The following is a 115,343-nucleotide window of genomic DNA, read 5'->3' as shown; positions in this document are numbered from 1 at the left end:
CCGCCACAGTCGAGTCCTAACCAATAGCTCATAATCTTTTCTCCATTCAGACACAATCGGCCACGGGGATTTTGACGACGACTTTGCGAATCGGCAGAGGGTCGTTAATTGCGCAATTGGGTCGATGGAGATCCTGCGGGAAGAACACGGCAAAATTGCCGGGCTTCATCAGCAGCAGAGTTTCATTCGGCGCGTGGCGATAGAAAATAATGTCGCGGGCCGCGTCATAGGGGGTGTGGATCTCAAGCTCTGCTTTTTCAGTTGCAACGCCGATGTACTCTTCGCCAGAAACCAGGTACTGCACATCAATAAAGTTGCGGTGTGCTTCCGGATAGTTTTCGCTCTCGGGGCCGGTCTGTAAGTCCAGCACCTGCACCAGCCAGCCGGTCTGGCTGTCCTGATAACGCCCGGCAGGCATATTCAGCAGATCCTGACTCGCCAGATAGCGAATCGCCTGGGCTACGGCGGTAGGATAGTGGTTAGCTTCAGTATTATTAATATGACCAAAAATCATCTGGTTACTCCTGTTATAGTGCCTGAATACGTGCCCAGACACGCTCGTCAACCGGAATACCAAGGCGCTGATTCTCAGCACGAATACCGGGGAATTTGTGGCCTGGAAGGCGGATAGCCTGCTCGCTGTCGGCACGCTCTGCGCCGCTGACAGACTCACGAATACGCGCTAGCTTGCTGTCACGGGTCGGACCGTCGATCAGCCGATCAACATTAATGGCGATAAAGACTTGTGAGATACCGAATTCGTCGCCGTTGTCTTCGGTGACTTCGGTAACAGAAGCGCCGTTTGATAGCAGGGTAGCGAGCATATCCAGCACCACGGAGAGCGCAGATCCCTTCCAGTAGCCCATTGGCAGGATGCGACGGTTTGCTTCGATAGTGGCAGGGTCGCGGGTGTAGTTGCCGTCGTTATCGAAACCGCCGTCCACAGGTAAGGTTTTGCCCGCCAGGCGGTTAATTTCCAGCATGCCGTAGGAGAACATCGACATAGACATATCCACCATGGTGATAGGCTCACCCGGTACCGCGATAATCAGCGGGTTGGTGCCGATGGCACAGTTCTTAGCCCCCCAGGGTGGCATGACCGCAATCGAGTTGGTCCAGCAAATCCCCACATAACCTTTCTCTGCCGCCTGCCAGCCATAGCTCCCCCCGCGCATCCAGTGGTTGGCATTGCGCAGCGCCACCAGGCCAATACCGTGAGAGTCGGCAAGCGTAATGGCGCGATCCATCATCGCTGTGGCGGTGAGGTTGCCAATGGCACGATGCGCATCCCACTGCTCAATCGCGCCGAGGGAGAGCACTTTTTCCGGCGTTGCCTCGGGGACGATATGCCCGGCATCCAGCTGCTGAATAAAACGCGGGAAACGGTTAACGCCGTGGGAATAAACACCACTCTCGCTGGTATCGGCAAACAGGGTGGCGCAGGCTTCGGCTTTTTCAGCCGAAACACCACGAGCCAGGAGCACCCGTAAAAATTCCTGTTTTAACTGCTGATAACTGATTCTCATGCTGCTGGTCTCCCCCGAAAATCGGGCGCATTTCAATATGTGGAATTGCATTCCAAATAAATTCTATGGCGTTAATCAGGGGAAGTCAAAGAAAGGGGAGGTTAATTTATTGTTATAAAACAATGATATAAAAATCTATTTAGTTTCTGTGATCCCCCACACATCGGGCTGGAAACAGGCGTGGGGAAGCCGGCAGAAGGGATACCCCAACCGCCGACCGTCTTACCTTAATTACTGGCTAATTCGCACCCGGTACAGCGAACTGGTAGCCGTAATATACAACTCGTCACCTTCCGGACCGCCTAACGTACAGTTGGAGACGCATTCGGATAACGGAATTTTACCCACCGTGGCGCCACTGCTATCAAAAGCGATAACGCCATCGGCGCAGCTGCACCAGACGTTACCCCGACGGTCAACGCAGAAACCATCCGGAATACCCGGAGCCACCTCAGCAAAGCGTTTACCGTCACTCAATTGATGACCCTCAACCCGGTAAACCCGCAGCTCGCGGCGGCCCAGCGTCGGAAAGTCGATAATCGACATATCCGCCACATACATCAGGCTTTCATCCGGCGAAAAAGCCAGCCCGTTCGGACGCTGCAAATCACTGGCGGCGATGGTCAGCTTTCCGCTGAGCGGATCGAAACAGTAGAGATAACAGCCGATCACTTGGCTATGGGCGTGATAACCTTCATCATCGCTGGTGATACCGTAGGGCGGATCGGTAAACCAGATAGTGCCGTCAGAACGAACCACCACATCGTTAGGAGAGTTAAAGCGCTTGCCGTCAACCTTCTCGACCAGCATCGTCACGCTACCATCATGTTCAGTCCGGCTGATGCCGCGCCGCCCATGCTCGCAGCTGATCACCCGCCCTTCACCATCCCGCGCGTTGCCGTTGGCGTAGTTGGAAGGCGAGCGCCATACCTGAAGTTCGCCGTTACGCTGCCAGCGGAACATGCGATTACCTTTAACATCACTGAACACCACAGCATCTTGCTGTGGCAGCCAGACCGGGCCTTCCGCCCAGATTGCCGGAGAGCACAGTTTTTCGATAACCAGAGAGTCGGTGAGCAACATAATGGATTCCTTATTTCACGCCCCAGATGGTTTTATAGTGACCCTGGTAATCGTTCTGCGGGTCGTAGTGGTTTTGTGCGCCACCGTCATTGCCGATATTGTCTTTGGTTATCAGGTGCGCCGGAGTCACATAGCCTGAAGGCGGCTGTCCGGCAAAGGCGCGGTTAAATTCATCCAGTAACTGCCAGCCGTGAAGCTTCAGGGGTTCAGCAACAGTGCCGACCTGGCTGTCGCCGCTACGAATACGCTGGAAGGCAGAAATTGAACCATCGCCTGCTGAAAGGTTATAAGGCGCATTTGTTCCGCCCTTCCCTGCTGTTTTCAGCGCAGGTGCCATAAAGTCAAAGTACAGATCGTTTATTGCCAGCCCATACTGGAACTTATCGCCGTGCTTTTGCAGCAGGCTGAAGGTCATCGACGGCATACGGTTAGAGGTATCAGCCAGAGGAGTATCAATAAATTCAACCACTTCACACCCGCTACACTTCTCAATCTCCTGCTTCATGGCGTTAGCCTTATCAAGAGCGATTTGGTAGAGCGAGTCGGTGAAGATAACCACTTTAGCCTTACCGCCGGAGTGCACGACCGCGTACTGCGCGGTCAGCTTCGCCACTTCGTCAGAATCAGAGGTAATATTGGCGGCAATTCCGTACTGCGGAATCGGCCCTGGCTGTGGAACCGCATGCCAGGCCATCAGGACGATGTTTTGCTGTGCGGCTTTCTTCATCAGCATTTTTGCCACGTTCGGGTTCCAGCCACCGATAACAATGCCATCAGGGCGCTGGGCAATCGCCTGGTTCATCGCCGCTAACTGATCTTTAACCGAGCCACCCCCATCCAGCGTATCAAGCTTCCAGCCTGCTGCCGCAGCAGCTTCACTCAGCCCCTGCTGTACACCCTGCACGCCGCCATTTTTCATATCCGAGGCGATAAAAATCACCTTTTTATTGGGCTGTAACTTAGGGCCGCTGGTCGGGCCGTCCCACTGGGTAACGCTGGCGGTCGCCTTATTAACCGCCGCTGTCGCCTGGTCAAGATAATCGTCGGCATGCACGGGTAGCGCAGCAGCAATCAGAGTACTAAGGGCTAAAGCAAGAACGTTGATCTTCATAGTGAACTCCCAGTGGTCGTTTTTTGGTTATTATCAGGAGATTGGGCCGGAGCACTCTGGCTTCGTACAACGGCTTTCTGGTTTAACATCCGGCGGCGCTGGGCGTAACCGGCGAGGGTAATAGAGAGCAGCAGGGTTGCGCCGTTAAATAACGGTTCTACCCAGAATTCACCGCCGAACTGCTGAATACCGGCGATACCTATTGCCAGGATGGCAATCCCGACCACTGTTCCCCAGACGTTAACCCGTCCCGGACGAATAGTGGTACTGCCGAGGAAAGCACCGACCAGAGCGGGTAAGAGATAATCCATGCCTACGCTTGCCTGACCCACGCCCTGTTCAGCGGCAATCAGGACACCGCTGAAACCAGTCAGTACGCTGGAGGCGATAAAGGCGCCAATGGTGAATTTGTTAACCGCAATGCCGTTCAGCCGGGCAGCAGCCGGGTTACCGCCGACCGCATACATGCAGCGACCCAGCGGAGTATGTTCGGTGATAAGCCAAAGAATGATAGCCACGGCCAGTACATAGAATGCGCCGATAGGAATGCCGAAAATCTCGGTGTAGTGCAGAGCGCTAAAGCCTTCAGGCAGATCGCCAACAATTTGCCGACCGCCGGAGTACCACAGAGCAACGGCATACAGCACGGTACCGGAGCCCAGGGTAGCAACGAAGCTGTCGATATCGGCCAGCGCTACCAGAATACCGTTCAGCAAGCCGTACAGCGCCGAAATTGCCAGTACCGCAAGGACCGCCATCTGCCAGGACATGCCGTACTGCACCTGGAAAGTAATCGCCAGAATGTGCCACAGCACGATGCCAAAACCGACGTTAAGGTCAATCTTACCGACAATCATCGGAATGGTTGCAGCCAGCGCCAGCAAGGCGATTTTAGCCTTACTCGAGAGTATCGCCTGGAGCGTCAGCATACTGGCGAACGACGGCGATAATGTAGAAAACAGCAGGACAAGAAGCACACACAGCAACAGCAGACCGTAGCGGGTCAGGATTTGCATCGACCAGGGACCGAATCCATTCTGACTAAGGCTGACCCGCTGTTCCAGCGCGGTCGATTTTACGGATGTTTTGGACATAATCTTCTCCAGCCACCGCCTGCGGGGTGGCACAATTTCAGACGGTGGCTACAGTGGTTTCGCTACTGCCAGAGGCCAGTTCAAGTAAGTTGGCAAAACTGACCCGTTCATTTTTTAACTCACCGACGATTTGTCCCCGATTAAAGACCAGCGCGCGGTTACAGATATGAGCAATTTCTTCAAAGTCACTGGAGATGACCAGCACAGCGACACCTTCGGCCAGCGCCTTATTCAATAAGTGATAGATCTCTTCGCGCGCACCGACATCGACACCGGCTGTCGGGTCTTCAAGGATGAGTAACGGCGCATTAAGGTGCATCCAGCGGGCCATCACCACTTTCTGCTGGTTACCGCCGGAGAGCGCGCTAATGTCCAGGCTAACGTCTTTCGGGCGGACGTCGAATAACTGCATTTTCCACCAGCTGGCACCCAGTTCTGCACGGCGGCCGTAGTGTGATAGCAACCGATGACCGCTGGCACAGGGGTTGAGAAACATGTTTTCACGCACGCTCATCGACATCACCAGACTCTCTCCGGTACGGTCTCCGGCAACCAGCGAAACGCCTGCTGCCATAGCTTGCTGAGGGGAACGCGCCTGATAAGCCTGGTTACGAAACGTGATACTGCCGCCGGTACGCTGGCGCAGGCCGAACAGCAGACGCCCAATTTCTTCCTGACCCGCACCGCGTAATCCGGCAAGGGCGAGCATCTCTCCGGGCTGAATACTGAACGAAACCGGCCCCACGTCATCAATAGAGACCTGGTCGAAATTCAACACCGGAGAAGCTTTTTCGGGAAGGGGTTCACGCTGATTATCGGCAACTGACTCACCCACAATGGTTTCCACCAGGTCGCGCAGGCTGTAGTCACGGGTATAGCCACTCGCCACATGTTTGCCGTCGCGCATCACACAAACCCGGTCGGCAATTTCAATCACTTCATCCAGTCGGTGGGTGACGTAAATCATCCCCACTTTCTTACTTTTCAGACGATTAATCACGGTAAACAGATGGCGAACATCATTTGCAGGCAGCGATGCGGTGGGTTCATCAAGCACCAGTACTTCGGCATTAACCGCCACCGCACGGGCAATCGCCAGTAGAGATTTTTCTGTGCGCGAGAGTTCAAATACTCGGGCGTCCGGATCAAGGGAAATACCCACTTCCTCCAGCGCCAGACGAGAACGCTCTCTGACTGCCCGCCAGTCAATAAGCCCCATGCGGCGGGTGAAGCCCATCACCAGAGCCATATTCTCTGCCACCGTCATCCACTCAATCAGACCCAGATCCTGATGGATAAAAGCAATCGGCTGACGCTGGTCGGTTTTTAAAGCAGCGGCGGAGGTAATGCTGCTGTCGTGAAATTGAATATCGCCACCGTCACGCGGGTAGACCCCAGCAAGGACTTTGATCAGTGTAGATTTGCCAGCACCATTTTCGCCCAGCAGAGCCAGGACTTCTCCGGGATGAACCTCAAGACTGACGTCGTTAACGGCGAGGTTCCCACCAAAGCGTTTGGTGATATGGCTCAGAGTCAAAACCGCTGCTCTGGGTGTATTCTGCATAACAGTCTCCTGTAACAACAGATAAGTAATAACAGCGGTGATAGCATAATAAACACACCGCCAATTCCAACATGCGAAATCAGGTTCCAAAAATAGTATTCTTACTATTGATAGAAAGCAAAGGAGATGATGTTTTATTTATTGTTTAAAAACAATAGGTTAATTTATATGTTGTAGAAATGTGATGAATAGCTCACTTCATCCCTGGCATTTTTTCATGCTAAACAGAGAAGATTCACATACTGAAACCTCGTTCCATATTCACAGTCTGGCAGGCATGAGTTACCATCAGATAAATCGCCGTAAGGGGTATATGAAAAACCATGAGGAAGCGTGAATGAGCGTAAAAGCGGATAGTGCAAAGGACGATAAAAAAGATCAGCCAGCCGGCACTCAGAGTCTGTTTCGTGGTCTTCAACTTATTGAAATTTTGAGTAACTACCCTAATGGCTGCCCGTTAGCGAATCTGGCTGAACTGTCCGGGATGAATAAAAGTACCGTACACCGGCTGTTGCAGGGGTTGCATAGTAGCGGCTACGTCACCCAGGCACCTTCACCTGGTAGCTACCGGCTGACCACTAAATTTATTTCTGTTGGACAGAAAGCGCTCTCCTCACTGAACATCATCCACGTTGCTGCAGCGCATCTGGAAAAGCTGAATCTGGAAGTGGGTGAAACGGTCAACTTCTCTAGCAGAGAAGACGATCATGTGATCCTCATCTATAAGCTCGAGCCAACCACAGGTATGATGCGTACCCGTGCCTATATCGGCCAGCATATGCCGCTCTACTGCTCGGCGATGGGCAAAATCTTTATGGCCTGGGGCAGCGAAGAATACCCTGCTCACTACTGGGAAACACACCAGCAGACTATTCAGCAGTTAACCAAAAATACCATCACTACCCTGCCGGAAATGCTCGAAGAGCTGAAGACAATTCGCAAGCTGCAAACCGCCATGGACCGGGAAGAAAACGAACTGGGAGTCTCCTGTATCGCAGCACCGGTTTTTGATATTCAACAGCGAGTTCCCTTTGCCGTTTCCATCTCGCTACCGACAGTCAAACTACAGCAGATAGGTGTGAAAAAACTGATGGCACCGGTTGTCGCGACCGCCAGGGCTATCTCCGCTGAGCTGGGGTTTAACGGCTAACGTCTGACACCACGGTTATCTCCTGGCGGAAATAGCCGTGGTTTTTGCGTTGATACAGCCCCCTCTCAATACTTCCACTTTGGCCTTGATACCGTGTTCTTTTTCAATAAATTACGCAGTTCTTTTAAATAGGGCTCGTTGCTGCGCCCCCGTTTACAGATTGCTGAAAAAGGAGACTGAAAACCAAATTCATTGGGCAAAAGCACACGCAGCCGATTTTCTTTAATCCACGGCAGGGCGTAATGCTCTGGCAAATAGCCAATAAATTTTCCCGATAAAATCAGGAGTAATTGCGCATCCACGCTTTCAACGGTGGCGCTGCCTTTGGTGAATCCACGATGGCGTAAATCTCGTGTATTCCAGTAACTACGGGTGACCAGCGCACTCTGGCTTATCTGCTCTTTATCCAGCTGCTGGCTATAGAATAAGGGGTGAAGATCGTTGCAATAAAGCCAGTGCTGCTCGCGATAAAGCGGTTCACTGATGATGTTGTGTACCCGGGTATTAAAGCTGCCGATGGCCAGGTCGATATGGCTGTTCAAAACACCGCTGAGTTGCTCTGCGGGTGTGCGAATAATCAGCTTGATATGTACGTTAGGAAATTTATCGCTGAAACTGCGTAGCACTATCGGTAATGACAGCGCGGTTTCGGTTTCAATGGAATCAAGCGTCGAGATACAAATGGAGCCACTTTGCTCGCCGTTAAGCAGGGCTGACTGGCGTTCCAGCTCATTAAGCTCACTGAGTACCCGAATCGCCTGCTGAAGATAAAGCTGGCCCTTTTCTGTCAGAGCAAATCCCCCCCGACCACGCAGGCAGAGGCTAAAACCTAGCTGCCCTTCCAGCTGCGACATGGCATTACTAATAGCCGATACCGATATGCCTAGCTCTTGCTGAGCCTGAGAATAGCTTTGTAAACGGGCGACCGCCTCAAAAATCTGCAACTGACGAATATTGCGATTAGCATCGTTTTGCATAGATTTTACTTCACTAATAAATGAACTAAGTATTTACGTCAGACGATTTAAAGTCCAGAACATCTTTCGCACTATAACTCCTGTCTACGGTGTAAATCAGATTCAGGAGCTGACATGGAAAACCTTTTTCATCAACCGCAAGGGGGTAACGAAATGCCCCGTTTTGGCGGACGCGCAACCATGATGCGCTTGCCATTTATTGAAGATTTACAAAGCCTTGATGCGGCATTTGTGGGTATTCCATTAGATATCGGAACCTCGCAACGTTCCGGTACTCGCTACGGCCCGCGCTATATTCGTGCCGAATCGGTGATGATTCGCCCCTACAATATGGCAACAGGAGCCGCGCCTTTTGATTCATTATCTGTAGGTGATATCGGCGACGTTCCAATAAACACATATAACCTTTTGAAATCAGTACAAATAATAGAAGATTACTACACTAATTTAAATAGTTACCCGTTAATTCCCATGACCTTAGGCGGCGATCACACCATCACCCTGCCGATTCTGCGCGCCTTAACGAAAAAACACGGCCCGGTTGGGCTTATCCATATCGATGCGCATACCGATACCAATGATGAAATGTTTGGCGAGAAAATTGCCCATGGCACCACCTTCCGCCGGGCGGTTGAAGAAGGCCTGCTGGATTTAAAACGCGTGGTGCAAATCGGTCAGCGTGCGCAGGGTTACTCTTCGGGTGATTTTCAGTGGGGCGTCGATCGGGGCTTTCGTCTGGTGCCTGCTGAACAGTGCTGGCATAAATCCCTCGCCCCGCTAATGGCCGAAGTTCGCCAGCAAATGGGAAGCGGCCCGGTCTATCTGAGCTATGACATAGACAGCCTTGACCCTGTCTGGGCTCCGGGCACCGGTACGCCGGAAGTGGGTGGGCTGACATCTATTCAGGCACTGGAGATTGTACGCGGCTGTCGCGGTCTGAACCTGATTGGCTGTGACCTGGTTGAGGTCTCCCCTCCTTACGATATCAGCGGTAATACCTCACAACTTGCAGCCAATCTGCTGTACGAAATGCTGTGCGTGTTACCCGGCGTGAAATATCCCTGAAGGAGCACGTATGCAACTGAATCTATTTCGTACGTTATGGGGTGTGACTACGCCCTGGCAGCAGACGGTTAATGAGCTGAAAGAGGTTGGCTGCGGCGGAATTGAGGCGCGGGTACCGCAAACCCCTCAAGAACAGCAGTTACTGGCACAAAAACTGGAAGACGCTGAGCTGGACTATATCGCGATTGTCTTCAGCGGCGGGGATGTGATCCCGGCCCAGGCAGAGACGCCGAATCAGCATCTGGAGCGTTTAAAAGAACGTTTCGAATCAGCCAAAAAACTGAATCCACGCTTTGTGAATTTACTGGCAGGCAACGATCGCTGGCCGCTGGCACAGCAGGTGGACTTTCTTGCTCAGGCACATGAACTGGCTGCCAGCTATGACCTGTTCTGCAGTTTTGAAACCCATCGGGCGACATCGCTGTATAGCCCCTGGCTGACGCTGGAGATCATCCAACAACTTCCGCAGCTGCGTTTCACCGCCGATATCAGCCACTGGATCTTGGTCAGCGAGCGACTGTTAAACGACCCGGTTGATGATTTCAGCGAATTTATCCAGCGGGTACATCATATTCAGGCGCGTGCCGGATATGACCAAGGCCCTCAGGTGCCTCATCCCGCGGCTCCGGAATATCGCGCTGCGTTAGAGTTTCAGCAAGATTTCTGGCAGCAGATTTGGCTATCACAATACCAGCGCGGCTATCAGTACACGACGCTAACCCCAGAATTTGGTGCCGATGGTTATCTGCATCACCTGCCCTTCACCAACGTGCCCGTCGCTGATTTATGGTCGCTGAATGCCTGGATGGCGCGGCACCAGCAACAGCGGTTTACCGAGTTTTCATCATTAATCAATCCGGAGATAGCGCAATGACGGTTACAAAGAGCTCGTTCACTGAATTGCCCACCATTGATATCAGCAGCCTTGCCAGCAGTGATTTGGCCGCTCGCCAGGCCGTGGCGGACCGCATTGGTAAAGCGTCACGCGAAGTCGGTTTTTTCTACATAACCGGGCACGGTATTGCACCAGAATTGATCTCCGGAGTCCGGGCTGCAGCAAAAGAACTGTTCGCCCAGCCGATGGAAGAGAAAATGCGCTACTACATCGGCCAGTCGAAAAGCCATAAAGGCTACGTGCCTGAAGGCGAAGAGATTTATGGCAAGGGTAAACCTGACCATAAAGAAGCCTTTGATATCGGTTTTCAAGCTCCGGACAACCATCCGTTTGTACTGGCGAAAACGCCGCTGATAGGCACTAACGAATGGCCGGAACTGCCTGATTTTCAAACCAGAGTGCTCGATTACTATCAGGCGGTTTTCGCCCTCGGTCGTCGTCTGTTTGATGCCTTCGCCCTGGCTCTCGGGCTGCCTGAAGGCTACTTCACCTCCATGGTGACGTGCCCGCCGTCAAAACTACGGCTGATCCACTACCCGTTTGATGCAAGCGCACAGGACTCTCCCGGTATTGGTGCACACACCGATTACGAGTGCTTCACATTGTTGCTTGCCGACCAACCGGGCCTTGAAGTGCTGAATGAAGACAGTGTCTGGATAGATGCCCCTCCTCAGAAAAGCCATGCCGGGGAAGAGGCATTTGTTATCAATATTGGCGATATGTTGGAAGTGTTAAGCGCTGGCACATTTGTTGCAACAGCTCATCGGGTGCGCAAAGTTCCGCAGGAACGTTACTCATTCCCGCTCTTTTTTGCCTGTGACTATCACACCCTGATCCGCCCTCTGCCGAGCTTCCTGGCAGGCGATGAGGCCCATGAATATCAGGAGTTAAGCATCGGGGAACATATGTGGGGTCAGGCGCTTCAGACCTACAGCTACTTACGTGAAAAAGTCAGTAACGGTGAGCTGGAACTTCCGGAACGGGCGCGGGGAACCAATACCTTCGGTCATTTGAAAAAACAAGCACAGCAAAAAACCACCCCCATTAATGAGGAGCAATAATAATGAAGAGAACAACCCCTAAATTACTGCGTAACCTGGCCCTCACTATCGCGGTTAGCACCTGTTTTTCACCGTTAACTCAAGCAGCTGAGTTATTAACTGATGGTGTTTTCAAAGTCGGCATGGAGGTGACCTACCCTCCTTTTGAATCCTATGACAGCAATAATAATATCGTCGGACTGGACCCTGATTTTGCCGCATTAATAGCAGAACAGCTGAACGCTAAACCGCAGCTGATCGATACCAAATTCACCAGCCTGATTTTAGGTATCGGCAAAAAATACGATGCGGTGATTTCCGGTATGTATGTCACTCCTGAGCGGCTTAAACAAGCTGAAGCTATTCCTTACGCATTATCGGGCGCATCCATCGTGGTGCTGAAAAGCGGCGAGATCCAACCCAAAACCGAACAAGAATTATGTGGCCTGAAGGTGGGCTTACAGCAAGGCACTTCCTGGGTCAGTAGCCTGAAAAAGCTCTCGGATGAGTATTGTCTGCCAAACGGCAAACCGGAGATCAATATTCTGGAATTCCCGACCTCTCCCGAAGTATCTCAGGCCCTATTATCAAAAAATATTAATGCTCAATTAGAAATTGCCCCGGCGGCACAAATCATTGTCGATAAAAGCCGTGACCGTTTACATATCAGCTCAACCCAACTGGTTTATCCATTACCGCTGGGCATTTATGTCGCCAAAGGTAATACCGCGCTGGTTGATGCAATTACAACCGCACTTGCCACTTTAAAAGCCAACGGTAAATACGAAGAAATCATCAAAAAATATAACTTACAAAGTATCGATTAATACTGGCAATGCAATGAGCAACAGGAGTCTATATGGCGTTCGATTGGGGATATTTCTTTTCATTATTTCATGTTGAGGCATTCTGGCAGGCTTGCCTGACCGTGATTGTCGTCAGTTCATTATCCTGGTTTATGGGGCTGGTATTAGGTTTTATTTTAGCTTGCGTGAAAATGTCCGGACCGCGCTGGTTAAGAGTCCCCGTCGAACTCTATATTTGGTTTTTTCGCAGCGTACCCTTAATTGTTTTACTGGTCTTTGTGTATAACTTGCCGCAGTTATTTCCTGTTACCCAGCCATTACTCGGGATCCCGTTTATTGCCGGTCTGGTATCAATGACGGTAACCGAAGCAGCTTATATGGCGGAAATTCATCGTGGTGGATTACTTTCAGTCGCAAAGGGACAGGCTGAAGCAGGACATGCATTAAGTTTTAGCTTTTTCGGTATTCAGCGGCTGATTATTATTCCTCAGGCATTTCGTATCTCTTTGCCGACGCTGATTAATGAATATATTACCATTATTAAACTCAGCTCTATTTTGTCGGTAATTTCTTTACCTGAATTACTGCTTACTGGTCAGCGTTTATATGCCCAGAACTTTCTGGTAATGGAAACGCTGCTGGCCGTCGCGATTTATTATGTGGCGATCGTTACGGTGTTTACCTGGCTATTTCGGATCCTTGAAAATAAACTCGATCTGCAGCAGAAACGTACGCAAACCCTCAATGATTCCCAGTGTGAGGATTTGCGCCGCACCCTGCAGGTCGCTGATATTGCTCCTCCTCCCATCCTGTCAATCAGCGGTAGCCCACCAGCGCTCAATTTGTGCCAGATTGAAAAATCCTGGGGAAACCATCAGGTTCTGAAAGGAGTTAATCTGAAGGTTGATAATGGGGAAGTGATTAGCATCATTGGCCCGTCTGGCTCAGGTAAAACTACCCTGATCCGCACCGTTAATGCCCTTGAAAGCCTGGATGGCGGTGAGATTATTCTTTACGGGGAAGATTATCTTAAGGGCGGAGCGATTCTCGATAAAAGCCAGATGCGCGCAGGTGTTCGTCGCATCGGCATGGTGTTCCAGGGCTTTAACCTGTTCCCGCATCGCACGGTACTCGACAATGTAATGCTTGCCCCTCTCTATCATCATTTGTTGGATAAAGCCGAAGCAAAAAATTTAGCCCTCACTCTGCTGGAAAGTGTCGGACTGCTGGCACACATCCATAAATATCCTCATCAGCTTTCCGGGGGTCAGCAACAGCGTGTTGCTATTGCCCGGGCCCTGGCATTAAAGCCGGACATTATGCTGTTCGATGAACCCACATCAGCGCTAGACCCGGAGTTAGTCGGCGAGGTGCTTAAAGTCATCAAGTCACTGGCCAGTCAAGGAATGACGATGCTGATCGTCACCCATGAAATGGACTTTGCGTTATCCATTTCTGACCGCGTGGTGATGATGGAAAACGGCGTCATAGAGTGTGACAGCCCGCCACAGCTTATTCGTGAAAACCGTACAGACAGCACCCTTACCCGCATCCGTGAATTTATGGGAGTACAATCATGACCACTGAACGTGAATTACGTCAGGATCTTGCGGCCGCATATCGGCTGGCCGCCTTATTCGGCTGGGAGGATACGCTCTATACCCACTTTTCAGCACGTTTACCGGGAGAAGGTGAACCCCGATTTCTGATTAACCCTTTCGGGATGATGTTTGATGAAGTCACGGCAAGTAATCTGATTGTCGTTGATATGCAAGGTAAGGTGGTGGAAGGCAACGCCCCCGCCAACTCTGCCGGGTTTACTGTCCACAGTGCAGTGCATATGGCCCGGGAAGATGCCCACTGCGTGCTGCATACTCATACTTTGCCTGGCATGGCGGTCGCTGCCTGCCGCGACGGCCTGTTACAACTGAATCAGATCAGTACCGAGTTCTACCAGCGTGTGGGCTACCACCCTTATGAAGGCGTGGCTTTTGATCTCGATGAGCGAGAACGAATTCAGCAATCGCTGGGGGATGATAACATTGCCATGATCTTGCAAAGCCACGGCTTACTCTCCGTGGGCAAGACGGTGGCGGATGCCTTCTGCATTATGTACTACCTCAATAAATCCTGTGAAATTCAAATGGCAGTTGCCCAGCTGGCAGCCCTTTGCCAGCCGACAATTATTTCCCCCTATTTAAGTCAGCATGCCTGTGAACAACTGATGGGAGTCGAGCATGAACGTCAACAAGTCTGGCAGGCGTGGCTGCGTCGCCTGGATCGTTTAGATCCTTCTTATAAAGAGTGAACCCATGTCTGAACGTATTATTCTTGTTGATTGCGATGAACCTGAGTTAAATGCCGAACTTTGCGCGATATTGCAACAGACCCCGGGGGTCACAGTCGTCTTACCCGGATCGGCTGACGCTATTCAGGCTCGCTATGCCTGTTGCTGGCAGCCTGACCCGCTGTTATTACAGCACTCCCCTGCGCTTAAACTGGTGCAGGCGGCGTCTGCCGGTGTCGATCATCTGCCGGAAGCGGTGTTTGCCAGCGATGTTGCCCTGTGCCGGGTGGTGGATGATAATTTTCGCCACGGTATGTATGAATATGCCCTGTGGGGAGTGCTCTGGTTTCAGCGTCACTTCAATCGCGCTATCAGCAACCAGAGCCAGAAAATCTGGAAAATTTATCCCCAGCGCCAGGCCGCCAGCTACCATATCGGGGTTATGGGTCTGGGTGAAATTGGAGGATATATTGCAGTACAGCTGAGCCAGCTGGGTTATCAAGTTTCCGGTTGGTCACGCAATGCAAAGCCATTACCAGGCGTAAAGACCTACGCAGGTGAGGCCCAGGCCGGCGATTTTTTGCAAACGCTGGATGTGCTTATCAACCTGCTACCCCTCACTGAACAGACTCGCGGTATACTCGCCAAACCCCTGCTCGATAAGCTCCCTACGGGGGCAGCTTTGATTAACTGTGGTCGCGGTGAGCATATGGTGAATCTGGATGTACTTGAGGCTCTGAACAGTGGACAACTGGCAGGTGCAGTACTGGATGTCTTTCCGGTTGAACCCCTTGAACCCAGTGACCCACTCTGGACGCATCCCGCCGTGGTTATCACGCCACATATGGCCTCCTCTGCACCCGCCGAGGTGATAATCCAGCAACTTCTCGAGAATATTCAGCGTATCGAGGCGGGTATCGCTATCAATAATCAGGTTGATAAAGCGCGCGGTTACTAACAGGACTATCAAGATAGGCATATCTCCCTGATAACCCCTCGTGTTCCCTCCTGTTTCCTTCTTGCGGTGCCCCTGTAGTGGTGGAGAGGAGTTGGTTGCCAGTGCCGGTAGCCAACTTTTGGGGTGCAGTTCATTTTCGGGCTATTTGTCAGTGCTGAATAGTCGTTCATGGCTGCATCATAAACGGCATTTTTATCGCGTTTACCGACTGCCACAACCAGGATCACTAACTCGCTATCCTCGACTTTATAAACCAGACGGACACGTTGAATACTCAACTAACCTCTATCAGACCATCAGAAAGATACGCATCCATTTAATTCAGTATAATTGAACAATATAAACAAATAGTTCCGATTTCAATCAATGTACGTATTGCCTATTATTTATCACATCAGGCCAACAGCGCCACTTAATGAATAATGAAGCTCAAGGAATACGACCATGAAATCAATCAAAACTTTAGTTGCAGTTGCTGCTCTTTCAGTAATGTCTTTCGGTGCCTTCGCACAAAGCATCAGCGCCACCGCATCCACACTGGATGCAGCAGAAGCTAAAATCTCTGCGATGGCAGAGCAGCAAGGCTCTCACTACACAATTACCAGTGCCCGTGTCGGTGATCGCGTACACATGACAGCGAACCTGGACAAATAAGAATGGTCGCAGAAGGAACTGCCGGAAAGGCCGTCAGAGATGGCGGTCATATTTCGAAGTTCCACTGCTGAATAGAAAAGCCTCTCCGGAGGTTTTTTTGTTTTCGGCTCTCCCGGGCATTTACCATAACGTCCTATCCCTTAAAAATACCCAAGAATCGCACTGATAAATCCTGAGATTGAATTGCCTAAGGCCTTTTCATAGCCCTCAGCTTTCACTCCCCCGACTATCAATCCTTCAGTATTTTACTGAGAATATTCAGAGCCTTTTCAAACTGCGGAAGGGGAATAGTAAGCGGGTAGAGGAAACGGATCACGTTGCCGTATACGCCACAACTGAGCAGTAACAGGCCATGTTCCTGCGCTTTTCTCTGTATTTGACGACAGAACTCAGACGAAGGCTCACCGGTCATTGGGTCATTAAACTCAACAGCAACCATCGAGCCCTGACCGCGGATATCAACAATCGTCGGGCAAGTTAAACGAGCCTGCTGTAAAACCGCTTTGAGTTGCTCACCCAGCTGCACCGCCCGCTGACAGAGCTGCTCTTCTTCAATCACATCCAGCACCGCATGAGCCGCCGCCACCGCGAGCGGGTTACCGGCATAAGTCCCGCCTAATCCACCCGGTTTAGGGGCATCCATAACCTCTGCCCGGCCGACCACGCCAGAGAGCGGGAAACCGCCCGCCAGGCTTTTTGCCATGGTCATTAAGTCGGCTTTGACCTGATAATATTCCATAGCAAACAGCTTGCCGGTACGCGCAAATCCGGTCTGAACTTCATCGGCAATTAACAGGATGCCGTGGTCATCACAGAGCTTACGTAAGGCCTGCATAAAATCCGCGGGCGCGGTATTGAAACCCCCTTCCCCCTGAATCGGCTCAAGCACAATAGCGGCGACCTGGTCAGGGGCAATATCCGCTTTGAAAATCCGCTCAATGCTGCGCAGGGCTTCTGGCGTGCTGATGCCCTGGGCGGCATTAGGATAGACCGCGTGGTATACCGACCCCGGGAATGGGCCAAAGCCAATTTTATAAGGGTCCACTTTGCCGGTCAGCGCCATGGTCATAAATGTCCGGCCATGGAAGCCACCACCAAAGGTTATCAGGCCGGGACGGCGGGTATAGGCTCTGGCAATTTTTACTGCATTTTCAACCGCTTCAGCACCCGTGGTAAAAAAGGCCGTTTTCGCCGGGCCATCAATCGGGGCGCAGGCATTAATGCGTTCCGCCAAAGAGACATAGCTTTCATAGGGCACGACCTGATAGGCCGTATGGGTGAAGGCATGGAGCTGTTGCTCAACTGCGGCAATCACTTTCGGATGGCAGTGGCCAGTATTCAGAACGGCAATACCCGCTGCGAAATCAATCACCTCGTTGCCTTCTGTATCCCAAATCGTGGCATTCTCAGCCTTCTCCACAAAATAATCACACATCACCCCGACACCCCGCGGTGTTGCCTGCAACCGTCGCTGGTTTAACTCTGAATTTTTCATCCTTATCTCCCCCATTTAAGATGTTATTAAGTGGTAACAAACTCACCGCAATAGCCTATTTTTACACCGGCATTGGCTCTATAATCGAGTACCAGTTTTGATTATTTGAGGGATCCAATTGCGCACACTCGTGGGTGATTTACTGCTGATCCGCCTGCAGGAAGAAACGACTGCGCTTTTGCATAAGCGCCTGTATAACGCGATTCGTCGCTCGATTCTTGATGGCTCACTCCCGCCGTTAAGTCGCCTGCCTGCCACGCGCGATCTTGCGAGTGAGCTGGCTATCTCTCGCAACACCATCTTAAGCTGCTATGGACAGTTGCAGGCGGAAGGGTACGTCAGTTCCCGGAGTGGCAGTGGCACCTTTGTGGCTCAGACCTTGCCGGACATGCTGCTGGCCGCCTCTCGTCCCGGAGAGCCCCTGTCAGCGGCGATTAATACCAGCCTGTCCCAGCGCGGACAACACCTGCTGTCCCATATCAGCGCCAGCCCAAAACAATGGGGAGCCTTTATTCCGGGGGTTCCGGATGTGAATGCTTTTCCTCATCAGTTGTTCAGCAAAATACAGGCTCGCCTGCATCGCCGCCCCAAACCCGAGCAGCTTAGCTATAACAGTAAAGGGGGCGCGACCGAGCTTCAGCATGCCCTGACGGACTATCTTCGCGTCTCCCGAGGGGTTGATTGTCAGGCAGATCAAATTCTTATAACTGAGGGAATTCACCAGGCGATCGACCTGATTACCCGCATGCTCTGTGACAGCGGTGATTTAGCCTGGGTCGAGGAACCCTCCTATTGGGGCATTCGCCATATCCTCGCCATGAACGACGTACGCATTAATCCTGTTCGCGTCGACGCCCATGGCCTATGCCCTCCTGAAATCATCGATGAAACTCCGCGCCTGATTTTTGTCACGCCTTCACATCAGTACCCTCTGGGCGTTGTGATGAGCCTGGAACGCCGCCAGCGTTTACTGGCGCTGGCCAGGCAAAAGGGGAGCTGGATAATTGAGGATGATTACGACAGTGAATTTCGCTTTTCCGGCCAGCCGATCCCCGCACTACAGGGGCTGATAGCCGAGGCGCCGGTTATCTATATTGGTACCTTCAGTAAAACGCTCTATCCGGGATTGCGGATAGGGTATGTGGTATTACCCCGACCACTGACCGATATTCTGAAAGAGGCCCATAACGAACTCTATCGTAGCGGGCATGCCCTGACTCAGATGGCGCTGGCGGAGTTTATTACCGAAGGCTACTACTCGGCCCATATCAGGCGCATGCGACTGCTCTATAGCCGCCGCCGAACCTGTTTAACAGAGCTGATTACCCGGCACTGTATCCCACAGGTCTTGTCTGACTTCAGCGATAAAGCGGGCTTACATCTGATCCTGAATTTACCCGAAGATGCGGATGATGTCGCAATTGCAGAGAGGGCCAACGCTCAACAAATACTTGTGCGCCCGCTGTCAAAATACTATTTAAGTAAACGGCCGAAAAAAGGTTTATTAGTCGGATTCGCCTCGCTGCCAGAAGCCGAAATGGCCCCAGCATTCCAGGTTTTACTCTGCTGCTTACAGGCATTGTGTCCGCGAGTGTTGTTGCCGACTGCAAGGAAATAGCCAATATTGAGTCACCATCAAAAAATGGATTTATTCATCAGAACTAACAATATGTTGCATAGTTCTCTGGCTGAACGAGATGATTTTCAATTGTAATGAGAACCATTCTCATAATAGTATAGCCGCGTGATGATTAACTTTTGATATATTCCGCATGTCTGACCGCGCCGCTACCACTGCTCCTCTGACCCTTGAATCGCTTTACGGCACGCATCACGGCTGGCTGAAAGGCTGGCTGACGCACAAGCTCCAGTCGGCATTTGATGCCGATGATATTGCCCAGGATACTTTTCTAAGAGTGATGGCCGGTGACACGCTATCCACGATTCGCGATCCGCGCTCTTTCCTCTGTACTATCGCCAAACGCGTGATGGTGGATCTGTTTCGCCGTAATGCGCTGGAAAAAGCCTATCTGGACATGCTGGCTCTGATGCCCGAGGCGCTGACACCTACCCTCGAAGAACGTGAAAGTCAGCTGGAAACGCTGCAACTGATCGATAACATGCTCGATGGCATCAGTCATAAAGCCCGCGAAGCCTTCCTGCTTTCACAGCTGGAAGGGCTGACCTACAGCGAAATCGCCCTCAAGCTTGGCGTATCGGTAAGTTCAGTGAAAAAGTATGTGGCAAAAGCGGTCGAGCATTGCCTGCTGTTTCGTCTGGAGCATGGCTTGTGAATCCATCATTGACCGATTCACGCCGTCAGGCCCTGCGTTCAGCCTCACACTGGTATGCCGTATTAAGCGATGAACCTGCCAGTCCGCAACAGGAAGCACGCTGGCAACAGTGGTATGAGCAGGATCAGGATAACCAGTGGGCCTGGCAGCAGGTAGAGAACTTACGTAACCAGCTCAACCAGGTTCCAGGCAATGTCGCCAGCCGTGCGCTGCATGATACTCAGCTCACCCGACGCCATGTGATGAAAGGGCTGTTGCTATTACTTGGTATTGGTGGAGGCTGGCAGCTGTGGCAATCCGAAACCGGCACCGGAATGCGGGCCGACTACCGCACTGCCAAAGGAACCGTCAGCCATTTACGACTGGAAGATGGCTCCCAGCTAACACTCAATACGCAAAGCGCAGCCGATGTCCGGTTTACTTCCCGGCAACGTCATATTGAGCTCTTGTATGGCGAAATCGCTATCACCACCGCCAAAGACGCCCAGCATCGCCCTTTCCGAGTGCTTACCCGTCAGGGCGAGCTCACGGCTTTAGGAACAGAATTTATCGTCCGGCAGGAGGACGGCTTTACGCGACTCGATGTGCAGCAACATGCCGTTGAAGTGATTCTGGCTAATAACGCATCAGGGAAACGTATCGTCCGGGCTGGAGAGAGCCTGGAATTCAGTGCTTCTGAATTTGGCGCTATCACGCCGCTTGATGAAGAAAGTGCCAGCTGGACCCAAGGAGTTTTAAGTTTTAGTGATAAGCCTCTGGGTGAAGTGATTACCACTTTGAGCCGTTATCGTAGCGGTATCCTGCGCTGTGACCCCGCGGTTGCCGGATTACGCCTGAGCGGCACCTTTCCGCTAAAAGATACCGATGCGCTGTTAAATATTATATCTCAGACATTACCCGTGAAAATTCAATATATTACGAGATATATGGTCACTATACTTCCGCGATAAGAAAAATAATTCTCATTTCGATTGTCCTTTTTATCCTTCTCGTTCGACTCATAGCTATACACCACAAAAATAATGATGGAGAAGGTATGACGCCTGCACGCGTGCCTGGTAAAACAACACCTCTGGTTAACGTAATTCGCCTGAGCCTGCTGCCGCTGGCCGGGCTGTCGCTGTCCGCTTTTGCGGAACCCGTGAATATCCCCGCCGGTCCGCTCGATAAAGCACTCAACCAGTATGCGGCGCAAAGCGGTATGACATTATCGGTTGATGCCGGCCTGACGCGCGGTAAACAGAGTCCTGGCCTGAATGGTGACTATGAGGGAGCAAAAGGCCTGCAACAGCTGCTTAACGGTAGCGGCCTGCAGGTGAAACCACTCGGCAATAATAGCTGGACGCTGGAACCTGTTCCGGCTCCTAAAGAAGATGCCATCACCGTAGTCGGAGACTGGCTCGGCAATGCGCGTGAAAACGATGTGTTTGAACATGCCGGGGCTCGTGACGTTATCCGTCGTGAAGATTTTGCTAAAACCGGCGCAGCGACTATGCGTGAAGCACTGAACCGTATTCCTGGGGTTAGTGCTCCGGAAAATAACGGCACAGGTAGTCACGATCTGGCGATGAACTTTGGTATCCGTGGTTTGAATCCACGTCTTGCCAGCCGCTCCACTATCCTGATGGACGGTATTCCGGTGCCGTTTGCCCCGTACGGTCAGCCGCAGCTTTCACTGGCACCGGTCTCACTGGGTAATATGGATGCTATCGACGTGGTACGCGGGGGTGGTGCAGTACGCTACGGGCCACAAAGCGTCGGCGGCGTGATGAACTTTGTTACCCGTGCCATTCCGCAGGACTTTGGTATCGCAGCGGGCGTCGAGGGGCAACTCAGCCCATCCTCTTCCCAGAATAACCCAAAAGAAACCCATAACCTGATGATAGGCGGTACCGCCGATAACGGCTTTGGCTCCGCCCTGCTCTACTCAGGCGTACGCGGCAGTGACTGGCGCGAGCATAGTTCGACCCGTATTGACGACGTGATGCTGAAAAGCAAATATGCCCCTAACGAGGCGCATAGTTTCAATAGCTTGCTGCAATATTACGACGGTGAAGCCGATATGCCCGGCGGCCTCTCGCGCGCTGATTACAACGCCGATCGCTGGCAGTCAACCCGTCCGTATGACCGTTTCTGGGGTCGTCGTAAACTGGCAAACCTCGGCTATCAGTTCCAGCCTGATAACCAGCATAAGTTTAATATTCAGGCTTTCTACACCGAAACACTGCGCAGCGGCTATCTGGAACAGGGGAGCCGAATCACTCTGTCACCACGCTATTACTGGGTTCGTGGCATAGAGCCCCGCTACAGCCAGAGCTTTATGCTGGGCTCATCCGCGCATGAAGTCGGCGTTGGTTACCGCTATGTGAATGAGTCAACGCATGAACTGCGTTACTACACCCCCACCACCAGCGGTCAGTTACCTTCGACCGCCAGCCCGTACGATCGTGATACTCGCTCAGGCACCGAGGCACATGCCTGGTATCTGGATGACAAAATCGACCTGGGTGACTGGACGATCACCCCGGGTATGCGTTTTGAACATATCACCTCGAATCAAAACAATCTCATCAAAGGCACGCATGAAGAGGTGAAGTATAACGCCCCGCTTCCTGCGTTGAACGTACTCTATCACCTGACAGATAGCTGGAATGTTTATGCAAACACTGAAGGTTCATTCGGCACCGTACAGTACAGCCAAATTGGCAAGGCTGTTCAAAGCGGCAAAGTGGAACCAGAAAAAGCGCGAACCTGGGAGCTCGGAACCCGTTACGACGACGGCGCGCTGACAGCGGAAATGGGGCTATTCCTGATTAACTTTAGTAATCAGTACGACTCCAACCAGACCGATGACACCGTGACGGCTCGCGGTAAAACGCGCCATACCGGGTTAGAAACCCAGGCCAGATATGACTTGGGAGCGCTAACGCCAACGCTGGATAACGTCTCTGTCTATACCAGCTATGCCTATGTCAACGCGAAAATCGTCGAAAATGGCGATACTTACGGCAATCAAGTGCCGTTCTCACCCAAACAAAAAGGCACCCTGGGCGTGGATTACAAGCCGGGTAGCTGGACGTTTAACCTGAACAGTGATTTCCAGTCCAGCCAGTTTGCCAATAACGCCAATACCGTTCAGGAAAGTGCTGACGGCAGTACCGGCAAGATCCCCGGCTTTATGCTGTGGGGCGCTCGCGTGGCCTATGACTTTGGTCCGCAGATGGCAGACCTGAACATGGCATTCGGTGTGAAAAACCTCTTCGATAAGGAATATTTCACCCGTTCTTTTGATGACAACAATAAAGGCCTCTACGCAGGCCAGCCGCGCACGCTGTATATGCAAGGGTCATTGAAGTTCTGATTAGCAACATCACTTTCAAGCCGGGCGGGCACAGCACGCCCGGCTTTCAGGAGTCACTATGCTCACCCGTTTCCGTTATCTTCTTAGCGCTCTGCTGCTGATGAGCAGCCATGCCTTTGCCGTCACAGTTCAGGACGAACACGGCACTTTTACCCTGGATAAAACCCCGCAGCGCATTGTGGTACTGGAGCTGTCATTCGCCGATGCGCTTGCGGCGATAGATGTCAGCCCGGTCGGCATCGCCGATGATAACGATGCCAGCCGTATTCTGCCCGAAGTCCGTGACCATCTGAAAAGCTGGCAGTCGGTTGGCACCCGCGCTCAGCCCAGTCTTGAGGCGATTAGCGCACTTAAACCAGATCTGATTATTGCCGATAGCAGCCGTCATTCAGGCATTTACAATGCACTACAGCAGATAGCCCCGGTATTGCTGCTTAAATCACGCAATGAAACCTACGCTGAAAACCTGCAATCTGCGGCGATTATCGGTGAAGTGGTCGGCAAACAGGCACAGATGCAGTCCCGGCTAGAGCAGCATAAGCAGAAGATGGAGCAAGCGGCGAACCAGTTACCGAAAGGGACCCTGGTGGTATTTGGCACTTCTCGTGAACAGCAGTTCAACCTGCATACAGAAGACACGTACACCGGCAGCGTGCTGACTTCTCTGGGCTTAAAAGTCCCTGCACCTATGGCAGGTGCAGCAATGCCTTCCATCGGGCTTGAGCAGCTAATGGCGATTAATCCGTCCTGGCTGCTGGTCGCACACTATCGTGCAGAAAGCATTGTTAAAAACTGGCAGCAAGACCCGCTATGGCAACTATTAACCGCCGCACAAAAGCAGCAAGTGGCCGCTGTCGACAGTAACGCCTGGGCACGGATGCGCGGAATTTTTGCAGCCGAGAAGATTGCCAGCGATACCGTTAATATCTTTCATCATCAGCCCGTTACCGATGTGAAATGAAATCGCTGAAACATCCAGCACTGCAATGGGGACTCCCTATTGCGGTGCTTATTAGCCTGTTCTGGCTGAGTCTGTTTTGCTACTCGGCTATTCCTGTTTCTGCCGTCGATGCCCTCCAGGCGTTGTTTCCCGGCCATACGCCCACGCTCCCGGAAGCATTAGTGCAAAACCTGCGCCTGCCCAGAAGCCTGGTCGCTATTCTGATTGGCGCCAGCCTCGCCGTCGCGGGCGCGCTGCTACAAACCCTGACCCATAACGCGATGGCATCCCCTTCACTGCTGGGTATTAATAGTGGTGCGGCACTGGCGATGGCGCTTACCAGCGCACTCAACCCCACTCCGGTGATGGGCTATTCTCTTGCCTTTATCGCAGCCTGCGGCGGCGGTCTCAGCTGGCTGCTGGTGATGGCTGCCGGAGGCGGATTTCGTCATACCCGGGACAGAAATAAGCTGATCCTCGCTGGCATTGCCTTATCGGCTTTTTGCATGGCACTGACCCGCATTACTCTGCTGCTGGCAGAGGATCACGCTTATGGCATTTTTTACTGGCTGGCAGGCGGCGTCTCCCATGCTCGCTGGCAGGAGTTCTGGCAGCTCTTCCCGGTGGTGGCAATTGCCGTTCCCGTCGTGATATTGCTGGCAAATCAGCTAAATCTACTTAACGTCAGTGACAGCACCGCCCATACCCTGGGGGTGAATCTGTCTAAACTCAGGCTGATGATTAATCTGCTGGTACTGACGCTGGTTGGAGCCTGCGTTAGCGTGGCAGGTCCGGTTGCCTTTATCGGCTTACTGATGCCGCATCTGGCACGTTTCTGGATAGGTTATGACCAGCGCAAGGTACTGCCGATGAGCATGCTGCTCGGGGCGACCCTGATGCTGCTGGCTGATATGCTGGCCAGAGCCTTAGCCTTCCCCGGCGATCTCCCCGCAGGTGCCGTACTGGCGCTGATTGGAGCTCCCTGCTTCGTCTGGCTGGTCAGGAGGCGTGGATGAAAATCACCCTGATTACACTTATCGGGCTGATGCTCGCAGGATGCTCGCTGTTATCGCTTCACTCAGGCGTGGTCGCTGTTCCCTGGCATGCGCTGCTCACCGACTGGCAGCCTGGACGCGAACATTACTACGTTCTGATGGAATACCGCCTGCCAAGACTGCTGCTGGCGCTGTTTGCCGGTGCCGCGCTGGCGGTCGCCGGAGTGCTGGTACAGGGGATTATACGTAACCCTCTGGCTTCACCGGATATTCTTGGCGTCAATCACGCCGCCAGTCTCGCCTCCGTGGGCGCTTTATTACTGTTACCTTCGCTCCCCGTCGTGGTGCTACCGCTGCTGGCCTTTGCTGGCGGTATGGCAGGTCTGATATTACTGAAACTGCTGGCGAAAACTTCACAGCCCATGAAGCTGGCGCTTACCGGCGTGGCCCTTTCCGCCTGCTGGGCCAGCCTGACTGATTATGTGATGCTCTCCCGCCCGCAGGAGGTCAATAGTGCGTTGTTATGGCTCACCGGCAGCCTGTGGGGCCGCGACTGGAACTTTGTCTATATCGCCGTACCGCTACTGATCCTGCTGCTACCGTTAAGTCTGTGTTTTAGCCGTGACCTTGATCTGCTGGCTCTGGGTGAAGCGCGCGCCGCAACCCTCGGAGTTTCGGTTAAACGCAGCCAGTTCTGGGGCTTACTGCTGGCTGTCGCCATGACGGCAACCGGTGTCGCCGTCTGTGGCCCGATAAGTTTTATTGGTCTGGTGGTACCCCATATGGTGCGCAAAATTACCGGCGGACGACACCGCGGGTTACTCCCGGTATCCGCTCTGACTGGAGCATTACTCTTAGTCATTGCCGACCTGCTGGCACGAACGATTCATCCTCCGCTGGAACTTCCGGCTGGCGTCCTGACGGCCATCATTGGCGCGCCTTGGTTTGTCTGGCTGCTTGTGAGAATGCGATAAATGACATTACGAACTGAAAACTTGAGCATCAGCTATGGCACCCAAAAAGTGCTGGATAGTCTGTCACTGACCTTGCCTGCGGGGAAAATCACCGCACTACTCGGCCCTAATGGCTGCGGGAAATCGACGCTATTAAACTGTTTTTCACGCCTTATCACACCACAATCAGGCACGATAATGCTTGATGACCAACCGCTTAAAGAACTTACTTCGCGTCAGTTAGCCCGCCAGCTGGCGCTATTACCGCAGCACCATTTAACTCCCGAAGGGATCACTGTCCGGGAGTTGGTCTCTTACGGCCGTAGCCCGTGGCTGTCGTTGTGGGGAAGACTCTCCGCTGAAGACAATACCCGCGTCGATATCGCGATGAACCAAACCCAGACGCATCTTCTGGCCGAGAGGCGCTTAACAGAGCTATCCGGAGGCCAGCGCCAGCGTGCATTTCTGGCGATGGTACTGGCACAGGACACCCCTGTGGTTCTGCTTGATGAGCCAACAACCTATCTTGATATCAACCACCAGGTTGAACTGATGCGGCTGATGGGAGAACTCAAAACAGCAGGCAAAAGCGTGATTGCAGTACTGCATGATTTAAACCAGGCCAGCCGCTACTGTGACCACCTGGTGGTGCTGGCACAGGGACGAGTTATCGCGCAAGGCACACCGGAAGAGGTGATGAAACCTGAACTATTGAAAGCAGTATTTAGCATCGAAGCAGAAATACATCCGGAGCCGATATCGGGTAGGCCGATGTGTGTGGTGATCTGATGACGACGAACTACTGTTTTTCAGGAAAATGCCTGCGCAATTCGCTCAACACTTCACTCATTCCCCTGCTAATAACCCTGTCTTCTCGCATCACGATTCCAAGGCTCCGGTGCAATGGGGGCGTCATGGAGTAGAGGCTGAGTCCCTGCCTGTCTTCGATAGTTGCCACCGACATCCGTGGCACGACGCTATAACCGAGACCCGCACTCACCATCTTTTTAATCGCTTCAATGCTTCCCAGTTCCATCACCGGGCTGGGAATATGGCCGGAATAACGGAACCAGTCATCAATCAGCGCACGCGTTCCACTTCCAGGCTCAAAGATAACCAGCGGCAGTGACAACAAGTCCTCCGCCGACATCGGCTCCCCACTCTGCTCTGAGGCATCTTGTTCCATAATAATCACAAACTCATCTGTTCCCTGCGGACTGATACTCAGGCATTTACCCGTCGCTGGCAGCGTCACCAGTCCGATGTCGATACGATTTTCCTCCACACCGCGAACGATATCTGAGGTATTACCGGTTCGGACGTCCACTTTTAGTAGCGGGTGTGTCTGTCGGAGTTGTTGTAACAGAGGGGGAAGCAGATGAATACAAGCCGTCGCACCGGTACCCAGGGTCACGGTTCCGGTTATCTCGTCTGAATGCCGGGATACCGATTCAATCGTGGTATTGATAACAGCATCGATATGTATACAGTGCTCCAAAAGCGTTAGCCCTGCGGTAGTGGGTTTGACTCCCCGACTGGTTCGCTCAATAAGCCTGACCTGAAGCGCCTGCTCCAGCTGTCTTATCTGTAAACTCACCGCGGGCTGCGACAGGCCGAGCGCTTCTGCTGCCCCAGAGAAACTTCCCCGACTGATAACCAGTTTGAAGGTTGCCAAGTGATCAAGGTTAAGTTTAGCCATGTCAAAGTTATCCTTATAGCCTGGATAAGCCAGGCTATCTGTCAGAAGTATGCTTTTAGCGGTAGGCTCTGTGTCAGTGAATACAGGAGCCATATCGATGGAAATAATAGAAGCAGATGAACAGCATATTGCCACAATACAACAGATTTATGCGTACCACGTATTGTACGGCACCGCGACGTTTGAAACCGAACCACCTTCAGAAGATGAAATAGCAGCCCGACTTAACAAATTACGTATAGCGGGACTGCCATGGTTTGTGGCAGTGGATGAGGGGCAAGTTCTCGGCTACTGCTACCTCTCGTTCTACCGGGAAAGATACGCCTACAGGTTCACGCTCGAGGACTCGGTTTATATTGATGCTAACCATCAGGGCAAAGGTATCGGTAAACGCTTGTTATCCCGAGCAATAGCCTGGGCAGAAGAACGGGGTTTTCGCCAGCTCGTCTCTGTCGTCGGTAACAGTGAAAATACGGCCTCCCTCTCTCTGCATCGTGCTGCGGGTTTTAGTGTCACCGGAACACTCAACTCGGTGGGATTTAAGCACGGGCGCTGGCTCGATACGGTTATTATGCAGCGAACTCTTGGAACAGGTGATGCTACCCTCCCATAAGGTAAAAAAACCATCCCCGTCATGGCGGAATGAAGCGCCACTCACACTGACATAATCGGTTTTTACTCCAGCTATATCTCAGTTTTTTGGTATTTTAATTTGCCGTGAGATAACTCGCGGCTAAAAAATTACCAGGCTAAGTTATTTTCTGTTTTTTGCACAGAAAAAATCAGAAATTCGTGATCTATAGATAAAAATAAAAATCAGTAAATGGTTTAATATCAACTATGCTATAAATTATCTGCTTAAACCTTGGAAACAGGTTGTTTAAATAAACTCAATCGATTGCCAGGTTGATTAAAATTGTAACTGATTCTTTCGTGGTTATTATAGTTTAGGGTTAACATGTATGATTTCATTGCGGCAGATACCATATTTATTCATTCCCATTATTTTTTATTTCTCTTTTGCTGAGGCGCAAGCCGCACAGCTATGCCCGACACAAGAATCAAAAGCTGTTTTAATACTGCAATCCACTGATATGCAAAAACAATTTTGCGATCTATCTAATTTAGACAGTATGCCCCAGGAGACGCTGCTCACCAGTCTTCCCTCTGGTCTTGGAATTACTGGCAAGAATGAATGGAGTGGTATTTCATTAAAGTATATTGTGCAGAACTTAGGCGCTAAAGAAGACTCTATTATTGAACTGGCAGCATTAAATGACTACGTTATTTCTATTCCGATGAAAAGTATCAACGCATATAACCCGGTACTGGCTTCCCGTCTCAACGGAAATACGATATCCATACGAAGTAAAGGCCCATTAATATTGATTTATCCATTTGATAAATATAGAGAAATCAACACTCCATTATATCAAGACTATACTATCTGGATGATTCATGAAATTCGCGTTAAATAATGAGAAAACCTATTATGGCGAAAAAGAACTCCGTAGGCGTAAATTTATTACACGCGGGCTTTTAACTGGTTCAATTTTCCTGTTATTGGTTGTGGTGGCCTCTTTAACGCTAGCTATGAAACAGGCTCGTATATTTTCAACGGTACATTATTATGCTGACACCTGGTATATCAGTAACGTCAGCAGTGAATTATACAGACTAATGCTATCTGCATATGAAATTAAATCAGAAGATTATACTCAGGGTAAAGATGAGATGACTTTACGGCTGGATATACTCTATGCCGTATTAAGTACAGACAGTAATGAATTAAGCTATCAGACAGAATTAAAAGAATACATTCCAGATGCGGAAAATGTTTTTGCTGAGTTAAAATCGATGACCATTTACTGGTCTGATTTGCTGGAAAATGTACAGAATGACAAAGATCTCAAAGCTGTTTCAGACACAATTATAGCTGACGCTCAACCTTTACGTTTAAAAATAAATACAACCATTGCTAAATTTAATCAAAGCTATAATCAGAAAGAGGTTGAACAGAAAAAATCACAGGGAAAACTTGCGATTATTTTTATTTTTTCATTTTTCATCTTACTGGTTGGCATCGTTCTTTTTATCTGGAGACTGATTAAAAATCATCAAGTTACCGAAGCAATGGCAGATACGCTAAGGGAAGCGAATTATACCCTGGAGGAGCGAGTAAAAGAGCGGACTCTGGCATTACAATATATGGCAAGCACCGATGAACTTACGGGTATTTATAACCGTAGAGCTTTCATTGAAAAGACGGAATCCCTTATCATTAAGTGCAATAAATTAGGTTTAAAGTATGGGTTACTGATGCTGGATATTGATAACTTCAAAAGTGTAAACGATCATTATGGCCATTTAGTTGGCGATGAAGTTATCAAGAATGTCGGTACATCAATGAGATATGTATTCCTGGAATCAGGTATTTTTGGCCGGATAGGTGGAGAAGAATTTGCCGCAATTTTACCCCTGGGAAAAAAACCAGATTTATTAGAAATTGCAGAAAAAATTCGCAGCCATATTGAAGAAGATGTTATCATCGTTAATGATGAATTAAAAATAAGTGTCACCGTATCAATAGGTATTGCCTATCCTGCCAGCCCCAATGAAACACTGACTCAGCTACTATCAAATGCTGATGTAGCCTTGTACCGCTCCAAGAAAGCAGGCAGAAACAAAGTCAGTCAGTTTAATGATGGTAGCAACGATCCGCACAGCTAGCGACAGCTCCTTCCTGTAAGGGATTGATTCTTACCTTACAGGGCGTGATTCAATTAAAATTTTTACTATAATCCTGGGATCTTACTGGCAAGTTTGTTGGAGTCATCTAGAATTTATATCTGGAATGCGGACAATATTGTCATCAAGGATCGATTAATGTCCATCTGAAAATAAATTTTGCATACTATTATTGATTTATTAAAAAATAGTAAGGATGGTATTTATTGGAAACCTATAATTATTACCAGCCTATAGTCGATGGGAAATTAAAGCCTGTCGGCTTCGAGGTATTATTAAGAGGATGGATAAATGGTAATTTAATCAGCACCGAAGAATGCTTAAAAACCATCAAAAAAAACAATCAGACGGTTAATTTGGCCTTAACTCAAATTAGTGAATGTGTTTCGTTACTTGATTCTATTCCTGACGTTTTCTTCAGTATTAATATTACTGATGACTTTATTTTATCTCCTGTGGTTCTGCCTTTTCTTGAGAGAATAGAATATGCTAAGCGAGCCTGTATACAGTTTGAAATCCCGGAGCAAATGAGAGTTTCAGACAGCCATGAACTCATTAAAAATGCAATAAAAATAAGAGAACTAGGATATTCTCTGAGTCTGGATGACTTTTTTTCACATGAAAGCTCAACGCTGCCATTTGTCTATTTAGATATAGAGTATGTCAAAATAGATATTAGCGCGATAAAGCTATTCAGGCAGAATAAAAGAGTTGAGCGGCTATTAAGATCGGCTATTTATTATTGTAATATTTCAGGATGTACATCTATTGCCGAAGGCGTGGAAGAGTTTGATGTTTTTTATGAATTAAAGGGGCTGGGAATAAATCTATTCCAGGGTTATTTATTTTCAAAAGCAATATCGAAATCAGATCTTATATCAAAATATCAGTTATCTGGAGAGTGGATTACCCATGTTAGTGAGGAACAAAATCAACTACCGTAATTAGCAGCCTGTTTTTATACTTTTATTTAAACAATAAAAACAGGCAAGCCATTTTATTCTTCAACAGGATAAACCAGCCCGATATTCTTTCTGATAGTATCTAAGGTTTCCATGATTACGATACTTTCATCAGGAGACATAATCGTTGATTTTTCCCCGGTCTTTATCAAACGCTCCATTTCAAATGCCTGAAACTGCATCCCGCGGCCATCAACAGTCTGATTAAATTCTTCAATAATATTCCCGGCATAGTCTTCAAGCCGGAATGAAGTCGGCGTATACCAGACGGGGTCAATAACAATACGCGCTTCAGAACCATTAATAACCGCCTGATTAACCCCGGTACAATCAAGTGCAGAGACCGTCGTGGAAATAGCACCGTTTTCGTGGTGCATAATGGTTGCAGTTTCTGCGTCAACCCCGGTGTCTTTAAAGCGTGCGATTGCCTCAATTGAAGTGGGTGCCCCCAGAATATCAACAGCAAAGGATATCGGGTAAATACCCAGGTCAAGTAAAGCCCCGCCACCCAGCTCCAGCGAATTAAGACGATGTTTCGGGTCCGTGGGTAAAAACTGCCGATGTTCTGCAGTAACAGACTGTAGAGTACCCAGAGCACCAGAGTTAATGATTTCATGGATTCGTCTGATATGTGGCAGAAAACGCGTCCACATAGCTTCAAGTATCACCAGATTATGCTCATGTGCGTATCTGACCAGGGTTCTGGACTCATCCGCGTTGAGCGTAAAGGGCTTTTCAACAAGGACATGTTTTCCCGCTTTCAGCGCAAGCAAAGCAGTATCAATATGCTGTGGATGCGGCGTGGCAATATAAATAATATCAACTTCAGGATCCTGAACCAGTTCCTGATAACTACCATAAGCCCGGGGGATAGCAAATTGCCCGGCGAAAGCGTCAGCTTTCTCTTGGGTTCTTGAACCCACCGCAACAACGTTAAGTCCCGCTGTCTGCAAATCCCGGGTAAATGTTTCAGCAATCCCACCGGTTGCCAAAATGCCCCAACCTAATGAATTTTTCATGCTTATCCTTTTATTGTTGAATGGATGAGTAGTTGATACTTTATACTGAATAAACTAAATATCACTACATTTTTAAATACATACATTATTTGTAAATAATGTGATCTTATCCACAAATAGAGAGCATGCTGCTATCCTTAAACGATAGTAACATAATTATTATTCATTATAATGACCTACTTGAATTGCTCAGATCGTTAAAATAGCATTTAGTTTAAGTGCACTTGAATCCATGATACAAACATAGCTTATTTTTCCTGAGGAAATGTTTTGCGTAAAATACTATTTTTTATTTTCTTGACTATATTCCTACTAGATTCGATACTTTTTTTTATTGCAAGTTCATCCGAACATTTTGGTATGGGGTTTGATTTTCTTGAACAGAAAATAACATATTTTGAAACTATTCAGAGATGGTCAATATTATTTATCTTAACGACTTTCTGTTTTTCATTTGGACATACTATTTACCATGATGGAATATTTAAATATAAAGTATCTGAAATATCTGGGATTTTTGGCATTATCGCCTTTATGATATCATTCAGTTTTTCAGTGATTTGGCCAGTTTTTTCTTGGGGTGTTTTAATTGCAGGAGCATTATGCTTTTATGCTATTTCAGTTCCAGTGATCAATATCATATATGAAAAAATGAATGGTAATAAATGGGAGAAAGGAACAGTCACAGCTTTAATATCTTTCATGGTTTTATATTTTATCAACTATAAAAGCAACATTATAATCAATGATATCTTTGCCGTGGACCCTAAACATTTCTATTTTACAAAATTCATTGCAAGTGTAATTATAGTAGCTCCATATGTTTTTGTTATCAGTATCATTTCTCTCTTATATAACATTTACAAAATATCAAAAAATAAAGATGATGGTAATTTATTTTATTTTTTTACTGGTTTCCTCGCATCTTGTTGCTTTCTAATATCATCTATAGCATTTACCGTCGGAGGGAATAATATCATCCGTAATGTTGCATCTATTGTTGATTTTAATTCAAAGTCAATTTGTGTGAATGTGGACAAGAGCCATGGAGTTATTTACCTTGATGATAAATACCAACTGATATTGATTGATAAAAAAGAAAAAGGTATCCATCGTTACGAAATAACAAAATGTAATATTGGAATATAAAGACAGCTAAATTTATAATATATCGAATATTAATGATTACAAATAAAATGAGTTAGCAGCAGAACGCTGCTAACTCAGGAGATGAACGCCATCAAAACTCAGAGCCAGCTACTGAGTCATACTCAAAATCGTTCTGATATTACGGGCGCTGGTCGCGATAATATCAATGGCACCGGTACGTAAAGCCCCCATGATCGAGACCGCTTTAGTGCTTTCTGAAGCAATGGCGATCACGCAAGGGATCTGCTTGAGCTCTTCTACGCTCAGACCAATAACTCTGTCATCCATCACGGTATTAACATGCTTACCCTGGGAGTTAAAAAAGTCGTAGCCAGCAATATCCCCGGTAACGCCTTGATGAAGGCTGGCATCATTAATTTCTTGAGGCGTAAACCAGCCGAGTTTAACCATATAGCTGTTTTCATTCATATCGCCGATACCCACCAGGGCAATATCAGCTTTGCGCGCACGATCTAAGGTCTCTTTAATCGTGCCGTTACGCATCAGCGCCACTTTCAATTCGGAGCTTTCAACATAGGCCGGGGCATAAAGAGATTCGCTGCTGCCACCGAATTTTTTCGCTAACAGGCGGCTAATATGATCGGCATTAATGACATCGCCAGGACGATGGGTGCCGCCTATCCCACAGATAAATCGGCAGTCTTTAGACTGTATCGGGCTGGTATGCTCTGCCACCGCAGCAACATTACGCCCCTGTCCAACGGTGACCACGATATTGTCGCGTAAATTATTGGCGAGATAGCTGGAGACTAAAGCCGCCACCTGACGACGCTGCTCATCTTCATCAAGATGGTCAAGGGCAATTAAAGCCCGACTGATAGGGAAACGCTCAAGAAGCTGTTTTTCAAGCTGGGTACTGAATACCGGGTGGTAGCGTACGCTTATTTCAACGATACCTTCCTCTTTCGCCCGCTTTAGCAGACGACCCACTTTAATACGCGAGAAGCCGAATCGATTGGCGATCTCTTCTTGAGTCACTTCATCACGGTAGTAGGCAATGGCTATTTCGGTGAGTAATTCAAAATCCTGGCTCTGATTGGACTTTTCCATGCGCAGCCATTCTCCATGAGAAGACGTGTATTTAAGAAAATTATATCAGAGATAATACTCTGTCTAACACTATACCCGTCATACTTCAAACTACCCGGGTAATACCTGCACACAACGTGAATCATTCTGGGTCATAGCGCCCTCTGCTAGCAGTCAAAGGGCGCTACCGTCAAATTAACGCTTAATACTGTCGATTTTCAACATCCGGGCAATCACTTTATCCAGTTCTTCTTCTTCAAAAATAACTTTCCAGTCTGGCTTAATGATTTTCTCGCGACCGTATTCCATGGCAATCATACAGGCGTCAGAGAATGGGTTAGTGGCACGGAAAGCCACCGCCAGAGCAATCTGAATATGGCCATATAACATGGCTTTTGCCGCTTCTTCAGGAACACCGCTGTGTTTTACCGTTTCATCCAGCGCCTCTTTCATAAAGGCCCCGACCATACAGGCAACGGTTTCAACCAGAGTGGGTTCAAGATAGGCTAATTGTTTGACGGTAACCCAGTGCACTTCGGCAACCGGACCATACATACAGCTAACCACTTTAGTGAGCTGCGCTCTTTGTTCCTCGTTACCGGTTTCGTATGAAGCGGCAACGTGCTGGATAGCTGCGACACCACCAAAGGCATCTTCATGCTCTTCTTTGGTATAGCGATGGAGGAATACCGACGGATGGCAAGGGTGAGCAACCGCGTATTCAATTCCGTCACGATGGGCGATAAGGTTGGCATAGGCCGCAGCAGGATCAAGCGTTAACAGTATTGCGCCGGGCTTCATTTGTGGAACCACAACCTCAGAGACTTTACCCAGCACGATATCCGGCACGGCTAAAATCACCACATCACTCAGGGGTACCACGGATTGTGTATCTGAGAGTTCACGTCCCTGATTAGTGACTTGCTGCTGTGCAGCCGGTGAGTTTTCGCAGTAAAAGACCTGAAAATCACTGGTTTGTAAATTGGCAGAAATACGCATACCCATTTTGCCACCCGCACCAATTACGGTAACGATTTTTAATTCAGCAGACATATTATGACTCCTTGGAAATAGTAGAGAAATTGTTTGGTGAGCGATGCTTATTGAGCAGATATTCCATATTGTGTTGAGTCCAGGCGGCCTCAGCGCGACAGGTGCTTTCGCTGTCACCCTGCCAGGGTAGCCAGTGCTCAATAATTTGATTAATACCCCGTTGTTCGGGTTGAAGAATTTGTTTAATTTCGTCATAGCGCAGTAAGCCTTCTCCAAGCTTCGCGCCTGCCAGAGTAAAGCCGACCCAGCCGTCACGGCGTGAAAAAGCGAAATCTTTCACATGCCAGTTCAAGACATAAGGCGCACATAGAGCGACTACGTCCTGGGGTAATTCCAGGCGGGCAACACAGTTCGCAGGGTCAAGGCAGATCCCGACAAGAGGAGAATCAATCGCCTTCACCAGGGCAACGTTGTCTTCTGTAGAAACCTGCTCATAAGTCTCTAAACAGAGAGCAACCGACTGAGCCTCAAAAGCCGGCAATACGCTTTCCAGGCAGCCCCTGGCTTCATCTAAAGTGGGCCTGTGTTCAGGACTGTAGATCATGGTACGTAATAGAGTGCAATCCAGCTCTCCCGCCAGATTCAGATAGCGTTGCAGATGATCGGGCATCACCCCTTTGGTACCCAGTTCCAGCGTAATATCTGCCAGAGCCGCATGCCGTGCCAGACTGGCTATCTGCGAGGAAGACCAGGTGAGGATTTGCGGATAATCACAAATCTGAAATACCGAAGCGCCCAGACGTACGCTGTCATCGATGGCATCAAAGAGCGTGATTGGCTTAGTGGCCTGCTCTGACAACTGCCAGAAATAAGCATAAGTACTCAATCCAAGTTTCATAGGTTCTCCTTCGGTGCCAGCAAGTGGAATGCTTCATCAAGAATATCGAGAAATGCCTGAGGCTGATGGGCGAAGCGCCCTAAAAACAGGCCGTCAACATGCGGCCAAAGTTGCTGAAGTAATCCGGGCCCGGCGCTACCGCCGTAGATAACGCGATGATTGTCAGACGACTGCGCCAGGTAGTCTTTCAGGCTCTGGCAAACCGTCTTAATGTATTCAGGGGAAGCTGGCTCGGCAGCACCAATAGCCCACTGGGGCTCCCAGGCAAAAATTAAATCGCCGCTTAACGCATGACTCGAGAGAAAGTTCATCACACGGGTCGCCTCATCGATAGCAAAGCGGCTTGCCTGTGCTCCGGTCATTTTCTCTGGCTCACCAATGCAGATAACGGGCGTTAATCCATTCTCCAGTGCCAGCTGAACTTTGCGTAAAATGACGCTCTCATCTTCATGGAAATGGCGGCGGCGTTCCGCATGACCAATTTCAACAAATTTCCCGCCCATTTCGCTGACCATGGCGACGCTGGTTTCCCCGGTCCAGGGGCCATTCTGAGCGGGAGCAATATTCTGTACGCCGACTTGCATCGCGGTTCCGGCAAAGGCACGCAGGGTTCCTTCTAATGCGGGCGCTGAAGGAAAGGTAAATAACGTCACCTCGGGGGTCAGGCTAAATAATGGATGTTGTTTTATCAGCCGGGCAACCTCATGACTCCAGTCAAGGGTCTGCTGATAACCAAAATACATCTTGAGGCTGACACCCAGAGTCAATTTCACCGACATACCTCCTCCTCAGTAAAACAGGTACCTACAGCATTAACTATCAACGCCATAGAGATTGCCCCGGCATCAGGCGTCCCAAAACTACGCTCCGCCAGTGGACGAGCCCGGCCCATTTTTGGCATCAGTTCAGCCGTACGGTCCGCGCATTGCTGGGCATATTCAGAAGCTTTAGCCCAGGCCTCGGCTAATGGTGTCTGTTGATTGACTTCATCGAGCAGCATTTCACTAAAAGGTAGCAGCACATCAACCAGGGTTTTATCTCCGGGTTTAGCTTTACCAAAGTGCATCACGCCGTGGGCAGCATCGTTGATGGCTCGGGCAACAGTGATGGCATCAGGCTTCTTATGATTACCAATACCTGTTCCGATGGTATTTAATATCACGCCCCAGATAGCACCTGAAGTGCCCCCTGCACGATCGGCCCAGGCATCGGCAGCCTGCTGTAACACTGTTCCTGCTCCGGCACCTGCAGCCAGACTCTTATGTGCGCTATCACGCGCCGCACGCACACCGCGTTCCATACCAATACCGTGGTCGCCGTCTCCGGCGATGGCATCAATACGCCCTAACTCGTCAACATTTGCGATAACAACATTGGCCAGCGCATCCACCATTGCGACCACAGTAACTGCGCTTTCCCGTGACTCAGCAGAGGCCTCAGGAATACATTCTTGCTGCTGCTCATCACTGGGATTAATCACTAAAGGCTGGGTCGCAATAACCGAGCCTCTTTTAAAGGCCGGAGAGTAAGCGGGAGCCATCCATAATGACTCCAGCTCCTCGGTAAACCAGGCAAGCGTCAGGGATAACCCTGCCATATCAAAACTGGTGACAAACTCCCCCACCTGAATATCAGCAAGCGTAATGCCTTTATCCTGCAAACGAAGTTGGACACAGTGCCAGACGACAAACAGTTCTTCGTATTTAACCGAACCTAAACCGTTAAGGACAGCACCGACCCGCGCACCCTTTACCACCACTTCTGGCGGCAGCTCTTCCAGCAAGCGTTCCACCATCATATCGGCAAGGCTATCGGCGCTGGGAACCGGAACTTCACGAATCCCCGGCTCCCCATGAATGCCCATGCCAAACCCCATCATCCCCTCAGGAACAGTAAATAATGGGGATTCAGCGCCAGGTAAAGTACAGCCTGCGAATGCAACACCCAGGGTACGGGTGCGGCTGTTCGCCGCTTTTGCTACCGCCAGCACCTCTTGCAGAGAAGCACCTTGTTCTGCCGCAGCGGCAGCGACTTTAAATACAACCAAGTCCCCTGCTACGCCACGGCGCTTTTCAATTTCACCCACAGATGCACTGGTAATATCATCGGTAACCGCAATCAGTTCGCAGGGAATACCTTCCGCAATCAGGCGTTCACGTGCTAAACCAAAATGCAGCACGTCTCCCGCATAGTTGCCAAACGCCAGCAGGACTCCTGCGCCCTTATTGACCGCTCGTGCGACGGAGCAAATTTGCTGCGCCGAAGGAGAAGCAAACAGGTTACCCATCGCCGCCCCGTGAGCCATTCCTTGTCCCACCAGCCCGGCAAAAGCCGGGTAGTGGCCTGAACCGCCGCCAATCACAATCGCGACAGTGCCAGGTGTGCTCTCGGTATTACGAATAACCCCACCTGAAACCTGCCGGACCACGTCGGCATTGGCGCTGACAAAACCCGCGATCATTTCTTTGGCAAACTCAGAAGGATTATTAAAAAGCCAAGTCATATTAGTGCTCTCCTGCTTGTTTCATCTTGGTATCAGCAGCGGTGCGCTCATGAGGTACACGGCTAAGAACAAGCATCAGAATGGCTGACAGCAGCATAAAGCCACCCACTACCATCATCGGAGGAAGATAGCTGCCCGTCACATCATGCAATGCACCCGTAATGAAGCCCGCCGAGAAGCCTGCAACGTTGCCGATGGTGTTAATTAATGCCACAGCCGCCGCGGCCGATGCCCCGGATAAAAACTGTGTTGGTAATGTCCAGAAATTAGGCAGGGCCGCGAAGATGGCACTCGCCGTCAGAGAGATAATCAGCATGGTGCTGAGAGGGGTTTCCATATACAGAGCGGTTGGTACGGTAATAGCACCCACTAAAGCCGGGATAGCGATATGCCAGGTTTTGCAGCCACGACGGGAAGCATCGCGTGACCAGAAGTACATGACGATAACCGCCAGAACATAAGGTGCACCGGTGATTAAGCCTTTTTGCATCACGGAGAAAGTCGCGCCAAACTGCGTCTGGAAACCACCAATAATGGTTGGCAGGAAGAAGGCTAAAGCGTAGAGACCATAAACAAAGCCGAAGTAAATCAGGCACAGCACCCAGACACGGCCATTCAGCATGACAGAGCGGAAACTGTGGTTAGCAGCACTGGATTTTTGCGCATTTTCGCGGGCTAATTCGGTATTCAGCCACTCTTTTTCTTTACTGGTGAGCCATTTAGCATCATCCGGCTTATCAATCAGATAGAACCAGGCAATGATACCGACCACAATAGCGGGTACCGATACGCCAAGGAACATCACACGCCAGCCTGCCAGACCAAACAAGCCATCATGACCAATAAACCATGCGGCTAATGGTGCACCACAGACGACGGTAAGCGGTTGTGCCAGATAGAAAAGTGCGAGGATTTTACTGCGATGACGCGCGGGAGCCCATGCACTCAAGAAGAAGATGGCACCAGGGAAGAAGCCTGCTTCGGCAATCCCGAGCAGCACACGCAGGACATAAAGCCCCTCGATACTACTCACCCAGGTGAATAACAGGGAAACGATACCCCAGGACACCATAATGCGTGATAACCAGCGGCGTGCGCCGTAGCGGTGTAAAGCCAGGTTACTTGGTACTTCTAAGAGGATATAACCGATAAAGAAGATACCGGAGGCAAGACCAAACTGCGCCATTTGCAGGTTGAGATCCTGCACCATGCCATTAGGTCCTGCAAAAGAAATCGCTGTTCTGTCCAGAAAGTTAATAAAAAACATCAAAGCCACAAAGGGAACGAGACGAATTGAGATTTTCCGAATCGCCGACTTTTCTACATCAGTTGTTACGTTGTTATTAGCGTAGGTCACAGTGTCTCTCCTTCCAGGTAATCAAGTTACCGGTGAGATCAAAGGTTGAATGTTGTTGTATAAACCGCGACGTTCAGTGGCTACATGTGTACAGCTTTGATGTTAACCATTCACATTTATGCTACATGACAAATGAACATTAACAGTTCATAAGATTGGTTCATATGGTCATGAAATGAATTTGTGATCGCCCTCAAATTGTCTTTTTCGTGCCACAAAGCCCATTCAATAGCTATAAATAAGATATCAGTCGCTTTTTTGTGTGTTCATATGAAAAGGTGTTGAACTTATGTTTATTAAAAGATACTTTTTATAGCGCCACATTCCATTCATGTGAGCACTATCAGTTCATATGAACAGCCGGATACCCCTCTTTACCCGCTCAGGAGAACACAATGTTAACAATTGCAATTGGTGCCGATGATGCTGCAACCGATCTGAAAAATTTGATCAAGTCTCACCTGCAGTCGAAGGGGATAGAGGTCGTCGACTTTAGTCACGACATTGGCGATAACGCGCTGATGTATCCCGATATTGCTTATAACCTGTCCTCTGCTGTCAGCGAGGGCACTTATCCGCGGGGTATTTTGCTCTGCGGCACCGGTATCGGTATGGCCATCGTGGCGAATAAAGTTCCAGGTGTACGTGCAGCCCAATGCCATGACACTTTTTCTGCAGAACGCGCGCGGAAAAGTAACAATGCGCAGGTGATGACGCTTGGCGCACGCGTTATCGGACCGGAACTGGCAAAAAATATCGTTAATGTCTGGCTGGATTCAGAATATGAAGGGGGCGGCTCAGCACCCAAAGTAGAGAAAATCGACTACTACGAAAAACTGGGCAAGCCCGTTTAGTAATAAGGGATCCACTTAATTAGGGTTTTAAGAAGGGATAACTCATGAGTCAGTTAGATGAACTAAAACGTATCACAACTGTTGTCGCTGATAGCGGTGATATCGACGCTATTCGTCGCTTTAAACCTCAAGATGCAACAACGAACCCCTCGTTGATCCTCAAGGCAGCCGCTCTACCTCAGTACCAGGCACTGATTGACGAAGCAATTACGTTTGCGGTTCAACAAGGTGGCAGCCAGGAGACGCAGCTGATTAATGCAGGCGATAAGCTAGCGGTAAATATCGGACTTGAATTACTCAAAGATATTCCTGGTCGGGTATCGACAGAAGTGGATGCCCGCCTCTCTTATGACCGGGGGCTATGTGTAGCCAAAGCGCGAAAACTCATTCGCCTGTATCAACAGCAGGGAATTGATAAATCACGTATTCTTATCAAACTTGCCGCGACCTGGCAGGGAATCAGAGCCGCAGAAGAGCTTGAAAGAGAAGGGATCAACTGCAACCTGACACTCTTATTTTCATTTGCTCAGGGCCGGGCCTGTGCTGAAGCCGGCGTCTATCTGATCTCACCTTTTGTCGGACGTATTTATGACTGGTATCAGCAGCACCAGCCTCAGGATAGCTACCTCGCTGATGAGGATCCAGGCGTGGTATCAGTACGCGATATCTATCACTACTATAAAAAACATCAATATCAAACGGTAGTGATGGGAGCCAGCTTCCGTCGCAAAGAGCAAATTTTAGCGCTGGCGGGTTGTGACCGACTGACTATTTCGCCGCCTTTACTGGACGAGCTGGCAGCCAGTGACGGCGCTGTAGAGCACAAACTTCAGGCAAACTGTACGCCTGAACATCGCCCCTCGCCAATGAGTGAAGCCGAGTTTTACTGGCAGCATAATCAAGACCCTATGGCGGTTGATAAGCTGGCTGAAGGGATATGCTTATTCGCCCGGGATCAGCAGAAGCTTGAATCAATGTTACTCGCCAGGCTGATAAATAAGGAGCCTGCTGAAGCGAGCGCATAATCCGAGATATTAATATTTACTCAGAATAAAATGCCTGACCCACTATATCAGGCATTTTATATTTACCAGACTCTTTGATAATTACCATTCATTATATTTAATAATAACTTATCTAAAAAAACCGCCTTCCTGACCGCAGGATATTATTTATAAAATAGATATAAATAAGGTGATGCATGTTGCAGAAATATTATCTAAAAAATGATTCATCATAAAAAAAGACCTCCAGGCTCACATTTCAATACTTCGAAAAATTGACCGTTTGACTTTTAATTCTTCATCAGGCGATATTAAAAAAAAGGCGTGTAACTACGACTCGTAGGCAAGACCTGAAGCTTTCTCCGCAGAAATTCACGGAGGGGAGCTTCAGGTTTTTTTTTGCTCTGAAGGTAGGAAAATCGAATATGAATCACTTGAAAACAGCGTTAGAAATCATCAAGCAGGTCGGTGGTGCTGAGAATATCGAGCATATTGGACACTGTTCTACCCGCTTAAGACTGAGCTTATATGACAACAGTAAAGTCAATGAGGCCGCACTTTCAAACACCGATGGCGTACTCGGCGTACGCCTCAATGTGCAGTGCCAGGTGATAATCGGCCACGAAGTGGTACCCGTTTTTGAAGCCGTGCAGTCGCTAGTCGGTTCACAACAGCCTGGCGAAAAAAAGAGTGCAGCCAAAGAGAGTCGTGGCGCACGAATTGTTGATTTTGTGATTAGCGTTTTTCAACCATTAGTACCCGCAATAGCGGGCGGCGGGGTGCTGAAATCACTTCTGCTGTTAATGGATGCGATTGGCTGGATGAGTCGTGATAGCTCGACTTATAAAGTGCTGGATAGTATCGGTACTGCGCCCCTCTACTTTCTGCCGATTCTGGTGGCGATTACCACGGCGATGAAGCTGAAAGTTAATATTCTGGTCGCTGTTTCCGCGGCCTCGGTGATGATCTTACCCTCAATGACTAAACAACTGGCCGAAGGGGCCACGTTTATGTCTTTTGATCTGGTTAATGTTGCCTACGCCTCCCAGGTCTTTCCCGCTATTCTGTGCGTGCTTTTATACGCCCAGACTGAAAAGTTCTTTAACCGCTATTCGCCTGGTGCGCTGCGTATTTTCCTCTCCCCGATGCTTTCTCTGATGGTCACGGTACCTGCCACTTTGCTGATCTTAGGGCCACTGGGCTCTGAATTAGGAGCCGGGCTGGCAACAATTATTCTATGGCTTTACGGTAAGCTGGGTTTTGTCGCCACAGGGTTATTGGCCGCTGTTTTACCCTTTATGGTCGCCGCCGGAATGCATAAACCGATGCTCCCTTATGCGGTAGCTTCTATGAGCCAGTTCGGCAGAGAGATGCTCTACCTGCCCGCATCACTGGCACACAATATTGCCGAGTCGGGTACCTGCATGGCGATTGCGTTAAAGAGTAAAGATAAGGTGATGAAGTCCACCGCTTTCTCTGCGGGAATCTCTGCCCTTTTTGGGATTACCGAACCTGCTTTATACGGGGTGACTCTGCTCCATAAAAAAGCCTTGTATAGCGTAATTATTGGCGGTGTGATTGGCGGGGCATTTATTGGCTGGATTGGTCTTCAGGCCTTTGCTTTGGTGGGGCCAGGCCTTGCCAGTATCTCAATGTTTGTCTCCCCGGATAATCCACTGAATATTCTCTGGGCGTTTGCCGGAGCCGGGCTTTCCTTCTTAGTCTCGTTTATCTGCGCGCTAATACTCTGGCGTGACAAAGTGAGCGAAAAAACCGCTGAACTCAATTTTACCCGCCCTATTGAAGGACAAATCATTCCGCTTGAAAACGTTAACGATGATGTATTTTCACGCAAAATTATGGGCGACGGTATCGCGATTATCCCTTCTCAGGGTGTATTACGCGCCCCGGCAGATGGCACCGTAGTCAGCGTATTTGATAGCGGGCATGCCCTGGGATTACTGACTGATACCGGAGTTGAGCTGATTTTCCATATCGGGATTGACACCATCAGACTACAAGGTGAAGGCTTCAGCCCGAAAGTCACCGAGGGACAGCAGGTGAAGTGTGGTGACACATTGATTGAATTTTCAATCGATACCATTACCGCTGCCGGTCTCGACCCGGTGGTCGTGATGGTCGTCACTAACGGTGAACGTTTCACCCTGCTTCCAACTACTAATAGTGAAAAAAATCCTGATCCTCATATCATCATGACACTTAAGGAGTCCATGTAATGGCAAAACAATCCTCATTTCCACAAGGCTTTTTATGGGGCGGCGCGATTGCCGCCAATCAGGCTGAAGGGGCATGGAATGTCGACGGCAAAGGTCCATCGGTTGCAGATGCTATCACCTGGAAACCCAATTTATCCTTGAAGGATTACAGCGGCCATATGGCACTCACGGATGAAAATATCCAGGATGCATTTGACGGTAAAAATGATGAGCTTTACCCGAAACGTCGTGGTATCGATTTTTATCATCGCTATAAAGAAGACATCGCTTTATTCGCAGAGATGGGCTTTAAAGTGCTCAGAGTCTCGATAGCCTGGTCACGTATCTTTCCAACCGGGGAAGATGCGGCACCAAACGAAGCTGGCCTACAGTTTTATGAGGATATGTTCCGCGAGCTGCGCCAGCATAATATTGAACCCCTGGTAACACTCTCTCACTATGAAATGCCCCTGGCATTGAGTGAAAAATATAACGGCTGGGTACATCGCAATGTCGTGGACGCTTTTGTACGCTTCAGTAATGTCTGTTTTGACCGGTATAAAGACTTAGTCCGTTACTGGCTGACATTCAACGAAATAGACAGTATTCATCGCCATCCCTTTACCACAGCAGGTATTCGGGAAGAGAAAAGCGAACCCGGCAAAGCAACACAGGATATTTACCAGGGACTGCACCATCAGTTTGTTGCCTCAGCTCTGGTGACGCGTGATTGCCACGCTAAAATTCCGGGTAGCCAGGTGGGATGTATGCTGACTAAGCTCACCACCTATCCGCACAGCTGCCGCCCGGAAGATATCGAAGCGACGCTGAAGAAAAACTTAGAGAACTATTTCTATGCCGATGTGCAAGTGTTTGGTGAATATCCGCCGTTGATTCTGCGTGACCTGGCGAGCCGGGATATTCATATCCGGATGGCCTCTGAAGATAAGCAAATCTTAAAAGACTATACGGTGGATTTTGTCTCCTTTAGTTACTATATGTCACTGACAGAATCGACTCAGCCAGATGTCGAGCGTATTCCCGGCAATACTGTGCTCGGTGTCAGAAACCCCTGGTTACCTGCCTCTGAATGGGGCTGGCAGATTGACCCTATTGGGCTGAAAATATCCTTACTCGAGCTCTACGATCGTTACCAGAAGCCATTGTTTATTGTCGAAAATGGTCTGGGTGCAAAAGATGTTGTGGAAAACGATAAGATCCACGACAGTTACCGTATCGACTATTTTCGTGGGCATTTTGAGCAAACGCTGGCAGCAATTAATGAAGGTGTTGAGGTGATGGGCTTTACCACTTGGGGCTGCATCGACATCATCAGTGCAGGCACCTCGCAAATGTCTAAGCGCTACGGCTTTATCTATGTTGATCAGGATGATGAAGGCCATGGCACATTAAAACGCCTCAGAAAAGACTCCTTCTGGTGGTATCAGAAGGTTATCAATAACAATGGCGCAGATATGAGTTAGCCTGGCTATCCGAAGGAATAACCGTGATAACGATAAAAAAATCACTCAATAACAGTATGCTGCTGGTCGACAACGACCAGCAAGAGATGATTCTTTTTGGTAAAGGGATTGGCTTTAACGCCAAGCCCGGGACGCATATTGATATGACTCAGGTAGAGAAAATTTTCCTGCCACTCAGTTCTCCCCAGGGCCGTCATTTTTTATCACTCACGGATACTATTCCTTCGGAATTCTTTGATATCAGCCATGAAGTTCTGGTCCTTGCTCGTAGCGTTTGCGGCGATAAGCTTAATTCAGTATTACTGCTTACGCTTGCCGAGCATCTTCACTTTGCCGTCGAGCGCAGTCGTAAGGGCCAGGCAATCCTGAATAAATTAAGCTGGGAAGTAAAACGTTATTACCCCCAGGAATACAGTATCGGATTACAGGCTCGTACCAAAGCCAATGAGAGATTTAAGGTCGAGTTACCCGAAGATGAAGCGGTGAACATCGCCTTTCATCTGATCAATGCCAGCGGCCAGGTGGAGACAGACAGTTCGGCCCATCAGCAGGTTGAATTAGTTAACCGACTTGCGGCCATTGTGCACTATAAGTTGGCTAAGAATACGGATACTGAATCCGTCAATTACAGACGTTTTATCAATCATTTGCGCTATTTTTCTGAACGTGTTCTGGCGGGTAAAATCGTGATGAGCGAAGAAGAAGATTTTTATCAGGAATTAATGCGCTACCGCCCGGATGCCATGAACGTCGCCTTTGGCATTCGTGACTATGTCCAGGATAAATACCAACTGGCGTTACCGAAAGATGAGCTTACATGGCTGAGTATTCATATCAGTCGCTTGATTGATAAACAGCCCTGAACTGAATAGTAAAAATGAGGCCAAATACTGACCTCATTTTTTAGCTTATTACTCAGTGAATTTAACTCACTTGTTTTTGAACTGAACCGGAAGCCAGATTCCCTTTATGGAAGCTGGCCTGTCTTGGTGAGATACGCGCTACCGCTTCTGCGGAGCAAGAGGCATCAACCAGAACAAAACTCGCATCATCCCCTTTCACCGGCCAGACCTGCTTACCTTTATCATCAAGCGGCAATATATTACCCGTGGCGATAGCTAAAGAGCGTGACAGGGATAGCTCGTCCGGGCGCGTGTAAAGCTGCGCGTAGAGGTTGGCTTTTTCTAGCATGTCCCCTAATCCAAAAGGAGACCAGTGATCTATCACGCTATCCGTTCCGGTCATCACAAATACACCGTTCTGATTCAGCGTTTTTAACGGCATATGCAGCGTGCCAATAGGCACGGTTGAGGCGATAGTGATTTGCTGCTCAGCCAGTTGTTTAGCCATTTTGTCCGCTTCTTCAGGGTTCAACGTAGCTAAGGCGAAGGCATGGCTGATGGTGACTTTGCCGCGTAAACTGCGGTTTTCATCCACGGTTTTAATCATATACTCAACCGCCGCGCGTCCGGCAGGGCTGGTTTCATGAAGATGAATATCCACCCCTTTATTATAATCCAGCGCTATCTGGAACATGGTATCGAGGGATTTTTCCATCGCACCATCGACATTGGTTGGGTCTAACCCGCCCACGTAATGAGCGCCCGCCTGCATCGCTTCGCGCATTAAAGGCTCTGATTTTGACAGCAATAAACCGTGTTGTGGAAAGGCAACAATTTCACAGGTTAAGTCTTGCTGGCGATCGGCCAGGACTTGCTGTAACGCTTCTAAATTCTTTAACCCGGAAACAGGTTCAATATTGCAATGGCTACGCGCAATGGTTGATCCTTTGGATTGGATCAAGTCGATCAACGCATTAGCGCGCTCTTTGGTATAGGGTTGCAGCGCTGGCAACATAGTATGTTCCAGGGCAATCATATCCATAATCGTTTTGCCTTCCCGGGACGCTGGCGCCTGCCATGGGCCACCGTAAAAGGTCTTATCCAAGTGAATATGCATATCACGGAATGCGGGCAGGATTAATTTACCTTGGGCACTGTAAGCATTTAACTGATTATTGGGATGTTGTTTATTGGCTAATACCGCCGCTATTTTACCATCGTTAATTTCGAGTGTATGGAGCGCTGTTTTAGTATTCGTAACCGCTGAGCCACTATAATTAAAACCTGTTTCAAGCAGGGCATCATCAAGATAATAGTGCTTATCAGTCATACGTGAAACGCCGTTATTCTGTAACGGTTTATCCGTCTGCGCGGCGGCAATTCCTGACATTGAGCCCAACAAGGTACAAGCGGCTGCTATTTTTGCGCTGGTTGATAGAAATGCTCTTCTATCAGAGGGTTGTTCTGCTTTCATAGAAACCTCTTGTGATATAACAAAATAATCCACATTGCTTACGAGCAATAGCTAACGAATAGAGAACATCTCTATTATTTGGTTAGTTAATAAAAATAATATTTAAACTGAAAAATATTAACCCTGGATAATATGCGTACCCGTCTCACCTCGTAATGCATGGGTCAGTTTTTCAGGGGTAGTAATAATCACCCGCTTACCACCATTGGCAATAAATGACAGGCTGGCCTCAATTTTTGGCAACATGCTGCCAGCCGGGAAATGGCCTTCTGCCATATAACGCTGCATATCAGTCGTACTGGTTTCACCCAGTGCTTTTTGCTCTGGTTTACCAAAGTTCACACAGACTTTTTCTACACCTGTGGTGATGATTAAAATATCTGCGTTTAACTCTTTGGCAAGTAATGTGGTAGAGAGATCTTTATCAATCACGGCATCAATACTTTGATATCCGCCATTACCGTTACTGGTTACCGGGATACCACCACCGCCTGCCGCCACGACAACAAAGTCATTTTCAGTCAGGGTCCGAATCGCCTTCGACTCAACCACATGTTTTGGCTCAGGAGAGGCAACCACGCGGCGATAGCCACGGCCAGAGTCTTCAATAAAATGCCAGTCCGGGTTCGTGCGTTTAAACTCATCGGCCTGTTCTTGCGTGAAAAAAGCACCAATAGGTTTAGTCGGAGTCGCAAAATTAGGATCGTTTTTATCCACTTCAACCTGTGTTATCACCGTGACAGCCTGGCGATTATATTTCGTCAGCGCATTGGTCAGTGCCTGCTGGACTAAATAACCAATCCCACCTTGCGTATCTGCCACGCAATTGGTCAACGGCGTTAAGGGTAATCCTTCTACCGTATGGGCTATTTCCGCACGACGCAAATCCAGTCCCACTTGAGGGCCGTTACCGTGGGTCAAAACAATATTGTAATTACCTTCAAGCATATCGCTCACCTGGCTTGCGACTTCTTGTACCGCTTTTTCCTGCGCTTCAATCGACTGGCTGTTGTTATCTTTAATAATACTGTTGCCCCCGATGGCAACAACCACGAGTTCTTTCATGTTGTCTATCCTGAAATAGTGTTGTTGATAGTCGGTGGTTTTAAGCCACCGACTATAAGAGACTGGTTGAGTTATGCGGATTTACTGACTTTTTCAGCTTCTGGCTCGACAGATGGCTCACGGCTATCCATAAAATGCTTCACGACAAACAAAGCGGCCATCATCAGATAAGCGTAAACAAACATCAGAGCAGTACCGGTTGCAATACCGACAACCGGCGAGTGAATCACACCAAAGAAGACCAGCAATGCACCCACAGCGGCGGCAATGGCACCACGTAGTGGTTTATTCAGGATAGCGAAGATGGCAATACAGCCCCACAGCATACTGGCTAATGGTGCACCACTACCTAAGTGAACCAGACCCTGGTAATAAACCCCTTTGTGCAGCATCGTTTCAATACCGATAGCACTTGCTGAGGTTCCGGCAGCATTTATCACATTATTAACGATGGTCAGCGCCCAGTTAGCAATCCACGGGAACATACAGATAAAGATAACCGGGACTTCTATTTTTGGTGTTTCCCTCACCACTTGGTTCGCCGTCACGATACCGATGAAGACCAGGATAGGGACAATTGCCGTCATCGGAATGATGGATAGCATAAATGCGCCTAAACCAAACAGCGGTACGACAAACATGGTGATACCGGATGCAAGGGTATAACCGACGCTTGCGCCCATTGCTTTCCAGCCTGCGTGTCCCACATAAACGGTTACCGGGAAGGGATTACCCATGAAGCAGCCAATGGTTGAAGATAAACCGTTAGCCAGCATCACCTTACGGGTGTTGTATTCATCACCTGCGGCGTGAGCACTTTCAATATTTTCCAGGTCAAAGATATAGTTTGCTAAGCCAAGCGGTACCGCAGACGCTAAGTAAGGCAGCGCATGGGGTAAACCTTGCAAGAAACTATCTACGTGAATTCCTGGTGGGTTAAAGCCAAAAGAGCTCATTGAAGCTTTAATCGCTTCCGGGCTTTGTAGTCCAGAGAACCATGCCAGGGCAGTACCCGCAATCAGAAGTAACAGACCGGTTGGAATACGCGCAAAAATAGGCTTTTTACCAAACCAGTTAATAAAGATTAACAGTAAGACGATAAATGATACCGTTGGCGCTTCAAAGGCCTGCAGCATTGGGTTCATCGCCAGTAACAGTAACCCTAACCCTGACAGGCAAGATAACAGTACGGTACGCGGGATCATCTTACGGATAGTATCCCCGAGGAATGAACCACCGACCAGGATCATGGCTTCAACAAAGCACCAGACCAGCGCTATCTGTAGAGCAAACTCTGCGTTTTGCGTGGTCTGATAGACCGGCATAATGACCAGGAAAGTTACGGTAAAAATAGAGGGTGCACTAGGACCTGATGGCAAAGCGGTAACATCACTGCGCCCGGTCTGTTTTATCATTTGCTGGCCAAAATAGGCGTAACAAATACTGGCAAGCAAAACGGTAAAACCAAACGCAGGTGCAATACGTCCGTAAACAATTTCAGTTGGGATCCCAACCACAAAGACCAGCAGTCCCATCATGGTGAGTAAGTTGGTGAGGTTATTGGTCATTAGCCCAAAGTAGGCGGCCAGGTCCCCACGTTTCCATTTGATACTTAATAGACTCATAAGAATGTATCCCCTGAATATGCCTGATACTCATACCGGTCATACTTTGAGCTGCGCCTTAAATTACTTCGTGTCTTTCCCACTTTGCAGGATACGTTCGGCGATATTTAAAGTTACAGTATTCAGTAATAGCGATAAGCGGTCAGGATATCTGTTGCTGTATTGTTATTGCCCAACCGAAGCCGGGCGTTATTTTGTAATTACTGGAAATCAGGCGTATTTTTCCGCGTAAGACAGCATCGCTTTTTCAAAGCAATCAAATGGTGGATGTACGATACCGGCGCCAATCATACCGATACCAGCATCTTTATGAGCAATTGCCGTATTGATGACAGGTAGAATGCCGCTGGCAGCAACCTTGGTGATATCAATGGCGGTTGGAATACCCATAAAACCAAGCAGTGGAATGGTAACGTTCGGGTTTTCACCCAAAGTTATCTCACACATTTTTCTAGAGAAATCAATCGCCTCGTCGACAGTTCCGCCAACCAGAGCAACGATAGCAGGTGCCGTTGCCATCGCAAATCCACCGATCCCGTAGGTTTCAGTAATGGCTGAATCACCAATGTCCAAACCGGAATCTTCTGGCTTATAACCGGCAAACATCGGGCCAATAACCTGCTGAGACGGGCCAACAAACCAATGACCAGGTAAGCCACTGATACGCAAACCAAACTCATAGCCATTACGTGCCATGGTGGTGACAACCGTGCTGTATTCAATACCGTGAGCCGCATCCATCGAGGCTTTACACATCGCCATCCAGGTTGGGCCTGAGAAGTAATCGCTACTGGCGACGAAATCAAAGACTTCTTTTTGCTGGGCAACCGAGAAATCGGTTTGAATAATGCCTGGTGTCAGCGCTTGAATCAGTAATGTGGTACCCGCATTATTACGGTTATGACATTCATCACCCATGTGCAGGGCTTGAGCCAGCATCAAACGCAGGTCAATCTCGCCAATAAATTTCATGGCATCACGCAGCATCGGACCCAATACATCACGCATCCAATTTAAACGGTCTATTACGCTTTGATCATTGGCACCCATGCGCAGAATTTTTGCCATCTGCTCGCTGAGGTTAGTAAATGCAAGGTTACCGTAGGTTTTGTTTTCAACGATATGCATAAACATTGAGGCAGATGTCACGCCTGCCATCGAGCCAACGCAATCATGTTCATGGCAAGGAGAGAAAATAATTTCACCCGATGCGGCAACCCGCTCTGCGTCGGCTAAATCTTTGGCTAAACCTTCAAATACCAGCGCGCCGGTAACGGCACCTTTCATCGCACCGCACATATCTTGCCAGGCAACAGGCGGACCCGCATGCAAGATAGTGTTTTTAGTCATACCAGGAACGACATTAATCGCCTGGTCAAAACCAATCAGTACCGGCTGAGACTGAATAATACGTTCAAGTGCCTGGGCGTTCGCGGCAGTAATTTTTTCTTGTAACGCGGCGTTGCCTTCAATTTTGTCTAAGGCACGAATAACCTGCGGGTTTCCCTGGCCTGGAGGCGTCCAGCTTAAGTGAGTCACTGGCACATGTTGCTTTTTCAGGTCATCGCTGAACATTTCGATGCCAACGTTAATGACATTTAAGGGTTGTTTAAATAATGAAGTCATTATGCTTTCTCTCCTTTCCAGACAAACTCGCGTCCTAATAAACCGGTATTGGTGCTGCTACTTGCCCAAATAACATCAGCATCAGTGAGCATTTTGACCTGCGCCTCTATTGCCGGAGTATCCTGGTCGGTACCCAATACATAACCTAAAATGATCAGTTCACGACCATCTTGCTTAGCGATATTTTTAGCGGCTTTAATAGCGTCAATCATTACGCCAACTGGGTCTTCGTGAGAGCCGAAACCTAATACGAAGTCCATCATGATGACGCCAACTTCAGGATCGCGAGCTTCTTGCAACAAACGTTCAATACGGTTAGTTGGGTCGATCATTGGGTGCGGTTTACCATTGGTAAAATCATCATCACCAAAATCAAGGAAGGTATGAGCAATACTGGTATTGATATCTTTTAAACGATATTCAGGGTTCGGTTGAATATTGCTGTAAACATCATCATATTTCTCAAGAGCAGCGAACATCGCTTCATCACATAATGTGCCGCCACAGAACAGACCACGGATATACTTTTGCTCTGGCGCTAGTTGAGCACGAACTTCTTCAATCAATGGCCAGTTAAGCGAGTGCAGATTTAAATCTTCTTTTTTAACGCCAGTCAGCAATACGGTTTTCAGCGCGGCTTCTTTGGTGTTTCTGGCAAAGGTTAAACCCGGTTTATCTTCAGGCAATGGCTGACTGCCGAGGAAACAGACGACAACAGGCTTCTGACATTTTTCAGCTTGCTCAAGAACCTTTTTGGCAACTTCCGGAGCCGGTGGTTTAGAGATCAGTGCAATGACTTTTGTCTCTTCATCAGCATCGAGCATTTTCAGCGCATCAATCATCATGATGCCACCGATTTTTTCACTCAGATCGCGCCCACCGGTACCAATGAGTTGTGATACACCAGCACCAAACTCATGAATACGGACGCTCAGCTCCTGGCTACCGGTACCTGATGCACCAATAATACCGATGCTTCCGCGGCGTACATTGTTACCAAAACATAATGCAGTGCCGTTGATAATGGCGGTTCCGCAGTCAGGCCCCATCATTAAGAGTCCTTTACTGCTGGCTAATTTTTTCAGCGCTAACTCATCTTCAATAGATACGTTGTCAGAAAACAGCATTACATTAAGATCATTCTCTAATGCCAGACGGGCTTCACGCGCCGCAAACTGGCCATTCACTGAAATAATAGCGAGGTTACTGTCTTGAATATGCGTTTTTGCAGAGTTTATCGTGGCATACTTCGCTTCATGAGAGCCGCCACCTTGATTCTTTTTATTAAATAAATCTTCAATACCGGCTAATATTTCTTCGTTAGCTTCATCACTTGGGCCTTTAATGACGATCATCAAATCACCATTTTTAGCCTCTTCCAGCTCAGGAGTTAATAAACCTAAATTTCTTAATACGCCCTTATTCATCTCTGTTGCCATTGCTACAAACGCTTGTTCAACATTATTGAGTTGATTCGCTTTAGTAGAAATAGACATCAGTGACACAGAATCGAAATAGGTATTCTTTTTTATGACAACTCTAGTCGACATATCTTTCTCCGAAATAATGGGTAAGATACAAAGCATCCCGAATGCCAAATAGCATGTCGCTGCCTGAACTGGACCCGATATTTAAAATATTCAAAAACTGCAAATGAATGTTAGTTTCATCGGCATCAACTAATGACTGGATCAGTTGATGCATATTCTCGCGATACTCATTATCTAAGGCCTTTTTCAGGGTAATAGCACTGACAGGCGTTGTATTTTCAATTCCCTGCATAATTCCCTGATAAAAATCAGGATAAGCCACATTAACCGGATGATTCTTTAAGAGTAAAAAGGCTATCAAGCCAACAAGATAATCATCTCCTGAGGGGGTAAGTCCTATACCTAGCCCAATAAACTGCCTGATGACATCAGCCAGATTTCGATATTGTTTTTTCTCAAGTAAACTCACTACATGACTACGGAGTTGATTTAATTTTTCGCTGGCAGCTAAGTAGAATAAATTATCATCCTGATAATTAAAAAGAGATCCCTTAGCTTCAGTTAAAATAAAATCCAACCTGTCTATCTGTTTCAATAAAAATGACTGATAGTTTTTTTTATTGGTATTGTCATCAGTAAAACTGATAACAGGTTGCTGCCATACTTCACATAATGAAAAAGATAACCAATATTTATCACCAATACTAATCTTGCCATCTGAAATCTGGAAATCATCGCTACGAACAATACTTAAAGCCGATAAATCCTTATTCAATAATCGACAACTATTTGGTGCATTATCTAACTGAGAACTTAATAAAGTAAAAAGCTGATTATCAATGAGAACATTAATGGCTTTATTAAAAACCTGTTCAACTTTCCCTGAGAGCTGCGGCTGATTAAGAAGGTTTAAAAAATGAGTATCAGCCGTTAGCCCGTATAATATTTGCCGATGAGAGGTCGTAGTATTCACAATTTCCCTTACCGGCAATCTATGTCAACGTTTACGCGCCTGCCGCAACAAGCAGCGCTGCGATTTCGGTATAGCCTTTATCCTTTGCCAGCTCCAATGGTTTTTTACCATATTTATCAGTCATATGCGGATTAGCGCCATGTTCTAATAACAGCTTAACGATTTGCTGCTGCTTATCACCGCCGTCATTAAGCACAATCGCTTCCAGCAAAGGTGTCCAGCCGACAAAGTTGGTGTGGTTAACATTTATTTCTGTTTTTTCGAGTAGCTCACGCACGATTTCTACATGACCTTTTTCGCTTGCAGGGGTAATACCTACACCACCGAAACGCGTTAACAGATCTAAATTAGGATTTGCAGGTAACACCAGACGCAGCAAGGTTAAGTCGTTATTCAGACAGCTGAGAAGGAAAGGGTTAAAACAGGTTTGATCTTGTTTATCGATATCCGCGCCGGCATTAATGAGGAATGAGACAGACTCATAGTGTTTGTTCAGACTGGCATTAATTATCGCAGTACGCCCTTGACGATTTGTGACGTTAATATCAACACCGTTATCAAGGCATTCTTTTAATTTTTCTAATTGGCCTTGTTCTGCTGCGGTTAAAAAATCTTGGGCCAGTGTACTGGAAGTCATAACGCTCTCCTGATAACCAACATTAATAAATAAAAATCTAGTAATATTTAATATACCTGAAGCATAGCAATTGAAACTAATAAAAAGAATCCATTTAAATTTAATTCATCAATGAGTCGCTCAATTGTTGAATAAAATTCAATAATCGACCATTTATGTGCGTAAAGGCATTGTTTTTTTACCTCTCGCGGTGATTTTCGGTCATTTATTGAGCGAAATTACAGGCTTGGTTTTATCAGATCGGAAAGCTATGAATGATTCAATCAGATCTGTGATAGAGATCAAATTCATAGTTTAAAGAATGTTAATATTGTAAACTATTTGTGCGCAAAAGATGGGTTTTTTCCTCTTCCTTATAGAGGAAAAATCAAGTAAATAAGTCATATCAATTACTTATAACACAATGGATTTGTTACAAGGTTGCATATATGTTACATAAAAGAAAAAGAAAAATTAATCATTTTGTGTAGATTAGCATTTCCGTTAACTTACAAAAGAAGATTAAAAATCATACAAACCCTTATGCTGTTGAATTGTATTCACATATATACCCTGGACGGTTGCCGGACTAGGATATTGCTGAATTTTGCTGTAGCAGCTTGAATAATTGTTCATACATCTCCAAAATCATTTAAGTTGCTTATTTTCTTGCTACTCAACTGGAAAAATATCCATGAATTCTATTTTTACCGAAGAAAACTTACTGACTTACACTACTGCGGCTAAATTAGCCAGTTTTAGTAAAGCAGCGGAAGAATTGGGTATTACTACTTCAGCGGTAAGCTATACAATAAAACGCATAGAAACTTATCTTGATGTCGCACTGTTTATACGTGACACACGTAATATCGAACTTACAGAAGCAGGTTATTATTTTTATCGTAAAGCGACAGATTTATTAAATAACTTCCATCTGATCAAGAAAGGAATTTATTCTATTGAGCAAGGCATTGAAGCTCGCGTACGTATTTGTATCAATCAATTATTATATACGCCCTATCACACTGCTAAATTACTACAAATACTCAAAACACAATTTCCAACCTGCCAGATAACAGTAACAACTGAAGTATACAATGGAGTGTGGGATGCAATTATTAATAATATGTCCGATATTGCCATCGGAGCACCCGGCACTTTGATGGACGGTGGTGGCATTGACTATACAGAGATTGGCGCTATTCACTGGGAATTTGCTATCGCCTCAACACATCCACTGGTATTAATGCCTGAGCCGATTGCGGAAAGCCAGCTACGACTCTATCCCAATATTATGGTGGAAGATACGGCTCATACTATAAATAAACGTATTGGCTGGTTGCTACATGGTCAGGAAGCCATTCAAGTGCCTGATTTCAATACTAAATGTCAGTGTCAGATTTTGGGCGAGGGCATTGGTTTTCTTCCTGATTATTTAATAAAAGAGCACGTAAAAAATGGTTTATTGGTGATAAAAAAAATTCAAAACCCAAGACAGGATTCTCATCTTCTATTAGCAACCCAACACTCCGCTACAGGTCTGGTTACCCAGTGGATACGTAGAGAGTTTGTTGATAACGGAATTTTAGCTAAATTATACAGTGACATCCTCAAGCCAATTAGTTAAAAATATCAATTTGTTAAAGAATAGATAACGCCTCAATTTGAAAAATTAAAGGGGCATGACTGGCTAATATATGAGCAACATTGCAGGTGGAGTATTTCTTTTTCCATACACGGGAATATTCAGTCCTGAATAAAGAATTATCCTGGGTTTTATTTATAAGAAAATTCGCTATTTTTACTGTTTTAATGGCAAGCCGTTCTGGAAAAATGATAATAACGAAACTCAAGAAGTAAAACTAGCAACCAAACTGACTAAAAAGCGCCATAGATAACCGTAAAACTGTCTATTCGAGATAAAAAATCACCTACAAAAAACTCACTCTGGTCATTATTCACATAAGACCTATCCAATTGAATTATATATAATAATAAACATTCCCGTGCCGAAAAAATCACCTTCTTCTTTTAATCCGCATGAAACTCCCCTGGAAAGTGTGGAGTCATTCGTGGTTTTTAAACCATTTTTCCCTAAATTCATTTTTTTTTAGTCGTTTTTCTACTATAGTCATAGTTTACTTTAAAATCATTCAGGTCCATGGAAAAATGAAAAAAAACACCACGTTAGCATTAATTTGCGCTTCTCTTTTTTTAGTTCAGGGCTGTGCTAATGTTAAGAAAACAGATGATTCTGCGAATAAAAGCAAACCCGTTCAAAATAATCAGCCAGTTCAAGCTTCTCAGCCAGTGCAAACAGCACAGTTAACTGCGTTGCAAAGGTGCCTTAATGATGCAGGTACGTTAATTAAATTAGATAAGAAATATCAAAAAAATTACAATGAACTATATATTTTAATTAACGATGCGAAGCTTTATGCATCATTATCTAGCGAAACATCTGAAAATGTGAAAGCGACTATCGCGCCACTGTTTGAATATGAGATTAATAATAAATGTAATGATATATCTCAACAACTGATTGATGCGTTTAAATATAAAATCAAGCAGAACTCAATGATAAACGGTAATTCATGATGAAACCTGTTGGAATTCCATTCCGCCATTTTGCTTTAAAAAGAAGTGTTAAGGCACTTTTTTTTTGTTCCCTGATTGTTCCAAATATAGCTATCGCTAATAGCGAGGGCTTTCTTGACGACATATCAAAACTGGAAGTGAAACAGCACCCTCTTAACCAAGAGGCGAGTGGAACGAAAACATATCAGAGTAATTCCCAGCTTGCGGCAGCCGCCGCACAGCAGAAACTGGAAGAAACGACGCGTAGACTTTCAGCTCAAATCGCCACGTTAAAACAGCAACAGCTTAACGAAAAAAATACCGCCAATGCCCTGAGAAAACAGAATGCTGAACTTACAGCGGCGGCGGCGGCGGCACAGAAAAAGCTCGATGAGACTATCCGCACACTCTCAGCTCAAATAGTGAGTCTGCAGCAACAAAGCGGTGGCCAGGATACCAGTGTACTTAATCAAAAGAATGCTGAACTTACCACCTCTCTGACAGCCGCACAGAAAGCACTGGATGAAACGACTCGAACACTTTCAGCTCAAATTGCCAGTCTCAAGCAGCAAAACGCACAGTTGCAGGCCGGTGAGAAAGAATCTGTTGTCGCTCTGAATAAGAAGAATGCTGACCTGACTGCTGCTGCAACTGCCGCGACAGCTGCTCAGAAAAAGCAGGACGATGCCGCCAAAGCGCTGACCGCTGAGATTGCCAGCCTGAAGCAGCAAAACGCACAGTTGCAGGCCGGTGAGAAAGAATCCGTTGTTGCTCTGAATAAGAAGAATGCTGACCTGACTGCTGCCGTGACGTCAGCTACCGCCGCTCAGAAAAAGCAGGATGATGCCGCCAAAGCGCTGACCGCTGAGATTGCCAGTCTGAAGCAGCAAAACGCACAGTTGCAGGCCGGTGAGAAAGAATCCGTTGTTGCTCTGAATAAGAAGAATGCTGACCTGACTGCTGCCGTGACGTCAGCTACCGCCGCTCAGAAAAAGCAGGATGACGCCGCCAAAGCGTTGGCCGCTGAAATCGCCAGCCTGAAGCAGCAAAACGCGCAGTTGCAGGCCGGTGAGAAAGAATCTGTTGTTGCTCTGACCAAAAAGAATGCTGACCTGACTGCTGCCGCGACAGCAGCTCAGAAAAAGCAGGATGACGCCGCTAAAACGCTGGCCGCTGAAATCGCCAGCCTGAAGCAGCAAAACGCGCAGTTGCAGGCCGGTGAGAAAGAATCTGTTGTCGCCCTGAACAAGAAGAATGCTGACCTGACTGCTGCCGTGACGTCAGCTACCGCCGCTCAGAAAAAGCAGGACGATGCCGCTAAAGCGCTGACTGCTGAGATTGCCAGCCTGAAGCAGCAAAACGCGCAGTTGCAGGCCGGTGAGAAAGAATCCGTTGTTGCTCTGAATAAGAAGAATGCTGACCTGACTGCTGCTGCGACTGCCGCGACAGCAGCTCAGAAAAAGCAGGATGACGCCGCTAAAGCGCTGGCCGCTGAGATTGCCAGCCTGAAACAGCAGAATGCAGAACAAGCAAGCGCTGCTGCAGCTGAGCAAAAAGTACAGAATGATGCGACCACCATCCTGGCTTCTGAAATCGTTAGTCTGAAACAACAGAATGCTCAGTTACAGACTGGTGAAAAAGAGTCCGTTGCTGCTCTGAACAAGAAAAATGCTGACCTGACTGCCGCTGTAGCGACCGCCACCGCAGCACAGCAGAAACAGGATGATGCCGCCAAGGCACTGGCTGCTGAAATTGCTGATCTGAAACAGCTGAATACGCAGTTGCAAGCCGGTGAAAAAGAGTCCGTTGCTGCTCTGAACAAGAAAAATGCTGACCTGACTGCCGCTGTGGCGACCGCCACCGCAGCACAGCAGAAACAGGACGATGCTGCCAAAGCGCTGACCGCTGAAATCGCCAGCCTGAAAAAGCAGAACGCAGATCTCACCGCGGCGACACAGAAAACGCTGGATGAGAATGCCAGAACCCTTTCTGAACAAGTCGCCGCGTTGAATAAAAAGAATATCGACCAGCTGGCTACCACTACCGCCGCTCAGAAAAAGCAGGACGATGCCGCCAAGGCTCTGGCCACTGAAATTGCTGACCTGAAACAGCAGAACACGCAATTGCAGGCCGGTGAAAAAGAGTCCGTCGCTGCTCTGAATAAGAAAAATGCCGACCTGATTACCGCGGCTACCGCAGCACAGCAGAAGCAGGATGATGCCGCCAAGGCACTAGCTGCTGAAATTGCTGATCTGAAACAGCTGAATACGCAGTTGCAAGCCGGTGAAAAAGAGTCCGTTGCTGCTCTGAACAAGAAAAATGCTGACCTGACTGCCGCTGTGGCGACCGCCACCGTAGCACAGCAGAAACAGGACGATGCTGCCAAAGCGCTGACCGCTGAAATCACCAGCCTGAAAAAGCAGAATGCAGATCTCACCGCGGCGACACAGAAAACGCTGGATGAGAATGCCAGAACCCTTTCTGAACAAGTCGCCGCATTGAATAAAAAGAATATCGACCAGCTGGCTACCGCTACCGCCGCTCAGAAAAAGCAGGACGATGCTGCCAAAGCGCTGACCGCTGAAATCGCCAGCCTGAAAAAGCAGAACGCAGATCTCACCGCGGCGACACAGAAAACGCTGGATGAAAATGCCAGAGCGCTTTCCGAACAAGTTGCAGCGCTAAATAAAAAGAATATCGACCAGCTGGCTACCTCTGCTGCCGCACAGAAAAAACAGGACGATGCCGCCAAGGCTCTGGCTGCTGAAATTGCTGACCTGAAACAGCAGAACACGCAGTTACAGACTGATGGAAAAGAAACGGCTGCGGCTCTGAATAAGAAGAATGCCGACCTGATTGCCGCGGCTACCGCAGCACAGCAGAAACAGGATGATGCCGCCAAGGCACTGGCTGCTGAAATTGCTGATCTGAAACAGCTGAATACGCAGTTGCAAGCCGGTGAAAAAGAGTCCGTTGCTGCTCTGAACAAGAAAAATGCTGACCTGACTACCGCCGCTGCCGCTCAGAAAAAGCAGGACGATGCCGCCAAAGCACTGACCGCTGAAATCGCTAATCTGAAACAGCAGAATACGCAGTTGCAGGCCGTTGAGAAAGAAACCGTGGCGGCTCTGAATAAGAAGAATGCTGAGCTGACTGCTGCAATGACCTCCGCTAATACAGCTCAGAGAAAACAGGACGATGCCGCCAAAGCACTGACCGCCGAAATCGCTAATCTGAAACAGCAGAATACGCAGTTGCAGGCCGGTGAGAAAGAAACCGTGGCGGCTCTGAATAAGAAGAATGCCGACCAGTTGGCTACCGCTGCCGCCGCTCAGCAAAAGCAGGATCAGGCGGCCAAAGCGCTGACCGCTGAAATCGCCAGCCTGAAAAAGCAGAACGCAGACCTCACCGCAGCAACACAAAAAACGCTGGATGAAAATGCCAGAGCGCTTTCCGAACAAGTTGCAGCGCTAAATAAAAAGAATATCGACCAGCTGGCTACCTCTGCTGCCGCACAGAAAAAACAGGACGATGCCGCCAAGGCTCTGGCTGCTGAAATTGCTGACCTGAAACAGCAGAACACGCAGTTACAGACTGATGGAAAAGAAACGGCTGCGGCTCTGAATAAGAAGAATGCCGACCTGATTGCCGCGGCTACCGCAGCACAGCAGAAACAGGATGATGCCGCCAAGGCACTGGCTGCTGAAATTGCTGATCTGAAACAGCTGAATACGCAGTTGCAAGCCGGTGAAAAAGAGTCCGTTGCTGCTCTGAACAAGAAAAATGCTGACCTGACTGCCGCTGTGGCGACCGCCACCGCAGCACAGCAGAAACAGGACGATGCTGCCAAAGCGCTGACCGCTGAAATCGCCAGCCTGAAAAAGCAGAACGCAGATCTCACCGCGGCGACACAGAAAACGCTGGATGAAAATGCCAGAGCGCTTTCCGAACAAGTAGCCGCGCTCAATAAAAAGAATATCGATCAGCTGGCAACCGCTGCCGCAGCTCAGAAAAAGCAGGACGATGCCGCCAAAGCACTGACCGCTGAAATCGCTAATCTGAAACAGCAGAATACGCAGTTGCAGGCCGTTGAGAAAGAAACCGTGGCGGCTCTGAATAAGAAGAATGCTGAGCTGACTGCTGCAATGACCTCCGCTAATACAGCTCAGAGAAAACAGGACGATGCCGCCAAAGCACTGACCGCCGAAATCGCTAATCTGAAACAGCAGAATACGCAGTTGCAGGCCGGTGAGAAAGAAACCGTGGCGGCTCTGAATAAGAAGAATGCCGACCAGCTGGCTACCGCTGCCGCCGCTCAGCAAAAGCAGGATCAGGCGGCCAAAGCGCTGACCGCTGAAATCGCCAGCCTGAAAAAGCAGAACGCAGACCTCACCGCAGCAACACAAAAAACGCTGGATGAAAATGCCAGAGCGCTTTCCGAACAAGTAGCCGCGCTCAATAAAAAGAATATCGATCAGCTGGCAACCGCTGCCGCCGCTCAGAAAAAGCAGGACGATGCCGCCAAAGCACTGACCGCTGAAATTGCTAACCTGAAACAGCAGAACACGCAGTTACAGACTGATGGAAAAGAAACGGCTGCAACTCTGAATAAGAAAAATACGGATCTGACAATAGCAGCTACCGCTGTACAGAAAAAACTGGATGAAGATACCCGGGCGCTTTCAGAGCAGCTCGCCGCCCTTAATAAAAAGAATAGCGACCTGACTACAACAGCGACTGCCGAGCAGAAAAAACAGGATGAGGCAGCTAAAGCCCTGATAGCTGAAATAGCCGGTCTGAAACAGTTGAATACTCAGCAGCAAGTGAGCGAGAAAGAGACAGTTACAGCTCTGAATAAAAAGAATACCGAACTGACAGCTGAACAGAAGAAACTGAACGAATCGATTACTAAATTAAATGAAGAGAGTAAAAAATTACAAGCAACGATTGATAGCCTGTCATTAAATGATAAAAAAGTTAATATAAAAGATACAACGGATAGAAACTCTTATGCACTGGGGGTGTTTTATCTGAATCAAGCCTTGTTTGAGGCAAACAAAATGGCCTCAAATAATATCAAAATTAATCCTGATTCACTCGCTTTAGGCTTTAGCGATGCTTATCGTAATCAGCTGAAAATAAAAACCGGCGAGGTAGAAAAAATTGTCAGCAATCTCAATGAGCAATTCACATCAAAAATACGTGTCGTTGAAGATAAATTAAAAGATAAAATAAAGAATAAAAATGCTGAGATGCTATCAAATGGTTCATATTTCGTAGTCGATAAAAAAGGCAAAGGGAAATATACTCAAGGTGATGTTGTATTATTCAACGTTTATGAGAAAAAGCTCAATGGAAAACCAATACTGAATACAATGAATTCACGTATTCAGTATAATAATGAAACTGATCCTTTCATGAAAAAAATTATCAGCTCAGGTGGTAAAGGTGGCATGGTTACCATTTATGGCAAAGTTGAGAACTTATATGATGAAATACCGCCAGAAGTTAAAGGGGATGAAATTATTTCTCTGACTTTTGAGATGCATCCATAAGCTCAATACTCTTCCGGTTAACGATATCTTCTATCGTTAACCGGAATGATTCTCACAGAATTTAAAACCACGCATATCACCACAAAAAAACATCACTTCATTTAAATTTTATAGATAAATTCAAATATATTATAGGTTACATTTAAACACCTATTGAGTTACATTATTTACATAACTTAAGCTTATGTATTTTTATATTATAATGTGTAAGTTATGTTTTATAAAAACAGATTCCAAGCTAGTATTAAATCTCTGGCTTAGTCACACATGTTAATTGTGTAACTGATGATGAATAGCAAAACCTCAGTGTTCGCTTACCACTCTGCTCCATAAAAAGCATAATTTTTACTTCACATAATATGATTGAATAACGGAGTATTTATGAAACTGAAACCTCTTATGGCAGCAGTAATTACCCTTTCGTCTATGATGGCTTTTACCGCTCAGGCTGCTACCACAGCAAGCGCTGCTGCAACGACCGCCGCTGAGAAAAAGGTCAATGATTACGAAGCCGTAATGATTGATAAAGTATGGGTAACAACGAAAGCGCTGGACCAGGATAAAAAAGACGTCTCACCTAAAAATGAGCAGGTCGCTAACTACTTTGGCCTCGCCGAGTATTATCCGAACGGAACCTTCAAAATGACAACGCTTGAAGGCGCACCGAAAATGCAAGGTGACTGGTCTTTTGATTCTGAAGGCAAAACCCGTTCACTGACTGCAAAAAATGATAAGGGTGATGTACTCTTTACCCGTGTCGTTGAAAATATCACCGTAACTCCTGATGAGTATACTTACCGTATTTATCCATCTCAGGATGATAAATCAAAGTACTTTGATATCGTTCACGAAGTAAAAAAATAATCCAATAGCCTCCCCATCAGTACCCCACCAGCAGGTGGGGAGGCTTATCTACTATCCTTCGTTATTCTCCCCGATATATCAGAAATCCATTTTCATCGTAAGCTGTACTTCACGCGGATCGCCAATTTGATTGGACAGATTATTACTGGCAATCGATGAGGTGTAATAAGTTTTATCAAAAAGATTTTTGACATTAACCTGTAATGTGACCGGATATTGCAGCTTCATTTTGTAAGCAGCAAATGCATCGGCAACAAAATATCCTGGTAAATAATAGGATGCATTATTATTACCAGAACGGCGACTGACACCATGACCACCGCCACCCAGCGTCAAGGTATTCCCCATAAAGGCATTCTGAATATCATAAGTCAGGAATACAGAGCCGGTATGACGCGGAACATTTGGCAGAGGTTTTCCTTTGTAGTCAGGGTCCTCAGTGACTTTCGCAGCTGTATAACCATAGCTGGCAATGATATTAGTATTCGTGGTTAATGCACCTGCGACATCGAATTCCACCCCCTGGGAGCGGACCCGACCTGCAGTTTTTGCCACCGTTTCACCACCAATAGTTTCGTTATAAAGCACATTACGCTTATCAATATCAAACAGTGATAAGTTGGCCGTAATACCGTCGAACAAATCAAATTTCGCGCCAACTTCATAAGCAGTAGAAGTCTCTGGCGGTAGAGCACCGATATAATTAGCTATCGAGTATTGCGGCATAAAGGAGCGTGAAACGTTACCGAACAACGAAACATTTGGCGTCAGTTTGTAGACTAAACCAAATTTTGGTACCCACTGCCTATCGGTACTGTCAGTATTAGTCCTGAATGGACGGCCTTTTCCCGCATATTCGGTATAGTACTGATAGCGCATCCCGGCAACGGCAATCCACTGATCGGTCAGATAGAGCGCATCTTGCACATAAGCAGAGTAACTCTCTTGTTTAATCGTCTGGTCACTGTCGGAGTCAGAAACACTGGTACATTCCCCCAGAGTGCCATAGACCGGATTATAGATATTGAACCCTTTCACGTTCTTACAGCGGATCATATCGGTACGAAGTAAGTCATAGTTCTCATATGAAATACCCGTCAGGATCTCATTATAAAACCCACCAATCAGTACATTACCTTGTAAATCAGCACGCGTGGCATGCATACGCTGGGTTGAGCCTTGTGTCGCATCCACACGACGGGTTAAATCACCGGTTTTAGCATCATAGGCCATGACTCTGGCCTGATTATCGTTATATTTATCCTGGCTATAGCTATAGTCAAACTTTGCCGTCCAGGCGGTGTTAATACGATATTCGCTATTCAGCTGGACTAAATCAGACTCACCCTCGGTGATATTAAATTTCTCATCAAAGCGTGTTTTCCTGTCGACATTAACCGGCTGACCGGTTTCGGTATCGAAAATAGTGCCGCGATCGAACGGCGATTTATAATCACGATGCATATAGAGCACATTAACGGTGCTATTTTCCCCAAACCATGTCACAGACGGGGAAATAAAGGTGCTCCGTTTTATTCCAAAGCTGCGCCAGTAATCCTCATCCTGATATTCGCCAATAATCCGATAAGCCAACGGGGTGTCGGCTATAGGACCCGTGACATCAAACTTACCGCTTCCGCCACCAAAGCTGGTTGACGTCGCAGACAGAGAACCACCGAACTCTCGTTCAGGACGTTTAGTCACAACGTTAATCAAACCGCCGGGGTCAAGAATGCCGTACAAAGTAGAGGCCGGGCCTTTGAGTACTTCAACCCGGGAGGTTGCCGCGTTGAAACTGCGTGGCAGTACCGTTTTTAAACCGTTGGTCATCACTGAACCATCGCGGTTTGAACCAAAACCACGACGAACAAATGCATCCTGAGTTGCACCCAGGGTATTGGTTTGCACCACATTACTGACGTTATATAAAGCTTCATCAAGTGTGGTCGAATGCTGGTCTTCCAGGACTTTATCACTGACCGTATTAACCACTTGCGGAATATCGAGCAGTGGCATAGTCGTCAGCGTCGCGGTAGATGATTTAAGCGGCTGATAGCCAGAGGTCACTGCCTGATCGGCACTCGCTCCATTAGCAACAACCGTAATTGTATCCGCTTCTTTCGCTGATTTTTGTTCTTTTTCCGCTGCATTAACAGCGGGTATGACGGTGACACCTAAAAACAGAGCGGAGAATAATGCCCGCCCTTTCATCCCAGAAAAATAAGGAGTTAACTTTGCCATCTGATATTTATTCCGCAAAAAATACCCTGCCCAGAAATGAGAAGAAAGCAGGTTTATCCTGCTGACTACCCTGCCAGCCTGGCATACCGTTATGCGTATTTTAGCACCATAAACGCTGCCAGACATGTAATTGAGAATCATTCAATCACTGGCGTTTGTAGTAGTAAATGAAATATTTATAAATAAACTACAGTAATTCCACTAAAATAAACCTTATTTTTTTTGCGGGAAAATGGTCATTAAATACATATAATTCATATAGTTAAACATATAAATCAAATTATATAGCACGAAGGGTTTTTAGCTAAAAAACGATGTAACTACAGCATACAAGTGCTTGACTACTACATCGCTACTCAGCAAGATCATAAAGAGAATGAGTTTTATTTTTATTCAAACATTTATGTACGCTGACTTGATTAAATAGCTACAGCGTAGGAGTGAACATGCCACAGCCTGTGGAAAATATCGCTAACAGTACTGCCATTGAACTGAGACAGCTCTCTGCGGGTTATCGTCATCATATCGTGGCTGAAAATGTGAGCCTGAACATTCCGCACGGAAAAATGACCGTACTGGTCGGCGCTAATGGCTGTGGCAAATCAACATTATTAAGTACGATGGCCCGGATGCTAAAGCCACTCGGAGGTAGCGTCTTGCTTGATGGAAAAGCTATCCACCAGCAACCGACGAAAGCGGTCTCCCGGCAACTGGGTATTCTGCCGCAATCACCGCTGGTTCCCGAAGGGCTGACCGTTTTTGAACTGGTATCACGCGGACGCTTCCCCTGGCAGAATTTTCTCCAGCAATGGAGCGATGAAGATGAACGTGCAGTCGAGCAAGCCTTACAGTTAACCGGCACTACAGAGTTTGCTCATCTGCCCGTTGATAGCCTGTCTGGCGGGCAGCGTCAGCGCTGCTGGATAGCCATGGCACTGGCTCAGCAGACCCCTACTATTCTACTGGATGAGCCCACGACATTCCTCGACCTGCGATATCAGGTGGAAATTCTCGAACTTCTCCACTCACTGACTCGTCATCATGGTCGTACCGTAATTGTAGTACTGCACGACCTCAACTTTGCTATTAACTATGGCGATATGCTGGTCTTTCTCAAGCAAGGTCAGGTACAAGGGATTATTCATGATGGCGAAAACTGTACCCCGGAACTGATTAAAACAGTATTCGATGTTGACGTTCAGATGTCGATTAATCCACTGACTGGAAAATCCTTTGTTCTGCCATTTCCTGCCACCATAGGGCAAAACTGATGTCAGCCATGGCAATGATTTCAGGCTCTCGTCGTCGGTTTACTCTGGCACTCCCCATTTCGTTACTATTAGTGGGCGTTCTGGCGGTATTGCATCTGGGTATTGGTGCCCGGACTATTGGTCCACAGACCGTCATCCAGGCACTGTTCCACTTTGATGTGAAAAACTTTGATCATCGTATTATTGTCTCCCTGCGATTATTGCGACTAACCGCAGCCTTGCTGGTCGGAGCGGCTCTGGGCGTCGCCGGGGTTTTATTACAGGCACTGATTCGTAACCCATTGGGTGAACCGCATATTCTTGGACTGAATGCCGGGGCGGCATTTGCAGTCGTAACCTGTACCGCTCTCGGATTCACCTCAATCAGCCAGCCATTAATTGCCGCTGGCGGCGGAGGAGTACTGTTCACTCTGGTTATCGCCCTGTCTTCTGCCGGACGCGGAGGTTTAACTCCCCTTAAAGTGATGCTCTGCGGCGTAGCTCTCTCAGCAATGGTTTCTTCGCTCACCGCTGCCATTCTTATTCTTGATGAGCAGACCTTACTGGCAATGCGAACCTGGCTGGTGGGTGATTTGGCCGGGATCCGCTGGGAGATGCTGCATCATGCGCTGATCCCGCTGATCGTTGGACTGGTACTCGCTATATCGATTGCTCCGTCGATGAATATTCTGGCTCTCGGTGACAATATGGCCCGAGGGCTCGGGGTTAATCTCCTGCGGGTCCGCTTAATTGCTATGGTGTCGATTGCGTTGCTCTGTGGTGTCGCCGTTTCTATCGTCGGGCCATTAGGATTTATTGGTCTGTTGATACCCAATATTATACGCCGCCTGGTGACGGATGATATTCGTCTGATGCTCCCTCTCGCCGCTTTGCTGGGGGCTGCTGTCTTATTACTGGCCGATATTATTGCGCGCTTATTGCTCGCCCCACAGGAGCTGGCAACCGGTATTATGACCGCCCTGATTGGTGCTCCGGTATTTGTGTTTATTGCCTCAAGGTTCTTAAAATGAGCCGTTCTATGTCTCGTTCCGGGCTACGTTCCCTGCGGGTAGGGAACATCTCACGTATCATCCGTCCTAAAACCATTATCTACAGTCTCGGGCTGGTATTTATTATCCTCGCCCTACTGGTCTTTGGAATATTACAAGGCTCACTCGAAATTCCAACGTCGGATATTGGCCGGGCACTTTTTTATCCTCAGACGCTGAGCGCAGAACAGCACTATGTGGTGTGGGATGTTCGTCTGCCACGCCTGCTAATGGCGTTGCTGTGCGGGGGAATGCTGGGTCTGGCCGGGGCGGCAATGCAGTCGATTACGCGTAATGGCCTGGCAGATCCCGGCCTGATTGGCGTCAAAGAGGGCTGTAGCGTTGTGGTACTGACGCTTATTCTGCTTTTCCCCAGTATCGGTCTGGTGTGGCGACCGCTGGCAGGGGTGGTAGGTGGAACCCTGGTGGCGCTGTTAGTTGTTGTGCTGGCACGAGATTTCTCCCGGCCGCGTTTTGTCCTGATTGGTATTGGCGTTTCATGGTTCTTTGCCGCCGGTATCGGTATTTTTATGACCACGGCGGATGTCCGTAATGTCCAGACTGCCCTGGTCTGGATGTCAGGGAGTTTACATGCCGCTACCTGGCCGCTACTACTGGTCGCGCTTATCTGGCTATTACCTGCCGCGATACTGTTATTTATGACCGCCAGAGCCTCAGATATCGCCTTGTTGGGAAACCATACCGCAACCGGATTAGGGGTGCATCTGCCAAAGCTCGCCCTGTTGCGATTTATGGCACCGGTATTTCTTACCGCAGCCAGCGTTTCTTGTGTCGGTAGTCTCGGGTTTGTCGGCCTGATGGCTCCGCATATGGCGCGTTTCTGGCTGCGAGGGGGGCAAATGGCTTTATTGTGGGGTAGTGCCTTATTAGGTGCCTTACTGGTATTAGTGACCGATACTCTGGGTCGTCTGGCCTTTGCCCCGTTACAAATTCCAGCCGGTATCGTCATTGCGCTGGTTGGCGGGCCCTTTTTTCTTCTGCTGCTCTGGCGTCGCCGGGACCGGTTATAATTTATAGAGGTCGTATGCGTTTACTGTTTTCATTGTTATTACTGGTGGGGTTTTCAGCTCAGGCGGCAGGTACTACACAGTCGTTTACTGACGATCTTGAACGCGTAGTAGAAGTGCCGCTACATCCACAACGTATTGTGTCATTACACGATCTCGATATCACTATTCCGTTAATTGAACTCGGTGTGCCCCCTGTGGCTAGCCACGGCAGAACACGTCCTGACGGTAGCCATTTTATCCGCTCCGGTGCACTACTGACCGGCATTGACTTTGATAATTCAAACATCAAATTTATCGGTACTGCTGATATTGATATTGAAGCAATTGTAGCTGCAAAACCCGATTTAATTATTACTCAGCCAGGACGCGGTACGCCAATAGAGCAATTAGAAAAAATAGCCCCAACGGTCAGCATTGATCATCTCGATGGTGGCGCACCGCAAATCTACCGCAAGTTAGCTCAACTCACCGGAACCGAAGCGCGCTATGCCATTCTCGAACGCCGCTATCAGGAAGAGATAGCTCAAATAAAGCGGATGATAGACACCCGGAATATTACTGTGTCAGTGATTCAGGCGAACCAGGGAAAGATTAATGCACTCCATACCTATCACTCCCTGGGTCGAGTATTGCGTGACGCAGGTTTTAAATTCCCACCGCTGATTGACAGTATTCCCGAAGGGAAGCGTATTGACGTCAGCGCCGAGCGGCTGCCAGAGATGGACGCTGATTTTGTCTTCACCACCTGGCGCGGTGATACCGGCGGCAAACCACAGGATGAAATGGCGGCAATGGATGCGGTATTACCTGGCTGGTGTGAATTTCTCACCGCCTGTCAGAAGGGGCACTATATTTTACTCTCACGCGAAGAGGCGATTTCTAACTCTTATGCCTCACTTAGTTTGATGTCAGCTCAAGTACAAACACATATCGCCGGACGGCTACTGCCGGAAGTGAAATAGCCATGCTGACTGCTAAAAAAGTAAAAAATCGCATAGACGTCTACGGGGATCGCTTTCGTGCCCGATCCTCTACCCTTTCGCCACGGATGCAAACCGTTGCTCGTTATATTAACGAAAATAGAGAAGTGGTACTGGAGTTTACAGCGATAGAAATTGCCGCTGCCACACAGACCTCGGACGCAACGGTAGTTCGGGCCATTCAGGCATTAGGTTTTGCCGGCTTACGGGATTTAAAACAAACCATGGAACAGTGGTTTGGCCCGGGCATCAACTCAGAAGATAAGATGACCACCACGGTTAATTCATTGACCTGTGATGTGAATTCGAGCATTGATTTTGTCTTACAAGGCCATCAGCACACCTGTGAAGTTCTCTCGACCCCGGCTAATCGCTATGCCATTGCCCAGGCAGTCGCTACCCTGGTCGAAGCCCGTCAGGTAGGTATTTTTGGTATTGGTGCATCCGGGGTTCTGGCTGACTATTCAGCACGGTTATTCAGCCGAATTGGCTTACCTTCTGTTGCCTTTAACCGTACCGGAATGAGTCTGGCCGAACAGCTGATTGCGATGCAACGCGGGGATGTTCTTATCATGATGGCGCAGAAATCAGCCCATCGCGAAGGGCTGACAACGATACGCGAAGCTAAACGGTTAGGCATTCCGGTAATTTTAATGACCAATGCGCTTGGCTCCCGTTTCAGTAAAGAAGCCGATATCGTCATTAATGTTCCGCGCGGTGGCGAGAATGGCAAAATGCCCCTGCACAGCGCGGTATTAGTCTGCCTGGAGATGATGGTGCTATCCGTTGCTTCTACCGCCCCACAACGCTCGATTAAATCCGTGAAACGGATCAATGACCTCTATCGGGGAATTGGCCGCACGGCCAAGAAATAAGCCGGATGATAGATCTGTGGAGTTTGTCCTGAATAGCCCCCGCAGTCATATGAATACTGTGGAGCCTTGTCTTCGACAGTGAACCATAAAATATTTTATCGGCTTACTTTCACTCTTTCCGCAGTTCAACCGCTTTCTTAATATAAGGTTCGAGCAATTTTGCCACTGCGGCAAAAACGGGTACGACCACCGAATTACCAAACTGCCGATAGGCTTGTGTATCAGAGACTGGAATACGGAATTGATTCTCACCCGGTTGTTCAAAGCCCATTAAGCGAGCGCATTCACGGGGAGTTAAGCGTCTTGGACGCCGAGCGAGGTTATCCGGATGGTGAAAATCACTTTCTCCCAGTTCTTTATCCCAGCCCCTGTCGATTAATATTTCTGAGCCATCTTTGTGATAACGGGCAGACAGTGTCCTGGCCACCACCTGTGGATTATCAGGCGATACCAGGCCGAAACCAAAGCCATTTCCTTTAGCCTTGTGTTTTTTGGCGTAATAATAGAGATATTCCCACAGTTTCACCGTCAGGATGTATTTCTCATTTACCTGACTATCCAGCAGCTGTTTCAGTGTCGGACGATGTTTCGGGTAGTAACGATGAATGTCCTGCAAGGTGAAGTTCTCTGCCAGCTTCAGGTCCCGGCGGAAGCCAACCAGCACGATACGTTCCCGATGCTGGGGTAAGAAAGGTTTACCGTCGATAACTTTTGGATCAGCGGCTCCATCAAGCTGCGTATCGGCAACCTCATAGCCAAGTTCATCCAGCGTTTGCTGAATAATTTTAAAGGTTTTGCCTTTATCGTGGCTTTTTAGGTTCTTCACATTTTCAAGTACAAAAATGGCGGGCTTTTTAACAGCAATAATACGTGCAACATCGAAAAACAGTGTCCCCTGGGTATCACATTCAAAACCATGGGCCCTGCCCAGCGAATTTTTTTTGCTGACACCCGCCAGGCTAAAGGGCTGGCAGGGGAAGCCAGCCAGCAATACATCATGCTGTGGGATATGCTGGTCAATATGGGCGTAAGCTTCGTCTTCCGCGATTTCAGGTTTATCACTGAGCGTGACGTCCCGAATATCGGCGTTAAAAGTATGCTCTGCAGGCGAGCTGTACCAGTTGGCTTTATAGGTTCTTACTGCCTGCGGATTCCACTCACTGGTAAATACGCATTGCCCGCCTATCGCTTCAAACCCTCCCCGAATTCCTCCGATGCCGGCAAACAAATCAATAAAACGGAATTGATAATTACCATGGCATTTTGGTGGCTTTGGCAAAAGGTTTTGCAGCATCTTCACTTCAACATCAACCAGCGGTTTCGGCGCCGCCTTACCGTTAACCCATCGATTAACTGACTCTCTGGCCCAGTCATTGCCGCTAACAGAGCGCAGGCATTCAGCAACGGTCTTTTGGTCATAGATTTCGAGTACTTGCTTAAGCAATGCAAGCTCTTCTTGCATGCGTACCTGAGTCGTAGATTTTGATTCAGCTTTTAACTGATTGACGATGGGTTGTAATTCTTTCATGTCGCTTTATCGCTGGGTTGAATGAGTGACAATCTATCACAGAACTCTTCTCGATATAACAACACTAAAACGGATAAACCAGGCTGGAGAAATCCATTAGAACCCAATATAAAACGCAAGGTAATACAGAGATAACATTAGACCGGTTAGCGTAGTTCAAATCTATTGGCGTTTATTGAAAAACCATTATTTCGATACGCCTTTACCAGAAACGTCCTGGAGCGGTATTCTGTCAATAAATTTAACAACAACAATGTGAATTCTTAATGATTTTTTAAAATATGATTTTACGATGAATCATGTAAGCCATTGATTACAATTGGATTTTTTTAACAAAAAGAAAGGTAATGTAAAGTTAAGGTTATCGTTAGTTGTTTTCCGTAGATTTTCAGTGAGATTATTCTTATATTGAGAGAATAATGCCTTTAACCTGAAAAGAACTTGGGATAGAAAACCACTATGCCTAGACCTTCGGCGCTTTACGTTCCACACCTTCTGGATGCTAAAGATATCGAGCCAGAAGAACGATTTAGCCGAATATCACATAACCTTAGCTGCTATGGTATCGATGTAGTGAACAATCGGCGGCCAGAGGATATTATTGCCCGGCATAAAACAATATCCGGAGTAATGGGTGATTATTGCAGCGCTTTTGGTTCAAAAAATGACACTGTTTTCGATCCTCATAAAGCAAAGGACTCGATGATCTATATTTCCTTGATAGTGCAAGGAAATCAAAGGATTGATGCCAGGGAAAATAACAGTAGTACTCAGATTGATCCGGGTATGTTAATACTGCATGAACGTAATAATTACTACCATTATCAGTCTACGGATGTTAAACAACTCTATATAATTCCACATCTTGACCAGGTGAAAACAATTTTTACCGGTAAGCTAAACCAGCCTACTATTTCTCTTGATAATCATCACCTGGCGACTTTTTTAAAGTCTCATATGTTACTTCTGGATCATCAGTCAGCCAGTTTAAGTTCCAAAGAAACAGCGCTCATCGTTGATAGTCTGCACCATATGGCGCTATTAATGATGTCTGATGTGGCTAAAGAACAGGGTCTGATTTCAGAAGGTAAACAGAATCATATCTTCAATGGTGCAAAATCGTATATTAAGCAGAATTTTGGCCAGCATGAATTATCACCTGACTTGATCTCTAAAATACTCCGTTGTTCAAGAGCTAGCCTGGACAGGGCTTTTAATGAACAGGGTACATCTGTGATGCTGGTTATTAAGAGTATACGTTTAAATGCAGCGCGGGAATTATTGGAAAATAACAGGACGTTAAGAATAGAGCAAATCTCATGGCTATGTGGTTTTGTTAATCATTCTTTATTCAGTAAACTATTCAGAGAAAAATATAACGTCTCTCCAAAAACCTGGCGTGATAACTTTAAAGGGTCCTTGTAATCATCACCAGATTCAGGAATGAACATTCATGTTCATCAGATTCTATCTATTATTGCAGGTCTGCTAAATAAATATCTTAAAGTCCATAACAACTAAAAATTGAAAAATAAATAACTAATTAATGATGTGATTTAAACGTTTTTGACTGTCGTTCCATTATATAAGCGACCAGGCTATATAATGATATACCTAACGAAATAACAGCAATGCTGATTAATATAACAGTGCTCATGCTCATGATGCTGTCTCTCTTTGCATAGCGATTGGAGTATCATAATAGTAATTATTTCGATACAAAGAGAAGGATACGGAGCCTCAAGACTGTTCTTTGCCCCTCAGAATGAACATTTTTACTTAAACTAAACTATATTGCCTTCCATCCACCTGATTTACCTGCTTTCAAGGCCTCAGTATTCATAAGGTTATTGAACAAAGAACCATTACTATGAGACCCACAAGAATGCATCAGCCCTTATCTGACACACGTATCAGCGGAACTGGAACAAAGTATCGAGTCCTTATCATCTCCGTCATTAAACACCAGACAGAGCTCATCAGGTTGGCAGGAAGTCTGCAGGCAGACAGTAAGAATTTAACGCTAATCCAGCCGAGATAGAGAGTCAGCCTGGCTTCAACGGGCTAACTCTCTATGTAACCTATTATTTACGGCTCAGAACAAACGGAACAGAATCACGGAGTGAAGGGTTAACCGCACCACTGTGATCAAGGCCGGGATAAAGATGGATATCCGTCTGAGTCCCAGCCGCTTTTACATCTGCAGCAAATTGTTTTTGCATCGCTGTAGGCACATTAATATCCGCTTCACCAATACCAATAAATACTGGATGGTCTATCTTAAGCGTTGGATATTGCAATGACCCTTTAGCGGAGATCAGGAGGTTCTGAATACCCGGTTTCAGGCTATTTTCTGCCGTTAACTTCTGCTTCATAACTTCTTCTGTCAGCGGGGTAATACATAGCTCATCCGCACGCGCTAATAATGGCAGAGCTTTATCCTGAAAATAATCTTCTGCTTTTAATTGTGGGTTTTTAGCCGCTTCAGATAAGAAGATATAGAAAATATAAGGAATTTTAGGATCACCGGTTACTGCCTTATCATCATGCTTAGCCGGTGATAAAATTTTAGCGGCAGAGCTATTCTCATTAAAGTACGGTGTGCCGGTGAGCACAGTACCGTTAATATTTAACTCTGGCGCATATTCTGCCTGATACCCCGCACTGGCAAAAGCGGCATGGGCACCTTGCGATTGGCCGACCAGAATGATTTGATTTTTTAACGGAAATATTTTCTGTGCTGCTTTAATACTGTCCAGCGAACTCCAGGCCTGGGCACGCGCATTCAGATAGTGATGCAGCCCTTCTGAACCCAAACCAGCATAGTCCGGGGCGACAATCGCATAGCCCAGGGACAACCAGGTATTTAAATACTGGCTATCACGCGGGGTACGTGGATTTAAAGAAGGGGCACAATCGTGAGCAACACCTACCGTACCATGCGCCCATGCAACAACAGGCCAGCCACCAGGGGGAGTGGGTCCTTTAGGTAAAAAAACTGCAGCAGTATCGATACGTGATCCGCTTCCTTTGACTCCATCAGTCGAAGGATATTCAATACGATACTGTGCCGATGCTTCCATCAGTCCAAAGGATTCCGGTAATACTGATTTTGTGATAATTGTCGGGCTCACTGTACTGTTAACTTCCGCCATCGCGGTGTGGGAAGAAAAAATAACGATCGCCGGAATGGCCCAACGTAATTGTTTTTTAAAGTAATCCATACAAAATTCATCCCTGTGAGTGAACGTTTAATGTCTCGTTTATCATATTATATGATCTGCAAAGAGATTCTGTAGTTGAGCGTAATCCAGAGCTCAATTTTGTCGAACCTCTCAGGTAGCATACTACAGCAATAATTAGTTCGATATGCTAATTATTTCATATGGATTCAATTAACTTCTTCTCGATGCATACGAATATTTCGCCATAAATCTCGCGTAAAAGGCATGGTATTCAATAAGATTATTGCCTGCGGGCCTTTGTTTATCGAAATAACGTGTCTATCGATATGCAGAATATCGCCTTGTAATAAGGCGGTCTTCGATTCATACCACAAGATGAGGTGTGCCCGTTTTTCTGCTGCGATAATGGAGAAAAATGAGTTATTTGACGGGTGAGTAAAAGTATCGACAGCAATCCAATGCATGTTTACCTGCCTTAGCACTATAAGTGCCTGTATTTTGTAACAGGATCCGAATTTTAAGAAATAACATTGTTAATCAAAGAGGTAGTGTTTTAACTATGAGACTATACAAGACCTATCTGCCGGTAATCATTACCGTTCATTTCATAATAAAGTACTCTATATCTGAGATATAGTATAAACATCATTTATAATTGACTCAATTCTTTCTTGTCGTCACAACTTAATGTTTACCCCTCCTGCGAATGCATGTTTCTGAATGGTTTAATAAAAATTACAGACCTACATCTCAAAATCTTAATTACTTCATATTATCCAGTATCATTTGATTGTTTATGGATACTTATAGAAACACCTTTAATACTAAAAAGAAGGTCTCGAGGCTTTCTCAGCCAAAGTCGGTAGCTGCTTTCTTTTTAGTTCATAGTGACTATCACAGAGTGATGAGTTTACTTTTTTTAGCTGAAATCTAAGAAAAAATATAGTTATAATCAACTATTGTGGAGATAGTTACCTATTCATTTATATCCTTCTGCATTTGAATAAATAAAAACCATCATAGGTTACACTTATATTAAATAATCAACATTTTTATCCATTATGTGATGTCGATCGCCTGGTGATAATTCCTCAACCATTGCCTGAAAATGGATAAATATTCAGCACCAAAAATATATGTGATAGAGAGCATATATACGGCAGATGAATATTCATATACATTTTCAGCATATTATACTGCCGATATCTCTATAAATATCTGCTAGTGCTCTATTCTTTATCATGATCTCTCACCTTACCGCATTTTTATCACTACCAAACGACCTTTGTGAGAATCCCTTCACATAACGCATCAAAGACTGGCTGCAAATTCCTTTGTGACATCGTGCACATTTTCACCATGAAACCGGTTGCATGAAAGGAAGTCACTGCTAGGATGAAACCGGTTTCACTCAGTCAGTCATTCTCAATAATTAATAAAAGGCCGCTAAAATGACAGCCATCAGAGATTACAGCGCATTAGCGAAGGATATCCTTCGTGAGGTTGGGGGAGAACAAAACATTAACGGCTTCTCCCGCTGTGCGACGCGTTTACGCTTAGTGCTAAATGAAACGCCCGCGGAGGCCAAAAGCAAAATACAAAGCTTACCCGGCGTCATTGCCGTTGTAGAAAGCGGTGGTCAGTTTCAGGTAGTTATCGGAACCCACGTTGCTGATGTATTTAATGCAATGAATGACCTGGTAGGTGATAACCACAGCGCTAATGCAGCACCGGTTAAGACTCGCTGGCTTGACCGCGTGATTGCCACCATGTCGGCGGTCTTCGCCCCGATTATTTATATTCTGGCAGCTGCAGGGATTTTGCAGGGTATATTGATAGTTGTATCCTTGATTGATGATGGCATCAAAGCAAGTGATACCTTCGCTATTCTGAACTTTATGTCATGGACACCTTTTGCCTTTTTACCGGTGTTTATCGCAATTACCGCAGCGCGTCACTTCAAATGTAACCCCTACATTGCGGTGCTGTGCTGTTGCGCATTGATTAACCCTGACTGGACCGCGATGGCCGGTAGAATTGCCAGCGGCGATACCGTGACTTTCCTGTTTTTCCCGTTAGCTAAAACCGTCTATACCTCATCTGTTCTTCCTCCTCTGTTCCTGGTATGGGCGCTGTCATGGCTGGAAAAACGTGTTGACCGTATTCTACCTAGTGTTGTTTCAGCACTCTTTACGCCACTGATTTGCTTCGTGATCATCGTTCCACTAACGCTAATCGCTATCGGCCCTATCACCACCTGGGCCGCGATGGGTATCGCCAGTGGCTATAACGTCTTATTTAACGCAGCCCCTGCTCTGGCTGCTGCAGTTATTGGCGGAGTGTGGCAAGTCATTGTTATCTTTGGTGTTCACTGGGGTATCACCCCGGTGATTATGGCGAACTTTGATGCCAATGGGTACGACTCCTTCCAGGCTTATCAGACCATCGCCGTTATTGGTCAGATGGCTGCCGTGTTTGGTGTTTTCCTGAAAACACGCAACAGAGAGCTGAAAACCACATCTTTATCTGCCGGTGTGACCGCCATCTTTGGTATTACTGAACCTGCTATTTACGGTGTGACATTACGTTTTAAAAAGCCATTCATCTGTGGCTGTATTGGTGGTGCAGTCGGTGCGGTAGTCGCGAGTATGTTTGGTTCGCTTTACTATGCCTACGCTGGCTTGCCAGGCTTACTGACTATCGTCAACTCCATTAGCCCGGATGCCCCTATGTCATTTATTGGCGAAGTTGTGGGTAGTGCGACTGCGATTGTTCTGACCATTGTTCTGGTGCAGTTTGTTGGTTTTAACGACCCGGTAGCAGAAGAGAGCACTTCATCAGCCCCTGCTAAAACAGAAAATAAATCAAATACCGAATCTGTTGCCGTCAAAACACCTCTGGCGATTCTCAGCCCAATGCACGGCACCGTTATTCCACTGGAAAATGTTGCTGACGAAGCTTTCTCTCAGAAGGTACTGGGTGATGGTGTAGCGATTCAACCAAGTGAAGGTCTGGTCGTTGCACCTTGCGATGCTAAAGTGGAAACGCTGATTGAGTCCCATCATGCCATTGGCCTGACCTGTGAGAATGGTGCTGAACTGCTGATCCACGTTGGGCTGAATACCGTGAATTTACAAGGGCAGTACTTTACGCCGCTGGTCAAAGAAGGTGACTGGGTGACAACAGGTACTCCGTTACTGCGCTTCGATAAAGAAGCGATTGAAGCCGCAGGATATGAATTAACCACGCCGGTATTAATCATCAATAGTGATGAATACACACTGGCTATCGAGCAATCTGAGGGTGAAATTGGGCAGAAAATGCCGCTAATGACCGTCTCCTGATTCCTGGTGTTCACTGGCAGAGCACGCTAAAAATAGCCGTGCTCTGCCACATATTCTGTCCAGGCCGATGTCGCATAGACCCTGCGATACAGATAGAATGTCCGGGTAAATTTACTCCCCCTTCTATGAAATCTTCAGCGCTGAGGAATGCTATGGTTACAATACTGGATGTGGCAAAAAAGGCCGGCGTTTCAAAAGCAACAGTGTCCAGAGCGCTGAATGGTAAGGTTGTCGTTAGTCATAACGTTAAAGAACGTATTAACAAAGCGATAGAAGAAACAGGTTACCGTCCTAATTTATTAGCACGCCGGCTGGCAACCAATGAGTCAAACTCCGTGGGTCTGGTCATTACCAATGGGCTCTATGACGGACCCTTCTTTTCCTCAATGACCTATCAGGCAGCTACCTGTAGCGAACAGCATCAGCGACAACTGGTGTTAGCTGACGGTAAACATTGTCGTGAAGATGAACAAAATGCCATCAACTTACTGCTTCAGTTACGCTGCGAAGCCATCATGATCTATCCTAAATATTTAACCGTTGATGAGCTGGACGATATAATTGACGCAAGCAGTGTGCCTATTATGGTTATCAACCGGGAACTAAAACGTAACCGTGCAAATTCAGTTTTTGTCGATAATCAATTATGCAGCGCTCAGATGGTCAATCATTTATTGGAAAAAGGACATCGACGAATTGCTTTTATTGCTGGCGTTCCAGGTTCTCCAACGGGGGAAAAGCGTCTACAGGGATATCGTGATGCACTGGAAAAAGCCGGTATTATTCCGGATGAAAGCTTAATTGTTCATGGTAACTATCGTCCTGAAAGTGGCTATAAGGCCGGGCTGGAGTTGCTGAAAAATAACCCTGGCTTTACCTGTGTGTTAGCTGCCAATGACGATATGGCGATGGGTGCGATTAAAGCGTTTACCGAGCATGGCTACGCTATTCCCGCAGATATCTCGGTTGCCGGATTCGATGATGCGCCTCTTGGTCGTTATTTCACACCGGCCTTGACCACCGTCCATATACCGATGGACCAAATGATTAAAGATGCGTTACAGATCCTGCTGTCGCCGTCCGATACGCCCGTTCTTTTTCCTGCCCATCGAGGCACTCTGGTAATAAGAGATTCTATTGCTGAAAGAATAGCCGAGTAGTAAGCATGTTCCGAAGTCTGTCCAATCGATATAGCGAATAGTTTCCCATGTTCTTTTTTATGGTAACCAACTGATATAACGGTTTCTATTGAGGTTTCTAAGGTTATTTCTTTCGTAGTATAGTAGGCCAAATATTCTGGGACGGGATGGCTGATGTATTACTCTATCGGTGAGTTTGCAAAACTCTGTGGTATTAATGCGACAACATTACGCGCATGGCAGCGACGTTATGGTTTGCTTAAGCCCCAGCGCTCAGATGGAGGACATCGGCTTTATAGTGATGACGATATCCAGCAAGCATTGAATATTCTGGACTGGCTAAAAAAAGGCGTCCCTGTCAGTAAAGTAAAAATGCTGCTCGACAGGCCAGAAGAAGAATACGCGAACCAATGGGTAGTTCTGCAAGAAAAACTACTACAACAGCTGACTGCCGGTCGTATCGATGCAGCCAGACACATCATTTATGATTCCGGGCGCGAGTATCCAAGAGAAGAGTTAGTGACTCAGTTACTCCGACCGTTACGCAGAAAAATATCAGCGAACCTTGCTACAACTATCACTCTCAGGGAAATACTGGACGGGCTTATCATTGCCTATACCTCTTTTTGTATCGAGGGTGACAAAAAAACGCCAGGCGAAAACTACCTGATCAGCGGCTGGCATTTAACAGATGCCGGCGAGGTATGGCTGGAAGCGCTTCAACGTACCGGTCAGAATAAGCGTATCGATATTTTGCCCCATTTGCCCGATATGCTCGCACTGGATATGTTCCCCGAGCATCACTGGCTCCTGGTCACTACAGAAAAACCCTCTCCCGCCCGGCTCAAACAAACCCGACAATGGCAGGACAGCATTAAATCTCTCGAGATAGTCATCCTCTAGACTCATTCACTGCCACCAGTTGCCCTCCTCTTCAGTTTCCAGGTTGAACAATATAACCATATGATAATAATACTTATGTTAAACTTTACATTTTAAAACTTGGACAAAAATATTAATTTGTGTAAGTTTGTGGTTCGGGAGCTCATATTCTGCGCTTTGGGATAGTCGTTTCCATTGTTGAAGTGAAGGCTATTTGTAGAGGAATATCATCATGATGAGTAAACCAAAAACCGGAATCAGTGAAAATCTGACCGGATTGCAGGTCGGCTTACAGCAAGGTGATACGTCTGCTCAAAGATTGCTGACTGAGCTTGTGGCCAAGACACAGTGTATTGCCGTCGATTCTGCCTCTGTTATCCCCTTACCTGTTCCCCGTTTTATCTATACCATCGCAAATAAGCTGCAACAGCCAGGTGACTTGAACGGGCTGATTATCGGTCAGCATTCTATGAGTGAGGGTTCAGAAGATATCGCTGAACAAAGTGAAAGATATCCGGATACGGGAAAATATCAGGCATTATTGAGCGCCAGAATGGAAGAACAATACCCTTGGGTTCCCTTGATAAAAAGTGAGCAGTTGAGCAGCGCTGCGCTACGTGAAAATTTTATTATTTGTGTTTCTGCACTGAGTGAGCTCAACCAGCTCAGGACACAACAGCTTACACGCCACATACTGATAGATTTCCATAGTCGTTATAAACTGGTGTTACTGGCGCATAATCAGCCCGGTTACCGGGAAATAGGTCCTTTTGTCGCTAAAATTCATCAGTGGAAAGATTTAGATGAATTTTTTGTCGCCTATCGAAAAAAGCTAATGGTCATCTTGCAGCAGCCTGCATCATGCGAAAATCACGTTAACGTGATGATGCATATTCAGGGCTATTTTAATCGCCAGCAGAGTGCTGAACAAAGAAGTGAACTCTGTCGGGTTATCCATGATTATCGCCAGGGAAATCTACCGCTCAGTGAGCCGCTGACTCTGCTAAAAAGATATCTCTCTGAATATCCAAATAATTATCTATTAACACAAAAATATTTCATGTTATATCCGAATAATCATATTTGAATTAACTACGAGAAGGCCGTGACCTGACCTGTTAATGGCACTTATTTATACCCTATTAAGACGACATTATTATTGTCGTCTTTTTTATGATTTAAAATAAAAAACCCTGTGCCAGCAGGTACAGGGTTTTTAGAGAACGCCGACTAGAAATTAAAAGTCATAGCTTGCGGTAACAGAAACGCTACGTGGCGCGCCATAGACTATATATTCAGATAACCAGCTATCATACTCTTTATCAAACAGGTTATTGACGTTCGCCTGTACGGCAAAGTTCTTGGTCATTTGATAGCGGGTAAACAGATCCACTATCGCATAGCTACCTTGTTCGATACGCGTTGCCCCTTGTGGCCCAGTAGTGTCATTCCAGGTTTTATTCTGCCAGTTAACGCCACCGCCGACGGTGACTTCAGGCAGCATTGGCAGGTTATAGCGGGTAAACAGTTTCGCCGTGGTACGTGGTTGGTCTGAGTTCACCGCTTTATTATTTTTATCGGTTGCCACAAAGCGTGATGCACCGAATGTCAGCTGCCAGTTATCGGTCAGAGCACCGTTTAGTTCAAATTCGGCACCTTTACTCACGGTTCCATCAACTGACTCATAGGCCGTTTCATTCGGATTACCGTTGACGATTGCACCGGTAGATTGAGCAACATTATTTTGCTCAATACGGAATATCGCCAGTGAGGTGGTCAGGCGGGTATTAAACCAGTCAGCCTTAACCCCGGCTTCATAACTCTTTCCGGTCGCCGGATCGAGATAATCGCCGTTGATATCGCGCTTATCGGTCGGCTGGAAGATAGAGGTGTAGCTGGTATAAGCCGACCAGGTATCGTCTATATCATAGATAAGGCCGGCATAAGGAGTGACATTATGCTGCTTATTACTCAGACTCGTTTGCGGGGCTGAGGTTGGATTATAATCGGCATTCCACTCGCTATAACGCAGACCAGCGATTAAGTGGAGTGGGTCCGCCAGCGAGAAACGGGCTGCGGTATAGACAGCCTGCTGACGTACAGTATCTTTACTGTAGAGGGTAAACGGAGACCACGTCGGATCGGCGACATCTTGATAATAACTCGGCATAGGAATAGCGCCCCCAACAGGCTGAGAGTTATCATAACGGTTATTCTGCCGGCTGAAACTGGTGCCAATCACTAGCTCATGCTGACGATCAAAGAGATCAAAGCCACCACGCACAAAGGCATCAACCGAGTCCTGTTTACGCTCGCCCTGGTTCCAGCCTCCATAACCTGTCACACCAGCACCGGTCACTTTATCCGGGAAGCTATAAACATACATCAATTTCGAGTCGAACTTACTCTGGGCATGCAGCAGGTTAACCCGGGCTTCCCAGCCATTGTCAAAGCGCTGTACCAGGTTGGCAAAGACGTTATAGCTATTTTTATTAGAGTAAGCCCAGTCTGGTGCCGTTGTTGCGCTGCGGCCAAAGTCAGTCCGGCTGCCGTCCGCATACCAGGTCGGTAAACCACCCCAGGTCGGGCTGTCTTCATCGCTGCTCTGATAACCGTAACCTAGCGATAATACCGTTGATTCTGTCAGGTCAGCATCAACAACGCCGTAGAGAAACTTCTTCCGGTAATGGTATTTATCCACCCAGGTATCATTGTCCTGATAACCCGCAATGACACGGCCGCGAACATTACCGTTTTCAGTCAGGGGCGCAGAGAGATCGGCGACATAACGCTGTTTATTCCAGCTTCCATAAGTGGCGGAAACATTGGCTTTAAACTCACGGCTGTCAGCATGTTTACGCACCATATTGATATAGGCAGACGGGTTTCCGGTGCCACTCATCAGCCCGGCCGCACCCCGTACCACTTCAATATTTTCATAAACAGCGGTATCCATGCCGGTATCGCCAAAATCCCAGACATCACTGATCTGGGTCGGCATATCGTCATAGGCATAGTTACTGATAAAGTAGCCACGCGAGAAATAGGTTACCCGACTCGTATCCACCAGCTTTTCCGTTATTCCGGTAACGTTATTCAGTACTTCACCGATGGTATCAAGCTGCTGATCTTCGATACGCTGCTGGCTGATAACGCTGACTGACTGTGGAATATCACGCGATACCAGTAATAACTTGGTTCCGGTAGTCGTGGTTTTAACGTTGTAGTCTTCAGCCTGCCCTTTAAGCGGATCCCCTGCCTGAGCCTTAACAATCACAGTATCTTCTGGCAGATCCGAATCTGCGGCTTGCGCTGCAGGAGCTAAAGCCAGCGCAGTACATATCGCCAGTAATGACGGGCGAAATGCCTTCAGATTAAGGCTATCTCTGTGAATGTTTACACCTGACATGGTTTTCCTCTAGATTTGCGGCCAGTACTCTGTAGTGCCGGTGGAAAATAGGGCATCTGAAGAATTACTGAAAAAATAACAAGAATGAGAACTATAAGCATTAACAGTTGTCATGTAAAACACTCTCATTATTACCTTCGATATAAAAAACCACGGAAACTATTTTAGTTACTATTTTTCATTGAGTTGTATCAACTAAGCCATACCGTTAAAACGGCTGAGAGATAAAGACCTAGTCCAAAAATGGCATGGTTTAACAGGCTACGCAGACGATTTACCCAAGGGGATGGCGTACGTGATGCAGCAATTCCTGCCCCCATCGCTGGCTGCATGACTAAAAAAGGCATCACAACAGTGAGCGAACCCACCAGCACAGCAGGTAATAATGTCGGGGCAAACAACCATCCCGAACCTTCAACCGTGACCAGTAAGGCGGCAAAGAGAATCCCGGTGAAGTAATGAATTACCCAGCCTGCCACTAACTCGCCACGGATTGCTGGGGCTTTAGCGATACTATTATGTGCCCACTGGCCCCGACAAATATGCCCTGCCCACCGCCCGACCAGGGCATAGTCCAGCGTTGGCATTTTCATCGCTCTTTGAATAATGGCTCCGATATCCATCACCACCGTTGCCCCAATACCCGTCAGAACAATACGTAGCCATACTTCGGTAGTTATCATTTTTTACCCTTTGCTTATGAATGCGTTATTACTGACCGCTATGCTACAAGTTGAAGTCAGCTTTAAGTCAAGGAGGATTTAAGGCGGGTTAAGAAGAGCGCGAATTAAACGCATAAAAAAAGCCCCGAACGGGGCTTTTTTCAGAATGCTATGTTAGCTATTTAACGCCGGGCGTTCGCTAATCTCTATACGCTGCGGTGCTGCGGCCTCGGGTATTTCCCGGAACAAATCAATATGCAGCAAACCATTATGGAAAGTCGCAGAGACAACTTTCATATGTTCAGCCAGGGTAAAGCTCAGGTTAAATGGCTGAATGGTTAATCCTTCATGCAACCAGGTCGATGCTTTCTCTGGCTTAGCAGGGGTTCCTTTGATACCCAGTTTGGTACCTTCCTGCTCAATGGCTAAGTCTTCCTGGCGGAACCCGGCTAATGCCAGAGTGATCCGATAGTGATTATCATCGCTTTTTTCGATGTTATAAGGCGGAAATGCCTGAGATTCCGGGTCAGACTGAAGCGCATGGGCCAGTTTGTCAAAACCAATCCACTGACGCAGTAATGGGGTAACATCGTAGTTATTACGCATAGTGTTTTCTCCTTCTTTGAAGCAAGAAATAATTCTCTGTATGCCTACAGATTCGGCTCCCTGACGGCAAGCCTTGAGTCATCCGCCGTGTTGTACGGCGAATATCATTAGTTTATTTCGATACGGCGCGGTTTCATCGCTTCCGGAATAACTCGCTCTAGCTCAACATACAGCAGACCGTTTACCAGGTTAGCGCCACGAATATGAATATTTTCTGCCAGCTGGAATTTACGTTCGAAGTTACGCTCAGCAATCCCCTGGTAGAGATAGGTACGCTCTTTGGTCTCATCCGTATGTGCGCCTTTGATAATCAGTAAATTATCCTGGGCGGTAATATCCAGCTCACTTTCAGAGAAACCAGCCACGGCGATAGCGATACGATAGTGGTTTTCATCCACCAGCTCGACATTATAAGGAGGATAGCCGCCATTACTTTGGCTCTGGCTGTTTTCCAGCAGATTAAACATACGGTCAAAACCAATAGCAGAACGATACAGTGGGGATAAGTCAAAATTACGCATACAACAATCTCCTGAATTCAGCGAGTGATACTTTTAGCCTTCCCAGGGGGACAGGCTGTTAACTCGAGTACCCTGACGGCATACTCTCTTGGTTACCCTATAGAGATAAGGGTGGTTATCTCGTTTTCAATAGTCCGAAGACGATTTTTTTTGCAGTCCCAACGTTCATTACATAGACTGTCAAAAAACACAAAATGCTAAAAACTTCTCGTAATGCCAATAGAGCAATAACAGACCCAAAATAATTCGAGTTGCTTGCAGGCACTGAGTTTAGATAGGCGATGAATAGAGATGATAAATACAATCTGCTTTAAGGCTTTGGTGTTAAGCGGCGGAATTTTTTGCCTCTGTGGTTGTTCCAGTATCATGTCCCATAGCGGCGGCAAAGAGGGACTCTATTCTGGTACCCGCGCCAATACTCAAGCGCTGGGCGATCCTGAAACCAGCTGGGCGATAAAACCGCTGGTCGCGCTGGACTTACCTTTTAGCGCAGTAATGGATACCGTGTTTTTACCCTGGGATCTCTATAGAAATGATAACTCATTGAAATCAAAAGTAGAGGCGAGCGAAAAAAAGAATATGGAGATTAATTCTGCTATTCCGCCAGCCAAATTACTGTGATTTTACAGGCCCGTTTCAGTCATAAATAACTGTCTGAAACCTTCCACGTCCTGCATCCAGGCAATATATTGCCCGTCTGGTGAAAAGACCACGGCATCAGGACTCAGGCCTTGTGGCGTTGATGATGTTAAAGGCATTATGCTGCCATTCCGGACATCACAAACAACAACTCGGCCTTGCTGAATAAATCCCAGCGCCTTGCCATCAGGATGCCAGTTAAATGCCGACTGTACTCCCTGCTCTCCAGCCGTTACCTGCCTTGGTTCACCGCCATTAGGGGAAATAACCCATAGCTGGACAATTCCGGCCTCATCGCGCATTAAAAAGGCCAGCTGACTTCCGTCCGGACTACTACGAACCCAGTGACGAGGTAAGTTAACCAGCCCCGGATAGCGATTCTGGCTGGTAAAGGTGAGCCTGCGCTGCTGTATCCCTTTCGGTGGTGCTGGCATCGCCGTGGAAGTACCAGCTAATGGCTCTGCCGCAGCCTGCTGAAAATCTGCAAGTTCATCAGGCAAATCAACGATAAAGAGTTCGGGTACTTTTTCTCCGGACAGGGAACAGGTATCACCAATAAATGCCAGCGCCCGACGCTGCTCGCGTCCCTCAAAAGTGATGTAACCCTGCTGACCGACCCAGCCTTCTTCATAGGCACGATTAATTTCATCACTGCCGGGTTTGGGAGAAACCGTTGTTTTGCTGATTAGTACGCAGAAATGTGAGCCGTCATATTCCCTCGGGTGCTGTTTCTTCACTACCACCGGGCCACAGGGTAAGGCGACGCCAATATTGCGTAAATCAAGCCGTGGGTCGAGTTCATGGAGTACGCCGTCATTGTAGGTAAAACTCAGGCAGCTACCATCCGGGCTCCAGACGTGCACATGTGTTCCGCCGCGTAATGCTCCGGGCGTGAATGGCGAGGTGATATCCAGCGCATCCAGAGTCGTGGCCTGACCCGCTTCAACAATCACTCCGCGGCGACGGTGAAAATCGTAGTGCCAGTTTTCATCAGGGTTTTCAGGGCTATGAATAAAAGCATAACGTTCGGGATTTTGCGGATTAACCGTAACCACCCCGACATAGGCCCCCTGAGGTGCGCGATAAATCACCTCAATATCGCCGGTAAAAACATTAACCCGCTCAATAGTTTCCCCGGTAAACGAAGCTCCGGAAGGACGGACATCAAACGCCAGCCACTGACTATCAGGAGTCCAGCTATTAATATTGGTGAGTTGATGATGGCGGGATGCGAAGGTCAGCTGTTTGCTCACAAGAATACCCTGAGAAAGTGATGAGAATCGGCGATGGATAAATTTCAGAGATAAAAAACCCCGGTAAACCGGGGTACGTCAAAATCAGTTTAAGGCAAACTTCTCAATCGCGTAAGCAACCCCGTCTTCAAGGTTGCTTTTGGTCACAAAGTTACTCAGCGCTTTGACTTTATCAATGCCATTGCCCATAGCCACTCCGACTCCGGCATACTCAATCATAGTAATATCATTTTCATGATCGCCAATCGCCATCACTTCTTCAGCTTTGATACCCAGGCGTTCCGCGATAGCTTTGATCGCTGCACCCTTACTCACTTCCTTATTGAGCATTTCAAGGAAATAAGGTGAGCTTTTCACCAGGTTATAACGCTCAAAAACTTCAGCCGGGACTTTCGCGATAGCCGCATCGAGAATTTCCGGGTCATCGATCATCATCACTTTCAGGAAGGGTCCGTTCGGCTCCATATTCTCCGCTTCACAGAATGACAGTGGAATGGTGGTCACGGTGGATTCATGAACGGTATAGCGACTGATATCACGGTTTGCGGTAAAGAGAGTATGCCTGTTCAGCGCATGGAAATGTGAGCCCACTTCACGGGACAAGGCTTCCAGATAGAGATAGTCATCGTAATCCAGCGGGATTTGTATCACTGCGCTGGCATCGCTGGCTTTTTGTACCAGAGCACCGTTGTAGGTTACGCAGTAATCCTCTGGCTCATCCATATTCAGCTCGCGAAGATATCTCTCTACACCAGCATAAGGTCGCCCGGTACAAAGTACGACATGAACGCCCTTTTTACGCGCAGCGGTAATTGCTTCTTTTACCGCTGGAGAAATCGTATGGTCCGGGTGCAGCGTCGTGCCATCCAGATCCAGTGCAATAAGTTTTATAGCCATGTAAGGTCACCTGAAAATGATGAGTTTTCTTCATGCTAACTCGATTCTGCTAAAAAAACAGCAATCATCTTGGACCACTCATCGTGGAAATAAAAAAGCCGCGCAGTAGCGCGGCTTTAACAAGAAAGAAGGAGCTTTAAATATCGATATTAGCCGCTTTCAGCGCATTCTCTTCAATAAAGGCGCGACGAGGTTCAACCGCATCACCCATTAATGTCGTGAATAGCAGATCCGCCGCGATAGCATCTTTCACCGTTACACGCATCATACGACGGCTTTCCGGATCCATGGTGGTTTCCCACAGCTGTTCAGGGTTCATCTCACCCAAGCCTTTATAACGCTGTATCGATAAGCCACGACGAGACTCTTTCACCAGCCATTCCAGCGCCTGTTCAAAACTGTCTACTGGCTGACGGCGTTCGCCACGTTCGATAAAGGCATCTTCTTCAATCAGCCCGCGCAGGGTTTCACCCAGAGAACAAATACGGCGATATTCACCACCAGCAATAAATTCCTGCTCCAGTGAGTAGTCGGTATCGACACCATGAGTACGCACTCTGACTACAGGCTCATAGATCTGGCGTTCCACGTTATGGCGTACTTCAAAATTCCAAGTGCTACCGTGCTGTTCATTTGTGTTCAGATAGGTAATCAGCGTTGAAATCCACTCGGTAACCTTCGCTTCATCGCTCATCTCAGCTTCACCGAGCGTGAGATGATAAACCAGCGCATTCAGCAAGTTGCGTGGATAGCGGCGCTCCATACGACCAATCATCTTCTGCACGGCATTGAACTCAGAAACCAGTTTTTCCAGTGGCTCTCCGGCTAATGCCGGTGCGCTGGCATTGGTGTGCAGTGTCGCACCATCCAGTGCAATGGAGATTTGATACTGATCCATCGCCTCATCATCTTTGATGTACTGCTCTTGCTTACCCTTCTTCACTTTATACAGTGGCGGCTGAGCAATATAAACATGACCACGCTCGACGATTTCTGGCATCTGACGGTAGAAGAACGTCAGTAACAGGGTACGGATATGTGATCCATCGACGTCGGCATCGGTCATGATGATGATGTGGTGATAACGCAGTTTATCCGGGTTATATTCGTCACGACCGATACCACAACCCAGTGCGGTAATCAGAGTAGCGACTTCCTGAGAAGCCAGCATCTTGTCGAAGCGTGCCTTCTCAACGTTAAGAATTTTACCCTTCAGCGGCAGAATCGCCTGGTTCTTACGGTTACGCCCCTGTTTTGCAGAGCCGCCCGCTGAGTCCCCTTCCACTAAGTAGATTTCAGACAGAGCAGGGTCGCGTTCCTGACAGTCAGCGAGTTTGCCCGGCAGACCTGCGAGGTCAAGCGCACCTTTACGACGCGTCATTTCACGAGCACGGCGAGCCGCTTCACGGGCACGAGCTGCATCAATGATTTTACCGACAACAATTTTGGCATCGCCAGGATGCTCCAGCAGATATTCAGCCAGCAGTTCGTTCATCTGCTGTTCAACCGCCGATTTCACTTCTGAAGAGACCAGTTTATCTTTGGTCTGTGAAGAGAATTTAGGGTCAGGAACTTTAACCGAAACCACAGCAATCAAACCTTCACGGGCATCATCGCCGGTAGCGCTGACTTTCGCTTTTTTGCTGTAACCTTCTTTATCCATATAGGCGTTCAGGGTACGGGTCATCGCCGCACGGAAGCCTGCAAGGTGGGTACCACCATCACGCTGTGGAATGTTGTTAGTAAAGCAGTAAATATTTTCCTGGAAACCATCGTTCCATTGCAGGGCAACTTCAACGCCAATACCGTCTTTTTCAGTACTGAAATAGAATGCATTCGGGTGGATAGGCGTTTTGTTTTTGTTGAGATACTCAACAAAAGCTTTGATACCACCTTCGTAGTGGAAGTGATCCTGCTTACCATCACGCTTATCAATCAGACGAATAGAAACGCCGGAGTTCAGGAATGAAAGCTCACGCAGACGTTTAGCCAGAATATCGTATTCAAATTCAACAACATTGGTAAAGGTTTCATGGCTTGGCCAGAAACGGACCAGCGTTCCTGTAGCATCAGTATCGCCCGTAACGCCCAGTGGCGCTTGTGGTACACCGTGAACGTAGGTTTGCTGATGCACTTTACCTTCGCGACGAATGACCAATTCCAGTTTCTGAGACAAGGCGTTAACAACAGAAACACCGACGCCATGCAGGCCACCGGAAACTTTATAGGAGTTATCGTCGAACTTACCACCCGCGTGTAATACCGTCATGATAACTTCAGCGGCGGAGATACCTTCCTCCGGGTGAATACCGGTCGGGATACCACGGCCATCATCGGTGACAGAGACAGAGTTATCAGCATGAATAGTAACAACAATGTCTTTACAGTGGCCTGCGAGTGCTTCGTCGATAGCGTTATCCACGACCTCAAATACCATGTGATGCAGGCCAGTGCCGTCATCCGTATCGCCGATATACATACCCGGACGTTTACGTACCGCATCCAGGCCCTTAAGGACTTTGATACTGGAGGAGTCATAAGAATTCGACATCAACGTTTCTCGCTCATTTAATCTTCGGTTAATCCGTTATTTTACCCTGATCCACTGCGAACATCTTTGAATTTTTGTCCGCCATGTCCATCACATGTTCTGCGCTAATTGCGCTAACAAAAACTTGTGACGATGTGGCTTTTAACCGGTGTGCCAACAGGCCACGCCGGGAATCATCCAGTTCAGAGGCAAAATCATCTATCAAATACAAGCAGCGTCGCCCATTCTGGCGGGTAAGAAACTCACCCTGTGCCAGTCTTAGGGCGCACATCAGTAATTTCAGTTGTCCGCGTGACAACGTATCCTCGACGGGTGCACCATCAGCCCGGATCCGAAAATCCGCTTTATGGGGACCCTGCGCGGTATAGGTCAGCATTCTGTCGCGTTCAAAATTTCGTGCCAGTATTTCGCTATAGTCACTCTCTTTCTCCCAGCCACGCTGAAAAGAAAAACTCAGAGTAAATTCCGGGAGAAATTGTGCGCAAGTATCAGCCATATCAGCCGCAATAGCTGCACTATAATCAGCTCGCCAGCGGCTGACTTGCTCCGCCAGTGGGATCAGTGCTAAGTCCCACGGACGTAGTTGTTCGTAGCGCGTCACCTGTCGTAAGGCAGCATTACGCTGCTTTAACAGACGCTTCAGGTTGCTCCAGGCAACAAAAAAACCGGGCTCATTATGAAAACAGCCCCAGTCAATAAAGGCTCTACGGTATTTAGGGCCGCCGTTGAGCAGGGTAAATCCTTCTGGCGTTATCAGCTGCATCGGCATCATCAATGCCAGATCCGCGACTTTATGCCCGTCACTACCGTCAATACGTACAGTACTGTCGCCAAGACGATTTTTAGTTAAGCCTACAGCGGTTTCACGTTCGCCATTTTGCAGACGACCATGCAGGACAAAAGCATCCTGTTCATGACGAATAACCCGATTAACCTGCAAGCTACGGAAAGCCCGCCCATGTCCCAGAGTATAAATCGCCTCCAGAATACTGGTCTTTCCGCTACCGTTAGCACCCACCAGAAAATTAAAACCAGGAGAAAGAGTCAGGTCTGCGTTTTCGATATTACGAAAGTCTTTGACTAACAAACGCGTCAGTGACATCTACAATCTCATTGGCATAACGACATAGGCTGCCGACTGGCTGGCTGCATCTTCGATTTGTACACTCGATACCGAGTCAGTCAGTAAAATACGGACATTTTCACACTTCAGTGCGTTTAATACATCCAGTACATAACTGACGTTAAAGCCGATTTCCATTTCAGTACCATCGTATTCGACGTCTAAAATTTCTTCAGCTTCTTCCTGCTCAGGGTTATTCGCGGTAATTTTCAGCTGGTTTGCGCTGACATATAAGCGCACGCCACGGAATTTTTCGTTGGATAAAATCGCCGCACGAGCAAAGGCCTGCTTAAGTAAATCGCAGCCTGCATCCAGGTGTTTATCCGGGTTTTTAGGCAATACACGGCGGTAATCCGGGAAGCGACCATCCACCAGTTTAGAGGTGAAGATAAAATTCCCGACATGGGCACGGATGTTATTGCTGCCTATCTGAATATGTAGCGGGTTCTCGCCACCATCAAGCATACGCATCAGTTCAATCACGCCCTTACGCGGCACAATCACTGAATGATTCGGTAATGGCTGACCCACCGGCATCGCACACACCGCCAGGCGGTGGCCATCCGTTGCCACAGTACGTAGCTCTTCACCTTCGGTTTCAAATAACATGCCGTTCAGGTAATAGCGTACATCCTGGTGTGCCATGGAAAATTGCGTCGCCTCAATCAAACGCTTCATTGTCGCCTGAGGTAAGCTAAATTCTACCTCGCTCTGCCAGTCATCCAGATTAGGGAAATCAATGGCAGGAAGTGTTGATAGCGAAAAGCGGCTGCGACCGGAACGGATCAACATACGATCGCCTTCCAGAGTGACGGCTATCTCTGCACCTTCAGGTAAACCACGACAGATGTCGAAGAATTTACGTGCAGGAACGGTTGTCGCTCCGGGTTCACTTGGCTGGGCTAAAGATACGCGTGCCACCATCTCCATTTCCAGATCAGTACCGGTCAAAGAGAGTGCATCATCTGCAACCTGTAGCAACAAATTACCCAGAATAGGCAGTGTCGGACGGCCGCCAAGGGGGCCACTGACTTGCTGTAGTGGTTTTAATAAATGTTCACGTTCAACGGTAAATTTCATAGGATCACGACGATAGTGTTCTGATTAAGTTGGAAAAATCTTCTTTTATATCATGGCTTTCTTCACGCAACTGCTCAATCTTACGGCAAGCATGCAGCACCGTAGTATGGTCGCGTCCACCAAAAGCATCGCCGATTTCGGGCAAGCTATGGTTTGTCAGTTCTTTCGCCAGTGCCATCGCCATTTGACGCGGACGCGCCACAGAGCGAGAACGGCGTTTAGACAGCAGATCGGCTACTTTAATTTTATAGTACTCGGCCACCGTTTTCTGAATATTATCAATGGTGACCAGCTTTTCTTGTAACGCCAGCAGATCGCGTAATGCTTCACGCACGAAATCGATAGTAATCGCTCGCCCGGTAAAGTTCGCATTAGCGATCACACGGTTCAGTGCGCCTTCGAGCTCACGCACGTTGGATCGTAGCCGTTTAGCAATAAAGAATGCCACTTCGCCAGGTAAACGAATATCGTGCTCATCGGCCTTTTTCATCAAAATGGCGACACGCGTTTCGAGTTCCGGAGGTTCTATCGCAACAGTCAGTCCCCAGCCGAAGCGGGACTTAAGACGATCTTCAACGCCATTGATCTCTTTAGGGTAACGATCTGATGTCAGGATTATCTGTTGATTACCTTCAAGCAGGGCATTAAAGGTATGGAAAAACTCTTCCTGGGAACGCTCTTTATTAGCAAAGAATTGAATATCATCGATCAGCAAGGCATCTACAGAGCGGTAATAGCGCTTAAACTCTTCAATCGCGTTGTTCTGGAGTGCTTTAACCATATCCTGCACAAAACGCTCAGAGTGCATATAGACCACTTTCGCATTAGGTTTGCGCGCAATGATCCCGTTGCCTACCGCATGTAACAGGTGCGTTTTACCTAAACCGGTGCCGCCATAGAGAAATAGCGGGTTATAAGCGCCACCAGGGTTATCAGCAACCTGTCGGGCCGCCGCACGGGCCAGCTGGTTCGACTTACCTTCAACGAAGTTATCGAAGGTATGTTTCAAGTTAACATTAGACCGATAAGCCGGTTCTGCCGGTGCCGGAAGATTGTCCCAGCTAGGGCGTACAGGTGCTGCCGCACGCGCAACATATGCTGGTGCAACCACGTTTGCGTTTGCGGCTCCGCTTATCGGCTGTTGAATTACCGGTTTACTACCTACTTCAAAGCGCAGTAATGGCACATTCGCGCCACAAAAATCATTCAACAACGCATTGATATTATTTAGGTATTTATCTCTTACCCAATCGAGCACAAATCGATTCGGTGCGTACAAGGCCAGCGTGTTATCGCTCAATTCCGCCTGTAGGGGACGTATCCACATACTAAATTCTGTGGCGGATAACTCATCCTGTAATCGGGCAAGACACTGTTGCCAAAGCGAAAGTGACACGGCTGACTCCACTTGAACCAAATCGATAAAAAGACGAAGACTGAAAGTTATACATTCATGATTGTTGACACACGCTCTCAGGCTGTGGGAGGCGTGCGAACCGCTATCTGCGGTTTTTCCTCTGCGTATGTAAGGAAAGCTGAGGAACCGCGGATCATAGCCTAAAGCGCGACAGAGATCCTCTGTTTCTCACAGATTTTTCACTAATTATCCACAGGAGGGTTTCCCGCCGTCAGTGTAAACTATCCGGTTATCCACCAAGTATATTATCTGGTTATATTTATCGGATTGAATACGCTATACCGCGTCAGAAGGCAAAGAGATCGTTTGAAGATCGCCTGAGATCCTTGCGCTTTAGTCAGGACGCCGTATAATTCCCCACCCGTCGCATAGTATTGCTGTATCTTTTTACGGCAATGTGGTCCTTTTTCCAGGGTCAAAAAGGCATCGTCGAACGGGAATTGAATTGACTCCGGAGTGTACAATTATTACAATCCGGCCTCTTTAATCAGCTGCACTGAAGCGTGAGTCACTTTAAGACCCTGTCGGCTTTACGCAAATCCAGTGAAATTTAATAGTTTAGGTAGAAACCGCCATGAAACGCACTTTTCAACCGTCCGTACTGAAGCGTAACCGTTCACACGGTTTCCGTGCTCGTATGGCAAATAAAAATGGTCGTCAGGTCCTGGCACGTCGTCGTGCTAAAGGCCGTTCTCGTCTGACCGTTTCTAAGTAATAAAAGCTAACCCCTGAGTGGTTAAGCTCGCTTTTCCCAGGGAGTTACGTTTGTTAACTCCCACTCATTTCACTTTCGTCTTCCAGCAGCCGGTTCGTGCTGGCACGCCGCAAGTCACTATTCTCGGCCGCCTTAATTCGCTGGGGCATCCCCGTATCGGTCTTACAGTCGCTAAGAAAAACGTCAAACGAGCGCATGAACGTAATCGTATTAAACGATTAACGCGTGAAAGCTTTCGTCTGCGTCAGCACGAATTGCCTCCGATGGACTTCGTGGTAGTGGCTAAAAAGGGGGTTGCCGATCTGGACAACCGGGCTTTATCGGAAGCATTGGAAAAGTTATGGCGCCGCCATTGTCGCCAGGCTCGCGGTTCCTGATAGCCCTTATCAGGGGCTATCAACGACTGATTAGTCCGCTTCTCGGACCGCATTGTCGTTTCACACCAACCTGCTCTCAATACGGAATTGAGGCATTGCGCAGGTTTGGAGTGTTAAAAGGCAGTTGGTTAACCTTGAAACGCGTACTAAAATGCCATCCTTTGAACCCGGGTGGAGACGATCCCGTTCCGCCCCGACCTTTTGATACCAGAGAACACTAACGATGGATTCGCAACGCAATCTTTTTCTCATCGCTTTGTTGTTCGTGTCTTTCATGATCTGGCAAGCCTGGGAGCAGGATAACGCTCCTAAACCTCAGGCTCAGCAAATCACGCAGACTACGACGACGACCGCAACAGGTAGCACCGCAGACGGTGTACTGGCTAGTGGCCAGGGAAAACTTATTACGGTTAAAACTGACGTTCTTGAGCTGACCATCAACACCCGCGGTGGTGATGTAGAACAAGCGTTGTTGCCAACCTACCCGAAAACCCTGAACTCTACCGAGCCTTTCCAGTTACTGGAAACGACTCCACAGTTTGTTTATCAGGCACAAAGTGGCCTGACCGGCCGTGATGGCCCGGATAACCCGGCAAACGGAGCTCGTCCTCTGTATAACGTTGCTCAGGACACCTTTGCTCTGGCTGATGGCCAGGACGAGCTGGTTGTTCCGATGACCTTTACCGACGCTGCGGGCAACGAATTTACCAAAAGCTTCACTCTGAAACGTGGTCAGTTTGCGGTAAACGTCGGCTATAACGTGAAAAACACCGGTGAGAAGCCGCTGGAACTGTCGACCTTTGGACAATTAAAGCAGTCGGTTAATCTGCCAGCAGAACGTGATACCGGTAGCAGTAACTTTGCTCTCCATACTTTCCGTGGTGCGGCATACTCAACTCCTGATGCAAAATACGAAAAAGTTAAATTCGACAATATTGCTGATGGCGAGTTACTGAATGTTAATGCCACCAGTGGTTGGGTTGCCATGTTGCAGCAATATTTTGCTACCGCGTGGATCCCACATATTTCAGGTACCGATAACTTCTATACCACCCGCTTAAATAGCGACCTGGTGGCTATTGGTTATAAATCTGCACCACATCTGATTCAGCCAGGTCAAACCGGCGAGCTGAACAGTGTGTTATGGGTTGGCCCGGAAATTCAGGACAAAATGGCTGCGGTTGCTCCGCATCTTGACCTGACGGTCGATTACGGTTGGTTGTGGTTTATCTCTCAGCCGCTGTTCAAGTTGCTACAGTTTATCCATTCTTATATTGGTAACTGGGGCTTCTCAATTATCGTCATTACCTTTATCGTTCGTGGAATCATGTACCCGCTGACTAAAGCGCAGTACACCTCCATGGCGAAAATGCGTATGCTGCAGCCAAAAATCGCCGAGATGCGTGAGCGTCTGGGTGAAGACAAACAGCGTATGAGCCAGGAAATGATGGCCCTGTATAAAACGGAAAAAGTTAACCCGCTGGGTGGCTGTCTGCCGTTAGTTATTCAGATGCCTATCTTCCTTGCCCTTTACTATATGCTGATGGGCTCGGTCGAACTGCGTCAGGCTCCATTTATTCTTTGGATCCATGACCTTGCAGCGCAAGACCCGTACTATATTCTGCCGATTCTGATGGGTATCACGATGTTCTTCATTCAGAAGATGTCGCCGACTACCGTCACTGACCCAATGCAGCAGAAGATAATGACCTTTATGCCGGTCATCTTCACGGTGTTCTTCCTGTGGTTCCCATCTGGTCTGGTGTTGTACTATATCGTCAGTAACCTGGTGACCATCCTGCAGCAGCAGCTGATTTATCGTGGTCTTGAAAAACGTGGTCTTCATAGCCGCGACAAGAAAAAGGCCTGATACGGTAAGTAATATCGACAAAGGGCGGTCTTAATGACCGCCTTTTTTTATTGAGAGAAATCATGAGCCATAACGACACTATTATCGCCCAGGCTACAGCGCCCGGACGTGGCGGCGTAGGTATTCTGCGAATTTCCGGTCAACTGGCCAGTGAAGTCGCCAGAGTTGTACTCGGTAAACTGCCTAAGCCACGCTATGCGGACTATTTACCCTTCCGTGATGTCGATGGTAGCGTACTCGACCAGGGTATCGCTCTGTGGTTTCCAGGGCCTAATTCTTTCACCGGAGAAGATGTTCTTGAACTACAAGGGCATGGCGGGCCGGTTATTCTCGACCTGTTATTAAAACGTATCCTCACTTTAGCGGGAATACGTATTGCGCGTCCGGGTGAGTTTTCTGAACGTGCGTTTCTCAATGATAAGCTTGATCTTGCCCAGGCCGAAGCAATTGCCGACCTTATTGATGCCAGCTCCGAACAGGCTGCACGATCCGCATTAAATTCACTGCAAGGGGTCTTCTCTACAAGGGTGAATAGCCTGGTGGATGCCCTAATCCACCTGCGTATTTATGTCGAAGCCGCCATTGATTTCCCGGATGAAGAGATTGATTTTCTCTCTGACGGCAAAATAGAAGCCCAGCTGAACCAAGTAATGGGTTCTCTGGATGAAGTCAGGGCTGAAGCCCGCCAGGGTAGCTTGCTGCGCGAAGGTATGAAAGTGGTTATCGCCGGGCGTCCTAATGCAGGCAAATCGAGCCTGTTAAATGCCTTAGCTGGGCGTGAAGCTGCCATTGTTACCGATATAGCCGGTACTACTCGTGACGTATTACGGGAACATATTCATCTTGATGGTATGCCGTTGCACATTATCGATACCGCCGGTCTGCGTGAAGCCAGTGACGAAGTTGAACGTATTGGTATTGAGCGCGCCTGGAACGAAATAGAGCATGCTGACCGGGTACTGTTTATGGTTGATGGCACCACTACCGATGCGACCGACCCCGCCACACTCTGGCCCGATTTTATCGCAAGATTACCGGCTCATCTGCCCATTACCGTGGTACGTAACAAAGCCGATATTACCGGTGAACCACAGGGCCTGGAAGAAGTAAGTGGGTATTCACTTGTCCGCCTGTCCGCCCGTACCGGCGATGGCGTTGATATTTTACGGACCCATCTGAAGAAGAGTATGGGCTTCGAAACCAACCTTGAAGGAGGATTCCTCGCCCGTCGCCGTCACTTGCAGGCACTTGAGCAAGCAGCAGAGCATTTGCGGCAGGGTAAAATGCAGCTTCTCGGGCCTATGGCCGGGGAATTACTGGCAGAAGAACTACGCCTGGCTCAGATAAGCCTGAGCGAAATTACCGGGGAATTCACCTCTGATGACCTGCTGGGCCATATCTTTTCTAGTTTCTGTATTGGTAAGTAAAGAAGGAAGGGTTTTGCCGATTCTTGTACCACATGCCACCGCCGTGCACATGTGGTACAAGAAGATGAGAAAAACTGATGAAAATCAGCATATAAGATCCAAGTAAGAATAGAAGACAACCTAATAGCCAAAAACGTACTGAGCGATAATAGCAACTAACTACTCGGTCTGGATTTTAGCAAATATCTATCTATGCCATTAACGCGTATGGATTGAGGAACTGCCGGTGCCACCATAGCCGTCTATCAACCGAACTAACATTCGCCTCATCGCATACCTGTTGCCAATTTTGTTCTATCACACCGATTTGATGGTCAAATATATCTGTCGCATCCTGGGGAGATAACAGAAAGGTATTTGCCGCTTTTAAACACACTGCTAGTTGGCTAAAACGATTATTGCCATGAATCAACATAGCTTGGGTCGCCTCCCCTCCACTACGCCCTTGCGGGCAAATATCATACGCAGGGGTTAACGAGAGCATTTTCCCATCCCAAAACGCTGCATGGTTCCTTGCATGGTCGTCTGTATTTCCGCATAGAATCGAAAAAACTAAGCGACCGAATATCTCTCTCAGCGTTTCGGTAGGACGATGAAATCGCATTCTAATGATTTCAGCAAAGGATTCATAGCTAGCGTACCGAGCCTCCATATCATTAAAACCAAATAGCGTTAATGCTGATACGACTGGTTTTCGCGCCCAACCTGACGGCATTTTCACTCTATCAAAGCGCTCGACTAACAAAACGTCTTTACCAGACGTCCTTTCTATATGTACATTCGCAACATTTAATCCGATCAATTGAGCTAAGCGCATCGCAACAAACTCAGCTTTTACAACGCTATATGTATCAGCAGATGCTGAGAACTTCGCAATGAACTTTCTATCATGCTGTTCGATTAATGCCTTAGGACGCGCGCCGCCAATTGAACTACCGTGAAAAAGTGCTTGGTCAAGTTCAGGTGTCAGCAAAACCCCATCTTCAACCCTCTGGGCTGACTGCATGAGCTCTTCCATACTTGCATTAACCGCAGATCTTGCAACGTACTCTGTTGGTGATGCCTGAAAGTCCAGTGCACCAATACGATCCGATCCAGATTCCAGCAAATATGTCATTTCATCAAACTGATCCGTATCAATCGCGTTAGCTTTTGTCCCTACATACTTATTGATAATTACGCGTCGGCCCCACGCATCTGGAGCCCCATCACGTATACAACCAGGCATATTAAGGCCATCGAGCAACGGGAGTACTCCTGTACTCAACGGTAACTCCGGTTCATAAATAGAAATTTTATCTGCCCGTTCCAGATAGCTCTTACCGTAGTTGAAAAGCATGTGGCTACCATCGATTTCTAACTTCCCAGCGACGACCGGCTCAGTCGCGTTCGGTAACCAAACCCAAACATAAGCCTCATTAGAAATTTTAGAAGTCATCATCTACTTTCCTCTTGGTTTTCCTTGATGCTGACGGTAATAGAGCGAGCTTGTCATCTACGAATTTACTGTGAAACGTGATGGTACTTTCACCTGAATTAAAAAGGCTTACGCCAACTATCCTGGCTACTTCGAATACGATCCCAATCTCACATTTAGGATCAGCCTTTTCAATGCGCCCAAGTGTACTACGCGATATCCCCGCACGTTCAGCAACCTCCGCGGCCGTCATTTTACGTTCCAGGCGCGCGGCTCGAATGAGTTTCGCTAGCAGCCCTAAAGCTTCATCCGTATAGCGAGAATATGTTCTTACGATAGATTTAGGCATAAACGACCCGTATATAAATCAAAAAACCTAAACATGGCTTATATATAAGCCACATTATAGACTATGATTCTCAGTACTCAAAAATGATGATGATTTATATATGATACATTATCACATTTTATGATTCATATATGAATCATCAGTTATCGCTAAAATATGTATTTTTTCATAGAGTCGGCGACACAGTTATCTCAGTCGCAATATTCTAATAACGGCTCAGAACTCATACAAGCCACCTTCTACCTGACCGAACCAGAAACCAGGAAATCTGGCGTTTTTTAACATATTAGTATATATTTCCACCAGCTCCTCTTCTGTAAACAAGCAAAAATCGGGTTGCGATATGATTTGATATATCATATAACCTATTTGACAAACTGTTTTATCGTATATAATTCACACAATTACTCAGTCGGACCAAGCGGGTTCTTTGAGGTCTTTATCAGGCTGAAACAGTGAGTTATATCTCCTGGACGTTTATAAACCATTATCACGGAGCGACAAATGGCGATGCATTTTGCAAGAGGTGCAATAACTTCTCCCCACTCGATGTCCTCGCGTCTGACAAGGACAACCCTCGACAGGGCTAATCAGCTACCGTCCTTTCGGCGTACCCGTTATCTGGCATCACGCTCACTGCTGGCTGAACTGTTGTTTATGCTCTATGGCATTAAACACCTGCCTGATATCAAGCTTTCAGCCTCGGGTCGGCCTCACTTTGTCGATCCGACTTTGCCTGATTTTAGTGTGGCTTACGCCGGGAATATGGTCGGTGTATTACTGGCTCCTGAAGGGCAATGCGGGCTTGATATGAGTCTTCAGCATCGCTTTACGACGCCAGTATCAGACCAGATATATTCCGCGAGTGGGAACGAGATTATCTGGGCTAATAATCAGCAGGATCCAAATGAAGCACGTGCACAGCTCAGTACGCTGCGCCAAAGTGTTCTGAAGCTGATAGATGCACCAGAGGCATCATTGCAGTTACTGCCTATTTCCGGACGTTTGAAAGTGGATAACGCACCCTATATCGAAACAATCAGTGATGTGGAAGATATTTTGGTCTGGGGGTGTGCTGCAACACCGGGTATTGTCGCGCTACAACTGTGGCATCACGATAATGACCAGAACTGGCAGAAACTCACCGATATTCAGTCCCGTTACCAGACCCCCTGCTCACGCGTGATACGTTTAACCAGCATGACTAGCGAAACCACCATGCCTTATCATGAGTTTTCTCAGCAAGGCTGAAAGAGTTATCGCTTATAAATAAGCAACCGTATAAGTCGCTGTTGCCAGTACAGTACCTGCCGTCGCAGCGACAGCACCCGCTGATAGTGCTAGCTTTGCCATGAAATCAAAACGGCGTATTCCATCGGGATCGCTAAAAGCAGCATTTTGATTATTTGCAGTAATCGCGGTATTCGCAGAATTACCCGCAGTTAGCCTGATAAATACCCCGGTTGCAGTACCTGAAGCATTACCCAGACCTTCAGGCGTCAATAATAAGCTCTGCCAGCCAACATTCGCTGAGATTTTTTCTAAGCAGACCGCATTATCCGAAGCCAATGAAAAATTAACGGCTGCGGTACCTGTACCATCAGTATTCATACTTCCCAGCTGAATCGTATTACCAGGTACGCCCCCTACTAATACTTTGATATTACAGGTAATATCGACAACCGATCCGATAAAGTGCAGCTCGCCACTATTATCGTCTGCATATCCACTCGTGACAGTCATGGCACTCATAACCATCAATACAAGCGATATTTTTTTCATACTCTACAGCCTTTGAAATAAGTGAATCTTTTCAGCAGCGGCCGTGAGACAGACCTACTCTCACGGCCACACAAACCACGACTCAGCTAAAAAAACTGGCTTAGCGTCAGTCGAGAAAAACAATTTTGAACATAAACAGCAGGGCAATAACCACCACGCATGGGCTGATTTCACGCCAGCGACCGGTACCCAGCTTCATCACACAGTAAGAGATAAAGCCAAGCGCAATACCTTCAGTGATGGAGAAGCTAAACGGCATCATTACTGCGGTCACAAATGCAGGTACTGATTCAGTCAGGTCATCCCATTTAACGCGAGCGAGGCTTGAAGTCATCAGGACGCCAACATAAATAAGCGCACCCGCTGCCGCATAAGGTGGAACCATACTGGCTAATGGTGAAAGGAAAATGACCAGCAGGAATAACAGACCGACGACAACGGCCATCAGGCCAGTACGCCCGCCAACTGATACACCGGAAGAGCTTTCAATATAGGCCGTTACTGATGAAGTACCGATAAATGACCCGGTGACGGAAGAGATACTGTCGACAAACAGAGCCTGTTTCATACGCGGGAACTTACCCTTCGCGTCCGCCAGCCCGGCTTTATCGGTAACCCCCAGTAAGGTACCTGAAGAGTCAAACAGGTTAACCAGCATAAAGGCAAAGATGACTCCTGCCAGACTGACGTCCAGAGACCCCATCAAATCAACCTGCCCAACCACACTGCTCACACTTGGCGGAGTAGCAATAATACCTTGATACTGCACATCACCCAGTAACCAGGCCAGCAAAGTGGTGACCACAATCGAAACCAGTACTGCAGCATGAATATTGCGGGAAGCCAGGATAGCAATAATGAAAAAGCCGAGTGCGCCCAGTAAGACATTATGCGAAGTCAGGTGACCAATGGTGACCAGGGTATCTGGATTAGCGACGATAATACCGGCATTTTTTAAGCCCATCATGCCGATAAACAGACCAATACCACTGGTGATCCCCACGCGCAAGCTGAGTGGGATATTCGCTATCATCCAGTAGCGAACGCGGAACAGGGTCAGCAGTAATAAACCTACCGCGCCCCAAAAAATCGCCCCCATACCTATCTGCCAGGAAATCCCCATTGCCCCAACTACGACAAAGGCAAAGAAAGCATTGAGTCCCATTGCGGGCGCCAGCGCAACCGGAAGGTTAGCCACCACACCCATCAGGATGCTACCAAACGCAGCAATCAGACAGGTGGTAACAAATACCGCCTGGGTATCCATTCCCGCTGCGCCAAGAATTTGTGGGTTTACAAACACGATGTAAACCATGGTTAAAAATGTCGTAAATCCAGCAATAACCTCAGTACGAACAGTGGTGCCATGTTCACGTAATTTAAACACACGCTCGAATAACCCCGGTGTTGATTCCGGCGTAGGTTGTGATTGACTCATTATCGATTCCGAACTGAAAGAGGAAAAATTCGCCGTTATCCTACCAAAAAAAAACCACCTCAATCATAGGAAATGGATACTTTTTCATAAAATAAGTGCTACGTTACCGATTGCCTGGCATAAAAATCCGACAAAAAGCGCAAACCCCGAAACTTAATCAGCCTTATGCTATTTTTTCCAGCAGATCTGAATAGCGATGCTTTAAAAGTAAATCCCGTTTCAGAGCCGATAAACAGAAAATACGACCCTATTTCAGGCGACAGATACTCCAGACACTAAAAAAAGATCATTTCTCCCAAAGTTAAAATTTGTGATCCAGTCTTGAGATATTCATTTTGTAATCGATTACTTTCATGCGACAGCAAATTGTAATCGATTACTTTTTCTCGGGGAGTATTAACGTGGCTACAACACAAAGTACAACAAATGCCCACCTGACTCAGCGTATGCTGGTCCCGCGGCTCTCATTAATGATGTTTCTTCAATTCTTTATCTGGGGTAGCTGGTCGGTCACGCTTGGGCTGGTCATGGCCCAGCATAATATGTCATTACTGATCGGTGATGCCTTCTCGGCAGGCCCAATTGCCTCAATCTTGTCACCTTTTGTTCTGGGTATGCTGGTAGACCGCTTCTTCCCATCCCAGAAGGTCCTGGCAGTCATGCATCTGCTTGGCGCGGTTATCTTGTGGTTTGTTCCCCAGGCTATGATCGAGGAAAACGGTACGCTGCTGATTGCCTTACTGTTTGGCTACACCCTGTGCTACATGCCAACACTCGCGCTGACCAATAATATCGCCTTCCATAGTCTGGCAAACAGCGAGAAAGGCTTCCCTATCGTGCGTGTTTTCGGCACCATCGGTTGGATCGTTGCCGGATTATTCATTGGCTTCACCGGTGTGGCTTCAAGCGTCAGCATATTTACTGTCGCCGCTATCTGTTCAGTTATTCTGGCTGTCTATAGCCTCAGCCTGCCGCATACTCCTGCTCCGGCTAAAGGTTTACCTTTTAAAGTCCGTGACCTGTTCTGTGCTGATGCTTTCGCTCTGCTTAAAATCCGTCACTTCTTTATTTTCTCCCTGTGCGCCACGCTGATTTCTATTCCACTGGGCACCTATTACGCCTTCACTGCATCCTGGCTCGCTGATGCTGGCGTAGAAAATATCAGTACTATGATGTCCTTCGGCCAAATGTCCGAAATCTTCTTTATGCTGGTTATTCCGCTACTGTTCCGCCGTCTGGGCGTGAAATACATGCTGTTGATCGGTATGTGTGCCTGGTTTGTACGTTACGCCCTGTTTGCGATGGGGATGGGTGAAGAAGGACGTGCGCTGATCTGGCTTGGCATCCTGTTACACGGTGTTTGCTACGACTTCTTCTTCGTTGTCGGCTTTATCTATACCGACCGCATCGCGGGAGACAAGGTAAAAGGCCAGGCACAAAGCATGGTCGTCATGTTTACCTACGGCATCGGTATGTTACTCGGCTCCCAGATTTCTGGCGCACTCTACAACAGCTTAGTTGCCGGTCAGGTTTCTGCCGAAAGCTGGGGCTTATTCTGGTGGATCCCGGCCATTGCAGCCGCAATCATTGCCATATTGTTCATGTTTACATTTAAGTATCGCGATTAAGTGTTTGTTGTTATTGGAGGTGATTTTTGAAAACGTTAAAAGGCCCGGGTATTTTCCTTTCACAGTTTATTGGAAGTGAAGCGCCGTTTAACTCGCTGGAAGGTCTGGCTAAATGGGCGTCAGCACTGGGCTACCAGGCGCTACAAATTCCCTGTAATCACCCGGCAATTTTTGATTTGCAACGGGCGGCGACCAGTCAGACTTACTGTGATGAAGTTCTTGGGTTACTGAGTCAATACGGGTTGAGCATTAGCGAATTATCAACCCATCTCGAGGGGCAGCTGATTGCTGTCCACCCCGCCCATGATGCTGCTTTTGATAACTTTGCTCCCGCTCACCTTCGTGGTGACCGGGAGGCACGTACCGCCTGGGCAATAGAACAGGTTAAACACGCGGCCGTTGCCTCAAAGAATCTTGGACTGAAGGCGCATGCCACCTTCTCGGGTTCGCTGGCATGGCCCTATGTTTATCCCTGGCCTCCCCATAACCCGCAGTTACTGGAAGAGGCGTTTGCTGAACTGGCACGCCGCTGGCGGCCCATACTGGATGTCTTTGACGAGCATGGCATTGATGTTTGCTATGAATTGCATCCGGGCGAAGACTTACATGATGGCGCGACCTTTGAGCGGTTCCTGGCACTGGTTAACCATCATCCGCGCTGCAATATTTTGTTCGACCCCAGTCATCTGCACTTACAGCACATAGACTATCTGCAATTTATTGATATTTACCATAATCGAATCAAAGCGTTTCACGTTAAAGATGCTGAATATCTCACTAACGGTCGTACCGGCGTCTACGGCGGCTACCTGAAATGGATAGACCGTGCAGGGCGCTTCCGTTCACCGGGCGACGGACAGGTAGATTTCAAAGGTATCTTCAGCAAACTGGCTCAGTACGATTATGACGGCTGGGCGGTTCTTGAGTGGGAATGCTGTCTTAAAGATTCTGAAACCGGTGCCCGGGAAGGCGCGCAGTTTATCCGTAATCATATCATTCCGGTGTCTAAGCGTGCTTTTGACGACTTTGCCGCACAGGATGGCAATGATAGCAGCGTACGTGCGCAACTGGGTTTAACCGGGGAGAGTAAAAATGATTAATGTCGGCATTATCGGCAGCGGTTTTATCGGCCCGGCGCATATTGAGGCCTTGCGCCGCCTGGGCAATATCAATGTTGTGGCCCTGTGTGATTATAGCCAGGAAAGCGCTGACGCTCAGGCGAAAAAGCTACACGTACCCCATGCTTACAGCGATGTCGCCGCATTTTTGCAGCACCCGGATCTGCATGCTGTACATAACTGCACCCCGAACCATTTGCATGCGGCTATCAATAAACAGGTGCTCCAGGCAGGTAAGCATTTGTTCTCTGAAAAACCGCTCTGTATGACGATGGAAGAGGCCCATGAACTGGTGACGCTGGCAGAGCAAGCCGGTGTTGTGAATGGCGTCAGCTTTGTCTATCGCCAGTTTGCCATGGTGCAGCAGGCTGCAAATATGGTGAAGCATGACCAGATTGGTCGCGTTTTTGCCGTCCAGGGTGGCTATTTGCAAGACTGGATGCTGGAAGAAACCGACTATAACTGGCGTGTGGAAGCAGGCCAGGGCGGTGCATCCCGTGCGGTCGCAGATATAGGATCGCACTGGTGTGACACCTTACAGTTTGTCACCGGGCGTAAAATTGTCGCGGTGATGGCTGATTTAGCTATCGTCTGGCCAACGCGTAAAGCGAATATCGCTGGCGCCTCAACCTTTAGCGGAAAATCACAGCAAGCCGTGTATGAAGACAAGCCGGTCAATACCGAAGATTTAGGCTTTATACTGCTGCGCTTTGATGATGGTAGTAAAGGCTGCCTGAGCGTGTCGCAAGTAGCGGCCGGGCGTAAAAATCGCCTGAACCTCGAGATTAGCGGTAGCAAAGCTTCCCTTGCCTGGGATCAGGAGGTTCCTCAGCAGCTGTGGATTGGTCATCGCCATCAGGCGAATCAAATCCTGATGGATGACCCCTCGCTATTAAATGGCGATGTCTCATCCCGCGCTCGCTTCCCGGGCGGGCATATTGAAGGCTGGCCTGACGCTTTCCGGGCGATGATGCAGCAGTTTTACCAGGCTGTAGAGCAAGGCCAGATGCCAGAGAAAGAGGCAGCAACTTTCGCTACATTCAGAGATGGGGCGCAAGTGATGGCTATCGTCGATGCCATTATGCAAAGCCACCAGCAGCAGCGCTGGGTCACGGTAGATTTCTGATAAAAACTGTCCACAGAGAGGGAAAGGTTGCTCTTCCCTCTTTATTCCCAAAGCATCTTTATTTATTTAAAAATGACTCAACCACGCTGGAGAACCGTTCAGGCCTGTCGAGCATAATAAAGTGAAAACTGTCATCTATCCGTGTGAAATGGATATCTGGTGCAGAAGCATAGGCTTGACGGTACATAGTATCCACGCGGGCAACAGGTATCCCGTATAAGGAGTCATACGCGTACACGACCTCAATAGGTACTCTGATGCGGCTAAGCTCAGGGCGCAAATCGGTAATCATCAATTCATAGACTGCATCCGCCACGGTTTTACTATCAGAATTAATGCCCGCAGCCACCAGTGCAGGCCTCACCGACTCGGTCTTCGCTAAGCGGGCTATAGATGTCTTCTGAAATTCTGCGATTTGCTCCGGCGACTGCTCCAGGAGAAAATCCCGCATAGCAGCCGCATGTCGGGCAGCGGTTTCGCTGGTCGCTGCCGGGTCAATAATCAACGTATAGAACGGCAAAGCATCGACTATCATCAAGCGACCAACCTGGTCGGGATGACGGGCTCCCAGCATCAATGCAATTTCCCCGCCAAGAGAATGGCCAATGATCACGGGTGCTTTGATGTTCTGGGCGAGGATGTATTCAGCGATGGCGTCAGTTGCCGGAGCGACCACCTTCCCCTCCGGATTGGAAATGGCTGGTGTACTCGCAAAGCCCGCAAGTTCTACAAGATGAATACGGTGATTCATACGCAAATCGGATGCTAAACCAGCCCAAACATCGCGAGACGACGCCAGCCCGGGAATCAAGATGACATCCGTTCCTGAGCCTTCCACCTGTACAGAGATCCGCTTTGAGTTCTGATGTTCTGAAGATATGGGCAGAGACTGAGCGGCCGACGCCGGGGCTAAGACTGACATAAATAAAAGAGTTCCTCCGATCATTGCACGGATATTTGCGGTGTTCATCAGCTCTCCTTGTTTAAGCTGAGCTGTTGGGTAAAAAAGCGAGTATATCATTAGCTGAGCTGCTCAAACCTGCAGGAACGTCTGCTTATCACTGCGAGTAAAATATGATGGTTTACCTTTGAGGTTAATTGCCATCCTGTGACATAAAACCGCTGTAAAAACCCGTCGTTAACACCCGAATCACTCAAGTTGCCTGTAGGCGTTGAGTAAAATATGGTAGCCTGCAGGTCAGAATCTGATGCAGGAAGCTGTTCCGTCATGTCCATTCAAAAAATCGCAAAACTGGCCAATGTTTCCGTCGCTACGGTGTCGCGTGTACTGAATAACAGCGATAGCGTAAAAGAAAAAAATCGGGAAAAGGTCCTGCAGGCGATAAAAGCCAGTAACTACCAGCCTAACCTTCTTGCTCGCCAGTTACGTACCGCACGTAGCTCAATGGTGCTGGTTCTGGTTTCTGATATCTCCAACCCGTTTTGCGCCGAGATTGTGAAAGGTATTGAAGAACAGGCAGAGACAAGCGGTTACCGTATTCTGCTGTGTAACTCTGGCTCGGACATTAATCGTTCGCGATCAAGCCTGCAGTTGCTGGCGGGCAAAATGGTCGATGGCGTTATTACCATGGATGCCTTTACTATCCTGTCAGAATTAACCCAGATGATTAATGGCATGCCTTGGGTTCAGTGTGCTGAATATGCGGATTCCGGAGATATCTCTGGCGTCGGCATCAACGATATCGACGCCTCTCGCCAGATGGTTGCCCACTTGGTCAACAGCGGGCGTAAACGCATTGCGCTGATTAACCATGATGTAAAATACAAATACGCGAAACTTCGCCAGCAAGGCTACCAGCAAGAGCTTACAGACCGCGGTTTAACATGGCAGGCTATTAGCTACGCTAACGAACTGAGCTTTCATGCGGGTAAACGGGCGATGCAGGAACTATTAAAGTCTGATTCACCACCCGATGCGGTATTTGCTATATCAGATACGCTGGCCGCAGGTGCCATGTCCGCTATCGAAGCCGCCGGGCTGCGTATTCCGCAAGATATCGCGGTAGCCGGTTTTGATGGTACAGAACTGGCAGAAATGGTCTCACCGCCTCTGACCACTATCGTGCAGCCTTCACGTGATATTGGTCGTAAGGCATTCAGCCTGCTATTACAGAAAATTGACGATCCGCAGTCGCAAACTGAACGCGTGATGATGGACTGGCGCCTGATGGAACGCGCCAGTACCCGGAGTAATTAATGGGGCAGTTTTTTCAGCTCTGTCTGTAGATTCTGATGCGAGGTGCTGATAATGCTCCACGCATCTTTTGGTTTATCGTGTTCGATAATAAACCACTTCACGCCACTCGCTTTCGCTGCAGGCATAATGGTTGCCCAGTCTAATAAGCCCTCGCCCAGCGGCGCAAAGTTCATCTCATCATCACGAACGCCAATCGACGCGCTGTCTTTTGCATGCATCGCAAATACCCGTCCAGGATACTCTTTCAGGATACGAACCGGATCCTGGCCGCCACGAAAGACCCATGCCGCGTCCATCTCTAGTTTAAGGTTATCAGGGCTGGAGTTATTGAGGATGATTTCCAGGGCGGTGACACCATCATACTTTTTCATTTCAAAATCATGATTATGATAGCCTAACTGAATACCGTCTTTACGCAGTTTTGCGCCCAGTTTATCCAGGCGCTGGGCATAGTCTGCCCAGCCTTTGGCGGTATCCGGACGGTCTTCTGGTTCTATCCACGGCACCACAATAGTGTCATTACCTACCGCTTTATTAAATGCCAGGGTCTGAGCGTAATCATCCTCCAGCGCTTTCAGCTGTACATGAGAGGAGGTCGCGGTCAGCTGATTTTTCTCCAGCAGTGCTTTCAGCTCTTTAGCAGCTAAATCATGAGTGCCAACCAGCTCCACATGTTTAAAGCCTGCTTTATGCGCCATAGCAAACTGTTCAGCCGGAGTGCCGATATTACGTAAGGTATACATCTGCAGAGCCATTTCATCTTCAACGTCTGCAGCGAGAGCCTGTAAAGGAGCCATACTCAAAGTCGTTAACACACCAACTAACACCATCAATTTTTTCATTTTATTTTATTCCTGGAATCAAGCAATCGATTACAAAATACATAAAAGTAATCGATTACAAAAACAGCCGATCTAAATTATGTGATCGGTGTATCTATTTTCTGCGCTAAATATTCTACCCGCGAGACAGCCGGATGAGGGAAATAGCCTGTTGGGATCGATTGCCCGGGCTAAAACGTTTACAGTAAGGGGTCTGACAGACATTTAAGGAAAACACATGTCCCCTGTTGAGGCTGTTTTTTTCGACTGTGATGGCACCTTAGTCGATAGCGAAGTGATTTGTTCCAAAGCTTATGTGCATATGTTTGCCCAATACGGCATCCAGATGTCACTGGAAGAAATGTTTAAGACTTTCAAAGGGGTAAAACTCTACGAAATCATCGATACCGTCTGCGCACAGCATGGTAAAACGTTACCCAAGTCAGAGCTGGAAACTGTTTTCCGCCAGGAAGTGGCTCGCTTATTTGACAGTGAATTACAGGAAATTGAAGGGGCAAATGCCCTGCTGGCAAAAATTCAGATTCCTATGTGTATTGTGTCAAACGGCCCGGCGAGCAAAATGCACCACTCCCTTGGCAATACCGGTATGCGGCATTACTTCCCAGACTCACTGCTGTACAGCGGCTACGATATTCAGTGCTGGAAGCCCGACCCGGCGTTAATGTTTCATGCCGCGGATAACATGGGAGTCACGGCTGAACGCTGCATCCTGATAGATGACTCGGTTGCTGGCGCGCAATCCGGCATCGCCGCGGGGATGGAGGTATTCTATTTTTGTGCCGACCCGCATAACAAGCCTATCTCTCACCCGAAAGTGACAACGTTCACCCATCTCAGCCAGCTACCTGATTTATGGCAGGCACGAGGGTGGAATATTACTCACTGAGCCTGGAAGTAACTTATCCGGCCTCTGAGGGCTGGATAACTTGATTAATGACACCTCCGCACCCAGCGAGCGGGATGCGGAGTTTATTCTTCAGGCGCTCGTGATACTAGTCGTCCAGTATCAGCGTCAGCATCGTTTCACTGCGCAGCCGACTATTGACGCGCGCATCCTCTTCCGCCAGTACCGGCCGTATTTCCAGCCGTGCCGTCAGAGTCTTACCTTCTGCCGGCCTTCCATGTATCACCGGCACCAGCCGTTGCCCCGCATTTAGCTCCGGCACATATCCTCCGCTCTCCGTGCTGGCTCCGGCCGACGTTACCTTGCGCAGCTCTGCCGCATTGCCATCCAGCTGCACATCCAGCAGACGCAGATGGGTGGTACCGCGCTCACCGTAGCGTAATCCTCCCTGCCCACTATCCTCGCCCTCGACCCGCAGACTCATCGCCCGGGAATAGGGGCAAACTACGTTCACCGTCAGGGAACGTGTACCGGGTGACAGGCTGCTGGCACCCACATCTTCCAGCTGCCAGCGCGACATCATCCCATAATCGACCACCGGATTACTGACCGACAGGCTACAGCGTGTATCCGGCGGTAATATCGGCAGCGATTCGGCTTCTGGCCCGTTGGGAGGAACAGGCGTAGCCGAACTGACGCCGGTTACGCTCATTAGCAGGGCCAGTAACCAACGTCCGCAAAACAGGTTCATAATTTCTCCTTATCGGCAGGTTGCCGTGGCATTTTCATACAGACCCGTGGTGTCCGCGGTCTCCGGCAGGTCGAGTTTCATCGTGCACACCGTCTTGCCGGAACTCTGTACTTCCATCATCATCCCTGGTGCTGCATCCGGCACGAAAACCGTACCCTCGTCCCCCACCACTGTCACTAATCCCCCCGTGGCGTTGAACACGCTGGCACCCTGCGGTGGGCGTTTACCATCAGCCATTACCACCTCGACCAGCACGCGTCGGGTGCGGAGCACCTCGAAGTTCACTCGACCGATAGCTCCCCTGGCCATCTCCGCTTCCTGCAAGGCGTTATTAATATCGACATTTTTCGCCAGGCTGCGGGTATCGAGCTGGATAGCCGAACGACGGTAACCGTTCAGCGTCGGTATCGCTGCATATCCCCGCCAGTCGGTCCATACCGGGCCCGCTGGCGTGTCCAGCCGAACCCCGGATTCTTTCCCCACCCGCGCAATACCAAAGGTATCTGCCACAGGGTACGGGGAAAAAGTGATCCCGTTTTCATGCAGTACGACAGCGCCGCTGGCTCGCGTTGACCAGCTGGTGTAGTTGTCGCTGTCATGACTTACGCTGGCGTTTAACTGACTGAGCCGTGTCACCCAGTCCAGGTCACCACTGAACGACGAATGGTTATTACGCAGGTCACGATCGGTGGCAATGCTCCAGCCCCGCTCCTGACGGGTATGGTCACTGTATCGAATGCCGGTACGTGCGCTGCGTTTGGCGGTATTCAAATAGCTGCTGATGTCACGCCCTTCACCCAGCGGTAGGCTAAATGATACGTACAGGCGGTCGTCTGCCTGACCGCTGAGGGTTCCTGTATTGTGTTCGAGGCTAACACCCAGGTAAGC

99 protein-coding genes (2 of these 99 running past the window's edge) are annotated in these 115,343 nt (G+C 47.9%); 53 read left to right on the top strand and 46 right to left on the bottom strand.

The genetic code is table 11. From position 1 onward, the window contains the following. From M2387_RS16295 to M2387_RS16265, 7 genes are all read right to left on the bottom strand, one after another. Nucleotides 1-32, bottom strand: the beginning of a protein-coding gene (locus M2387_RS16295; RefSeq protein ID WP_310572785.1) for an FGGY-family carbohydrate kinase. The gene continues 1,453 nt to the left of window position 1, outside the view; the window shows 32 of its 1,485 coding nt (coding positions 1-32); it begins with the start codon at nt 30-32; its stop codon lies beyond the left edge, outside the window. Nucleotides 33-46: 14 nt separating this feature from the next. Further along, the gene (locus tag M2387_RS16290; RefSeq protein WP_259050918.1) at nt 47-514 is read right to left on the bottom strand and encodes a NanQ anomerase/TabA/YiaL family protein; all 468 of its coding nucleotides are present in this window, start codon (nt 512-514) and stop codon (nt 47-49) included. A gap of 13 nt (nt 515-527) precedes the next feature. Then, nucleotides 528-1,526, bottom strand: a complete 999-nt coding sequence (gene yiaK / locus M2387_RS16285; protein ID WP_259050917.1) for a 3-dehydro-L-gulonate 2-dehydrogenase — start codon at nt 1,524-1,526, stop codon at nt 528-530. A gap of 231 nt (nt 1,527-1,757) precedes the next feature. Continuing rightward, nucleotides 1,758-2,609 carry an SMP-30/gluconolactonase/LRE family protein gene (locus tag M2387_RS16280; protein WP_259050916.1) on the bottom strand — a complete coding sequence of 284 codons (852 nt, stop codon included), beginning with the start codon at nt 2,607-2,609 and terminating at the stop codon, nt 1,758-1,760. Between the two features lie 10 nt (nt 2,610-2,619). Then, on the bottom strand, nt 2,620-3,720 hold the full coding sequence (locus tag M2387_RS16275; RefSeq protein ID WP_259050915.1) for an ABC transporter substrate-binding protein: 1,101 nt from the start codon (nt 3,718-3,720) through the stop codon (nt 2,620-2,622). Beyond that, a complete protein-coding gene (locus M2387_RS16270; protein WP_259050913.1) occupies nt 3,717-4,814 on the bottom strand; it encodes an ABC transporter permease in 1,098 nt (365 codons plus the stop codon). The genes M2387_RS16275 and M2387_RS16270 overlap by 4 nt, the downstream gene beginning before the upstream one ends. A 37-nt stretch (nt 4,815-4,851) precedes the next feature. Next, nucleotides 4,852-6,378: a sugar ABC transporter ATP-binding protein gene (locus M2387_RS16265; RefSeq protein WP_259050912.1), complete on the bottom strand. Its 1,527-nt coding sequence runs from the start codon at nt 6,376-6,378 to the stop codon at nt 4,852-4,854. A 337-nt stretch (nt 6,379-6,715) separates the two neighbouring features. Here M2387_RS16265 and M2387_RS16260 point away from each other — a divergent pair, with 337 nt between their 5' ends. Beyond that, on the top strand, nt 6,716-7,528 hold the full coding sequence (locus M2387_RS16260) for an IclR family transcriptional regulator (RefSeq protein ID WP_259050911.1): 813 nt from the start codon (nt 6,716-6,718) through the stop codon (nt 7,526-7,528). A 65-nt stretch (nt 7,529-7,593) separates the two neighbouring features. On the opposite strand, the gene M2387_RS16255 is transcribed toward M2387_RS16260, so the two are convergent. Then, nucleotides 7,594-8,505, bottom strand: coding sequence for a LysR family transcriptional regulator (locus tag M2387_RS16255; protein ID WP_259050910.1), 912 nt, complete (start codon nt 8,503-8,505; stop codon nt 7,594-7,596). 114 nt (nt 8,506-8,619) lie between these two features. Between M2387_RS16255 and speB the strand changes: the two genes are divergently transcribed. The 8 genes from speB to M2387_RS16215 all read left to right on the top strand — a co-directional run bounded on the left by speB (nt 8,620) and on the right by M2387_RS16215 (nt 16,210). Next, a complete protein-coding gene (gene speB / locus M2387_RS16250; RefSeq protein WP_259050909.1) occupies nt 8,620-9,570 on the top strand; it encodes an agmatinase in 951 nt (316 codons plus the stop codon). A 10-nt stretch (nt 9,571-9,580) separates the two neighbouring features. Further along, nucleotides 9,581-10,444 carry a sugar phosphate isomerase/epimerase family protein gene (locus M2387_RS16245; RefSeq protein WP_259050908.1) on the top strand — a complete coding sequence of 288 codons (864 nt, stop codon included), beginning with the start codon at nt 9,581-9,583 and terminating at the stop codon, nt 10,442-10,444. Beyond that, nucleotides 10,441-11,526 carry an isopenicillin N synthase family dioxygenase gene (locus M2387_RS16240; RefSeq protein ID WP_259050907.1) on the top strand — a complete coding sequence of 362 codons (1,086 nt, stop codon included), beginning with the start codon at nt 10,441-10,443 and terminating at the stop codon, nt 11,524-11,526. The genes M2387_RS16245 and M2387_RS16240 overlap by 4 nt, the downstream gene beginning before the upstream one ends. Nucleotides 11,527-11,528: 2 nt before the next feature. Beyond that, entirely contained in the window at nt 11,529-12,332 is an 804-nt protein-coding gene (locus M2387_RS16235) for an ABC transporter substrate-binding protein (protein ID WP_259050905.1), read from the top strand. Between the two features lie 32 nt (nt 12,333-12,364). Further along, entirely contained in the window at nt 12,365-13,891 is a 1,527-nt protein-coding gene (locus M2387_RS16230) for an amino acid ABC transporter permease/ATP-binding protein (protein ID WP_259050904.1), read from the top strand. Continuing rightward, on the top strand, nt 13,888-14,619 hold the full coding sequence (locus M2387_RS16225; protein ID WP_259050903.1) for a class II aldolase/adducin family protein: 732 nt from the start codon (nt 13,888-13,890) through the stop codon (nt 14,617-14,619). The genes M2387_RS16230 and M2387_RS16225 overlap by 4 nt, the downstream gene beginning before the upstream one ends. 4 nt (nt 14,620-14,623) lie before the next feature. Next, a complete protein-coding gene (locus M2387_RS16220; protein ID WP_259050902.1) occupies nt 14,624-15,556 on the top strand; it encodes a 2-hydroxyacid dehydrogenase in 933 nt (310 codons plus the stop codon). 444 nt (nt 15,557-16,000) lie between these two features. Continuing rightward, nucleotides 16,001-16,210 (top strand): YdgH/BhsA/McbA-like domain containing protein, encoded by a 210-nt coding sequence (locus M2387_RS16215; RefSeq protein ID WP_259050901.1) that lies wholly within the window; start codon nt 16,001-16,003, stop codon nt 16,208-16,210. 229 nt (nt 16,211-16,439) lie between these two features. Here the strand turns inward: M2387_RS16215 and M2387_RS16210 are convergent, their stop codons facing one another. Then, entirely contained in the window at nt 16,440-17,705 is a 1,266-nt protein-coding gene (locus M2387_RS16210; protein WP_259050900.1) for a 4-aminobutyrate--2-oxoglutarate transaminase, read from the bottom strand. A gap of 118 nt (nt 17,706-17,823) precedes the next feature. On the opposite strand from M2387_RS16210, the gene pdxR reads away from it, so the two are divergent. The 8 genes from pdxR to fecE all read left to right on the top strand — a co-directional run bounded on the left by pdxR (nt 17,824) and on the right by fecE (nt 27,037). Beyond that, on the top strand, nt 17,824-19,323 hold the full coding sequence (gene pdxR, locus M2387_RS16205) for a MocR-like pyridoxine biosynthesis transcription factor PdxR (protein WP_259050899.1): 1,500 nt from the start codon (nt 17,824-17,826) through the stop codon (nt 19,321-19,323). 154 nt (nt 19,324-19,477) lie between these two features. After that, a complete protein-coding gene (fecI, locus tag M2387_RS16200; RefSeq protein ID WP_259050897.1) occupies nt 19,478-19,999 on the top strand; it encodes a ferric citrate uptake sigma factor FecI in 522 nt (173 codons plus the stop codon). Beyond that, complete coding sequence (gene fecR, locus M2387_RS16195; RefSeq protein WP_259050895.1) at nt 19,996-20,949, top strand: ferric citrate uptake sigma factor regulator FecR; 954 nt, start codon at nt 19,996-19,998, stop codon at nt 20,947-20,949. The genes fecI and fecR overlap by 4 nt, the downstream gene beginning before the upstream one ends. An 86-nt stretch (nt 20,950-21,035) precedes the next feature. Next, on the top strand, nt 21,036-23,360 hold the full coding sequence (gene fecA / locus M2387_RS16190) for a TonB-dependent Fe(3+) dicitrate receptor FecA (protein WP_259050892.1): 2,325 nt from the start codon (nt 21,036-21,038) through the stop codon (nt 23,358-23,360). A 58-nt stretch (nt 23,361-23,418) separates the two neighbouring features. After that, on the top strand, nt 23,419-24,321 hold the full coding sequence (locus tag M2387_RS16185) for a Fe(3+) dicitrate ABC transporter substrate-binding protein FecB (protein ID WP_259050890.1): 903 nt from the start codon (nt 23,419-23,421) through the stop codon (nt 24,319-24,321). Further along, a complete protein-coding gene (fecC, locus tag M2387_RS16180) occupies nt 24,318-25,316 on the top strand; it encodes an iron-dicitrate ABC transporter permease FecC (protein WP_259050888.1) in 999 nt (332 codons plus the stop codon). The genes M2387_RS16185 and fecC overlap by 4 nt, the downstream gene beginning before the upstream one ends. Further along, on the top strand, nt 25,313-26,269 hold the full coding sequence (fecD, locus tag M2387_RS16175) for a Fe(3+) dicitrate ABC transporter permease subunit FecD (RefSeq protein ID WP_259050887.1): 957 nt from the start codon (nt 25,313-25,315) through the stop codon (nt 26,267-26,269). Before fecC ends, fecD begins: the two co-directional genes overlap by 4 nt. Further along, on the top strand, nt 26,270-27,037 hold the full coding sequence (gene fecE / locus M2387_RS16170) for a Fe(3+) dicitrate ABC transporter ATP-binding protein FecE (protein WP_259050886.1): 768 nt from the start codon (nt 26,270-26,272) through the stop codon (nt 27,035-27,037). A 10-nt stretch (nt 27,038-27,047) separates the two neighbouring features. Here the strand turns inward: fecE and M2387_RS16165 are convergent, their stop codons facing one another. Beyond that, nucleotides 27,048-27,947, bottom strand: coding sequence for a LysR family transcriptional regulator (locus tag M2387_RS16165; RefSeq protein WP_259050885.1), 900 nt, complete (start codon nt 27,945-27,947; stop codon nt 27,048-27,050). A gap of 97 nt (nt 27,948-28,044) precedes the next feature. Between M2387_RS16165 and M2387_RS16160 the strand changes: the two genes are divergently transcribed. From M2387_RS16160 to M2387_RS16145, 4 genes are all read left to right on the top strand, one after another. After that, on the top strand, nt 28,045-28,560 hold the full coding sequence (locus M2387_RS16160) for a GNAT family N-acetyltransferase (RefSeq protein WP_259050884.1): 516 nt from the start codon (nt 28,045-28,047) through the stop codon (nt 28,558-28,560). Nucleotides 28,561-28,909: 349 nt separating this feature from the next. After that, the gene (locus M2387_RS16155) at nt 28,910-29,425 is read left to right on the top strand and encodes a putative pterin-binding protein (protein ID WP_259050883.1); all 516 of its coding nucleotides are present in this window, start codon (nt 28,910-28,912) and stop codon (nt 29,423-29,425) included. Beyond that, nucleotides 29,406-30,677, top strand: coding sequence for a GGDEF domain-containing protein (locus tag M2387_RS16150; protein WP_259050882.1), 1,272 nt, complete (start codon nt 29,406-29,408; stop codon nt 30,675-30,677). The genes M2387_RS16155 and M2387_RS16150 overlap by 20 nt, the downstream gene beginning before the upstream one ends. A gap of 224 nt (nt 30,678-30,901) precedes the next feature. Next, nucleotides 30,902-31,639: an EAL domain-containing protein gene (locus M2387_RS16145; protein WP_259050880.1), complete on the top strand. Its 738-nt coding sequence runs from the start codon at nt 30,902-30,904 to the stop codon at nt 31,637-31,639. 53 nt (nt 31,640-31,692) lie between these two features. Here M2387_RS16145 and M2387_RS16140 read toward each other — a convergent pair whose 3' ends face one another. Beyond that, complete coding sequence (locus M2387_RS16140) at nt 31,693-32,676, bottom strand: Gfo/Idh/MocA family protein (protein ID WP_259050878.1); 984 nt, start codon at nt 32,674-32,676, stop codon at nt 31,693-31,695. A gap of 270 nt (nt 32,677-32,946) precedes the next feature. On the opposite strand from M2387_RS16140, the gene M2387_RS16135 reads away from it, so the two are divergent. Beyond that, nucleotides 32,947-33,825, top strand: a complete 879-nt coding sequence (locus M2387_RS16135) for a hypothetical protein (RefSeq protein ID WP_259050876.1) — start codon at nt 32,947-32,949, stop codon at nt 33,823-33,825. 108 nt (nt 33,826-33,933) lie between these two features. Here M2387_RS16135 and M2387_RS16130 read toward each other — a convergent pair whose 3' ends face one another. The 6 genes from M2387_RS16130 to M2387_RS16105 form a co-directional block, all read right to left on the bottom strand. Beyond that, the gene (locus M2387_RS16130; RefSeq protein ID WP_259050874.1) at nt 33,934-34,896 is read right to left on the bottom strand and encodes a sugar-binding transcriptional regulator; all 963 of its coding nucleotides are present in this window, start codon (nt 34,894-34,896) and stop codon (nt 33,934-33,936) included. A gap of 174 nt (nt 34,897-35,070) precedes the next feature. Continuing rightward, on the bottom strand, nt 35,071-35,928 hold the full coding sequence (locus M2387_RS16125) for a phosphogluconate dehydrogenase C-terminal domain-containing protein (RefSeq protein WP_259050873.1): 858 nt from the start codon (nt 35,926-35,928) through the stop codon (nt 35,071-35,073). A 1-nt stretch (nt 35,929) separates the two neighbouring features. Then, nucleotides 35,930-36,766, bottom strand: coding sequence for a sugar phosphate isomerase/epimerase family protein (locus M2387_RS16120; protein WP_259050872.1), 837 nt, complete (start codon nt 36,764-36,766; stop codon nt 35,930-35,932). Beyond that, a complete protein-coding gene (locus M2387_RS16115; RefSeq protein WP_259050871.1) occupies nt 36,763-37,545 on the bottom strand; it encodes a triose-phosphate isomerase family protein in 783 nt (260 codons plus the stop codon). Before M2387_RS16115 ends, M2387_RS16120 begins: the two co-directional genes overlap by 4 nt. After that, nucleotides 37,536-39,269: a dihydroxyacetone kinase family protein gene (locus tag M2387_RS16110; RefSeq protein ID WP_259050870.1), complete on the bottom strand. Its 1,734-nt coding sequence runs from the start codon at nt 39,267-39,269 to the stop codon at nt 37,536-37,538. Before M2387_RS16110 ends, M2387_RS16115 begins: the two co-directional genes overlap by 10 nt. Before the next feature lies 1 nt (nt 39,270). Beyond that, nucleotides 39,271-40,626, bottom strand: coding sequence for an MFS transporter (locus tag M2387_RS16105; RefSeq protein WP_259050869.1), 1,356 nt, complete (start codon nt 40,624-40,626; stop codon nt 39,271-39,273). A gap of 395 nt (nt 40,627-41,021) precedes the next feature. Here M2387_RS16105 and M2387_RS16100 point away from each other — a divergent pair, with 395 nt between their 5' ends. The 5 genes from M2387_RS16100 (at nt 41,022) to M2387_RS16080 (ending at nt 47,047) form a co-directional block, all read left to right on the top strand. Then, nucleotides 41,022-41,480 (top strand): RpiB/LacA/LacB family sugar-phosphate isomerase, encoded by a 459-nt coding sequence (locus M2387_RS16100; protein ID WP_259050867.1) that lies wholly within the window; start codon nt 41,022-41,024, stop codon nt 41,478-41,480. 44 nt (nt 41,481-41,524) lie between these two features. Then, entirely contained in the window at nt 41,525-42,505 is a 981-nt protein-coding gene (tal, locus tag M2387_RS16095) for a transaldolase (protein WP_259050865.1), read from the top strand. A gap of 404 nt (nt 42,506-42,909) precedes the next feature. Then, nucleotides 42,910-44,721, top strand: a complete 1,812-nt coding sequence (locus M2387_RS16090) for a beta-glucoside-specific PTS transporter subunit IIABC (protein WP_259050863.1) — start codon at nt 42,910-42,912, stop codon at nt 44,719-44,721. Continuing rightward, nucleotides 44,721-46,184 (top strand): glycoside hydrolase family 1 protein, encoded by a 1,464-nt coding sequence (locus tag M2387_RS16085; protein WP_259050861.1) that lies wholly within the window; start codon nt 44,721-44,723, stop codon nt 46,182-46,184. Before M2387_RS16090 ends, M2387_RS16085 begins: the two co-directional genes overlap by 1 nt. Before the next feature lie 23 nt (nt 46,185-46,207). After that, entirely contained in the window at nt 46,208-47,047 is an 840-nt protein-coding gene (locus tag M2387_RS16080) for a PRD domain-containing protein (RefSeq protein WP_259050860.1), read from the top strand. 61 nt (nt 47,048-47,108) lie between these two features. Here M2387_RS16080 and M2387_RS16075 read toward each other — a convergent pair whose 3' ends face one another. From M2387_RS16075 to M2387_RS16045, 7 genes are all read right to left on the bottom strand, one after another. Continuing rightward, the gene (locus M2387_RS16075; RefSeq protein WP_259050859.1) at nt 47,109-48,500 is read right to left on the bottom strand and encodes an amidohydrolase family protein; all 1,392 of its coding nucleotides are present in this window, start codon (nt 48,498-48,500) and stop codon (nt 47,109-47,111) included. 117 nt (nt 48,501-48,617) lie between these two features. Further along, the gene (locus M2387_RS16070; RefSeq protein WP_259050858.1) at nt 48,618-49,565 is read right to left on the bottom strand and encodes a carbamate kinase family protein; all 948 of its coding nucleotides are present in this window, start codon (nt 49,563-49,565) and stop codon (nt 48,618-48,620) included. Between the two features lie 71 nt (nt 49,566-49,636). After that, nucleotides 49,637-51,190 (bottom strand): xanthine permease, encoded by a 1,554-nt coding sequence (locus M2387_RS16065; RefSeq protein WP_259050856.1) that lies wholly within the window; start codon nt 51,188-51,190, stop codon nt 49,637-49,639. Between the two features lie 210 nt (nt 51,191-51,400). Continuing rightward, a complete protein-coding gene (locus tag M2387_RS16060) occupies nt 51,401-52,816 on the bottom strand; it encodes a YlbE family protein (protein ID WP_259050854.1) in 1,416 nt (471 codons plus the stop codon). Continuing rightward, the gene (fdrA, locus tag M2387_RS16055; RefSeq protein ID WP_259050853.1) at nt 52,816-54,366 is read right to left on the bottom strand and encodes an acyl-CoA synthetase FdrA; all 1,551 of its coding nucleotides are present in this window, start codon (nt 54,364-54,366) and stop codon (nt 52,816-52,818) included. Before fdrA ends, M2387_RS16060 begins: the two co-directional genes overlap by 1 nt. Continuing rightward, on the bottom strand, nt 54,356-55,279 hold the full coding sequence (locus M2387_RS16050; RefSeq protein WP_259050852.1) for an oxamate carbamoyltransferase subunit AllH family protein: 924 nt from the start codon (nt 55,277-55,279) through the stop codon (nt 54,356-54,358). Before M2387_RS16050 ends, fdrA begins: the two co-directional genes overlap by 11 nt. A gap of 31 nt (nt 55,280-55,310) precedes the next feature. Further along, nucleotides 55,311-55,916: an ankyrin repeat domain-containing protein gene (locus M2387_RS16045; RefSeq protein ID WP_259050851.1), complete on the bottom strand. Its 606-nt coding sequence runs from the start codon at nt 55,914-55,916 to the stop codon at nt 55,311-55,313. Nucleotides 55,917-56,589: 673 nt separating this feature from the next. Between M2387_RS16045 and M2387_RS16040 the strand changes: the two genes are divergently transcribed. The 4 genes from M2387_RS16040 (at nt 56,590) to M2387_RS16025 (ending at nt 64,891) form a co-directional block, all read left to right on the top strand. Then, a complete protein-coding gene (locus M2387_RS16040; RefSeq protein WP_259050850.1) occupies nt 56,590-57,522 on the top strand; it encodes a LysR substrate-binding domain-containing protein in 933 nt (310 codons plus the stop codon). Nucleotides 57,523-58,064: 542 nt separating this feature from the next. Beyond that, nucleotides 58,065-58,493 (top strand): hypothetical protein, encoded by a 429-nt coding sequence (locus tag M2387_RS16035; RefSeq protein WP_259050849.1) that lies wholly within the window; start codon nt 58,065-58,067, stop codon nt 58,491-58,493. Further along, the gene (locus M2387_RS16030; RefSeq protein ID WP_259050848.1) at nt 58,490-64,027 is read left to right on the top strand and encodes a coiled-coil domain-containing protein; all 5,538 of its coding nucleotides are present in this window, start codon (nt 58,490-58,492) and stop codon (nt 64,025-64,027) included. Before M2387_RS16035 ends, M2387_RS16030 begins: the two co-directional genes overlap by 4 nt. A 381-nt stretch (nt 64,028-64,408) precedes the next feature. Then, a complete protein-coding gene (locus tag M2387_RS16025) occupies nt 64,409-64,891 on the top strand; it encodes a DUF4822 domain-containing protein (RefSeq protein WP_259050847.1) in 483 nt (160 codons plus the stop codon). A 78-nt stretch (nt 64,892-64,969) separates the two neighbouring features. Here the strand turns inward: M2387_RS16025 and M2387_RS16020 are convergent, their stop codons facing one another. Beyond that, nucleotides 64,970-67,054 carry a TonB-dependent siderophore receptor gene (locus M2387_RS16020; RefSeq protein WP_409040078.1) on the bottom strand — a complete coding sequence of 695 codons (2,085 nt, stop codon included), beginning with the start codon at nt 67,052-67,054 and terminating at the stop codon, nt 64,970-64,972. Between the two features lie 524 nt (nt 67,055-67,578). On the opposite strand from M2387_RS16020, the gene M2387_RS16015 reads away from it, so the two are divergent. The 5 genes from M2387_RS16015 to M2387_RS15995 are packed head-to-tail and all read left to right on the top strand — an operon-like array spanning nt 67,579 to nt 72,317. Continuing rightward, nucleotides 67,579-68,403 (top strand): ABC transporter ATP-binding protein, encoded by an 825-nt coding sequence (locus M2387_RS16015; RefSeq protein WP_259050844.1) that lies wholly within the window; start codon nt 67,579-67,581, stop codon nt 68,401-68,403. After that, a complete protein-coding gene (locus M2387_RS16010) occupies nt 68,403-69,413 on the top strand; it encodes a FecCD family ABC transporter permease (protein ID WP_259050842.1) in 1,011 nt (336 codons plus the stop codon). The genes M2387_RS16015 and M2387_RS16010 overlap by 1 nt, the downstream gene beginning before the upstream one ends. Further along, complete coding sequence (locus M2387_RS16005; protein ID WP_259050841.1) at nt 69,410-70,462, top strand: FecCD family ABC transporter permease; 1,053 nt, start codon at nt 69,410-69,412, stop codon at nt 70,460-70,462. The genes M2387_RS16010 and M2387_RS16005 overlap by 4 nt, the downstream gene beginning before the upstream one ends. Nucleotides 70,463-70,476: 14 nt before the next feature. Further along, nucleotides 70,477-71,424 (top strand): ABC transporter substrate-binding protein, encoded by a 948-nt coding sequence (locus tag M2387_RS16000; protein WP_259050840.1) that lies wholly within the window; start codon nt 70,477-70,479, stop codon nt 71,422-71,424. 2 nt (nt 71,425-71,426) lie between these two features. Beyond that, nucleotides 71,427-72,317, top strand: coding sequence for a MurR/RpiR family transcriptional regulator (locus M2387_RS15995; RefSeq protein ID WP_259050839.1), 891 nt, complete (start codon nt 71,427-71,429; stop codon nt 72,315-72,317). Between the two features lie 109 nt (nt 72,318-72,426). On the opposite strand, the gene M2387_RS15990 is transcribed toward M2387_RS15995, so the two are convergent. After that, nucleotides 72,427-73,845, bottom strand: coding sequence for a DNA cytosine methyltransferase (locus M2387_RS15990; protein WP_310572784.1), 1,419 nt, complete (start codon nt 73,843-73,845; stop codon nt 72,427-72,429). Nucleotides 73,846-74,304: 459 nt separating this feature from the next. Here M2387_RS15990 and M2387_RS15985 point away from each other — a divergent pair, with 459 nt between their 5' ends. Continuing rightward, nucleotides 74,305-75,270, top strand: coding sequence for a helix-turn-helix domain-containing protein (locus M2387_RS15985; RefSeq protein ID WP_259050838.1), 966 nt, complete (start codon nt 74,305-74,307; stop codon nt 75,268-75,270). 659 nt (nt 75,271-75,929) lie between these two features. Here the strand turns inward: M2387_RS15985 and M2387_RS15980 are convergent. Further along, nucleotides 75,930-77,000 (bottom strand): alpha/beta hydrolase, encoded by a 1,071-nt coding sequence (locus tag M2387_RS15980; protein ID WP_409040077.1) that lies wholly within the window; start codon nt 76,998-77,000, stop codon nt 75,930-75,932. Nucleotides 77,001-77,236: 236 nt separating this feature from the next. Beyond that, nucleotides 77,237-77,494 (bottom strand): hypothetical protein, encoded by a 258-nt coding sequence (locus tag M2387_RS15975; protein ID WP_259050836.1) that lies wholly within the window; start codon nt 77,492-77,494, stop codon nt 77,237-77,239. 987 nt (nt 77,495-78,481) lie between these two features. On the opposite strand from M2387_RS15975, the gene M2387_RS15970 reads away from it, so the two are divergent. From M2387_RS15970 to M2387_RS15955, 4 genes are all read left to right on the top strand, one after another. Beyond that, complete coding sequence (locus M2387_RS15970) at nt 78,482-80,374, top strand: beta-glucoside-specific PTS transporter subunit IIABC (RefSeq protein WP_259050835.1); 1,893 nt, start codon at nt 78,482-78,484, stop codon at nt 80,372-80,374. Between the two features lie 152 nt (nt 80,375-80,526). Beyond that, entirely contained in the window at nt 80,527-81,534 is a 1,008-nt protein-coding gene (locus M2387_RS15965) for a LacI family DNA-binding transcriptional regulator (RefSeq protein ID WP_259050834.1), read from the top strand. Between the two features lie 153 nt (nt 81,535-81,687). Next, nucleotides 81,688-82,416 (top strand): MerR family transcriptional regulator, encoded by a 729-nt coding sequence (locus M2387_RS15960; RefSeq protein ID WP_259050833.1) that lies wholly within the window; start codon nt 81,688-81,690, stop codon nt 82,414-82,416. Between the two features lie 211 nt (nt 82,417-82,627). After that, nucleotides 82,628-83,482 carry a YbgA family protein gene (locus M2387_RS15955; RefSeq protein WP_259050832.1) on the top strand — a complete coding sequence of 285 codons (855 nt, stop codon included), beginning with the start codon at nt 82,628-82,630 and terminating at the stop codon, nt 83,480-83,482. Nucleotides 83,483-83,632: 150 nt separating this feature from the next. Here the strand turns inward: M2387_RS15955 and fhuE are convergent, their stop codons facing one another. The 4 genes from fhuE to ibpA form a co-directional block, all read right to left on the bottom strand. Further along, the gene (gene fhuE, locus M2387_RS15950) at nt 83,633-85,804 is read right to left on the bottom strand and encodes a ferric-rhodotorulic acid/ferric-coprogen receptor FhuE (protein WP_259050831.1); all 2,172 of its coding nucleotides are present in this window, start codon (nt 85,802-85,804) and stop codon (nt 83,633-83,635) included. A gap of 191 nt (nt 85,805-85,995) precedes the next feature. Further along, the gene (locus tag M2387_RS15945) at nt 85,996-86,487 is read right to left on the bottom strand and encodes a DUF2938 domain-containing protein (RefSeq protein ID WP_259050830.1); all 492 of its coding nucleotides are present in this window, start codon (nt 86,485-86,487) and stop codon (nt 85,996-85,998) included. Nucleotides 86,488-86,640: 153 nt separating this feature from the next. Next, entirely contained in the window at nt 86,641-87,072 is a 432-nt protein-coding gene (gene ibpB / locus M2387_RS15940) for a small heat shock chaperone IbpB (RefSeq protein WP_259050829.1), read from the bottom strand. A 107-nt stretch (nt 87,073-87,179) separates the two neighbouring features. Continuing rightward, nucleotides 87,180-87,593 (bottom strand): small heat shock chaperone IbpA, encoded by a 414-nt coding sequence (ibpA, locus tag M2387_RS15935; RefSeq protein WP_259050828.1) that lies wholly within the window; start codon nt 87,591-87,593, stop codon nt 87,180-87,182. A gap of 291 nt (nt 87,594-87,884) precedes the next feature. On the opposite strand from ibpA, the gene M2387_RS15930 reads away from it, so the two are divergent. After that, nucleotides 87,885-88,214 (top strand): YceK/YidQ family lipoprotein, encoded by a 330-nt coding sequence (locus M2387_RS15930; RefSeq protein WP_259050827.1) that lies wholly within the window; start codon nt 87,885-87,887, stop codon nt 88,212-88,214. A 2-nt stretch (nt 88,215-88,216) separates the two neighbouring features. On the opposite strand, the gene M2387_RS15925 is transcribed toward M2387_RS15930, so the two are convergent. The 6 genes from M2387_RS15925 to dnaA all read right to left on the bottom strand — a co-directional run bounded on the left by M2387_RS15925 (nt 88,217) and on the right by dnaA (nt 96,532). Continuing rightward, nucleotides 88,217-89,485: a DUF3748 domain-containing protein gene (locus M2387_RS15925; protein WP_259050826.1), complete on the bottom strand. Its 1,269-nt coding sequence runs from the start codon at nt 89,483-89,485 to the stop codon at nt 88,217-88,219. Between the two features lie 84 nt (nt 89,486-89,569). Further along, nucleotides 89,570-90,382, bottom strand: coding sequence for a sugar-phosphatase (gene yidA / locus M2387_RS15920; RefSeq protein ID WP_259050825.1), 813 nt, complete (start codon nt 90,380-90,382; stop codon nt 89,570-89,572). A 136-nt stretch (nt 90,383-90,518) separates the two neighbouring features. Then, the gene (gyrB, locus tag M2387_RS15915; RefSeq protein ID WP_259050824.1) at nt 90,519-92,933 is read right to left on the bottom strand and encodes a DNA topoisomerase (ATP-hydrolyzing) subunit B; all 2,415 of its coding nucleotides are present in this window, start codon (nt 92,931-92,933) and stop codon (nt 90,519-90,521) included. A 28-nt stretch (nt 92,934-92,961) separates the two neighbouring features. Continuing rightward, complete coding sequence (recF, locus tag M2387_RS15910; RefSeq protein WP_259050823.1) at nt 92,962-94,035, bottom strand: DNA replication/repair protein RecF; 1,074 nt, start codon at nt 94,033-94,035, stop codon at nt 92,962-92,964. Further along, nucleotides 94,036-95,136 carry a DNA polymerase III subunit beta gene (dnaN, locus tag M2387_RS15905; protein ID WP_259050822.1) on the bottom strand — a complete coding sequence of 367 codons (1,101 nt, stop codon included), beginning with the start codon at nt 95,134-95,136 and terminating at the stop codon, nt 94,036-94,038. Nucleotides 95,137-95,140: 4 nt separating this feature from the next. Then, nucleotides 95,141-96,532: a chromosomal replication initiator protein DnaA gene (gene dnaA / locus M2387_RS15900; RefSeq protein WP_259050820.1), complete on the bottom strand. Its 1,392-nt coding sequence runs from the start codon at nt 96,530-96,532 to the stop codon at nt 95,141-95,143. Nucleotides 96,533-97,127: 595 nt separating this feature from the next. Here dnaA and rpmH point away from each other — a divergent pair. The 5 genes from rpmH to mnmE all read left to right on the top strand — a co-directional run bounded on the left by rpmH (nt 97,128) and on the right by mnmE (nt 100,942). Then, on the top strand, nt 97,128-97,268 hold the full coding sequence (gene rpmH, locus M2387_RS15895; protein ID WP_003023858.1) for a 50S ribosomal protein L34: 141 nt from the start codon (nt 97,128-97,130) through the stop codon (nt 97,266-97,268). Nucleotides 97,269-97,285: 17 nt separating this feature from the next. Next, nucleotides 97,286-97,645 carry a ribonuclease P protein component gene (gene rnpA, locus M2387_RS15890; protein ID WP_259050818.1) on the top strand — a complete coding sequence of 120 codons (360 nt, stop codon included), beginning with the start codon at nt 97,286-97,288 and terminating at the stop codon, nt 97,643-97,645. Next, entirely contained in the window at nt 97,609-97,866 is a 258-nt protein-coding gene (yidD, locus tag M2387_RS15885) for a membrane protein insertion efficiency factor YidD (protein ID WP_259050816.1), read from the top strand. Before rnpA ends, yidD begins: the two co-directional genes overlap by 37 nt. A gap of 2 nt (nt 97,867-97,868) precedes the next feature. Continuing rightward, nucleotides 97,869-99,515 carry a membrane protein insertase YidC gene (gene yidC / locus M2387_RS15880; protein ID WP_259050814.1) on the top strand — a complete coding sequence of 549 codons (1,647 nt, stop codon included), beginning with the start codon at nt 97,869-97,871 and terminating at the stop codon, nt 99,513-99,515. Between the two features lie 62 nt (nt 99,516-99,577). Next, complete coding sequence (mnmE, locus tag M2387_RS15875) at nt 99,578-100,942, top strand: tRNA uridine-5-carboxymethylaminomethyl(34) synthesis GTPase MnmE (RefSeq protein ID WP_259050813.1); 1,365 nt, start codon at nt 99,578-99,580, stop codon at nt 100,940-100,942. 190 nt (nt 100,943-101,132) lie between these two features. Here the strand turns inward: mnmE and M2387_RS15870 are convergent, their stop codons facing one another. Next, on the bottom strand, nt 101,133-102,383 hold the full coding sequence (locus M2387_RS15870; RefSeq protein WP_259050812.1) for a type II toxin-antitoxin system HipA family toxin: 1,251 nt from the start codon (nt 102,381-102,383) through the stop codon (nt 101,133-101,135). After that, entirely contained in the window at nt 102,370-102,708 is a 339-nt protein-coding gene (locus M2387_RS15865; RefSeq protein ID WP_259050811.1) for a helix-turn-helix transcriptional regulator, read from the bottom strand. The genes M2387_RS15870 and M2387_RS15865 overlap by 14 nt, the downstream gene beginning before the upstream one ends. Before the next feature lie 504 nt (nt 102,709-103,212). Here M2387_RS15865 and M2387_RS15860 point away from each other — a divergent pair. Then, nucleotides 103,213-103,959: a 4'-phosphopantetheinyl transferase family protein gene (locus M2387_RS15860; RefSeq protein WP_259050810.1), complete on the top strand. Its 747-nt coding sequence runs from the start codon at nt 103,213-103,215 to the stop codon at nt 103,957-103,959. Between the two features lie 12 nt (nt 103,960-103,971). On the opposite strand, the gene M2387_RS15855 is transcribed toward M2387_RS15860, so the two are convergent. Beyond that, nucleotides 103,972-104,490: a fimbrial protein gene (locus M2387_RS15855; protein WP_259050809.1), complete on the bottom strand. Its 519-nt coding sequence runs from the start codon at nt 104,488-104,490 to the stop codon at nt 103,972-103,974. A gap of 106 nt (nt 104,491-104,596) precedes the next feature. Beyond that, entirely contained in the window at nt 104,597-105,928 is a 1,332-nt protein-coding gene (locus tag M2387_RS15850; protein ID WP_259050808.1) for an NCS2 family permease, read from the bottom strand. Nucleotides 105,929-106,362: 434 nt separating this feature from the next. On the opposite strand from M2387_RS15850, the gene M2387_RS15845 reads away from it, so the two are divergent. From M2387_RS15845 to M2387_RS15835, 3 genes are read left to right on the top strand one after another with little or no spacing between them, the layout of a single operon-like run. After that, the gene (locus M2387_RS15845; protein WP_259051145.1) at nt 106,363-107,556 is read left to right on the top strand and encodes an MFS transporter; all 1,194 of its coding nucleotides are present in this window, start codon (nt 106,363-106,365) and stop codon (nt 107,554-107,556) included. A 26-nt stretch (nt 107,557-107,582) separates the two neighbouring features. Further along, entirely contained in the window at nt 107,583-108,656 is a 1,074-nt protein-coding gene (locus tag M2387_RS15840) for a sugar phosphate isomerase/epimerase family protein (protein ID WP_259050807.1), read from the top strand. After that, nucleotides 108,649-109,800: a Gfo/Idh/MocA family protein gene (locus M2387_RS15835; protein WP_259050806.1), complete on the top strand. Its 1,152-nt coding sequence runs from the start codon at nt 108,649-108,651 to the stop codon at nt 109,798-109,800. Before M2387_RS15840 ends, M2387_RS15835 begins: the two co-directional genes overlap by 8 nt. Nucleotides 109,801-109,858: 58 nt before the next feature. On the opposite strand, the gene M2387_RS15830 is transcribed toward M2387_RS15835, so the two are convergent. Then, the gene (locus tag M2387_RS15830; protein WP_259050804.1) at nt 109,859-110,770 is read right to left on the bottom strand and encodes an alpha/beta fold hydrolase; all 912 of its coding nucleotides are present in this window, start codon (nt 110,768-110,770) and stop codon (nt 109,859-109,861) included. Between the two features lie 258 nt (nt 110,771-111,028). Here M2387_RS15830 and M2387_RS15825 point away from each other — a divergent pair, with 258 nt between their 5' ends. Then, on the top strand, nt 111,029-112,018 hold the full coding sequence (locus M2387_RS15825) for a LacI family DNA-binding transcriptional regulator (RefSeq protein ID WP_259050803.1): 990 nt from the start codon (nt 111,029-111,031) through the stop codon (nt 112,016-112,018). On the opposite strand, the gene M2387_RS15820 is transcribed toward M2387_RS15825, so the two are convergent. Next, a complete protein-coding gene (locus M2387_RS15820; RefSeq protein WP_259050802.1) occupies nt 112,015-112,860 on the bottom strand; it encodes a sugar phosphate isomerase/epimerase family protein in 846 nt (281 codons plus the stop codon). The genes M2387_RS15825 and M2387_RS15820 overlap by 4 nt on opposite strands. A gap of 217 nt (nt 112,861-113,077) precedes the next feature. Here M2387_RS15820 and yieH point away from each other — a divergent pair, with 217 nt between their 5' ends. Continuing rightward, complete coding sequence (gene yieH, locus M2387_RS15815) at nt 113,078-113,746, top strand: 6-phosphogluconate phosphatase (protein ID WP_259050800.1); 669 nt, start codon at nt 113,078-113,080, stop codon at nt 113,744-113,746. A gap of 106 nt (nt 113,747-113,852) precedes the next feature. Here the strand turns inward: yieH and M2387_RS15810 are convergent, their stop codons facing one another. Together M2387_RS15810 and M2387_RS15805 are read right to left on the bottom strand one after the other, a co-directional pair. Continuing rightward, nucleotides 113,853-114,455: a DUF1120 domain-containing protein gene (locus M2387_RS15810; protein WP_259050799.1), complete on the bottom strand. Its 603-nt coding sequence runs from the start codon at nt 114,453-114,455 to the stop codon at nt 113,853-113,855. Nucleotides 114,456-114,464: 9 nt separating this feature from the next. After that, nucleotides 114,465-115,343: the end of a fimbria/pilus outer membrane usher protein gene (locus tag M2387_RS15805; protein WP_259050798.1), read on the bottom strand. 1,557 nt of this gene lie beyond the right edge of the window; 879 of the gene's 2,436 nt are visible here — the last part of the coding sequence; its start codon lies off the right edge, out of view; it ends in the stop codon at nt 114,465-114,467.

It is taken from the genome of Klebsiella sp. BIGb0407 (assembly GCF_024807845.1).
Lineage (GTDB): Bacteria > Pseudomonadota > Gammaproteobacteria > Enterobacterales > Enterobacteriaceae > JGM124.
Note: the sequence above shows the minus strand (reverse complement) of the source record. Positions and strands in the feature narration are given on the sequence as shown.

Bases quoted from the DNA above. Each gene is read 5' to 3' on its own strand.
- M2387_RS16070 (WP_259050858.1), bottom strand. From the start codon at position 49,565: ATGAAAGAACTCGTGGTTGTTGCCATCGGGGGCAACAGTATTATTAAA.
- M2387_RS15985 (WP_259050838.1), top strand. From the start codon at position 74,305: ATGCCTAGACCTTCGGCGCTTTACGTTCCACACCTTCTGGATGCTAAA.
- M2387_RS15870 (WP_259050812.1), bottom strand. From the start codon at position 102,383: ATGATGACTTCTAAAATTTCTAATGAGGCTTATGTTTGGGTTTGGTTA.
- M2387_RS16290 (WP_259050918.1), bottom strand. From the start codon at position 514: ATGATTTTTGGTCATATTAATAATACTGAAGCTAACCACTATCCTACC.
- ibpB (WP_259050829.1), bottom strand. From the start codon at position 87,072: ATGCGTAATAACTACGATGTTACCCCATTACTGCGTCAGTGGATTGGT.
- M2387_RS16240 (WP_259050907.1), top strand. From the start codon at position 10,441: ATGACGGTTACAAAGAGCTCGTTCACTGAATTGCCCACCATTGATATC.
- M2387_RS16005 (WP_259050841.1), top strand. From the start codon at position 69,410: ATGAGCCGTTCTATGTCTCGTTCCGGGCTACGTTCCCTGCGGGTAGGG.
- M2387_RS16025 (WP_259050847.1), top strand. From the start codon at position 64,409: ATGAAACTGAAACCTCTTATGGCAGCAGTAATTACCCTTTCGTCTATG.
- M2387_RS16140 (WP_259050878.1), bottom strand. From the start codon at position 32,676: ATGAAAAATTCATTAGGTTGGGGCATTTTGGCAACCGGTGGGATTGCT.
- M2387_RS15860 (WP_259050810.1), top strand. From the start codon at position 103,213: ATGGCGATGCATTTTGCAAGAGGTGCAATAACTTCTCCCCACTCGATG.
- M2387_RS15970 (WP_259050835.1), top strand. From the start codon at position 78,482: ATGACAGCCATCAGAGATTACAGCGCATTAGCGAAGGATATCCTTCGT.
- M2387_RS16130 (WP_259050874.1), bottom strand. From the start codon at position 34,896: ATGGAAAAGTCCAATCAGAGCCAGGATTTTGAATTACTCACCGAAATA.
- M2387_RS16085 (WP_259050861.1), top strand. From the start codon at position 44,721: ATGGCAAAACAATCCTCATTTCCACAAGGCTTTTTATGGGGCGGCGCG.
- yiaK (WP_259050917.1), bottom strand. From the start codon at position 1,526: ATGAGAATCAGTTATCAGCAGTTAAAACAGGAATTTTTACGGGTGCTC.
- M2387_RS16035 (WP_259050849.1), top strand. From the start codon at position 58,065: ATGAAAAAAAACACCACGTTAGCATTAATTTGCGCTTCTCTTTTTTTA.
- M2387_RS16265 (WP_259050912.1), bottom strand. From the start codon at position 6,378: ATGCAGAATACACCCAGAGCAGCGGTTTTGACTCTGAGCCATATCACC.
- yidA (WP_259050825.1), bottom strand. From the start codon at position 90,382: ATGGCTATAAAACTTATTGCACTGGATCTGGATGGCACGACGCTGCAC.
- M2387_RS16165 (WP_259050885.1), bottom strand. From the start codon at position 27,947: ATGGCTAAACTTAACCTTGATCACTTGGCAACCTTCAAACTGGTTATC.
- M2387_RS16230 (WP_259050904.1), top strand. From the start codon at position 12,365: ATGGCGTTCGATTGGGGATATTTCTTTTCATTATTTCATGTTGAGGCA.
- M2387_RS16150 (WP_259050882.1), top strand. From the start codon at position 29,406: ATGAAATTCGCGTTAAATAATGAGAAAACCTATTATGGCGAAAAAGAA.
- M2387_RS16220 (WP_259050902.1), top strand. From the start codon at position 14,624: ATGTCTGAACGTATTATTCTTGTTGATTGCGATGAACCTGAGTTAAAT.
- dnaN (WP_259050822.1), bottom strand. From the start codon at position 95,136: ATGAAATTTACCGTTGAACGTGAACATTTATTAAAACCACTACAGCAA.
- M2387_RS16185 (WP_259050890.1), top strand. From the start codon at position 23,419: ATGCTCACCCGTTTCCGTTATCTTCTTAGCGCTCTGCTGCTGATGAGC.
- M2387_RS16275 (WP_259050915.1), bottom strand. From the start codon at position 3,720: ATGAAGATCAACGTTCTTGCTTTAGCCCTTAGTACTCTGATTGCTGCT.
- M2387_RS15945 (WP_259050830.1), bottom strand. From the start codon at position 86,487: ATGATAACTACCGAAGTATGGCTACGTATTGTTCTGACGGGTATTGGG.
- fecI (WP_259050897.1), top strand. From the start codon at position 19,478: ATGTCTGACCGCGCCGCTACCACTGCTCCTCTGACCCTTGAATCGCTT.
- M2387_RS16255 (WP_259050910.1), bottom strand. From the start codon at position 8,505: ATGCAAAACGATGCTAATCGCAATATTCGTCAGTTGCAGATTTTTGAG.
- M2387_RS16160 (WP_259050884.1), top strand. From the start codon at position 28,045: ATGGAAATAATAGAAGCAGATGAACAGCATATTGCCACAATACAACAG.
- M2387_RS15955 (WP_259050832.1), top strand. From the start codon at position 82,628: ATGATGAGTAAACCAAAAACCGGAATCAGTGAAAATCTGACCGGATTG.
- fecC (WP_259050888.1), top strand. From the start codon at position 24,318: ATGAAATCGCTGAAACATCCAGCACTGCAATGGGGACTCCCTATTGCG.
- fhuE (WP_259050831.1), bottom strand. From the start codon at position 85,804: ATGTCAGGTGTAAACATTCACAGAGATAGCCTTAATCTGAAGGCATTT.
- M2387_RS16210 (WP_259050900.1), bottom strand. From the start codon at position 17,705: ATGAAAAATTCAGAGTTAAACCAGCGACGGTTGCAGGCAACACCGCGG.
- speB (WP_259050909.1), top strand. From the start codon at position 8,620: ATGGAAAACCTTTTTCATCAACCGCAAGGGGGTAACGAAATGCCCCGT.
- M2387_RS15810 (WP_259050799.1), bottom strand. From the start codon at position 114,455: ATGAACCTGTTTTGCGGACGTTGGTTACTGGCCCTGCTAATGAGCGTA.
- M2387_RS16225 (WP_259050903.1), top strand. From the start codon at position 13,888: ATGACCACTGAACGTGAATTACGTCAGGATCTTGCGGCCGCATATCGG.
- rpmH (WP_003023858.1), top strand. From the start codon at position 97,128: ATGAAACGCACTTTTCAACCGTCCGTACTGAAGCGTAACCGTTCACAC.
- M2387_RS15830 (WP_259050804.1), bottom strand. From the start codon at position 110,770: ATGAACACCGCAAATATCCGTGCAATGATCGGAGGAACTCTTTTATTT.
- M2387_RS16110 (WP_259050870.1), bottom strand. From the start codon at position 39,269: ATGACTTGGCTTTTTAATAATCCTTCTGAGTTTGCCAAAGAAATGATC.
- M2387_RS15820 (WP_259050802.1), bottom strand. From the start codon at position 112,860: ATGAAAAAATTGATGGTGTTAGTTGGTGTGTTAACGACTTTGAGTATG.
- M2387_RS16015 (WP_259050844.1), top strand. From the start codon at position 67,579: ATGCCACAGCCTGTGGAAAATATCGCTAACAGTACTGCCATTGAACTG.
- M2387_RS15995 (WP_259050839.1), top strand. From the start codon at position 71,427: ATGCTGACTGCTAAAAAAGTAAAAAATCGCATAGACGTCTACGGGGAT.
- fecE (WP_259050886.1), top strand. From the start codon at position 26,270: ATGACATTACGAACTGAAAACTTGAGCATCAGCTATGGCACCCAAAAA.
- fecD (WP_259050887.1), top strand. From the start codon at position 25,313: ATGAAAATCACCCTGATTACACTTATCGGGCTGATGCTCGCAGGATGC.
- M2387_RS16090 (WP_259050863.1), top strand. From the start codon at position 42,910: ATGAATCACTTGAAAACAGCGTTAGAAATCATCAAGCAGGTCGGTGGT.
- M2387_RS15835 (WP_259050806.1), top strand. From the start codon at position 108,649: ATGATTAATGTCGGCATTATCGGCAGCGGTTTTATCGGCCCGGCGCAT.
- mnmE (WP_259050813.1), top strand. From the start codon at position 99,578: ATGAGCCATAACGACACTATTATCGCCCAGGCTACAGCGCCCGGACGT.
- yidD (WP_259050816.1), top strand. From the start codon at position 97,609: ATGGCGCCGCCATTGTCGCCAGGCTCGCGGTTCCTGATAGCCCTTATC.
- recF (WP_259050823.1), bottom strand. From the start codon at position 94,035: ATGTCACTGACGCGTTTGTTAGTCAAAGACTTTCGTAATATCGAAAAC.
- yidC (WP_259050814.1), top strand. From the start codon at position 97,869: ATGGATTCGCAACGCAATCTTTTTCTCATCGCTTTGTTGTTCGTGTCT.
- M2387_RS16280 (WP_259050916.1), bottom strand. From the start codon at position 2,609: ATGTTGCTCACCGACTCTCTGGTTATCGAAAAACTGTGCTCTCCGGCA.
- M2387_RS15990 (WP_310572784.1), bottom strand. From the start codon at position 73,845: ATGAAAGAATTACAACCCATCGTCAATCAGTTAAAAGCTGAATCAAAA.
- M2387_RS16100 (WP_259050867.1), top strand. From the start codon at position 41,022: ATGTTAACAATTGCAATTGGTGCCGATGATGCTGCAACCGATCTGAAA.
- M2387_RS16215 (WP_259050901.1), top strand. From the start codon at position 16,001: ATGAAATCAATCAAAACTTTAGTTGCAGTTGCTGCTCTTTCAGTAATG.
- M2387_RS16260 (WP_259050911.1), top strand. From the start codon at position 6,716: ATGAGCGTAAAAGCGGATAGTGCAAAGGACGATAAAAAAGATCAGCCA.
- M2387_RS16120 (WP_259050872.1), bottom strand. From the start codon at position 36,766: ATGAAACTTGGATTGAGTACTTATGCTTATTTCTGGCAGTTGTCAGAG.
- M2387_RS16115 (WP_259050871.1), bottom strand. From the start codon at position 37,545: ATGTCGGTGAAATTGACTCTGGGTGTCAGCCTCAAGATGTATTTTGGT.
- M2387_RS16155 (WP_259050883.1), top strand. From the start codon at position 28,910: ATGATTTCATTGCGGCAGATACCATATTTATTCATTCCCATTATTTTT.
- M2387_RS15960 (WP_259050833.1), top strand. From the start codon at position 81,688: ATGTATTACTCTATCGGTGAGTTTGCAAAACTCTGTGGTATTAATGCG.
- M2387_RS15975 (WP_259050836.1), bottom strand. From the start codon at position 77,494: ATGCATTGGATTGCTGTCGATACTTTTACTCACCCGTCAAATAACTCA.
- M2387_RS16065 (WP_259050856.1), bottom strand. From the start codon at position 51,190: ATGAGTCTATTAAGTATCAAATGGAAACGTGGGGACCTGGCCGCCTAC.
- M2387_RS16245 (WP_259050908.1), top strand. From the start codon at position 9,581: ATGCAACTGAATCTATTTCGTACGTTATGGGGTGTGACTACGCCCTGG.
- M2387_RS16270 (WP_259050913.1), bottom strand. From the start codon at position 4,814: ATGTCCAAAACATCCGTAAAATCGACCGCGCTGGAACAGCGGGTCAGC.
- M2387_RS15980 (WP_409040077.1), bottom strand. From the start codon at position 77,000: ATGGCGGAAGTTAACAGTACAGTGAGCCCGACAATTATCACAAAATCA.
- fecA (WP_259050892.1), top strand. From the start codon at position 21,036: ATGACGCCTGCACGCGTGCCTGGTAAAACAACACCTCTGGTTAACGTA.
- tal (WP_259050865.1), top strand. From the start codon at position 41,525: ATGAGTCAGTTAGATGAACTAAAACGTATCACAACTGTTGTCGCTGAT.
- M2387_RS16125 (WP_259050873.1), bottom strand. From the start codon at position 35,928: ATGTCTGCTGAATTAAAAATCGTTACCGTAATTGGTGCGGGTGGCAAA.
- M2387_RS15865 (WP_259050811.1), bottom strand. From the start codon at position 102,708: ATGCCTAAATCTATCGTAAGAACATATTCTCGCTATACGGATGAAGCT.
- ibpA (WP_259050828.1), bottom strand. From the start codon at position 87,593: ATGCGTAATTTTGACTTATCCCCACTGTATCGTTCTGCTATTGGTTTT.
- gyrB (WP_259050824.1), bottom strand. From the start codon at position 92,933: ATGTCGAATTCTTATGACTCCTCCAGTATCAAAGTCCTTAAGGGCCTG.
- yieH (WP_259050800.1), top strand. From the start codon at position 113,078: ATGTCCCCTGTTGAGGCTGTTTTTTTCGACTGTGATGGCACCTTAGTC.
- M2387_RS16060 (WP_259050854.1), bottom strand. From the start codon at position 52,816: ATGACTTCATTATTTAAACAACCCTTAAATGTCATTAACGTTGGCATC.
- fdrA (WP_259050853.1), bottom strand. From the start codon at position 54,366: ATGTCGACTAGAGTTGTCATAAAAAAGAATACCTATTTCGATTCTGTG.
- M2387_RS15965 (WP_259050834.1), top strand. From the start codon at position 80,527: ATGGTTACAATACTGGATGTGGCAAAAAAGGCCGGCGTTTCAAAAGCA.
- M2387_RS16030 (WP_259050848.1), top strand. From the start codon at position 58,490: ATGATGAAACCTGTTGGAATTCCATTCCGCCATTTTGCTTTAAAAAGA.
- M2387_RS15930 (WP_259050827.1), top strand. From the start codon at position 87,885: ATGATAAATACAATCTGCTTTAAGGCTTTGGTGTTAAGCGGCGGAATT.
- M2387_RS16075 (WP_259050859.1), bottom strand. From the start codon at position 48,500: ATGAAAGCAGAACAACCCTCTGATAGAAGAGCATTTCTATCAACCAGC.
- M2387_RS16010 (WP_259050842.1), top strand. From the start codon at position 68,403: ATGTCAGCCATGGCAATGATTTCAGGCTCTCGTCGTCGGTTTACTCTG.
- M2387_RS16040 (WP_259050850.1), top strand. From the start codon at position 56,590: ATGAATTCTATTTTTACCGAAGAAAACTTACTGACTTACACTACTGCG.
- M2387_RS15850 (WP_259050808.1), bottom strand. From the start codon at position 105,928: ATGAGTCAATCACAACCTACGCCGGAATCAACACCGGGGTTATTCGAG.
- M2387_RS16045 (WP_259050851.1), bottom strand. From the start codon at position 55,916: ATGACTTCCAGTACACTGGCCCAAGATTTTTTAACCGCAGCAGAACAA.
- M2387_RS16235 (WP_259050905.1), top strand. From the start codon at position 11,529: ATGAAGAGAACAACCCCTAAATTACTGCGTAACCTGGCCCTCACTATC.
- M2387_RS15825 (WP_259050803.1), top strand. From the start codon at position 111,029: ATGTCCATTCAAAAAATCGCAAAACTGGCCAATGTTTCCGTCGCTACG.
- M2387_RS15855 (WP_259050809.1), bottom strand. From the start codon at position 104,490: ATGAAAAAAATATCGCTTGTATTGATGGTTATGAGTGCCATGACTGTC.
- M2387_RS16000 (WP_259050840.1), top strand. From the start codon at position 70,477: ATGCGTTTACTGTTTTCATTGTTATTACTGGTGGGGTTTTCAGCTCAG.